The following is a 112,782-nucleotide window of genomic DNA, read 5'->3' on the forward strand; positions in this document are numbered from 1 at the left end:
GACGTGGTCCAGCACGGCATTGACGAACTTCGGCTCTCGGCCATCGGGGAAGAAGGCTTCCGCCAACCGTACATATTCGGTGATGACGACCCTGGGCGGGGTTTGCGGCGTCACGAGTTCGGCGCCCGCCGCGCGGAACAGAGCGCGCAGAACCGGATCGATCCGGTCGATCGGCCATTTCGCGACCAGGCCCCGGTCCGTCGCCTGGTCGATCCGCGACTGCCAGTTCACCGCCGAATCCACGATGCGGCCGAACAATCCTTCGTCTGCGGGCAGGTATTGGCCGTCCTCATCCTCGGCGCCCAGGCGATGGATCTCGAATTCCCGCATCACGCGGTCGGCGGACTGGCCGGCTGCTTCCATCTGATAAAGGGCTTGAACCGCATAGAAACGCGCCCCGCTGCTTTTCGCCCGGCGGTCGGCGCGCTTGTCGGTCGGCTTGTCGTCGTTCGGGTTCATGGGATCAGGCCTTGCACAAAGACCGGCTGCAATGGAACGAAAGCCGCCCCGCGTCAAGCCCCGGAAGGCAGGGGCGCGCCCATGGCCTCGGCCAGGCGGGCGACATAGCGGGCCAGGGTGTCGATCTCGAGGTTGACGGCATCGCCCTGGGCGACCGCGCCCCAGGTTGTCACCTGCCGGGTATGCGGGATCAGATTGACGCCGAAGCGATTGCCCTCGACCTCGTTCACGGTCAGCGAGGTGCCGTTCAGCGCGACCGAGCCCTTGGGCGCGATATACCGGGCCAAGGCGGCCGGGGCCTCGAAGGTCAGGCGCAGGCTGTCGCCTTCGTCCTGCATGGCGATCACGCGGGCCACGCCATCGACATGCCCGCTGACGATATGGCCGCCCAGTTCGTCGCCCACCCGCAGCGCGCGTTCAAGGTTCAGGCGCTTTCCAACCTGCCAGCCCTCCGCGCCGATATTCGTCTTGGACAGCGTCTCGGCCGAGATATCGACCGCGAACCACCCCTGCCCCTTGTCCACCACCGTCAGGCAAACTCCGTCGCACGCGATCGAGGCGCCCATATCGACGGTCGCCATGTCATAGCCGCAGTCGATCCGGGCGCGCATGTCGCCGCGCATCTCGACTGTTGCGACCGTGCCGATATCCGTGATGATGCCTGTGAACACGCCAAAACCTCTTTCCTTCGGCAAAGACCTAGGCGATAGCGTATTTCAGCGCAAGCATCGTACGCTCCGCCGTCTGCCCCTGCCGCGCTGCTGACAGGAGGGGGTCGTGCTTCAGGATCGTCACACATCGTCTCGAACATCCGCCGCGCCTCAGCGCGTGTCGCGTGTGTTTCTGCTGCTGCAGGGTCCGCACGGACCCTTCTTCGACCGCCTGGGCCGGCTGCTGCGCGCGTCAGGTGCGCAGGTCTGGCGCTGCGCCTTCAACGCAGGGGACGAATTCTTCTGGTCCGACCCCGCGCATCTGCTGCGCCACACGGGCAGCGGGGCCGACTGGCCCGCGCATCTGGACCGGATCATCGCCGAAAAAGGGGTGACGGATATCGTCCTTTACGGCGACGTGCGTCCCATCCATGCCGCCGCGCGCATGGCGGCGCAGGCCGGGAACCTGCGGCTGCACGTCTTCGAGGAAGGCTATCTGCGTCCCTTCTGGATCAGCTATGAACGCGGCGGCTCGAACGGCCATTCGGCCTTGCTGGACATTTCGCTTTCGGACATGCGGGCCACCTTGCGCGACACGACGGCCGAGATCCGCCACCCGCCCGCCCATTGGGGCGACATGCGCCAGCACAAGGCCTATGGCGCCTTTTATCACTTCCTCGTCCTGGTTGCGAACCGCCGCTATCGCCAGTTCGCCAGCCATCGCTCGCTTCCCGTCTTTCACGAATTCCGGCTGAACCTGGTCCGGCTGATGCTGACGCCGTTTCATTCGCTGACCCGTGCGGTCCAGTGGCGACGCTTCCGGCTGTCGGGCCACCCCTATCTGCTGGTGCCGATGCAACTGGAGCATGATTCGAACATGCTGGGCCATTCCCCCTTCGCCGGGAACAGGGATTTCGTCGAACGGGTCATCGCGGAATTCGCCCGTTCCGCGCCCCGCCATCAACACCTGCTGTTCAAGGCGCATCCGCTGGAGGACGGGCGGGCCAGGAACCGCAGGTCGATCCGGGAGATCGCTGAACGGCACGGGGTGTCAGACAGGGTGCATTACTTCCGCGGCGGCAAGCTGGCCGACATGATGGCCCACGCCCGCGCGATCATCACCGTGAACTCGACCGCAGCCCAGCAGGCGCTGTGGCGCGGCCTGCCCGTCAAGGCCCTGGGCCGCGCGGTTTATTGCAAGCCGGGGCTGGTGTCGGGTCAGTCCCTGTCCGATTTCCTGGCCCATCCCCAGCAGCCGGACACCACCGCATATCGCATCTTCCGCAATTACCTGCTGCAGACCAGTCAGGTGCCGGGGGGGTTCTATTCACGCCGGTCCCGCGCCCATGCGCTGCGGCTGGTCGCAGACCTGATCCTGGCACCCGAGGATCCGTACCAGGCCCTCGCCTCTGGGCGCTTCCACCGTCGCCAGCAGATCGGCGAAGTTCTGGACTAGGGTTCAGGAATGTGTGGCGTCCGCGTCCCGCCCAGTCTAGATTGCGCGCACAACCGGACGTCAAGTCCGGGCCAAGGAACAGGAGTTTTTGAGAGGTGACAGTGAAGCTTTCTCCTGCCCGTCCAGGGGCGGGCGTGGCCATGCGCATGGTCCTGATCGCCGCCATGACATTGCTTGCGGCATGCAGCCTGCCGCGTTCCGGCCCAAGCAAGAACGAGATCTATTCGGGTGCTGTCGAAAAGGGCGGCAACACGCATGTGATCTATGTGAACGATCATGTCGCCCGTGCCACGAACTTCGCCCCGTCCTATGGCTTTTCCAACAGCTTCCTGCGCGCCGGGCAGGTCGGCGCGGACGAGATTCGGGCCGGCGACGTGCTGGGCCTGGCCATCTGGGAAAACGTCGATGACGGGCTGCTGACCTCGCTTGGGGCCAGTTCGACCGCCTTGCAGGAAATCCAGGTGGACAGCGGCGGCTATATCTTCGTGCCCTATGCGGGCCGGGTGCAGGCGGCGGGCAACACGCCCGACCAGTTGCGGCAGATCATCACCGAACGGCTGGCGACGCAGACCCCCGACCCGCAGGTGACGGTGGCCCGCGTGGCGGGCGACGGTGCCACGGTGTCGGTCATGGGCAAGGTGACGGCACAGGGCGTCTATCCGATCGAACGCCCGACCCGGACGTTGTCGGCCATGCTGGCGCGGGCGGGCGGCGTGTCGATCGAACCCGAGATCGCCGTCATCACCGTCAAGCGCGGCAACGACAATGGCAAGGTCTGGCTGACGGATCTGTATTCCAACGCCAGCAACGACATCGCGCTGCGCCCCGGCGATGTCATCCTGGTCGAGGAGGATCAGCGCAGCTTCACCGCCTTGGGCGCGCTTGGCGGCCAGACCCGCGTTCCCCTGGGGAACGAGATGATCAACGGGGTCGAAGCCGTGGCCATGGTGGGCGGCCTGAACTCCAACCTGGCCGATCCGACCGGTGTCTTCATCCTGCGGGATGAGCCGGAATCGGTCGCGTCCCGCGTGCTGGGCAAGACCGTGTCCGGATCGCAGCGCATCGCCTATGTGCTGGACCTGACGCGGCCCAACGGGCTGTTTCTGGCGCGCGACTTCCTGATCCGGGACGGGGACACGGTCTATGTGACCGAAGCGCCCTATGTTCAGTGGCAGAAGCGGCTGGCCGCGCTGATAGGGCCGATCAATTCGGCGAACTCGCTGCAGAACCTGACCCAGTGACGCGCGGATGACCGACGATCTGAAAGCCGCCGGTGAAAAAACCCGGCGGCTTTTCGCGTTCAATGCCGGATTCTGGCGCGGCGCGCGCCTGCGGCGCATCCTGTCGCTTGCAGGATGGGACCTGCGGCTGGGCCTGCCGGGCGGGGACGACCGCGTGGCGATCTGGGGCGCCAGCCCGACGGCCTGGCGCGATCGTGCCGTCGCACGCCGCACCGGCGCAGGCCTGGTCACGGTCGAGGATGCGTTTCTCCGATCCGTCCTGCCGGGCCGCGCGCGGGGTCATGTCGCCCGGCGCGGACCGATAGGCTTGCTGATCGACCCGCTGGGTCTGCACTTCGACCCTTCCCGGCCTTCGTTGATCGAAAGCCTGATCGTCCGGGGTCGGACAGCAGGGCTGGAACAGCGCGCCCGTGACGGCATCGCCCGCCTGCGGTCGGCGGATCTGTCGAAATACAACGCGCATCGTGCCGAACTGTCCGCGCCTGAACCCGGCTATGTCCTGGTGATCGACCAGACGCGCGGCGATGCGTCGCTGATGGGTGCGGGGCGGGAGCGGTTCCTAGCCATGCTGGATGCCGCCCGGCGCGAACACCCCGGCCGCCCCATCCTGCTGCGCAGCCACCCCGAAACGATCCACGGCCTGCGCCCGGGTCATCTGGACCGCACTGACCTCAGGCCGGGCGAGATGCTGTGCGACCAGGAAATCTCGCCCTGGCGGCTGCTGGAAAACGCCCGGGCCGTCTATTCCGTCAGCTCTCAACTGGGGTACGAGGCGATCCTGGCCGGTCACAGGCCGCGCCTGTTCGGCCAGCCTTTCTATGCCGGCTGGGACCTGACGCAGGACGAAATTCCCCTGCCCCCTGGACGGCGCGGCCCGGCCACGGTGGAAGCCCTGTTCGCCGCCAGTCATCTTCTGGCTCCGGTCTGGTACGACCCCTGCCGCGACCGGCTGTGCGACTTCGAAACTGCCCTGGACCAGATCGAGGCCGAGGCGAAAGCCTTTCGCCAGGATCGGGACGGACATCTGGCCTATGGGATGCGCTTGTGGAAACGCCCCGCCATTGCGCGCGCCTTCGGGGACGGCGCGGGCGTGCGCTTTGCGGCGCGGCCATCGCCGGAAGTCACGCTGGCCTGGGCGGGCAAGGCTGCCTCGGTGCCGGGCGCGATCCGGGTCGAGGATGGGTTCCTGCGTTCCCGCGGGCTGGGGGCGGCACTGACGCCTCCCTTGTCGCTGGTGGCCGACGATCTTGGCATCTATTATGATCCGACCCGCGAAAGCCGGCTGGAACGCCTGGTCGCGTCGGGGCCGCCCCCTGGCGGCAACACCCGCGCCGCACGCCTGATTGCGGCGATCCGCACGGCGGGCTTGTCGAAATACAACCTTCCCGGCGGCTATTGCCCTGTCCCGACCGACCGCAGGCGGATCCTGGTGCCCGGTCAGGTCGAAGACGACGCATCCATTCGTCTGGGGGCCGGGGCGGAACGCACGAACCTTGATCTGCTTGCCCGTGTGCGCCGCGAAAACCCGGATGCGCATCTGATCTTCAAGCCCCATCCCGATGTTGAAGTCGGCCTGCGCCCCGGCACCGTCATGGCAATGCCCCTTGCAGACGAGGTGGCGGTCGCCGCCGATCCCATCGCCCTGCTGGCCCATGTGGACGAGGTCTGGACCATCACCTCGACCCTGGGGTTCGAGGCGCTGTTGCGGGGTGTCCCCGTGACGACCCTGGGCGCCCCCTTCTATGCAGGCTGGGGGCTGACGCGCGACCTTGGCCCGGTGCCTCCGCGCCGCACTGCGCGGCCCGATCTGGCGGGCTTGGTCCATGCCTGCCTGATCGCCTATCCGCGCTATCGCGACCCCGTGACCGGCCTGCCTTGCCCGGTGGAGGTCGCCGTGGACCGGCTGCGCGGGGGCATGAGCCCGCGCCCGCCAGCCCTGCGCCTTCTGGCCAAGCTGCAGGGGACCTATGCCGGACAAGCTTGGATATGGCGGCGCTGAGCGAAAAAGGAAAATTGTCGTCGGGCCGCCGCTTCTTTCCGAACGTCACCTGTGTCGTTCAGCCTGGGCAGGACAAGGATTTTTCCAAGCCCCGTTGATGCGGAACGCCGTTCTCCGGTACCGCCCATCAACGCAAGGCCGCGTTCCTTGGCAAGTCCATGCCCTGTTGTTAACTCTTGCCGGCAAACAGGAAAGTCGGCCCATGACCCTTGCCATCTCGCATCTTGCCCGGCGCTTCGGCGCGACCCAGGTTCTGCGCGGCATCGACTTGCAGGTGCGGCAGGGGGAACTGATCGCGCTGCTGGGTCCGTCCGGGTCGGGCAAGACGACGCTGCTCCGCATCATCGCGGGGCTGGACTGGCCCGATGCGGGGACGCTGTCCTTTGACGGCGCGGACTGGCTGGGGAAATCTGCCGCCGAACGCCGCATCGGCTTTGTTTTCCAGCACTATGCCCTGTTTCCGCACATGACGGTGCGGGACAACATCGCCTTCGGCCTGTCGGTCCTGCCCCGGTCCGAACGGCCCGGCAAGACGCAGATCGCCGCCACCGTGGACCGGCTGCTGGCCTTTCTGCAGATCGGCGGACTTGCCGACCGTTATCCGGCGGAACTGTCGGGCGGGCAACGCCAGCGCGTCGCACTGGGCCGCGCCATGGCGATCGAGCCGCGCGTCCTGCTGCTGGACGAACCTTTCGGCGCGCTTGACGCCCAGGTCCGCCGCGACCTGCGCCGCTGGCTGCGCGGCGTCCACGACAGCGCGGGCACCACCACCATCTTCGTCACCCATGACCAGGAGGAGGCGTTCGAACTGGCCGACCGGGTGGTCGTGATGAACGGCGGCGTCATTGAACAGACCGGCCAGCCGGACGAGATCTATGACCATCCCGCCACGCCCTTTGTCGCCCGCTTCCTGGGCCTGACGGTCGAACTTCCGGTGACGATGCGCGCGGGCCGGGCACATGCGGCCGGCCTGGATCTGGCCGCCCTGCCCCGCCGCGCCATTCCCGACGGTCCCGCGACGCTGTTCCTGCGGCCTGCCGACATCCTGCCTGTTCCCGATCCCCAGGCGCCCTTCCGCGTGGCCGAAATGGCGACGACGGGCGCCCTTCTGCGCATCGTGGCCGAGGACGGCACAGGCTGCCGTATCGAATCCGAGGTGCCGCGCCGCGACGGCCGCGACCTGCGCCAGGGCCAGCCCGTCGCGTTGCGTGCCGTGGCAGGCCAGATCTTCCCCGGCAGCGGGCAACAGCCTGCCCAGCCGATCCATACCCCGATGACCCTCAAGGAGGCCCGCCCGTGAAAACCCGCTTGACCACCGCCCTTGCCCTTGTGCTGGGCCTTGCCAGCCCTGTCGCCGCGCAGGACGCCATCCTGAACGTGTCCTATGACATCGCACGCGAACTGTTCGCCGAACTGAACCCCGTCTTCGCCGAGAAGTGGCAGGCCGAAACCGGCCGCAGCGTGACCATCGACCAGTCGCATGGCGGTTCGTCGAAGCAGGCCCGCGCGATCTTGGAAGGCCTGCCCGCCGATGTCGTGACCTTCAACCAGGTCACCGACATCGACGTCCTGGCCGAAGGCGGCATGGTCGATGAAAACTGGCGCGACGCATTTCCGAACCAGGCCTCGCCTTACTACTCGCTGCCGGCCTTCCTGGTGCGCGAAGGCAATCCGAAGAACATCGGCGACTGGGACGACCTGGCGGCCGAAGGCGTGCAGGTGATCTTCCCGAACCCCAAGACCAGCGGCAATGCGCGCTATACCTATCTGGCGGCCTATGCCTATGGGCTGGAGAAGAACAACGGCGACCAGGCCGCGGCGCAGGAGTTCGTGAAGAAGATCTTTGCCAATGTCCCGGTCTTCGACCAGGGCGGCCGCGCCGCGACCGCAACCTTTGCCGAACGAGGCCTGGGCGACGTCCTGATCACCTTCGAGGCCGAGACCGGCGGCATCGCCCGCCAGTACGCCGATGCGAAACTGGAACGGGTCACGCCGTCCATGTCGGTCCTGGCCGAGTTCCCGGTGGCCATCGTCACCGAGAATGCCGAAAGCAAGGGCACGGCCGAGGTGTCGAAGGCCTATCTCGACTTCCTTTATTCCCCCGAGGCGCAGCGCATCCTGGCCCAGAACTTCAACCGCGTGCATGACGACGCGATCACCGCCGAATTCGCCGCGAACTTCCCCGACGTGAAACTGGTCACGGTCGAGGACGTCTTCGGCGGCTGGGACAAGGTCCAGGAGGAACACTTCGCCGAAGGCGGCATCCTTGATTCCGTGTTCGTGAACCAATGAGCGTTGCGGCGGTCATCGACGCCCCGGCGAGACGGCAGAAGCGTGTGCTTCCGGGCTTTGGCCTGACCATGGGCCTGACGCTGACCTATGTCGGCATCATCGTCCTTTTGCCCGTGATCGCCCTGGTGCTGAAGGGGGCCGAGATCGGTCCCGTCCGCTTCTGGGACATCGTGACCGCCCCCCGCACCTTGGCCGCGCTGCGGCTGACCATCACCGCCGCCGCGCTGGCGACGGTTTTCAACGCGCTCTATGGCTTGCTGATGGCATGGGTGCTGGTCCGGTATCGCTTTCCGGGGCGTCGGCTGCTGGACGCGATGATGGATATCCCCTTCGCCCTTCCGACCGCCGTGGCCGGCCTGGCGCTGACGGCGCTGTTTTCCGAAAACGGCTGGTATGGCGCGATCCTGGCGCCTGCCGGGATCTCGGTCGTCTATACGATCTGGGGCGTGGCGATCGCGATGACCTTCACGTCCATTCCCTTCGTCGTGCGCACCGTGCAGCCGATCCTTGAGGATCTTGACCACAGCCAGGAGGAAGCGGCCCGCACGCTGGGCGCGACGCCCTTCCAGATCTTCGCGCGCGTGATCTTTCCGGCCATCCTGCCCGCCTTCCTGATCGGCACCACCATCGCCTTTGCCCGGTCGCTGGGTGAATTCGGCGCCGTCATTTTCATTGCGGGCAACCTGCCCATGAAGACCGAGATCGCCTCGCTTCTGGCCGTGATCCGGCTTGAGGAATATGATTACAACGGCGCGGCCGCCATCGCCCTGACCCTGGTCGCCATCGCGCTTGTGCTGCTGGCCCTGTCGAATTGGCTGCAAGCCCGGCTGACGCGGCGGAGGGTTCCGGCATGATGCCCGCAGCCACCCCCGCAACCCTTGCTCCGCGGCAGGATCGCCGCGCGCCCTTGCTGCTGATCGGTCTGGCCGTGGCGCTGACGCTGTTCATCGTCGTAGTGCCGCTGGCCTATATCTTCTGGCGCGCGCTGTCGCAGGGCTTTGCGGTCTTCGCGCAGAACATCATGGCGCCCGACACGCTGCACGCGATCTGGCTGACCACGGTGGTGGCGGTGATCACGCTGCCCATCAACCTTGTCGTCGGTATCAGCGCCGCCTGGCTGATCGCGCGGTTCACCTTTCCGGGCCGCAAGCTGCTGCTGACGATCATCGAACTGCCGTTTTCGATTTCGCCCATCATCGCCGGGGTGTGCTATCTGCTGCTGTATGGGCGTCAGGGGCTGCTTGGGCCCACCTTGGCGGCGGGCGACATCAAGATCCTGTTCGCGCTGCCAGGCATCGTCCTGGTGACGCTGTTCGTGACCGGACCCTTTGTCGCGCGCGAGGTCCTGCCGCTGATGCAGGCCCAGGGGTCGGAACAGGAACAGGCGGCACTGACCCTTGGCGCATCCGGCTGGCAGGTGTTTCGCCGGGTGACCCTGCCCAACATCCGCTGGGCGCTGCTTTACGGGGCGGTCCTTGCGACGGCGCGGGCGGTCGGGGAATTCGGCGCGGTGTCGGTGGTGTCGGGGGCGATCCGGGGGCAGACGAACACCCTGCCCTTGCAGATCGAACTGCTGTTCAACGACCTGAACATCGTCGGCGCCTTTGCGGCGGCCTCCACCCTGACGCTGATCGCGCTTGTGGTGCTGGTCCTGAAAACCATCATCGAGGGCCGGACCCGCTGATCAGCGGCGGAAATCGGTGGGCTTGATCCCGTGGCGGGCCAGCTTGTCGTAAAAGGTCTTGCGCGGCAGTTGCAGCCGCCCCATCGCCGCCGTGGCATTGCCCCCTGAAAGGCGCAGGGCGTCGCGGATCAACTCTCGCTCGTATGCCGCGACCAGATCCGAAAGGCCTGGCGGATCGCCGTCGTCCCCTGCCTCGAAGGGGGTCACGCCGATGGCCTGGCTTTCGGCAAAGCCGCGCAGTTCCGGCAGGTTGCCGGGCCAGCCATGCCCCGACAGCCGCGCCTTGACCGCCCCGGTCAGTTCGGGCGCGGGCCGGTCCAGCCGGGCGCAGGCCGCCAGCAGGAAATGACGATACAGCGCCGGGATATCCTCGCGCCGTTCTGCCAGCGAAGGAACCGGCAGGACGGTGCCCGACAAGCGATAGAACAGGCGCGCATCGAAGGGGCCTTCGCCCAAGCGCGCCGGATCAACCGTGGTCGAGGCGAGAAGCTGCACATCCATCGGCCGGGCGGCTGCGGCGCCAGCGGGCCAGAACTCGCCCGCCTCAAGGATCGCGGCCAGCCGCGCCTGCATCGGCGGCGTCAAGGCATCCACGCGGTCCAGGAACAACACGCCACGCTGCGCCCGTTCCAGTTGCCCGACCTGCCGGGTGCCGCGCGGACCCGGGGCATCGCTGCCCAGCAGATCGGCATCGAACCGGGCCTCGTCCAAGGCATCGCAGGCCAGATGCACAAAGGGGCGGGCGCGCCGCGGGCCCTGGCGGTGGATCGCGCGGGCAACCGACAGCTTGCCCACACCCTGCGGGCCGGTCAGAAGCACGCTGCCCTCGGCGACGGCCACGCGGTCCAGGGCGGCGCGCAGATGGACCATCACCTCGCTGCCGCCCGCAAGTTCGGGAAAGCCGTCCGAGGCGTCATGGCTTGCCTGTCGCAACTGGCGGTTTTCAAGGATCAGGGCGCGGGCCGACACCGCCCGGTTCACCGCAGCCAGCAACACATCGCGCGACACGGGCTTGGTCAGGAAATCATACGCCCCGGCCTTCAGCGCCGCCACCGCCATGGGCACGTCGCCATGCCCGGTCAAAAGGATCACCGGCAGGTCGGCGTCGATCGCGTGCAGGCGCTGAAACAGTTGCAGCCCGTCCATGCCGGGCATCCGCACATCGGACAGCAGCACGCCCGGATAATCACGCGTCACCCCCTTCAGCGCATCCTCGGCAAGGCCGAAATCCTCGACCTGCAAACCCGCCATCTGCAAGGTCTGAACCTGTGCCGCGCGCAGGTCTTCGTCGTCATCCACCAGGCGCACCAGTCCGGTCATGCCGCTTTCCTCAGGGTCAGGCGGAAGGTTGCCCCCTGACCCGTCACCGGGGCCTCGGCGATCAGTTCGCCCCCAAGGTCACGCGCGATGTCGCGGGAAATCACAAGCCCCAGCCCAAGCCCCTGGGCCTTGCTGGTGGCAAAGGGGGCGAAAAGCTGCGCGATCACCTGGGGCGAAAGACCGGGACCGTTGTCCGACACCGTCAGCGCGACATGGTCGCCATCCTCCTCGACCCCGATGCGGATCCAGGGATCGACACGGCCCTCCTGCGCCTCGAAGGCGTTTGCCAGCAGGTTGACCAGGATCTGTTCCACCCGCACCCGTTCGCCCAGGACCGCAAGGCTGTCCGGGATGGCGGGCAGATGAACCGGCATGTCGCCCGCCTTGCGCCGGCTTGTGGTCAGCATCAGCGATGCGTCGATCGCCGAACGCAGGGGAACGGCCCCCACCTCTCCGGTGGCCTTGCGGGCAAAGCCGCGAAGCTGGTCGGTGATCTGGCCGATCCGGTCCGTCATGCGCGCGATCCGGGCAAGGTTGTCGCCTGCCGGTCCGTCCGGCAGCATCGCCTGTCCGTTTTCGGCCAGCAGGCGGATCGTGGCCAGCGGCTGGTTGATCTCGTGCGCGACGCCGGCGGTGATCTGGCCCATGGTGGCCAGCTTGTTGGCCTGCACAAGGTCCGCCTGCATCTGCGACAAACGTTGCTGGGCCAGCTGGCGTTCGCGTATCTCCTCGGACAGGTCGCGGGTGCGTTCGGCCACGGCACGTTCCAGTTCCGCGCGATGGGTGCGGTCGGCGCGGGCCTTGCGGGCGGCGCGAAGGCGCGCGCGGCGGGCCTGGTCGGCAAGCGCCATCAGCAGCAGCGTCGCCAGGCCCGCAGCGCCTGCGGCATAGGCGGCTGTCTGGTCTGCTTCCCGGGTCGGCATGTGCATGGACAGCGTCCATCCCGTTCCCCGCACCGGAAGGGTGATCGCCAGGCTGTCGGGCACGGCGGGCGGCGTGGTGGTGAACCGAAGATGCGGGTCGGTGGTAATGATGACGCGGCCCTCTGCCTCGGTCACATGGGTCGCGTTCGGGCTGCGCGCCCAGGCCGCCTCCAACGTGTCGAATTCCATCTTGACAACGACCACCCCAAGAAGCGCGTCGCCGTCCCGCACGTCATGGGACAGATACAACCCCGGCTGGCCGCTGACGGTGCCAAGCGCGAATTCCATGGCCGTGGCCTGGGTCAGCGCCTGCCTGAAATAGTTGCGAAAGCTGTAGTCGTGGCCCACGAAGCTGTCCGGCATGTTCCAGTTCGACGCGGCGATGGTATGGCCGGTGTCCTCCATCAGATACATGACCGAGCTTTGCGTCTCCTCGCGCAAGCGTTCCAGCTTGGCCGACACCGCGTCGCCTTCGTCGAACTCGCGTCGCAGCGCGGCCTTGACCACCGCGTCGTCGGCCAGGATCGCCACGACGGACCGTTGCCGGTCAAGGATGCTTTCCAGCGTCAGCGCGCGGGACTGCGCCGCCGCCAGACCTTCGGCACGCAGATCCTCCAATGCCCCGGCCCGGATCACCCAGAAGGCGGTGGCGGGCACCAGCACCAGAAAGGCCATGGCCAGCAGGATCGCCAGCCATCCCGCAACGCGCGGCAAGACCGGCGAATCGCTGGCAACCGACGATCTGTGCTGCGTATCGCGCACGCCTTCCTGTCCCCGCATGGTGTTTCAGATCCCACACTAGCAGCTTGGGCCTGTGCGGAAAACCACACATATTCCCCATGCCGCTCTGCAAAAACAGTCATGTTTTCAGCGCATTGCAGCCATGCAGCAAGTTTTTTGGGCTGCCCTGCCCACGTTCTAGAATGTCCTTCATCCAAACGACATCCAAGGCAGGAGGAGGCCTTTCCATGCAGCTGGACACTTCCGCGCAGCCCGTGGCCCACGAAAAGAGGCCGTTCTATCACCACCTCTATTTCCAGGTCATCATCGCCATCGCGGCTGGCGCGTTGCTGGGACACTTCTATCCCGAAACCGGCGAGGCGCTGAAGCCGCTGGGCGACGCCTTCATCAAGCTGGTCAAGATGATCATCGCGCCGGTGATCTTCCTGACCATCGTGACCGGCCTTGCGGGGATGGGTTCGCTGCGCGGCGTGGGTTCGGTCGTGGGCAAGGCCTTCGCCTATTTCCTGACCTTCTCGACGCTGGCGCTGATCGTGGGCCTGATCGTGGCGAACGTCGTCCAGCCGGGATCGGGGATGAACATCGACCCGGCCAGCCTGGATTCAGGGGCGGTGGCGACCTATACCGAAAAGGCGCACGAGACGTCGCTGACCGGCTTCGTCATGGACATCATCCCCACGACGCTGGTGTCGGCCTTCGTGGAAGGCAACATCCTGCAGGTGCTGTTCGTGGCGATCCTGTTCGGCGTCGGCCTGATCCTGGTCGGCGACAAGGGCAAGCCGGTGCTGAACATCCTGGAATCGGCCAGCTTCGCGATCTTCCGCGTGGTGGACATCCTGATGAAGGCCGCCCCCATCGGCGCCTTCGGGGCCTTTGCCTTCACCATCGGCAAATACGGCATCGCGTCGATCATGAACCTGGCGATGCTGGTGGGGACGTTCTACCTGACCTCGGCCATGTTCGTGATCGTGGTCCTGGGGGCCGTCTGCCTTGCCAACGGCTTCTCGATCTTCCGGCTGATCTCGTATCTCAAGGCGGAAATCCTGCTGGTGCTGGGCACCTCGTCGTCGGAATCCGCGCTGCCCTCGCTGATGGAAAAGATGGAGAAGGCAGGCTGCGCCCGTCCCGTGGTGGGATTGGTCGTGCCGACCGGATACAGCTTCAACCTGGACGGCACCAACATCTACATGACGCTGGCCGCGCTGTTCATCGCCCAAGCCACCAACACCGACCTGTCGCTGCAACAGCAGGTGCTGCTGCTGCTGGTCGCGATGCTGTCGTCCAAGGGTGCGGCGGGCGTCACCGGCGCGGGCTTCATCACCCTGGCCGCCACCTTGTCGGTCGTCCCAACCGTTCCGGTCGCCGGGATGGCGCTGATCCTGGGCGTGGACCGCTTCATGTCGGAATGCCGGTCGATCACCAACTTCATCGGCAACGCCGTCGCCACCGTGGTCGTCAGCCGCTGGCAGGGCGCGCTTGACCGCGAGACGTTCGACGCCGTGATGGGTGGGCGCGAACCCGACAGCCCGGCCGCGCCCGTGACTGGCCTTGCCTTGCACCCCGCCGGGCTGCAACTGGGCGAACGCAGCGCCGACTGATCCTTCCCTCGGGAACGCAAGGGCACCGCAGCGATGCGGTGCCTTTTTTCGTCAGACGAGAACGTCGATATCGCGCGGCGGAATGCCCTGGTGGACCGCCAGCAGGTTTTCCATCATCCGCATGATGGTGGGCGCGAAACCTGCCGCATCCAGCGCGCCAAGATGCGGCGTCAGCACCACCCGGTCCAGCCCCAGCAGCGGATTGTCGGGCGTGATCGGCTCGACCGAGAACACGTCGATCCCCGCCCCGCGCAGCCGGCCTTGGCGGATCGCGTCGGCCAGGTCGCCCTCGACCAACACGCCCCCGCGCGCGGCATTGACCAGGATCGCGTCGGGCTTCATCAGCGCCAGGCGGCGGGCGTCGATCAGGTCGCGGGTGCTGTCGTTCAGGTCGCAGTTCAGCGTGACCACGTCGGATGCCGCCAGCAGGTCGTCCAGCGGCGCGAAGCAGGCGTTCAGGTCCGCCTCCTCGGGCTGCGGCAGGGGGGTGCGCTTGGTGTAAAGGACCGGGCAGCCAAAGCCCCGCAGCAGCCGGGCTAGGGCCTTGCCGATGTAACCCATGCCGACGATGCCCACCGTACGTCCCGACAGCGTGGTCGAGGTCGGTCCGACCTGTCCCTTGGGCCAGCCGCCGTTCAGGATACCGACATGGCCGCGCACGATGTTGCGGTTCACCGCAAGGATCAGGCCCAGGGTCGTTTCCGCCACCGCAACGGCATTTGATCCGGTCGTGCGCAACACGCGCACGCCATGCCGCCGGGCCGCATCCAGGTCGATCCCGTCATAGCCGACGCCCCATTTGTGAACCGCCCGCAGCCCCCGCGTGGCGAACATCTGGTCCGTCACCGGCATGTCGCCGCTGATCGCAAAGCTGGCGCCTTGCAGCGCGGCAAGCTGATCCTTCGGATCACGGGATGCTGCGGCGGTCAGCACCCATCCTTGCGGCAGGAAGGGCCGGATGCGGTCCAGACGTTCGGGCGCGGCCGGGTCAAGAAGGACGACATGGGCCATGGTCATATCACGAACCGGATGCCGGGCCGGGCCAACCCGCCGCCCTGGGCCATGACGGTGCCGTCCGCGCGCCAGCAGGCCGCGCCGGTCATGGTGCCGTCGGGTGCGAAGGCGATGGCGTTCATGCCGCCGCCGATGGTCTTGACCAGCCGCACGTCGTGGCCGCGCGCGCGCATCGCGTCGGCCTGCGCGGTAAGGCCGGGTTCCAGTTCCAGGTGATGCCCCTCGGTCCACAGGCGCGGGGCCTCGACCGCCTGCTGCAGGGTCATGCCGTGGTCGATCAGGTTCACGATCGCCTGCATGGCCGAGGGGAAGATCCGCACCGCCCCCGGCAGGCCCAGCGCGAAGACCGGGCGCCCGTCGCGCAGCACGATCATCGGCGCCATGGATGTCGGCACCCGCTTGCCCGGCGCCACCGACAGTGCCCGGCCGGGGCGCGGGTCATAGTTCAGCATATAGTTGTTGGGGATGATCCCGGTCCCCGGCACCATGAAGCAGGCTCCCCATAGCCCGTTGATCGTATGCGTCGCGCTGACGATGGTGCCGTCCGCATCCGCCACGGTCACATGGGTCGTGTCGCGGCTTTCATGGACGACCGGCCTGGCCGTTCCGGCGCGTTGTTCCATCCGCTGCCGGGCATAGTTCTTGTCGGTGAAGCGTTCGACCGGCACATCCACGAAATCGGGATCGCCCGATGCCTGCCGCCGATCCTCGAAGGCCAGGGCAATGGCGCGGGCCATCAGGTCCATTGCGTCGGGATTGCCGAAACCCATGCCGCGCAGATCGTGGGGTTCCAGCATGTTCAGCATCTGGACGACATGCACGCCCGAGGACGCGGGCGGCGGCGGTCCGGCAATGGTATGGCCGCGATAAGTGCCAAGGATCGCCTGACGCTGAACGGCGCGTGCCGCCGTCAGGTCGTCCAGCGTGACATGGCCGTCGCCTGCCGCCAGCCGGTCCGCCAGGGCGCGGCCCAGATCACCGCCATGCAGGGCCGCGTCGCCCTGGGACTGGATCAACCGCAGGCTTTCCGCGTAATCGCCCATGACCAGCCGCGCGCCCGGTTGCAGCGGAACCCCATCGGGCAGGAACATCCGTGCCATCTCCGGGTCAGTGCAAAGGTCGGCGCGATGTTCCAGGATCGCGCCGTGCAGATAGGGGCTGACGGCAAAGCCACGGGCCGCCGCGCGGATCGCCGGTTCGACCACATCGGCCCATGGCAGCCGCCCGTATCGCTGCTGCATCAGGAACCAGCCGCGCAGGTTTCCCGGCACCGCGACGGCCGAGGGGCCGACGCGGTTTCTCCGCTCCTCGGTCTCCATATAGGTGTCGGGCAGGTCGGACACCGGGGTGAACATGTCCGCCCGCGCACCCTGCCCGGCCACCGACAGCACATCGATCACCACATGCCGCCCGTCCGCCAGCCGCAGATGCGCGATGCCGCCGCCTGCGATGCCGACCATCATCGGCTCCACCACGGTCAGCGTCAGCAGCGCGGCGACGGCGGCGTCCACGGCATTGCCGCCGATGGCCAGCATCTCGGACCCCGCCATCGTTCCCAAGGGCGCATTCGCGACCACCACCCCCCGCGAACCAGAGGCGGGGCTTTTCTCGCAGGTGAAGGGAAGGGTCATGCCGGGATTCCGCTGTTCGCGGCCAGCTTGGCCGTTGGGGATGGCGGGATCAAGCGCGCGCATCCTCCAGCATCATCCGGGCGGCCTTTTCCGCGATCATCATCACCGGCGCATTGGTGTTGCCGCTGGTGATCGTCGGCATGATCGAGGCATCGGCGATCCGCAGCCGCCCCACCGCACGCATCCGCAGGCGCGGATCGACTACGGCGCCATCGTCCGTGCCCATCCGGCAGGTGCCGACCGGGTGAAAGATCGTGGTGCCCACCGCGCCTGCCGCCTTGACCAGGTCGTCGTCGGTCTGGAAGGCGATGCCGGGGACATGTTCGCTGGGGTCATAGCGGGTGAAGGCCGGTTGCGCGGCGATCTTGCGCGTCAGGCGGATCGCGCGGACCGCCACGTCCCGGTCGCCGGGGGTCGAAAGGTAATTGGGCCGGATCGCAGGATGCGCGCGGAAATCGGGCGTGGTCACATGAACGGAACCGCGGCTTTCCGGACGCAGGTTGCAGACGCTGGCGGTCATGGCCGGGAACGGATGGACCGGATCGCCGAACTTGTCCAGGCTGACGGGCTGGACGTGGAATTCAAGATCCGCCGTGGCCTTGTCGGGACCGGATTTCGCGAAGATGCCCAGCTGGCTGGGGGCCATCGACATCGGCCCCGACCGCTTGAGCAGGTATTCCAACCCGATCGAGGCCTTGCCCATCAGGCGCGAGGCCTTTTCGTTCAGCGTGGGCACGCCGCGCACCTTATAGACCAGCCGCAGTTGCAGGTGATCCTGCAGGTTTTCGCCCAGCGAAGGCACCTCGACCTGCGGGGCGATGCCCGCGGCTTGCAGGACATCGCCGCGCCCGATGCCGGATTGTTCCAGGATCTGCACCGATCCGATGGCCCCGGCGGACAGGACCGTCTCGCGCGTGGCACGGACCTGCTGGCGGCGGCCCAGGTGGTGGAAGACGACGCTCTGGACCTCGCCCCCCTCGATCACCAGACGCTCGACCTCGGCGCCGGTCAGGACGCGCAGGTTGGGGCGCTTGATAACGGGGCGCAGGAAGGCCTTGGCCGCGCTCCACCGCCAGCCGGCGCGCTGGGTCACGTCGAAATAGCCGCTGCCCTCGTTGTCGCCACGGTTGAAGTCGGTCGTTCGCGGGATGCCCGCCTGTTCCGCCGCCTCCATGAAGGCGTCCAGCACGGCCCAGCGGACGCGCGCGGTTTCGACCCGCAATTCGCCGCCCGCGCCATGGGCGTCGTCGGCGCCGCGATAGAAATCCTCTTGCGCCTTGAACAGCGGCAGGATGTCGTCCCAACCCCAGCCGGTGCAGCCAAGCTGGCGCCAGTGGTCGTAATCGGCCGCCTGCCCGCGCATGTAGATCATGCCGTTGATCGAGGAGCATCCGCCCAGCACGCGCCCGCGCGGATACAGCAGCGACCGGCCGTTCAGCCCTTCCTCGGCCTGGGTCTTGAAGCCCCAGTCGGTGCGCGGATTGCCTATGCAATACAGGTATCCGACAGGAATGTGGATCCAGTGGTAGTTGTCACGTCCCCCGGCCTCGAGCAGCAGGACACGGGCCTTGGGATCGGCAGACAGGCGGTTCGCCAGAACGCAACCGGCGCTGCCCGCGCCGATCACGATGTAATCATAGCTTTCCATCAGCTTTCCGACCTGAAGCCGAGCCTGCGCCCCAGCCTGCTGGCGAAGAATTCGCCGATCAGGCCGCGACGGAAGACCAGCACGCAGACCATGAAGACCACGCCGGTGATGATCGTCACCGGAAAGTCAGAGGTGGCCAGATAGTTCTGCAGCGTCACCACCAGCCCCGCGCCCACGACCGGACCGGCCAGCGTGCCGATGCCGCCCAGCAGCGTCATCAGGATCACCTCGCCCGACATCTGCCAGGACACGTCGGTCAACGTGGCGAACTGGAAGATCAGCGCCTTGACGCCGCCAGCCAGTCCCGCAAGCGCTGCCGACATCACGAAGGCCCCCAGCTTGTAGCGGCTGACCGAATAGCCCAGCGAGATCGCGCGCTGTTCGTTTTCGCGGATCGACTTGAGGATCATCCCGAAGGGCGAATTCACGAAGCGCCAGATGATCAGCAGCCCGATGACGAACACGGCTAAGACGAAGTAATACATGGTCATCGTGTCAGACAGGTTGAAGATGCCGAACAGGGTGCCGCGCGGCACCGACTGGATGCCGTCCTCGCCATGGGTAAAGCCTGCCTGCAGGCAGAAGAAGAAGAACATCTGCGACAGGGCCAGCGTGATCATGGCGAAATAGATGCCCTGGCGGCGGATGGCGATGGCACCCATGACCAGGCCCAGGGCCGCGGCGCCCAGGACGCCCAGCAGGATCCCGGCCTCGGGCGGCCAACCCCAGACCTTCACCGCATGGGCGGTGAAATAGGCCGCGCCCCCGAAGAAGGTGGCATGGCCGAAGGACAGCAGGCCCGTATAGCCCAGCAGCAGGTTGAAGGCCGCCGCGAACAGGCCGAAGGCCAAGAGCTTCATCAGGAAGATCGGATACAGGAACTGCGGCGCCAGCAGCAGCGCAGCCCCGATCACGGCCAGCAGCACAAGCTGGATCTGCCCCGCCTTGGGATGGATGGCGATATGTTCGGACGCGATGGGTTCGGATTTGCCGGCCATGTCAGGCATCCTTTCCGAAAAGGCCCGCAGGCCGCAGGATCAAGACGATCGCCATGATGACGAAGATCACGATGTTGGACGCCTCGGGGTAGAAGACCTTGGTCAATCCCTCGACCACGCCCAGCATGTAGCCGGTGATGATGGCCCCCAGGATGGATCCCATGCCGCCGACCACGACCACCGCGAAGACGATGATGATCAGGTTCGACCCCATCAGCGGGCTGACCTGATAGACCGGCGCGGCCAGCACGCCCGCGAAGGCCGCAAGCCCCGCGCCAAGCGCATAGGTCAGCGTCAGCAGCAGGGGCACGTTGATGCCGAAGCTTTGCACCAGTGTCGGGTTTTCCGTAGCCGCGCGCAAGTATGCGCCCAGCTTGGTCTTCTCGATCATGAACCAGACGGCAAGGCAGACGATCAACGAGGCGACCACGACCCAGCCGCGATAGATGGGCAGGAACATGAAGCCCAGGTTGACCGCGCCCGTCAGCGCCGCGGGCGCCGCATAGGGCATCCCCGACGCGCCATAGAAGTAACGGAACGTCCCCTCGATCGCCAAGGCGAGGCCGAAGGTGAACAGAAGGCCGTAAAGATGGTCCAGCTTGTACAGGCGCGACAGCATCGTGCGTTCCACGACGGCGCCGAACAGGCCCACGATCACCGGGGCCAGGATCAGCGCCAGCCAATAGTTGACGCCGCCCACGGTCAGCAGCAGCAGCGCGGCAAAGGCGCCCATCATGTATTGCGCGCCATGCGCGAAGTTGATCACGCGCAACAGGCCGAAGATGACCGCAAGGCCAAGCGAGAGCAGCGCATAAAAGCTGCCGTTGATCAGTCCGACCAGAAGCTGCCCCATCAGGGCCTGGACGGGAATGCCGAAGATCATGGTCATGTCACACCCCCAGTTCCCGATGCAGCAGGTCCATCCGGTTCGGCAGCTCGGATACCGGGAATTCGGCGGTCATGGTGCCATGGTCCATCAGATAGAAGCGGTCGGCGACCTTGGCGGCGAAGCGGAAGTTCTGTTCCACCAGCACCACGGTCATGCCGCGTTGTTTCAGTTTGCGCAGGACGTCCCCGATGGCGTTGATGATGACAGGGGCCAGACCCTCGGTCGGTTCGTCCAGCAACAGGCAGCGCGCGCCGGTGCGCAGGATGCGCGCCATGGCCAGCATCTGCTGTTCGCCCCCCGACAGCTTGGTGCCGGGGCTGTTGCGACGTTCCTGCAGGTTGGGGAACAGGTCATAGATCTCGGCCACCGACATGCCGCCATCGGCGACCTTGGGCGGCAGCATCAGGTTTTCCTCGACCGAAAGGGTCGCGAAGATGCCGCGTTCCTCGGGGACGAAGCCCACGCCGGCGCGGGCGGTCTTGTGCAGGGGCACGGACATCATGTCCTGGCCCGCGAAGGTGATGCGGCCGGTGCGCTTGCGCAGGATGCCCATGATCGTGCGCAGCGTCGTCGTCTTTCCCATCCCGTTGCGGCCCAGGATGCAGATCATCTCGCCTTCGTTGACGTGCAGGTCCACGCCATGCAGCACATGGCTTTCGCCATACCAGGCCTGCAGCCCGGCAGTTTCCAGAAGCGGAGCCGTCATCATTCGGTTCCCATATAGGCGGTGCGCACGCGCGGATCGGCGGATACCGTGGCGTAATCGCCGGTCGCGATGATCTCGCCCCGTTGCAGCACGGTGACGTGGTGGCAGATGTCGGCGACCACGTTCAGGTTATGCTCGACCATCAGCACGGCGCGGGTTTGCGCGACATCGCGGATGATGTCCGCAACCATGCGCACATCCTCCTGGCCCATGCCGGCCATGGGTTCGTCCAGCAGCAGCACCTCGGGGTCGAGCGCGAGGGTCGTCGCGATCTCCAGCACGCGCTTGCGGCCATAGGACAGGTCTGCGGCGCGGTGGTCGCGATAGGGCGTCAGGCCCAGGTCGTCGATCAACTGGTCCGCGCGCCCGTTCAACCGGTCCAGCGAGGACAGCGGCTTCCAGAACTGCACGGCCAGACCCGCCGGACGCTGCAGCGCGACCTTGACGTTCTCGCGCACGGTCAGGTGCGGAAACACGGCCGAGATCTGGAACGACCGAACCAGCCCCATCCGGGCCACCTTGTCGGGCTTGGTCTGGGTGATGTCCTGGCCCAGCAGCGTGATCTTGCCGCGCGTGGGCTGCAGGAACTTGGTCAGCAGGTTGAAGACCGTGGTCTTTCCCGCCCCGTTCGGTCCGATCAGCGCGTGGATGCGCGCATGTTCGACATCCAGATCGACATTGTTGACGGCGGTAAAGCCCGCGAAATCCTTGCCAAGACCGCGGGCGGTAAGCACCACCCGCGGTTCGGATTGCGTCATGACAGGCGCAATGCTCATCTGTATGCCTTACTGCGTGACCAGCGGGCAGCCGCTTTCAGCCGGATCCAGATAGGCCTCGTCCCCCGGAATGGTCGCCAGGACGTTGTAATAGTCCCATTCCTCGGTGATGTCGGCGGGGGCCTTCACCTCCATCAGATAGACATCCTTGATCAGCCGGCCGTTGGCGCCGACCTTGCCGTCCTGGGCGAAGACGTCGTTGACCGGCAGTTCATGCAGCTTGGCGGCGACGGCTTCGGTTTCGTCCGTTCCGGCGGCCTCGATGGCCTTCAGATAGGACATGACCGTGGAATAGGTGCCGGCGTGGATCATGTTCGGCATCGACCCGGTGCGCTCCATGAAGCGGCGGCCGAATTCCTCGGACTGGGCATCGCGCTTCCAGTAGAAGCTTTCGGTCAGGTTCAGGCCCTGCGCGGCCTCGGCGCCCAGCCCGTGGACATCGGCCAGCGTGAACAGCAGCGCGGCCAGCTTCTGCCCGCCCTGGGTGATTCCGAATTCCGCGGCCTGCTTGATGGCGTTCTGCGTGTCGGCGCCGGCATTGGCCAGGCCGATGACCTTGGCGCCCGAAGCCTGGGCCTGCAGCAGGAAGGACGAAAAGTCGGTCGTCGCCAGCGGGTGACGCACCGACCCGGTGATCGTGCCGCCTTTTTCGGTGACGAAGCTGCTGGTCTGTTCTTCCAGCGAATAGCCGAAGGCGTAATCCGCGGTCAGGAAGAACCAGCTGTCGCCGCCTTCCTGCACCAACGCGCCGCCGGTGCCCACGGCCAGGGCATGCGTGTCATAGGCCCAGTGGAAGCCGTAAGGGGAACATTGCGCGCCGGTCAGTTCCGTCGTCGCCGCCCCGGTGGTCATTGTGATCTTCTGCTTCTCGGTGGACAGTGCCTGAACGGCAAGGGCCACCGAAGATGTCGTCAGCTCCATGATGCTGTCCACCTGTTCGGTGTCATACCACTGGCGCGCGATGTTCGAGGCGATGTCGGCCTTGTTCTGGTGGTCGGCGGTCACCACCTCGATCGGGGCGTCCAGCACGGTGCCGCCGAAATCCTCGACCGCCATCAGCGCGGCTTCATAGGAATTCTTGCCGCCGAAGTCGGAATAGACGCCCGACTGGTCGTTCAGGATCCCGATCTTGACCTTGCCGTCCGAAATCTCGGCCACCGCAGGCGCGGCCATTACACCGACGGACGCGGCAGACAACAGTAGTTTACGCATACGACCTCCCTTGGGCATGATCCTTCGGCACCGCGGCAGAGACCGCGATCCGGGAAAATGACCTGTTCATGTTGACGAAGGCCTCTCCTCCAGCCCTCGTTCGACCAAAGGATGACCTCAAAGTCACTTTGACACAAGCGTTCAATGCAGTCTAATTTCGTTCAGGTTTTGAACATATTTGAACAATGGCACTAAGCTGGGACGACCTGCAATTCTTTCTGGCCGTAGCGCGCGAAGGACAGTTGTCGCGGGCGGCACGGGTGCTGGGCACGTCGCATGTCACTGTGTCCCGGCGGATCGACCGGCTGGAACAGGCGCTCAACGCGCGGCTGTTCGAACGCAACCCGCGCGGATACGAACCGACCCCCGCAGGCCGTCGCCTAGTCGAAACCGCCGAACGGATGGAGGAGGCAGCCGACCAGATCCCCGTTGACCAGGGGGCCGCGTCGCGCCAGGCCGGGCCGTTGCGGCTGGCGGTGCCGGAAGGTTTCGCCAGCCTCTTTTCCCAGCACCTGTGGCCCGACTTCATCACGCAGTTCCCGCTGATTTCGCTGGAACTGATCACCATGCCGCAGATCCTGTCGCTGTCGCGGCGCGAGGCGGACATGTCCGTGACCCTGGATCCGATCTCCAGCGGACCTTACCGGTCCGAACGGATGGCGAACTATACCCTGCATCTCTACGCGACCGAGACTTACTTGGCCGGGCACCCCGCCATTGTCCGGCGCGACGACCTGCGGGCGCATCGCATCATCGGCTATATCGAGGAAATGATCTTCGCCCCCGGCCTGGATTATCTGAACGAGGTCCTGCCGGGCATTCGGGCGTCGGTCAAAAGCTCTAGCATCTTCAACCAGTTGGCGGCCGCGCGCAATCACCTGGGGGTTGTCGTTCTGCCTCATTACATCGCGGCGAAATATCCTGAACTGCGGATCATCCTGCCCGACGAGGTGACGCTGACCCGCAGCTATTGGCTGACCTGCCATCGCGACGTCCGCACCATGCGCCGGGAACGCGCGGTGATCGCCTTCCTGACCGACAGCCTGCGCGCCCGGGGTTCGGACCTGGTGCGCCTGACCTAGGCGACAGGTGATTTTTCTTGCCGCAATGCAACTTGGGGAACAGTCTGGCGCTTGACGAAAGGTCAAGGAGGTGGACATGGCCGAGGCATATCAACCCGCGGCGCCCGCGTCGCATCAACCCGAACTTCACCGCGTCATGGGACCAAAGCTGCTGCTCTTGTTCATCGTGGGCGACATCCTGGGAACCGGCGTCTATGCCCTGACCGGGACCGTCGCGGCCGAGGTGGGTGGCGCCGCTTGGGCGCCCTTCCTGATCGCGTTCCTGGTCGCCACGATCACGGCGCTTTCCTATCTGGAACTGGTGACGCGCTATCCTCAGGCGGCAGGCGCCGCGCTTTATGCCCATCGCGCCTTCGGCATCCATTTCCTGACCTTCCTTGTGGCCTTTACGGTGATGTGCTCGGGGATCACCTCGGCCTCGACCGCGTCGAACGCATTCGCCGGCTTCCTGAACGATGGCTTCGGGCTGGGCTTCGAAAAGGGCGGTGCCGGGATCCTGCTGATCGCGCTTGGCTTCATGGCCCTGGTCGCGGTCATCAACCTGCGCGGGGTGGGTGAAAGCGTCAAGGCGAACGTGATCCTGACCTGCGTTGAATTGACCGGGCTTCTGATGATCATCTTCGTGGGCTTCTATGCCATGTCCCAGGGCCGCGCTGACTTTTCCGAAGTGATGGTCTTTCGCTCGTCCGAGGAAAAGGGCGCCTTCCTGTCCCTGACCGCCGCCACCGCCCTGGCCTTCTTCGCCATGGTGGGCTTCGAGGATTCGGTCAACATGGCCGAGGAGGTCAAGGATCCCGTCCGCATCTTCCCCCGCATCATGCTGATGGGGCTGGCGATCACCGGCGTGATCTATGTGCTGGTGTCCATCTGCGCGGTGGCGTTGGTGCCGGTGGGCGACCTGTCCGACCCCGACAAGGGCTCGGCCCTGACCCAGGTCGTGCGCGCGGGCGCGCCCAACCTGCCCTTCGACACGATCTTTCCCTTCATCGGCATGTTCGCTGTCGCCAATTCGGCGCTGATCAACATGCTGATGGCCAGCCGGCTCCTCTATGGCCTGGCGCGGCAGAGGGTGCTGCCGCACGGTCTGGGGCTCGTCCATCACACCCGCCGCACGCCCTGGGTGGCGATCCTGTTCACGACGGCCCTGGCTTTCGGGCTGATCTATTTCGTGGTCACGCGATCGAACCTTCCGGCGGTCAGCCTGCTGGGCGGCACGACGTCGCTGCTGTTGCTGTGCGTGTTCACGGTGGTCAACATATCGCTGATCGTGCTGCGCCGGCATCCCGCCGGACACGACCATTTCCGCGCCCCCAGGATCACCCCCTGGATCGGCGCGGTGACCTGCGCCTTCCTGGCCGGTCCCTGGGCGCGCAGTTCAGCGCAGATGGATCAATACCGCATCGCCGGATGGCTGCTGGGCATCGGGATCGTGCTGTGGGCGGCAACCTGGGTCTGGAACAAGGCGCGGCACAAGCCCCATCCGGGCAGCATGGGCGACATCGACCAGATGCGGGAACATCATGGGGATTCGCCAAGGAACTGATCGTCACGCACCTTGGCAAAAATGGCGATCCCGGAAGGAATCGAACCCTCAACCTGCCGATTAGAAGTCGGCTGCTCTATCCAGTTGAGCTACGGGACCGTCTGGCCGATCTCTTGCGGGATTGCGCGGCGATGCGCAAGTCACAGCATGCGCGTCATGAAAACGCTGTTCGGATCCGGTTGATACGCGCCGAAGGGCGGGCATTCGGCAAAACCACCGCGCGCATACAGGCGCCGCGCCGCCGCAAAACTGGCCTGCGCCCCGGTTTCCAGCGACAGGCGCGTCAGCCCCGACTGCCGGGCGTGGTCCGACAGCCGGTCCAGCATCAGCCGCGACAACCCCGCCCCCCGGGCCTCGGCCAGGACGTGCATGGACTTGATCTCTCCATGCATGGGGTCCAGGCGCTTCAGCGCGGCCATTCCCACCGCGATACCGTCCCGCCGAAGTACGAAAAAGTCGATGTCCGGCGAGACCAGAGTTTCGCGCGGCATCATGTGAATGGATTCGGGCGGCGTATCAGCATGCATTTCCGCCGTGTGCCGCTGAAACAGCAGGCCCAGGTCTTCGGTCAGCGGGGATTCAAGGGTAAAGGACAGGGACTGAGTCAAGGCAACCTCGGGTGGGGGGCGCGGCAGGCAAGCGTTGCAGCGATTGCGGCAGAATCGAAAAAGGGCGGCCCCGCGGACCGCCCTTCAGAAAGTCGGAAAACAATCAGGCGGCGCGGGTCAGCAGCACTTCCTCGACCCGCTTCTGGGCGGCGCCTTCATCCAGCCCGTTGACGGCCGCCACTTCGCGGGTCAGGCGGTCCAGGGCCGCTTCGTAAAGCTGGCGTTCGGAATAGGACTGTTCGCGCTGATCGTCGTTGCGATGCAGGTCGCGCACGACCTCGGCAATGGACATCAGATCGCCCGAGTTGATCTTCTGGTCATATTCCTGCGCGCGGCGCGACCACATGGCGCGTTTCACACGGGCCTTGCCCTTCAGGGTTTCCAGCGCACGGTCGATCAGGTCAGGCGTCGACAGGCTCCGCATCCCGATCTCGGACGCGCGGGCGGTCGGAACGCGCAGGGTCATCTTGTCTTTCTCAAAGGAGATGACGAACATCTCCAACCGCAGCCCTGCGACTTCCTGCTCTTCGATCGACACGATCCGGCCGACACCATGGGCCGGATAGACGACGAAATCATCAGGGCGAAATTCGTTCTTCTTGGTCTTGGACATCTGGCTTCCTCTAGGTAGTGCCTTCCGGAAGAAGGACACAAAAGAACCGAAAGCAGCCAAACTGCCTCCGGCCTGTTCATTGTCGTCAGGTTGTTTCCGCCCGGCAGAGGCAGGAAAACGGTAAGCTTGGGGCGCACATCCTTTGGGCCTCTGACTCCCATCAGATGCGAATATAGCGAGATCATAACACAAAATGGACGCCAAAAAAAGCGTCGCGATCAAGCGTCAAAGCCGCAGAACAAGGATAATTTTCGACAATTTGTCAAAGACTTGTCCCGACCTTCCAGTGGTCGGGCCAGTTGAGGGCTTCGAATCGCGTCATGATTGACGCGACGTCGCCTGGACCGATCAATCGCCTTCGCCGGGCGCCTCGGAAAAGTATTTCTCCAACTTGCCCGACACACCGTCCATTTCGGCGGCGGTGGGCAGGGGTTCTTTCTTCTGGGTGATGACCGGCCAGATTTCGGAATACTTCCGGTTGAACTCGACCCAAGTTTCCATCGCCGGCTCGGTATCGGGCCTGATCGCGTCGGCAGGGCATTCCGGTTCGCAGACGCCGCAGTCGATGCACTCGTCGGGATGAATGACCAAGGTGTTCTCGCCCTCATAGAAACAATCTACCGGGCAGACCTCGACGCAGTCGGTGTATTTGCACATGATGCAATTATCGGTCACGACATAGGTCATCGCAGGCTCCATCTCCGTCAGGGCGCTAGTTACGCCCCGGCGGCTGATCATTCAAGGCCGCAGCCTTGGAAAAGACTGCCGTTCGCCGAAAGGCCTGAAGGCGCAAATGCCTTTCCCAAAGGGTGCGGCAGCGACGAACATCGGGCCGTCAGGCCTGTTCGTCCAGGTCGAGATAAAGGCCCTGCGCTTCCGTCGCGGGACCACGCCGATGGCCAAGCGCCGCAACCTCGAGGGCGCGAACATGGCCGAAGGCCGACACCACGATCCGGTCGCCGGGCCGGACCAGCTTGCCAGGCTTGTTGCAGGGCTGATCGTTCACCCGGACGCCGCCCGCCTCGATCCGTTCGACGGCAATCGCGCGGGACTTGAAGACCCGCGCGAAGAACAGCCACTTGTCCAGACGGATGCCGTCCAGTCCGTCGGTCACTTCTTGTCCTTCAAGGCCGCAAGGATCGCGAAGGGACTGTCGGGATCGGCCTTCCTCTCGGGACGCGAGGAGAAGGTCGCAGGCTTGTTGTGCTGCGGCTTGCCGCCCTTCTTGAAGTTGTCCTTGCCGCGCGGCTTGCCGCCTTCGCCATGATTGCGGTCCTCGCGGCGTTCCCGGTTGGGGCGTCCGCCTTCCGGGCGGCCCTGACGGTCGCCTTGCGCCGGACGTTCGCCCCGATCCTGCCGTTCGGCGCGGGGTTCGCGCGGACCATCCTGCGCGGCGTCACGGCGCGGCCCGCCGCGACGCCCCTGCCCGTCGCCTTGCGGACGACGGTTCGGGCGGGGTTTCGGTGCCCAGCGGAAGGTATAGAAGACCTCCATCTCGGGGGCGGCCTCCTCGACAGGCTCGCCTGCGGCCTCGGCCTCGAGGCGGCGCTTTTCGGCCTGCTCGGCTTCCCAGCGTGCCCGGGTCTCGGCCGCAAGGACGCTTTCCTCCTCGGTCATCGGCGCGTCGGAGGCCTCGCCCTCGGGCGCGGGCACCGCGACCGGCGCCTCGGCTGCCTTGACCTTGGCCCGTTCGCCCTTTTCGGCGGCATAGCCCAGGCCTTCCATCAGACGAGAGAACTGTTCCAGCGTCATGCCGGTGATCGACAGCATGTCGGGATTCGCCTCGAAGCCGCCGCGCGTGTCCTGGGTGCGCAGCAGGTCAGCCAGCCGTTCCAGCATGTCGATGCGGATCGCGCGGTCTCCGGCGGGGCGATAGCCTGACAGCGTATAATGCTGTTCCGGCACGTCGGCGATATGCGGGATCGTGACAAGGCCGGGGGGCGGGCTTTCCGGGAAGGTGTCCAGGCCTTCCGCCAGCGACCACAGGACCAGCCGCAGCCGGGTCGGCGCGGGCTTCAGCAGCGCGGGCATGAAGATCGTGAATTGGCCGAAGCGGACGCCGTGCTTGCGCAGCGCGCCGCGCGCGTCCTGGTCCAGTTCCTTCACCTCGTGCGCCACGCCATCACGCGGCAGGATGCCCAGCGATTCGACCAACCGGAAGGCGAAGCCGCGCGCAAGGCCGGTCAGGGCTTCGTCCTTCTGCAGGGTCAACAGGGGCTCGAACAGCGCGGCGACCTTGCGGTCGATGAAATGCTGCAGCCGGCGCTTCACCTTCTCGGCGATCTCGGGGCCGGCTTCCTCATCCACGAAAACCTCGACGCCGGGATGCAGCGCATCCGACCCGCGCACCAGCTTGCCGACGGCAGAGGCGCCCCACATCAGGCCGCCCTGTTCGGTGTAATCCAGCTCGGTATCGGGCGCGTTATAGAACCGATCCGCTCTCAGGTGGAACTCGGGGCGCAGCGCCTCGTAGCTGGCGCGGTTCAGCATCCGTGCCTCGTCGGCCGATCCGGTCTGGTCGGGGCGAAAGCGGAAACCTTCCAGACGGCCGGCAAATTCGCCCTCGACCGTCACTTCGCCCTTGTCGTTCACTTCGGCCACAAGGCTCTCCTTCTGCTTGAGCCGGCGCAGCAGCACCGAGGTGCGCCGGTCCACAAATCGTTGGGTCAGCGCCGCGTGCAAGGCGTCTGACAATCGGTCTTCTACCGCGCGCGTCTCGCCGCGCCAATGGCTTTCGTCCTGAACCCAGCCAGATCTCTGCGCGACATAGGTCCAGGTGCGGATATAGGCCAGCCGCTTCGAGATGGCGTCGATGTCGCCATGCGTCCGGTCGATCCGCTTGATCGCATTGCCCAGCCAGTCGGACGGGATCGCCCCATCCTGCAGGAACCCGAAGATTCGCGCCAGCAAACTGGTGTGTTCGGCAGGGGAAATGCCGCGGAAATCCGGCACGCGGCAGACATCCCACAAAAGCCGCACGTCCTGCCCGCCGCGCACGCGGTCGCGGATTTCCGGCAATTCGCGCAGGGTCTTGAGCGCCTGCACGTCATCGGCATCCCGCCCCTTGCCCAGCAAGGCATGGCCCGACGGCGCCTCCAGGCTTTCGACCAGCCGGTCCATCGTGCCGAATTGCAGGTCCGAATTGCGCCAGGTCAGCCGCTGGATCGGGGCGAAGCGATGGTTCTCGATCGCGTCGATCAGGCCTTCGTCCAGGATCTCGGCCTCTCCGGTGACGCCGAAGGTGCCGGATTCGGTATGGCGCCCTGCCCGGCCCGCGATCTGGCCCATCTCGTGCGGGAACAGCGGGCGGACGCGGCGGCCGTCGAACTTGTGCGTGGCGGAAAAGGCCACATGCCGGATATCCAGGTTCAGGCCCATGCCGATGGCATCGGTGGCGACCAGGTAATCCACCTCTCCGGCCTGATACATCGCGACCTGGGCGTTGCGGGTGCGGGGCGACAGCGCGCCCATCACCACCGCGCAGCCGCCTTTCTGCCGCCGGATCAGTTCGGCCATGGCATAGACGTCATCGACGGAAAATCCGACGATGGCCGACCGCGCCGGCATCCGCGACAGCTTCTTCGACCCCGACCAGGACAGTTGCGACAGCCGGTCACGCCGCTGGAACTGCACGCCGGGGATCAGTTGGGCGATGGCCGGGCGCATCGTGTCGCTGCCCAGAAACAGCGTCTCGTGCAGCCCGCGCATCTTCAGCAGCCGGTCGGTGAAGACATGGCCGCGTTCGGGATCGGCGCAAAGCTGGATCTCGTCGATGGCCACGAAATCGGCGGCAATGTCGGGCATAGCCTCGGTGGTGGCGACCCAGTATTGCACCCGTTCCGGGACGATCCGTTCTTCGCCCGTGACAAGGGCCACGACCGAAGGCCCCCGCGCACGCACGATGCGGTCATAGACCTCGCGCGCCAGAAGACGCAGCGGCAGGCCGATGACGCCGGTGCGATGGGCCAGCATCCGCTCGATCGCGTAATGGGTTTTCCCGGTATTGGTCGGGCCAAGGATGGCCGTGACGCGGCCGCGTTCATGAATTGTCATGGGCTAGATATCGGTGCCGTCTTGCTGGCGTTCCAGACGCGCCGCGCCATCAATCGCCTCTTGCTGGTGGGGATGTATCGCCAGGCTTGCGCGATAGGCGGCAAGGGCGCGTTCGATATCGCCCGTTTCCTCCAGCATGAAGCCCAATTGCGTCAGCGCGGGAAAATGACGAGGTTCCAGTTGCAGCGCGCGCGCCAGGTCGCCGATGGCGGGGCCGAACTGGCCCAAGGCCGCATAGGCGGCGGCGCGGGCCTGAAATCCCGTCGCGAAATCCGGGGCATGATCCGTCAGGGCTGTCAGATGGCCCAGGGCCGTCGCGGGATCGCCTTCATCCAGGGCCTTTTCCCCCCGTTGCAGCAGAACATCCATCGCGGCGGATCCCGACTTGGACCATTCGCGCAGGATATCCGATTCGGCGATGCGCCAGCTTTCGCCCTGCGGTTCGGCCAGACGGCGAAACAGTTCCTCCATGTCGGGGCGATCCTGTGCAGCCAGGCCCCCTGCAAACAGAAATGTCGCGCAAATTAGGAAAAACGTAGCTATTCGATGGCGGATTGCCGCGACGACATTATGGAAAATGTGGCAATCCGGGCGCATATCATGGATCTTAACCAGCCCGTCTGCCGGGCGCCAGCCCAACCGAAGGAAAGACCTGAAAATGAGCAATGTTGTGAATGCCGCCGTCGAAAAACTGAACCAGAAGATCGGCAGCTTCGGTTCGACCGCCAAGTTCGTGATCGAGGATGAGGGCGCTATCATGATCGACGAGAACGGCGTTCGCGCGGGCGACGAAGAAGCCGAGGTGACGCTGTTCGCCAATCGTGACACCTTCGAAGGCATCCTGAACGGCAGCGTGAACCCCGCCACCGCCTTCATGACCGGCAAGCTGAAGATCGACGGGTCGATGGGCGTCGCCATGCAGCTGGGCCAAGCGCTGTCCTGATCGCGATGCGCGGCAAGGCCGCACCCTTCAGGCAACTGCCGGGCGATCCTTTTGGCCCTGCGCAGGCCTTCTGGGTGCAGGCCGATGATGATGTGACGCTGCGGCTTGCCCATTGGGCGGCCGTATCGGACAGCCGGGGCAGCATCCTGCTGTTTCCCGGCCGCACCGAATATGTCGAAAAATACGCAGGCATCGCCGCCGCGTTGACCAAGGCGGGATATGACGTGCTGGCGATCGACTGGCGCGGCCAGGGGATGTCGGACCGCCTTTTGCCCGATGCGCGGCTGGGCCATGTGGGCCAGTTCGCCGACTATCAGCGCGATGTGGTGGAAATGGTCGCTGCCGCCACGGAACGCGATCTTCCCAGACCATGGCACCTTCTGGCCCATTCAATGGGCGGCTGCATCGGGCTGGCGGCCCTTCATCAGGGTCTTCCGGTCGCATCAGCGGCGTTTTCGGCCCCCATGTGGGGGATCAACCTTCGCCAGATGCCGCACGGGGTGGCCGTGGGCATGGCCTATCTGGCCGGACGGCTGGGGCGTGGCGGACGTCCCGCGCCGGGCAGCGGAGCCCTGGAAACATACGTCCTGGAAGAAAGCTTCAACGCCAACCTGCTGACCACCGACCCCGACGAATGGTGCCGGATGGTCCGTCAGGCGGCGGCCTGGCCCGACATGACCTTGGGCGGGGCCAGCTTCGACTGGGTGGGCAAGGCATTGAACGAATGCAGCCGCCTGGCCCGGATGCCGTCGCCCGATCTTCCCGCCCTTGCCGCCTTGGGCGGGCAGGAAAAGGTCGTCTCGCCCACGGCGATCCGCGACCGGATCGCCCGATGGCCGGATGCGCGCCTGCTGGAGTTCCCGGAGGCGCGGCATGAAATCATGATGTGCACCCCCGAACGGCGCAGGGCATTCCTGTCGGCAGCCCTGGCCCTGTTCGAAGGCGCGGCCTGATCAGCCTTTCTCGCCGGGCACGGCCTGCGGGATATGAACAGGCCGGACACTGTCGGCCATGACCGCCGCAGGCAGGCGCAGTCGCACTGTCTTGATGCGGCGCGGATCGGCATCGACCACCTCGAATTCGGCGCCCGAGGCATGGGGAATCACCTCGCCCTGCGCGGGCAAGTGGCCTGCCAGCACGAAGATCAGCCCGCCCAGGGTGTCGATGTCCTCATCTTCGTCCTCGCCGGTCAGGGTCAACCCTGTTTCCGTCTCGACATCGTTGACTGGGGCGCGGGCCTGGATCAGCCACTGCCCGGGCTTTTCCACCACCCACAGGCTGCCCTCGGCCTCGTCATGCTCGTCCTCGATCTCGCCGATGACCTGTTCAATCAGATCCTCGATGGTGACAAGGCCGTCCACCCCGCCGTATTCGTCGATCACCAGGGCCATGTGGATGCGCTTCTGCTGCATCTGCTGCAACAGAACGCCGATGGGCATCGACGGCGGGACATACAGCAGGGGCCGCAGCATGGGGCGCAGATTGAAGTCGCCGCCCTGGCCGAACCCGTGCTTCAACGCCAGGTCCTTCAGATGGATCATGCCCAAGGGGCTGTCCAGCGTCTCGTCATAGATGGGCAGGCGGGAAAAGCCGTGCTCGCGGAACAGCACGACCAGATCGTCAAGGCTGCTTGTCTCGGGCGCGGCGACCATTTCGGCCTTGGGGACCGCGACATCGTCCACGCGCATGCGCCGCAGGTTGACCATGCCGGGCACGACGGGGGCAGGTCTGTCGCCGTCGTCCGCGTCATCGTCCGCGCCTTTCAGGGCATCGAAGAACCGCCCCAGGAAACCGCGCGAACTAGGAAGATCCCGTCCCTCCCCTCCGATGCCGTCCGCCTCGGAGGCGGCATCGGCACCAAGGGGGTGGCCGGGTAATCGAGACTCGGAGTTCATCAGACCTTCTCGTGATAAGGATCGGGAATATTGAGGCCCGCCAGGATTGAACGCTCCGCGGCTTCCATTGTTTCCGCGTCGGCATCGTTCATGTGGTCATAGCCCAGCAGATGCAGGGTCGCATGGACCAGCAGATGCGTGACGTGATCGGCGACGGGCTTGTTCTGCGCCTCGGCCTCGGCCAGGCAGGTGTCATAGGCGATGGCAATGTCGCCCAGTTCATCCTCGTCCGGCAGTTCGGGCGTGGCGCCGGGTTCATGCGGCAGGTGTTCGACCGAGGGCCAGGACAGCACGTTGGTCGCGCGGGGCTTGCCGCGGAAATCGGCGTTCAGCGCCGCGATGCGGGCATCGTCGCACCCCATGACCACGACCTCGCCGCCGATGCCATGCCAGCTCAGCGCGGCAGCAACGGCGCGTTCGGCCAAGGCTTCAAGCCCCAGGGTCTCCCATCGGTCATCCTCGATGACGCAATCGGTGGATATGTCGTCAGGCATCGCCTCGCATTGCCCGGCGGGGTGCGTATTGTCCGCGCGGTCCTTCTGATTCGCCACGCGCCAGGGCCGCAGCATCCTCGGTGTCATACGCCTCGATGATGCGCGCGACAAGCGGGTGGCGCACGACGTCCTTGGCGGTGAAATAGCTGAAACTGATCCCCTTGACCCCGTCCAGGATGCGTTCGGCATCGACAAGGCCCGAATGGATCCCGCGCGGCAGGTCGATCTGGGTGCGGTCGCCGGTGATGACCATGCGCGATCCTTCGCCCAGGCGGGTCAGGAACATTTTCATCTGCATGGTGGTCGCGTTCTGCGCCTCGTCCAGGACCACGAAGGCGTTGGACAGGGTGCGCCCGCGCATGAAGGCCAGGGGCGCGATCTCGATGCGCTTTTCCTCCATCAGCTTCTGCATCTGCTTGGCGGGAAGAAAGTCGTTCAGCGCGTCGTAAAGCGGCTGCATGTAAGGATCGACCTTCTCCTTCATGTCGCCGGGCAGAAAACCCAGACGCTCGCCCGCCTCGACGGCCGGACGCGACAGGATGATGCGGTCCACATGCCCGCCGATCAGCATGGTCACGCCCACGGCGACGGCCAGGTAGGTCTTGCCGGTGCCCGCCGGGCCGATGCCGAAGGCCAGTTCGTTCTGGAACAGAGACCGGACATAGGCCTTTTGCGCGTCCGTGCGCGGCTCGATGGACTTCTTGCGCGTGCGCAGTTCATAGTCGCCGGCCGCGAACATCTCCATCTGTTCGGCGGGCGTCGGGGGGGTCGCATCGTCCATGCCCATCCGCAAGGCGGCGTCGATCTCGGCCAGCGACACCGGGCGGCCCTGTTCCAGACGAGCATACAACCCACGCAGCAGCAGCGCGGCCTCGGACTGCGCCTCGGGGGTGCCTACCACGGCAAGCTGGTTTCCGCGGCGCAGGATATGGACACCAAGCGCCTCCTCGATCCGGGCCAGGTGCCGGTCGTTCACACCGCACAGGTCGATCAGCAGCCGGTTATCGGGAAATTCCAGCAGGGTTTCGCTTGAAGGGGTCGCGACGGGGGGCGTAGGCGTAAGGCCCAAATCTTTCTCCTGGTCAGGCATCTTGATCTAAAGGTGGAGTTCGAAGGGGATTCGCACAAGGTCATAGTGGCGGGGTGTTGCCAAGAAACCCCGCAAGAGGAGCCGCGTGATCCATCGCGGGAACCTGGCCCTCCCAGGCGATGCGGCCATCCTGCAACAACGCCACCCGGTCGCCGATGGCCCGCACCGAATCCATGTCATGCGTGATGGTGATGGCCGTGGCACCGGTTTCCGTCACGATGCCCCGGATCAGGTCATTGATGCGCCGCGCGCGGATCGGATCGAGCCCCGTCGTCGGTTCGTCGAAAAAGATCACCGCCGGGTCGTCCGCGATGGCACGCGCCAGCCCCGCCCGCTTGGCCATTCCCCCCGACAGTTCGGCAGGCATCAGATCAGCCGTTTCCGGCCCCAGTCCGACACGGGCCAGCTTTTCGATGGCAACGGCGCGGGCCTGGGCATCCGGCATCCGCTGGCGCAAGCGAAAGGCGACGTTCTGCCAGACGGTCAGGCTGTCGAACAGCGCGGCGCCCTGAAACAGCATCCCGAAGCGCGCCATGAAGGCAGGCCGTGTCCTGCGGTCCAGCGGGCGACCTTGCCACAGGATCTGCCCCGCATCCGGCTGGGTCAGGCCCAGGATGCATTTCAGCAGCACCGATTTGCCGGTTCCCGACTGGCCGATGACACACAGGCTTTCGCCCTGCCCCACGGCCAGATCGACGCCCGAAAGCACCGGCTTGCCGCCAAAGGATTTGCGCAGTCCGCTGACCTGGATCATTCGAAGAATAGCCCCGTCAGCACGAAATTCGCGGCCAGGATCCCTACGGCGGCCGCCACCACGGCGGATTTGGTGGCCCGGCCGACCCCCGCCGCGCCGCGCCCGGAATGGATGCCGAACCAGCAGCCGCAGACCGCGACGATCAGGCCGAAGACCGCGCCCTTCAGCAGACCCGACACCACATCCCAGCGTTCCAGATAGGCAGAGGTGTTTGCCAGATAGGCGGTGGAGTTGAACCCCAGCGACTGCGTACCGACCAGCCAGCCGCCCATGATGCCGATGATGTCGCCCACACCGACCAGAACCGGCACCGTCAGCACCGCCGCCCACAGGCGGGGCGTGACCAGCCAGCGCATCGGGTCGGTGGACAGGGTGACAAGCGCGTCGATCTGTTCTGTCACCTTCATCGTGCCGATCTCGGCCGCGATGGAACTGGCGACGCGGGCCGCGACCATCAGCCCGCCCAGGACCGGGCCAAGTTCCCGCACCATGCCGATGGCGACGATGGCGGGGACGACGTCGCTGGCCTGGAAACGCGCGCCGCCGGAATGGATCTGCAGGGCCAGTGCCGCGCCGGTGAACAGCGCGGTCAGGCCCACCACTGGCAGCGACAGCCAGCCGATCTGCACCAGCTGCGCCCCGAATGCGCGCCCATGGAAGGGCCGCAGACGAAACAGCCCGCGCAGGGTGAACAGGGTCACCGCACCGATGCCGCGTGTCAGCGACAGCGCGGCGCGGCCGATCAGGCGGACTGGGTTCACCGCCAGGTCCGGTCGTAGCGGTGGCCCAGCGAGGTGAGGATCTCGTATCCGATGGTGCCCGCATGATCCGCCAGCCGGTCCACCGGCTGTTCCGGGCAGATCAGGTCCAGCTCCCCCGGCACGTCCGCCAGTCCGGTCACATCCACCGTGATCAGGTCCATGGACACCCGACCCACGATCGGACAGGCGGTGCCCGCCGCATAAAGGCTGGCACCACTGGAGGAGATCGAGCGCAGGATCCCGTCGGCATAGCCCGCCGCAACCGTGGCAATGCGACGCGGCCCACCCGCCGTCCAGGTCGCGCTGTAGCCCACGAACTCGCCCGGCTGGACGATGCGCGTCTGGATCACCGGCAGGGACAGGCGCACCACCGGCTGCGCATCCGCAAAGGGCAACGCGCCGTAAAGGCCGATCCCGGGGCGGACCAGATCGAAGTGATAGTCTGGGCCCAGCAGGATGCCCCCGGTCGCCGACAGCGAGCGCGGGACATCGCAGCCATCCGTCATGGCCCGAAACGCGGCAAGCTGCATGGCGTTGGCCGGCTGGTCCGGTTCATCCGCGCAGGCAAGGTGCGACATGATGAAATCAGGTTTGGCGGACAGGGCTTCGGCCCGGATCGCCGCCCATTCGCCGGCCTCCATCCCCAGGCGGTTCATGCCGGTGTCCAACTGGATCGCAAAGGGCCTGCCGGGACGCATGGCGCGGTCGCGAAAGAACTGTTCCGGGCTGTTCAGGACGGGAACCAGGCCGGTCAGGTCCGCACCCTCCATATGCCCGGACAGGACATTGATGCAGGCATCGTCGGGCAGATGCGGGCGCAAGGCCCTGCCCTCGGACGCCAAGGCCACGAAGAAATCCCGCGCCCCGGCCGCATAGAGCGCGGGCGCAACACGGGCGGCGCCCAGGCCATAGGCGTCGGCCTTGACCACGGCGGCGGTGCGGGCACCGGGGGCCTTGGCGGCAAGCGCCTTCCAGTTGGCGACAATGGCTTGCAGGTCGATATGCAGGGTCATGGCGGGCCGTCCTTGATGTCGGCCATCTTCAATCAGAAATTGCCCCGCGCTTCCAGCCCGGATCAGACGAACTGTTCGCGCAGCAGCCGTTCCTCCAGCCCATGCCCGCTGTCGAACAGCAGCCGATGGCGCACGTCCTGCGCGCTGCTGATCTGGACGCGGACGACGTTGCGGACAAAGCGGGAATCCGCGTCGGCCATGACGGGGCGGCGTTCTGGCGTCAGCACCTCGACTTCGACCTGGGCCGTCTTCGGCAGCAGCGCGCCGCGCCACCGACGGGGCCGGAAGGGCGCAATGGCCGTCAAGGCCAGAACCTCTGAATTGATTGGAAGAATAGGCCCATGCGCGGAATAGTTATAAGCCGTCGAACCTGCCGGGGTGGCAATCAATGCACCATCGCAGACCAGTTCCTCCATCCGCATCCGTCCATCCACATGGATGCGCAACTTGGCCGCCTGCGGGCCTTCGCGCAACATGCTGACCTCGTTGATGGCAAGCGCCTCGTGGACGGAACCATCTGCGCCGAAAGCACGCATTCGCAAGGGGTTGATGACCGTTTCCTCGGCGGCGTCCAGCCGTTCCAGCAGCCCTTCTTCGGCAAAGCCGTTCATCAGGAAGCCCACTGTTCCCCGGTTCATGCCATAGACCGGCAGCCCTCGCCCGGTCAGGCTGTGCAGCGTCTGCAGCATGAAGCCATCGCCGCCAAGGGCCACGACCACATCGGCCCGGTCCAGATCAACCGTGCCGTAGAGTGCCGACAGGACCGGCAGCGCCTGCTGGGCCATCTCGGCCTCGCTTGCCGTGAAATGGATCTTTGGCGTCATGGTGCCCCTGTTCCCGTCTGCGGGCAGCATCCGATGCAGCCCCCGGCAATGCAAGCCCCACAGCATCCACGGCAAGTCGCACCTGTCCCGGACTTCTGCCGCATTTGTGCCTTTCCGCACCGTCAACCCTGGGGTATGACATCGCCGAACCGCCGCCCCTTGGCCCAACGATAAGGACGCGAACCATGAACGCCCCGACCCGTGAAACCGGATTCTTCACCGAAACGCTGCAAAACAGCGATCCCGAGATCGCCAAGGCCATCACCCAGGAACTCGGCCGCCAGCGTGACGAGATCGAACTGATCGCATCCGAGAACATCGTCTCGAAGGCGGTTCTGGAGGCCCAGGGCTCGGTCCTGACGAACAAATATGCCGAAGGCTATCCGGGCAAGCGCTATTACGGCGGCTGCCAGTATGTCGATATCGTCGAGACCCTGGCGATCGAGCGGGCGAAGACGCTGTTCGATTGCGAATTCGCCAACGTCCAGCCGAACAGCGGCAGCCAGATGAACCAGGCCGTGTTCCTGGCGCTGCTTCAGCCCGGCGACACCTTCATGGGCCTGGACCTGAATTCGGGCGGCCACCTGACCCATGGCTCGCCGGTGAACATGTCGGGCAAGTGGTTCAACGTCGTTAGCTATGGCGTGCGCCAGCAGGACCAGCTTCTGGACATGGAGGAGGTCCGCCAGAAGGCCCTGGAAAGCAAGCCCAAGCTGATCGTTGCAGGCGGTACGGCTTACAGCCGCGTCTGGGACTGGGCCGCCTTCCGCAAGATCGCGGACGAAGTGGGCGCATACCTGATGGTGGACATGGCCCATATCGCGGGCCTGGTCGCGGGCGGCGTTCACCCCTCGCCCATCCCGCACGCGCATGTCGTGACCACCACCACGCACAAGTCCCTGCGCGGCCCGCGGGGCGGCATGGTGCTGACCAACGACGCCGATATCGCGAAAAAGATCAACAGCGCGGTCTTCCCCGGCCTTCAGGGCGGCCCGCTGATGCATGTGATCGCCGCCAAGGCCGTGGCTTTCGGCGAGGCGCTGCAGCCTTCGTTCAAGGCCTATGCCGCGCAAGTCGTGAAGAACGCCCAGGCCATGGCGGACGAGCTGATGAAGGGCGGCATCGACATCGTGTCGGGCGGCACGGACAACCACCTCTGCCTCGCTGACCTGCGCCCGAAAGGCGTGACCGGCAAGGCGACCGAGGCGGCCCTTGGCCGCGCCCATATCACCTGCAACAAGAACGGCGTGCCCTTCGACCCCGAAAAGCCCTTCGTCACCTCGGGTATCCGCCTGGGCGCCCCGGCCGGCACGACCCGCGGCTTCGGCGAGGAGGAATTCCGCCAGATCGCCCGCTGGATCGTCGAGGTCGTCGACGGCCTGGCCGCCAATGGCAACGATGGCAATGCCGCCGTCGAAGCCAAGGTCAAGGCCGAGGTCGCCCAGCTTTGCGCGCGCTTCCCGCTGTATTCCGGGATGTGATCGCCTGGACGGATCGAAACCCGCCGCGTGCCGCGCGGCGGGTTTTTTCATGCCTACTCAGCGGCGGTCGCCACGACGGTGGCGCTTGCACGCGCACGCTGCCGCGCCTCGCGCCAGGTGATATAGCAGATCGCCCCGATCATCAGCCCGCCGCCCAGGATCACCCAGCCGTCCAGCGGCTCGTGGAAGATGAAGACGCCGACAAGGCTGGCCCAGATCAGTTGCAGGAAGGTGACCGGCTGCGTCACGGTCATCGGCGCGACCGCGAAGGCGCGGGTCATGCTGTAATGGCCCGCCGTTCCGAAGACCGCGACAAGGCCCAGCCAAGCCACCTGCCCCCAGGTCGGCGGCACCCAGACCGCCCAGGCAAGCGGCGCAAGCCCGATCGACACCGTCAGCGACAGCATGGCGACAACGACGGCGGGCGACACATGTTCGGTGATACGCTTGGCGACAAGATACGACGCCCCGAAAGCCATCGAGGCAAGGATCTGTGACAGATGCCCCGGATCCAGCTCTCGCAATCCCGGCCGCAGCACGATCAGCGCGCCCATCAGCGCCACGCCGACCGCCATGATCCGCCGCGCGGCCAGACGTTCGCCCATGAACAGCGCGGCGCCCACGGTCACCACGATGGGGTTCAGAAAGCCGATGGCGGTCACTTCGGCCACGGTGATGCGCGACATGGCATAGAACCAGGCGACCGTCGCCAGGACATGCAGCGCCCCCCGCACCGACAGAAGCCTCCAGATCCGGGCCGAGAATCCAGCTTTCAGCGCCGGGACCACCAAGGGACCCACGAAAAGCAGACCGAAGACAAAGCGGATAAAGGCCGCCTGTGCGGCAGGCACCGCGCCTTCCAGGCTGCGCACGATGCCGTTCACGGCGACGAAGCAAAGGCCCGTCACCAGCATCCATCCGATTCCCGCAAGATCGCGGCGTGTCTGCGCGTCCATTTGCATGATGTGCAGTTGGACTGCTTTGCCAGCAGGACGCAAGCTCAATCCACGATCAGGGTCAGGGCGATGGACCACATCACGATGCCGATCCCCAGTTCCAGCACCTGCCAAGCGCGGGGTCGGGCGAAGACCGGCGCCAGCAACCGGGCGCCATAACCCAAGGCAAAGAAGAACAGGAACGATCCGGTCATGGCACCAAGGCCGAAGACCAGCGGATCCGGCCAACCCGCGGACACCGCCCCCAGCAGCACGACCGTATCCAACCACACATGCGGGTTGAGCCAGGTCAGTGCCGCGATCACCGCAAGCGTCCGGCCCAGGGTTTTCCCGTCTCCCTCGGGCCGCAAAGCTTCACCCCCCCGCCAGGCAGAGCGAAACGACCGCGCACCATACCAAACCAGGAACGCCGCCCCGGCCCAGCGCATCACCTCGGCCAGCATGGGCGCCGCTGTCAGGATGCGGGCCATGCCCGTGACCCCGAGCAGGATCAGGAACGCGTCGGAGGCCGCGCAGAACAGGCAGACCCAGAACACATGATGCCGCATCAGCCCCTGCTTCAGGACAAAGGCATTCTGCGCCCCGATGGCGACGATCAATGACAGTCCGGTTCCAAATCCGGCGGCATAGGACAACATTGTGGCACCTCCGGCCTTGCCTCGGCCGCCTCCTGACGTATCCCAGCCTGAAGGACCGAAATGGATACGCCCTCATCGACCGGCGTCCCGGGGGCTGTCCCGACTGCCCATCACTCTGGTTCAAATATCCCGGGGGGAGTCCCGCAGGGACGGGGGGCTGGCCCCCCTTCCACCGCCCCCGGCAAGCGTCCGCCCCTTACAGCTGCGCGGCGACCGCCTCGGACAGATCGAAGTTCCCGGTGACGTTCTGCACGTCGTCGTCGTCTTCCAGGTTGTCGATCAGCTTCATCAGCTTCTGCGCCGTTTCCAGATCGGTGATCTCGGTCGGAGCTTGCGGCTTCCAGATCAGCTTCGCGGTCTCGGACTCGCCCAAGGCGGCCTCAAGCGCGGTGGACACCTCGTTCAGCGCGGTGTCGGCACAATAGATCCAGTGGCCTTCCTCGTCCGTTTCCACATCGTCCGCACCGGCCTCGATTGCCGCAAGCATCACTGTGTCGGCATCGCCTGCGGACAGGGGATACATGATCTCGCCCACGCGGTCGAACATGAAGCTGACCGATCCGCTTTGCCCCAGATCGCCGCCCGCCTTGGTGAAATAGCTGCGGACGTTCGACGCGGTGCGATTGCGGTTGTCCGTCATCGCCTCGACCACCAGGGCGATGCCGTTCGGGCCATAACCTTCATAGCGGATTTCTTCATAGTTCTCGGCGTCGCCGCCCTGCGACTTCTTGATGGCGCGGTCGATCACGTCCTTGGGGACCGAATTCGACTTGGCTTCCTTGACCGCCAGGCGCAGGCGCGGGTTCTTGTCGGGATCGGGATCGCCCATCTTGGCGGCGACGGTGATCTCCTTTGACATCTTGGAAAACAGCTTCGCCCGGATCTTGTCCTGCCGCCCCTTGCGATGCTGAATATTGGCCCATTTGGAATGGCCTGCCATGGTCGGTCGTCCTTCGCATTTTCTGACAGTTCAGGTCTGGCCCGCTTTTAGTCCAGGCCGCCCGCCTCTCGCAAGACGCGGCGCGTCAAAAGCAAAGCGCCCAACCCCTTGCGGGGCGGGCGCTGAATGGCAAAGGAATGGAAGGACCTTACAGGGCGGCGGCGACACCCATGATGCGGCGGACTTCGCCTTCGCGGGTCAGACCGCGCGCCGCAAGTTCCGCATCGCTCAGCTGGTTCAGGCGCTCGATCTCACGAGCATGGGGAACGGCTTCGGCGATCAGGACCAGGAACCTGCCGATGGCCAGGAAAGGCGCGGCCAATGATCTCCAGGAAAAACCCCGGGGCGTGTCGATGGTGGTGTTGGCCATGTGGAAACCCTTTCGCAGGACTACAAAATGTTTCCTCCCCTGCGATGCATATCGCGGCTGGGACCGACTTTCTCAACCTCTGATGCTGCATGACAGCATTGCAGGAACGGCAGGGCGGGTTAACCGGCGTTCAGATCGGCCAGAACAGGGGGATGACCAGGCAGGCCACGATGCCGCAAACGATGTCCAGGGGCACGCCGACACGGACGAAATCGCTGAACCTGTATCCCCCCGGACCATAGACCATCATGTGCGTCTGGTATCCGATGGGGGTGGCAAAGGCGACTGTGGCCGAAAACATCACCGCAACCACATATGCGCGCGGATCGTGGCCCAGGGATTGCGCAAGCGCGATGGCAATGGGTGTCAGCAACACCGCCACGGCGTTGTTTGACAGGATCTCCGTCATCACCAATCCCAGGAAATAGATGGCGATCAGCGTGGCGAACGGGGGGATGTCGCGCAGCCAGGGAGTCACGAAATCCACGATCAGCGCCACGGTGCCCGTATGCTCCAGCGCCTCGCCCACGGCCAGCATGGCAAAGATCATCGCCATCAGCCGTCCGTCGATAAAAGAAAACGCCTCCTCCGCGTCGATGCAGCGGGTCAGAAGGATCACGGCCGATGCAAGGAAGGCCAGCACCATGATGGGGGCCAGATCCAGGGCGGCCAGCGTCACGACGGCCAGCAGGCAGACGATGGCGATCGGCGCACGTTCGCGCCGATAGGCCCGGACCGACGGGCGCGACACGTCCACCAGCCCCATATCCGCAGCCAGCCGGGCGATATCCTCGGGCGCGCCTTCCACCAGCAGCGTATCGCCCACGCGGACCACAAGATCGTCCAGTTGCCGCCCCAGGTTCTGGTCCCGCCGATGCGCCGCCAGAACATAGACGCCATAACGGCGGCGCAGGCGCATGTCGCCCAGGCGGCGCCCGACCAGCAGCGCGCCGGGCGAGATCAGCACCTCGACCGTGTCGGTGGCGACCGAACTCAGCTTGTCGGCGGCCTTCAGGTTCTTGTTGCCCAGCAGTTCAAGCAGATCGACCATCTCGGACCGCAGCACCACCCGGTCGCCGGGTTCCAGCACCACGCTGGCAAGATCGCGGCGCAGCGACGCGTCGCCGCGCAAGACGTCGATCAGCCGCACGGCCTCGCGCTTGAACAGCGCGACATCGACCGCCTTCTGGCCGACCAGCGTCGAATCCTCGGGGATCGCCAGTTCGGTGAAATACTTCATCTCTCGCCGCGCGCCCAGGAAACCCGCCAGCGAGGTCCGATCCGGCAACAGCCTGCGGCCCAGCAGCGCGAAATAGGCAACCCCTGCCAAGGTGATCGCAATGCCCACCGGCGCGATCTCGAAGATCGTGAAGGGCTCCATCCCCTGTTCGCGCGCCACCCCGTCCACCAGAAGGTTCGTCGAGGTGCCGATCAGCGTGATCATTCCGCCCAGGATTGTGAAATAACTCAGCGGCATCAGAAGCTTGGAAGGGGATATCTTCATCCTGCCCGCAAGCTGGATGCAGATGGGGATCATCACCGCGACGACCGGCGTATTGTTCATCACCGCAGAGGCAACGATCACGAACGCAAACAGCGCGCAGACCGTGAAGGCGGGGTTCGAGGTCGCCCGGGCCGTGACGATGCGCGACATCATCTCCAGCGCGCCGGTGCGCAGCAGGCCGCCCATGATCAGGAACATGAAGGCGATGGTCCAGGGGGCGGCATTGGACAGGACGCCTGCCGCGGCATCGGCCGGCAGCAAGCCCAGGACCAGCATGGTGGCGGCGGAACCGATGGCCACCACCTCGGGCGGCTGCTTCTCTCGGATGAACTGGATGAAGGTGATCGCCACGATGACCAGCATGGCTATTGCCGCATTCGTTCCGGTCAGGTCAAATCCAAGCATGAAGCCCCTGTCAGTCGGCGCCGTTCAACGGCGGTCGTCGCGGGTGTAGAATTGTTTTCCCCATTACCGCAAGCGAAAGCGGGCAGGCTATGCCGGATGGGTCTGGGCCAGCCGCCCGCCGTCGCGCACCGGCTCGACCAGGGTGGCAAGGCCGGTGCGCTCGTCGGTGACGACCAGGATGCCCGACAGCGTCGCCTCACCCTCGGCCGGGACGAAACGGTCGCGGGTCATGCCGGTGATGAAGCGGCGCAGGGGTTCGGCCTTTTCCATGCCGATGACACTGTCGTAATCGCCGCACATCCCCGCATCCGACTGATAGGCCGTGCCGCGCGGCAGGATCTGGGCGTCGGCGGTCGGCACATGGGTATGCGTGCCCACAACCGCACTGGCCCGTCCGTCGCAGAAATGGCCCGTCGCCATCTTCTCGCTGGTGGCTTCCGCGTGGATGTCGACCAGCGAGGCCTGGACCATGCCGCCTGGGGGATGCGCGCGCAGCACCGCATCCAGCGCCGAGAACGGGTCGTCATAGGGCCGCGACATGAACACCTGCCCCAGGGCCTGCGTCACAAGCAGCTTGCGGCCCCGCGCATCTGTGATGACGGCGCTGCCCCGGCCCGGCGCCTCCTTGGCGAAGTTCAGGGGGCGGACGATCCGGGGTTCGCGGTCGATGAAGGCCAGCATGTCCTTTTGATCGAAGGCATGGTCCCCCAGCGTCAGGCAATCCGCCCCTGATTCCAGCAGAAGCTGGGCATGTCCGGCCGTGCAGCCGCGCCCGCCGCTGGCGTTTTCGGCATTCACCACCACCAGATCGGCCTTCAACCGCGCCCGCAGGGGGGCCAGTCGTTCCACGATGGCGCGCCGTCCGGCCCGCCCCATTACGTCGCCAAGAAAAAGTATCCGCATGGAACGGTCGTTACGCCCATGCCGTGCCCGCTTCAAGCACCGTCTCTGGACAGGGGCGCGAGGCGCGATCATCTTGCGCCCCGAAGCGGAAAGGGATCGGGGATGGATCAGGCGGATTGGGCGGCGGCCGAACTGGCAGGTGGAGAGTTGCGCTTGTGGCTGATGGAGGGTGGCGAATGTATCACCGCATCCTGCGGCGACGATCCGGGCCAGACCCTGCGCTCGCTGCTGTTGCCCATGTTGGCGCAGGGGCAGATCATGGATGTCCTCGCCTGCGGCTGGCCCGAGGTCGAACCTGTCAGCGTTCCCTGCCCGCCCCCGCCACCCGCTGCCCCCATGGCGTTGGATCCCCTGATACGGCTGCACGCGGTGCCCGGCCTGGTTCAGGACCGCCCCCTGGACCTGCTTGCCCGTGCCGTGCCGCTGATCGGCGGCCATCTGGCCGCCATGCCGGATTTCGATGGGGTTCTGTGTCTGGCAGGCTGTCCTTCGGCCTGGGTGCAGATCAGCGCGGGCGAGGTCGTCAGCTTTCGCAGCTTCCTGACGGCCGAGATCCTGTTGGCCCTTGACGCAGCGCCCCGTGACCCTTTCGACAAGGCGGCTTTCACCGAGGCGGTCGCACAGGCCATGTCCAGGCCTGCGTCCCTGGCTGCGGAGCTTTCATCCGTCCGCGCCGGTCTTGCATTGGGCCGGATCGAAGATGCCGCTGCGTGGTCCCGCATGGCAGGGCTGATGATCGGGGCCGAACTTGCGGCGGCGCGACCCTGGTGGCTGGGACAAAACGTCGTTGTCATCGGGGACAGCCCGCTGGCCGACCGCTATGCCGACGCGCTGGCGGCACAGGGCGTGATCGCCGCACGGGCAGATCCCGTGAAGACCTGGCTTGAGGGAATGCAGGCGGCACGGCGCAGGCCATAGGCGACAAGGAACCCCCAACCCGCCGCCGTGGTTCTGTTGCCGAACATCTTGCCGGAGCAGCAATGAATTCCAGGGACGATCTGTCTTGCGACGTGGCGATCATCGGGGCGGGCACAGCGGGCCTTGCGGCGGAACGCGCCGCCCGGCGAGAGGGCGCCCGCACGCTTCTGATCGACGACGGCTTTGCGGGAACGCTGTGTGCCACCACCGGCTGCATGCCGTCAAAGCTGCTGATCGCTGCTGCCCGCGCCCATGCCGGTCTGGATCAGGCCCGTCTGATGGGGATCGACATTCCGTCGGCGCGCGTCGATGGCCGTCGGGTGATGGAGAGGCTGCGGGCGGAACGCGACCGGTTTGCGGCGGGGGTGCGCAAGGGCATCGCCGATCTTCCCGACGGGACGTGCATCGACAGCCGTGCCCGGTTCGCAGCACCCGGCAGATTGGAGTTGCGCGACGGCAGGCAGGTCGCCGCACGCGCCGTGGTGATCGCCACCGGATCGCTGCCCGTGGTCCCCGAACCCTATCGCGATCTTGGCCCGCAGGTTCTGACCAATGACAGCGTGTTCGAACTGAAGGATCTTCCGCGCAGCATGGCGGTGATCGGGGCCGGTCCCCTGGGGGTGGAACTGGCACAGGCTTTTGCACGGCTGGACGTGCGGGTCGCGCTATTCGACCAGGGCGACCGGCTGGCCAAGATCCGCTGCGACAAGGTGCATCAGGCGTTTCGCGACCTGTATGCCCGCGATGTCGCACTGCACCTGGGCTGCGCGCCACAACCATCGGCGCGGGAAGACGGGGTCCGGCTGGCTTGGCAGGGACAGTCCGAGGATTTCGACTGCGTGCTGGTGGCCACGGGACGTGTGCCTGCATTGAAAAGCCTGAACCTGGCGGCCTCGGGGCTGTCGCTGGACGACAAGGGCGTGTCCCGGTTCGACCGTGACACCCTGCAATGCGGCGACAGCGCGGTTTTCATCGCGGGCGACGCGGATGCCGATGTCCCTGTCCTGCACGAGGCGTCGCTGGAAGGTGCGATTGCCGGGCGGAATGCCGCCCGCTATCCCGATGTGACGCCCGCCGAACGCCCGCCCTTGTTCACCCTGACCTTCACCGATCCCCCGGTTGCCGCCATCGGCGCTGCACCCGATGATTGCGCCCTGAACGGATTTGCCGACTATGCCGACCAGGGCCGCGCACGGGTCGAGGCGCGGCCGGGGGGCATCCTGCGCCTGGGCGCGGACGACCAGGGGCGGCTGACCGGCGCCGATCTGGCCGTGCCGGGGGGCGACCACCTGGCGCATCTGCTGGTCGCGGCGGCCATGAACGGAAACACCGCGCGTGACATGCTGGACATCCCCTTCTATCACCCCACGCTTGAAGAAGGGCTGAAGCCTGCCCTGCGTCAGATCTGCAAGGCGGCAAGCCTTGACCTGTCCACCAACCGCGACAGCGGCAACCCGCCGGGGGCATGATGGCCGAACGCGTGATCGACCTTGGCAACGGCTTCTGGAACATTCGCGGCGACCTGAGGATCGGCGGTGTCGTCAATGTCGGCACCCATTCGTCGCTGGTGCGGATGTCGTCGGGCGATTTCCTGTTCCTGGATTCCTATGGCTTTGGCGACGATGTCGCCCGTCAGATCAGGGCGCTGACCGATCAGGGGCGCGCTGTCCGCGCAATCCTGAACCTGCACCCTTTCCACACGATCCATTGCGAGACGATGCACCGCATGTTCCCGCAGGCGGACCTGTTCGGATCGGACCGGCACAAGCGCAAGTGGCCCGACCTGCCGTGGCAGCCCCAGGCGGTCGAATCGCCCGAAGTCGCCGCGCGCTTTTCCGACCTGCGCTTTTCGCTGCCCGACGGGCTTGACTACATCTGCCAGAACGAACGCGTCCATGCCGGATCGCTGCTGGCCTTCCATCCCGCCAGCGGCAGCCTGCATGTCGATGACACGCTGAACGTTCTGCCGATCCCCGGCTGGCTGCGGCGGTTGCTGCGCCAGCCGCGACTGGCCTTCCACCCGACGCTGGGTCAGGCCTTGCAGGACCGTCCCGGCGCGGCGGGCGAATTCCGCGACTGGGCCCTGCGGATCGCGGAAGACTGGCGCGACACCCGCACCGTCTGCGCCGCCCATTCCGCCACGCTGGTGCTAGAACCGGGCAGCTTTCCCGACCATGTCAGGAAGGCCTTGGCCCGCGTCGAATCCGTGCTGAAGCGGGCCGAGGCGAAGGGCCGTTAGCCCAGCCGCGCGATCAGGGACGAGGTGTCCCAACGGCCCCCGCCCATCCGTTGCACGTCCTTGTAGAACTGATCGACCAGGGCGGTCACCGGCAGGGACGCACCCACCTCGTCCGCTGCGGCCAGGCAGATCCCCAGATCCTTGCGCATCCAATCCACCGCGAAGCCGTGGTCGAAATGACCCTGGTCCATGGTCTTGTGGCGGTTGGCCATCTGCCAGCTTCCGGCGGCGCCCTGGCTGATGACCTCGACCAGCTTATCGACCTCAAGCCCCGACTTCTTGGCAAAGGCCAGGGATTCCGACAGCGCCTGCACCAAGCCCGCAATGGCGATCTGGTTGCACATCTTGGCGATCTGGCCCGCGCCCACGTCGCCCATCCGGCGGCAGATCCGGGCATATGCGGCAATCACGGGTTCCGCTGCGCCGAAGTCCTGTTCCGACCCGCCGCACATGACCGACAACTGCCCATTTTCGGCCCCCGCCTGGCCGCCCGACACGGGTGCATCGACATAGCCAAGGCCCATGCTCTGTGCCGCCCCGGCCAGTTCGCGCGTCACGGCGGCGGATACCGTGGTGTGGTCCACGAAGATCGCGCCCGGCCGCATGCCGGCAAAGGCGCCTTCGGGACCAAGGCAGACCTGGCGCAGGTCGTCGTCGTTGCCTACGCAGGCCATGACGAAATCGGCCCCCTGGGCCGCCTGCATGGGGGTGGGTGCCCAAGACCCGCCGTGCCTGGCCACCCAGGCCTCGGCCTTGGCGGCGGTGCGGTTGAAGACGGTAACGTCATGGCCCGCCGCCTTCAGGTGCCCCGCCATCGGCGCGCCCATCACGCCCAGCCCCAGAAATGCCAGTTTTGCCATATGTCCCCCATTGCCTGGGCGCGGGTCCGTTGAACTGGGGCCGCGCCTGAATTATGCAGCACACCAACATCCCCGCGCGCCTTGGTCAAGCGCGCAGGCACCCCAAGGAACAGGCAGCGGACCGGCCATGGATCATCTTCCGACATGCTGACCCTTTTCCGCTGGCTTCTGCGGCTGACCATCGGGCTGATCGTGCTGCTGGTGCTGGCGGCGGTCCTGGCCTGGTATTTCGCCGTCCGGTCCCTGCCCGACTACAACGCCACGCTGCATGTCCGGGGCATATCCGCGCCGGTCGAGATCGTGCGGTCCACCGAAAACGTGCCCCATATCTTCGGCCAGACGGACGAGGACGTGTTCTTCGCCCTGGGTCTGGCCCATGCCCAGGACCGGCTGTTCCAGATGACCCTGTTGCGCCGCGCAGCCCAGGGCCGCCTGTCCGAGGTTTATGGCGCCGGCGCCTTCCCGGCCGACGACCTGGCGCGTCGGCTGGAACTGTACCGCAATGCCGCCGCATCGGTCGATTCGCAGGACCAGGCGACCCAGGCCGCGCTGCGCGCCTATGCCGAAGGCGTGAACCAGTGGATCGCAGAGGTCAACGAAGGCGCGCTTGGCCGGGGTGCGCCGGAATTCTTCGTCCTGCCGCAAGAGATCGCCTATTGGCAGCCCGCCGATTCGCTGGCGATCCTGAAACTGCTGGCAGCCGCGACCAGCGATGCCGCAGCCGAGGAGATCCTGCGTGCGCGCCTGTCGCTGACCTGGCCGGAACGCGGGCCGGAACTGCTGTTCGGAGAAGCCGACGGTCCTCTGCTTCCCCGTTACGCCGACATGTTCCCCGGCGTCCGACTTGCCCCGCCCGAGGCGCGGCTTGGCGCCGCTCCGGCGCGTGACGCCGCCGGTTTCCTGTTCCCGAACCAGGGGCTTGGCGCCAATACCTTCGCGGTCGGGGCGGACCGCACGGCGGCGGGCGGCGCCCTGCTGGGGAACGATCCGCAAAGCCCGCTGATCGCGCCGTCGCTGTATTACCTGGCGCGGCTGCAACTGACGCCGGGGGGCGTCATCGGGGCAACGGTGCCGGGGTTGCCCGTGGTCTTTTCGGGTCGCAACCCGCAGCTTGCCTGGGGCATCGCGCCCGCCAGCCTGGACGATGCCGATATCGCGATCGAGGAGATCCAGCCCGGACAGCCCGACCGTTATCGCGGCACCGAAGGCTGGACCGAATTCACCACCCGCAGGGAAGTGATCCGGGTGCTGGACGAACCCGCCCGCGCCATCACCCTGCGCAGCAGCCGCAATGGTCCCCTTGTGCCGCTGCTGGATCCAGGGCTGGCGGATGTCACGCCCCTGGGCCATGTCCCTGCGCTGCGATGGACCGGCCTTTCGGCCACGGACACCACGATGTCTGCCTTGATCGGCCTCATGCGCGCCACCGATGCAAACAGCGCGGCCACTGCGCTGGGGCGGGTGGTGGCGCCTGCCATGGCGGTGACGCTGGCCGATGCGGACGGCATCCGCCAGGTGACCGTGGGCGCCCTGCCCCAGCGATCGGCCAGCCATCCGACGGGCGGCCTGATGCCCGTGCCCGGCTGGCTGCCGGATGGCGAATGGACGGGGATGATGTCCCAGACACAGGACAGCCCCATCACCGATGACCTGGCCTTCGCGACCGAGGAACGTGGCCCCCTGGCCCTGCGCCGCGCCCGGCTGTCGCATCTGCTGAACGACCGCGAGGTTCATTCGCGCGACAGCTTCATCGCGGCCCAGCTGGATATCGTCAGCCCCGCCGCGCGCGCGTTGCTGCCGCTGGTCGGGGCCGATCTGTGGTTCACCGGGGAACCCGCCGCCCCCGGCACGCCGGAACGCCAGCGCCAGGATGCGCTGAACCTGCTGGCCGAATGGGACGGCGCCATGAGCGAGCATCTGCCCGAACCGCTGATCTATTCCGCCTGGATGGCCGCCTTGCAGGACCGCCTGATCCGGGACGAGCTTGGCCCGGTGGCCGACGACATCCGTGCCCTCCATCCCGGCTTCATCGATTCCGTGTTCCGCAACCGGAACGGCGCGGCGGTCTGGTGCGACATCGTGCAAAGCGCCCCAGAGGAGGATTGCACGACCATTGCCCGGCAGGCCCTGGATCGCGCGATCCTGGACCTGACCCAGCGCTTCGGTCCCGACGTGACAAGCTGGCGGTGGGGCGACGCGCATCAGGCGCGCCATCTTCATCCCGGCCTGGGACAGATCTCGGCGCTTGGCTGGATCGTCAACCTGTCGCAGTCGATTTCCGGCGGCGCCTTTACCGTGTCCTATACCGAGATGCTGGGCACCGGCCCCGCCCGGTTCGAGGCGCGGACCGGCCCCGGCTATCGGGGGGTCTACGACCTTGCCGACCCCGACAGTTCGGTCTTCATCATCTCGACCGGGCAGTCGGGCCATCCTCTTTCGCGCCATTACGACGACTTGGCCGGGCTGTGGCGCCGGGGGGAATATGTCGGCATGTCCCTGGACCCGCAGCTTGCCCGCGCGGCGGCCACCGGCATCACCCGCCTGGAACCCGACGGCTAGTCGAACAGCACGACCTGCCTGATCGCGTGGCCCTGGTCCAACAGGTCGAAGCCTTCGTTGATCTGCTCCAACGTCAGCGTATGCGTCAGCAGCCTGTTCACCGGCAACTGCCCCGCGCGATACATGCGGATAAATCGCGGAATGTCGCGCTGCGGAACGCAGGATCCCATATAGCTGCCCTTCACCGTGCGTTCGTCGGCCACCACATTCACGGCCGGGATCCGGAATTCCGCCGTAGGCGCGGCAAGCCCCGCCGTGACCGTCTGCCCACCGCGCCGGGTGATGGCATAGGCAAGCTGAAAGGCCGGAACAGCGCCTGCCAGTTCGATCGCGTGATCGACCCCGCCGCCCGTATCGGACCGGATGCGGCCCGCCAGATCGGCTTCGGCGGCGTCATAGGTGCGCGTCGCCCCCAGGTCGCGGGCCAGGGCCAGCTTGTCATCCGACAGGTCGATGGCCACGATCTCGGTCGCGCCAGCCGCCACCGCACCCAGCAGGGCAGCCAGGCCGACACCGCCCAGGCCGACGATGGCAACGCTTTGCCCCGGCTGCACGCGGCAGGTGTTCAGCACCGCCCCCACCCCGGTCTGGACCGCGCAACCGAACAGCGCCAGTTCCGCAAAGGGTATGTCGTCTGCATCCACCCGGACGACCGAATGACGGGACACGACCGCATGATCGGCATAGGCCGACACGCCGCAATGGTGATGGACATTGCGCCCCCCGTCATGCAGCCGCATCGCGTCCCCCATCAGGGCACCCTTGCCGTTCGCTTCGGCCCCCGGGATGCACAGCGCGGGCCGTCCCTCGGCACAGGGCAGGCAGGCGCCGCAGGTGGGCTGAAACGTCATCACCACCCGGTCACCCGGCGTCAGGTCGCGGACCGCGCTGCCCACCTGAACCACGGTTCCCGCCGCTTCGTGCCCCAGGACCATAGGGACGGGCCGGGGACGGTTTCCGTTGATCACCGACAGATCCGAATGGCACAATCCCGCCGCGCCGATCCTGACCAGCACCTCCTCGGGCCCCGGAGGATCCAGATCCAGTTCCCGGATTTCCAGCGGTCGGCTTGTGGCGAAAGGCGCGGCGACAGGCGAGGATGTCAGCACGGCGGCGCGGATCTTCATTCATCTCTCCTTGTCAGATGGGCCGACTTTTCCCTTCCTGGGACCGACGATCAAGACGGTTGTTGGAATGGACCGCCATGGCAACGTGGCATTGCCATCGCTGAAACCGCATTTTCAGGGATGCATGATGGCCCGGTCTCCACAAGGTGACGACGCGGGCGGCAGCGAACCAGTTTTTGCGGGGTCATATCGCGTCCAGCCGACAGAAGTCATGACAGCCGCCGCCACTGCCTCATCCTGTAATCCGTCGCCAGCGATGGAACAGGTCGCCGCCCAAGGCGCGCGTTTCCACCAACCGGAACCGTGGCGCGTCGGCCAGGTGTACAAGCCCCATCGGTCCTATCGCCGCCCTGCCCTCGCCCCCCAGAACGACACCGGCGGTATAGCCGATGACCTGATCGACCAATCCGGCCTGCAACATCGACGCGGCCAGCATCCCGCCTCCCTCGCAGAACACCCGGGTGATGCCCTGTCGGGCCAGATCGACAAGCGCATTCTGGGGCAAGGCGTCGATCCGCCACAAGGGACCATGCATCGGTCCTTCGGGCGGAAGGTCGGACACCGGTTTCGACGACAGGACCACCCGCGCTGGCTGGCGGGGCGTTGTCAGCCCCCTCACGTTCAACGAGGGGCGGTCAACGCGGGCCGTGTTGCCCCCCACCATCACCGCGTCGTGGGCCATGCGCATGGCGTGGACATGCAACCGCGCCTGCGGCCCGGTGATCCACCTGCTTTCGCCGCTGGCCGTGGCGATGCGGCCGTCAAAGCTGGTCGCAAGCTTCAGGGTCACGAAGGGCCGCCCTGTCAGGATGCGCGACAGGAACCCCGCCTGCAGTTCCTGCGCCTCGGCCTGCCTGACGCCTTGGGTGACGCCGATGCCTGCATCTTGCAGCATCCCGTGCCCGCGACCGGCCACGCGCGGATCGGGATCCGTCATGGCAGACACCACCCGGCTGATCCCCGCCTCGATCAATCCCTCGGCGCAGGGCGGGGTTCGGCCATGATGCGCACAGGGCTCCAGCGTGACATAGGCCGTGGCGCCCCGTGCCAGCGGACCGGCCTGATCCAGCGCCATCCGTTCCGCATGAGGACGCCCGCCCGGCTGGGTCCAGCCCCGCCCCACGATGCGACCGTCCCGCACGATCACGCAGCCGACCGCCGGATTGGGCCAGACATTTCCCAGACCCCGGCGCGCCAGGCGCAAGGCATGGTCCATGTGACGCAGGTCGTCGCGGGCGGTCACGCCTTATTCGCTGCCCGCGCCGGGGCGCAGTTCAGACACGAACTTGTCGAAATCATCCGCGTCCTGGAAGTTCTTGTAAACGCTGGCAAAACGGACATAGGCAACGTTGTCGATGCGGGACAGCGATTCCATCACGATCTCGCCGATCATCTTGGAAGGGATGTCGGTCTCGCCCGTGCTTTCCAGGCGGCGGACGATGCCGCTGATCATCTGCTCGATCCGTTCTGGTTCGACCGGGCGCTTTTGCATGGCGATGCGGATGGACCGGGCCAGCTTGTCGCGGTCGAAATCCTCTCGCCTTCCGCTGGACTTGACGACGACCAGATCGCGCAGCTGCACCCGTTCATAGGTCGTGAAACGTCCCCCGCAGGCAGGGCAGAAACGACGGCGACGAATGGCGACATTGTCTTCGGCGGGACGTGAATCCTTGACCTGAGTATCCACGTTTCCGCAAAACGGGCAGCGCATCCAGTTGTCCCCTGTGCCGCACAAATCCCAATAACTATAAGACACCGGCAGGAATTGGGTAGCCTTATCCACAAGCCACAACATGTTCTTCAGCCAGGCTGTGTCCGGAATGCCGCGCTGTCAGTCCGCTTGAAACAGGGCGGCGACTTCCCGTCTGTGGGGCGCGCGACGGTGTTCCACAAGATAGATACCCTGCCATGTGCCCAGCATCATCCGCCCGTTCGCGACCGGAACCTGCAGGCTGACTGGCAAAACGGCGGCCTTCAGATGGGCGGGCATGTCGTCCGGGCCTTCGTCACGATGGCGCAGCCAGGACATCGAAGGATGATCGGCAGGCGGCGCGATGCGGTCCAGCCAGCCAAGCAGATCGGACTGCACGTCGGGATCGGCATTTTCCTGGATCAGCAGCGAACAGGACGTATGGCGCACCATCAGCGTCAGAAGCCCGTCCGCCGCATCGTTGTCCGCCAGCCAGGCCGCCACCTCGCGGGTGAAATCGTGACAGGCGGGACCGCGCGTCTGGATGGTGAAGATGCGGTTCATTCCGCCGCCTCGGGGCTGCCCAGCAGGGGCAGGTCGTCGTCGCCGTCATGCCCGATGGCCAACCGTTTCTGGTTGCGTGCGCCAAGCTGGCGCAGCATCTCGGCCTGGCGGATCACGTTGCCCGACCCACGGGACAGGCGATCCATCGCCGTGGCATGGCTTTTCTGCGCCTTGTCCAGGGCCGTGCCGACTTCGTCCATCGCCGAGACGAAGCCGTGCAGCTTGTCGTAAAGCGCCCCGGCCCGGTTCGCGATCGCCGCCGCATTGGATTCGCGCCGCTCGACCGTCCAGATGTGATCGACCGTCCGCAGCGTCAGCATCAGCGTGGTGGGCGTCGCCAGCCCCACGCGGTTCTCCATCGCGTGCCGCGTCAGGTCGGGATCCACGCGCAGCGCCTCGGAAAAGGCGCCTTCGATGGGGATGAACATCAGGACGTAATCGACCGAGCCTTCATCCAGCGCGTGATAGCCCTTCCCTGCAAGCGAGGCGATATGGGCGCGCATCGCCGCCACATGCCGGCGCAGCGCGCCGTCGCAGATCGACGGATCCTCGGCGCTGACCGCTTCCTCATAGGCCAGAAGCGAGACCTTGCTGTCCACCACCAGAACCTTCTTCTGCGGCATCCTGATGATCACGTCGGGGCGCCAGGTCCGGCCCTGCTCATCCTTGTGGCTGGTCTGGGTGATGTAATGCGTTCCCGCCAGCAGGCCCGAATCCTCGAGGATGCGTTCCAGGATCATCTCGCCCCAGGCACCGCGCTTCTGGCTGTCCCCCTTCAAGGCGCGGGTCAGGTTGACCGCCTCGCGGGAAATGGCCTCGGACCGGCGATGAAGCCCCTCGATCTGCTCGCGCAGGCGGGCGCGTTCCTCGTCCGTGGCCTTGTTGCGGGCCTGAAGTTCGGTCTGAAACCGGTGGACCTGGTCGCGGAACGGGGTCAGCAGCGCGCTTAGCTGGTCGCCATGGGCGCGCTGCATCTCGGCCCCCTGTGTCTTCAGCGTCTCGTTGGCCAGCAGCTTGAACTGGCCGGTCATTTCCTCTCGCAATTCCTTGAGGGTGGCGATCTCGCGCTGCGCCGCCTCCAGATCCTTCTGCGCCATCAGACGGGCCTGAGACAGGTCTTTCTCAAGATTGGCAACGGACTGGCGTTCGGCGCGCAAGGCAGCGTCAAGGTCGTCGCGTTCGGCGGTGAGCTGCGCAACCACCTCATTCATCTGGTCGCGCGCTTCATGCAGGCGCGCGACCTCTCGCCGTTCGGCGGCGATATCCTTTTCGGCAGCAAGGCGGGCGGATGACAGTTCCCCTTCCAGGCGCGCAAGATTGCGGCGCTCGGCATGCAGCGCATCCGCCAGATCGTCACGTTCCTGGTTCAGTTCCGACAGGCGGCGTTCCAGATGCTCGGCCTGCGCCTCGAGGCGACCGGCACGCAGGCGCTGTTCGTCAAGAACTTGACCTTGCTCGGCCAGCCGGCGTTCCAGATCCTGGACCTTGCCGTCATCAGAGGAACGCGCACCGCCCCGTCGCTGGGTCAGCAGTAGGACCAGCACCACCGCCGCCAAGAAAAGACAGACGGCGATCAGAATCGTATCGGAAGGCATCGACGAACCTCGGGCAATTCAGGAACAGCGTTCATGATTTACCCCCGAATTGCAAGCGCCGAGGCGATTGCCTGCGGGATGCGCTTGCCGACAATTCTCATCATCCACAAAAGGAAAAACCGCCCGAGGGCGGTTTTCCGTCACTGGTCCAGGAAGGACCGCAGCTTGCGACTGCGCGAAGGATGCTTCAGCTTGCGCAGCGCCTTGGCCTCGATCTGGCGGATGCGTTCGCGGGTCACGCTGAACTGCTGGCCCACCTCCTCCAGCGTGTGGTCGGTGTTCATGCCGATGCCAAAGCGCATTCGCAGAACCCGTTCCTCTCGCGGAGTCAGGGAGGCCAGAACCCGCGTGGTCGTTTCCTTCAGGTTTTCCTGAATGGCGCTGTCCAGCGGCAGGACGGCGTTCTTGTCCTCGATGAAATCGCCAAGCTGGCTGTCTTCCTCGTCCCCGATGGGAGTTTCGAGGGAGATCGGCTCCTTGGCGATCTTCATGACCTTGCGGACCTTTTCCAGCGGCATCTGCAGCTTTTCGGCGAGTTCCTCGGGCGTGGGTTCCCGACCGATCTCGTGCAGCATCTGGCGGCCGGTGCGGACCAGCTTGTTGATCGTCTCGATCATGTGAACCGGGATGCGGATGGTCCGCGCCTGGTCGGCGATGGACCGGGTGATCGCCTGCCGGATCCACCAGGTCGCATAGGTCGAGAACTTGTAGCCGCGGCGGTATTCGAACTTGTCCACGGCCTTCATCAGGCCGATGTTGCCTTCCTGGATCAGGTCCAGGAACTGCAGGCCGCGGTTCGTGTATTTCTTGGCGATGCTGATGACCAGGCGCAGGTTGGCCTCGACCATTTCCTTCTTGGCCTGGCGGGCTTCCTTTTCGCCGCGCTGGACCTGAGCCACGATGCGGCGGAATTCCTCGATATCGACGCCGACATACTGGCCGACCTGCGCCATCTCGTTGCGCAGATCATCCACCTTGTCGCGGGACCGTTCGAACAGCGCCTGCCAGCCGCGGCCGGCCTGCTGGGACATGCGGTCCACCCAGGTCGGGTCCAGTTCGGTGCCACGATAGGCGTCGATGAATTCGCGGCGGTTGATCCGCGCGGCATCGGCCAGCTTGACCATGCCGCTGTCGATGGTGACGATCCGGCGGTTGATGCCGTAAAGCTGATCGACCAGCGCCTCGATCCGGCTGCTGTTCAGGTGCAGTTCGTTGACCAGCCCGACGATGCGCGACCGCAGCACCTGATAGTCGCTCTCATTGCTGGCCGAGAAGCTGTTGTCCTCGTTCAGCGTGGCCGACATCCGCTGGTCCTGCATCGCGGCCAGGGCTTCATAGTCGCGCGCGATCAGTTCCAGGGTTTCCAGAACCTTGGGCTTGAGGCTGGCTTCCATCGCGGCCAATGACAGGTTGGCGCCTTCGTCCTCGTCCTCGTCGTCCTCGCCCAGGATGGGATTGCCGTCGGCGTCCAGTTCCTCGCGTTTCTGCGTGGCTTCTGTCTGGACGCTTTCCTCGGTCAGTTCCTCTTCCTCGCCCTCATCGTCGTCCAGCGACTGGCCGAAGGTGGTTTCCAGGTCGATCACGTCGCGCAGAAGGATTTCTTCGTCCAGAAGCTCCTCGCGCCACATGGTGATGGCCTTGAAGGTCAGCGGGCTTTCGCAAAGGCCCGCGATCATGGTGTTCCGGCCGGCCTCGATCCGCTTGGCGATGGCGATCTCGCCCTCGCGGGACAGCAGCTCGACCGAGCCCATCTCGCGCAGATACATCCGCACCGGGTCATCGGTACGGTCCAGCTTCTCGGTTTCCGAGGTCGAGACGGCCACCTCGCGCGAGGTCGATCCGACCACGGCCACGGCCCCGCCCTCGGGTTCCTCGGCCCCGTCCTCGTCCTCGATCACGTTGATGCCCATTTCGGACAACATCGACATCACGTCCTCGATCTGCTCGGACGAGGCGTGCTCGGGCGGAAGCGCCGCATTCAACTGGTCATAGGTGATATAGCCGCGCTCGCGCGCCTCGGCGATCATGCGCTTGACGGCCGCCTGGCTCATGTCCAGGGAATGCGCGTTGTCGTCCTTGTCGGTCTTGTCGTGATCGTCGTCCTTGGCGGCCATCAACGGCTCCCTTCTTCAGGCGGTGATTCGCAGACAGGCGAATCACTGAACATGCGTTCTACATTTAGCGTGGCGCACCCCCGAATCAAAGGGCACGCGATGCGGCTGATTCGCCGACATGGTGCGAATCGATCGGGGATGGTCAGCGGCGTGGCGGCTTGCGCCAGATCTGGCCCTGGACAAACTCCGACAACTGGGCCGAAAGGGCGTCCCGGTCCTCGTTCAAATCCATGCCGCCCTCCAGTTCAGGCCGCTCGGCGCGGTGACGCGCGCGGGCGATCTGCTGCATCCGCCAGGTCAGCCCCTCGTCGGCCTCGCCCTGGATTTCGGCTTCGGCGCGGGCCAGTTCGGTGCCGATGGCCCGCTGCGCTTCCAGCCGGTCCAGAAGATTGCCCAGGATCGCGGCCACGGTTTCAGTGTCCTGCGTGTCGATGACCGCAGGAGTGAGGCCCAGATGGGCGTCACGCCGCAGCGTTTCAAGACCGCGTTGACCTGCCGCGCTTTGCGTCTGGCCCAGAAGGTCGAACAGCAGGGCCGCCCGGTCGGGATCCTGGGGTGACAAGCGCTCCAGGCGGGTTTCCATCTGCGCGACCAGTTCGGGGCGCAAGGCGCAGATCAACAGGCTTGCCCCTTCCAGAAGACTGCCTGCCGCCTGCGGGTCCGAGACGGTCGCAGGAATGGGCAGGACCGGACGCGAGGGTCTGGCGGACCCCTTGCGCTTGCCGGGCGTCCAGTCCACGCGCCGCGACGTTCCGCCGAACAGATCCCACTGCTTGCTGCGCAGTTCCTTGGCGTAATGGTTGCGGGTCAGGTCGTCCGGGATCTTGGCAACGGCGTCCTGAAGGCGCTTTTCCAAGGCGGCCTTGCGTTCGGGGCTGTCGAAGACCTGTCCTTCGGTCTCGCGCGCCCACAACAGATCGACCAGCGGGCGCGCCTGATCCAGCAGCGCCCCCATGGCGCCCGGTCCTGCTGCCTTGATCAGGTCGTCGGGATCCTGTCCTGCGGGCAGGATGACGAAACGAAGCGCCCGGCCCGGTCCCGTCATCGGCAGGGCCAGATCGATCAGCCGCTGCGCCGCCCGCTGTCCTGCCGCGTCGCCGTCCAGGGCGATCACGGGTTCGGGGCTGACGCGCCACATCAGGTGCAACTGCTCCTCGGTGATTGCGGTGCCCAGGGGGGCCACGGCGCCCTCGAAACCCGCACGGGCCAGGGCGATCACGTCCATGTAGCCTTCTGCCACCACCAGCCGCTGGCCCTTGGCAATGGCGGCACGGGCCGGGCCAAGGTGATAAAGGTTGCGCCCCTTGTCGAACAGCGGCGTTTCCGGGCTGTTGAGGTATTTCGCCCGCGCATTCGGATCCATCGCCCGACCGCCGAAGCCGATGCAGCGCCCCTGCCCGTCGCGGATCGGAAAGATGATGCGGTCCCGGAAGCGGTCATAGGCTGCCCCGCCATTGTCGGGCCGCGCCGACATGCCTGCTTCGACGATCAGGGATTCGTCGAAACCCTTGTCGCGCAATGCCTGCGTCAGCGCGGTGCGGCTGTCGGGGGCAAATCCGATCTCGAACCGGTCTAGCGCCGCCTGATCCAGGCCGCGCCGTGCCAGGTAATCGCGCGCATCAGCGGCGGCGCCGGTTTGCAGTTGCAGGCGGAACCAGCGGCAGGCGGCCTCGGTCACGTCCAGCAGGCGGGTGCGGCGGTCGGTTCTTTCCCGGGCGCGGGGATCGGGTTCGGGCATCTGCAACCCGGCCTCCGCGGCCAGCAGCTTGACGGCCTCGATGAACTCCATCCCGTCGGCCTCGCGCAGGAACTTGATGGCGTCGCCCTTGGCGTGGCAGCCGAAGCAGTAGTAATAGCCCTTCTGGTCATCGCAATGAAAACTGGCGGATTTTTCCTGGTGGAACGGGCATGGCGCCCACCAGTCGCCCCGCGCCTGGTTCGACTTGCGCAGATCCCACACGACCTTCTTGCCGATCACGCGGCTGATCGGGACGCGGGTCCGAATCTCGTCAAGGAAGCCGGGGGGAAGACTCATGGGGGGGATTATCGCGCTGCGGCCAAAATCAAGAAAGGGGGTATTTGGACAACGAAGAAGCGGCGGTCAATCCGCGCCGACCGCGCCCCGCGCAAGGCCCCAATAGATGTCGCCGATGCGCCGGCGGTCCAGACGCCCGCCTTCGCGGTACCAGTTCGTCACGCCCGTCAGCATCGCGATCAGGGCCATTGTCGCCAGGCGCGGGTCGTCGATGCGCATCACGCCCGCCGCCACCCCGTCGCGCAGGATGGCCTCTAGCGCGTTCTCGTATTCGCCGCGCAGGGCCGCAATGCGGGCGCGGTTTTCCGGGGTCAGGTTGCGAAGTTCCATATAGGACAGGAACACGGCATCGGCGTGATCCAGGCTGGTGTCGATATGGAAGCGCACGAAATGTTCCAGCCGCGCCAAGGGATCGCCCGGAATGTCGGACCAGGCGCCCAGCAGTTCCTGCATGTGGCTTTCCAGAAGATCGAACAGCAAGGCCTGCTTGTCGGGGGTATAGGCATAAAGCGCGCCAGCCTGCACCCCCACCGCCGACGCGATCTGGCGCATCGACACGGCGGCATAGCCCTGCCGCGCGAACAGGCGGCGGGCATGGGTGCGGATCAGGGGGCCGGTGACATCGGCGCGGGAACCTTGGGTGCGGGCCATGCGGTCTTCTAGCGCGCGGCGGCAGGGCGGGAAAGTCCGTTGCCCCGGTGCAAGCCGCGCCATAATCTTGGGGCCATGAAACATGTCTTGCCCCTGACCTGCGCCGCATTCCTGGCGGCATGCTCGACCGATACGGAATCCTATCCGCGCTTGCTGCCCACCGACCAGATCCTGGCCGAACCTGTCCTGCCCGATCATGCGCCCCAGGCAACGTCGTCCGATGTCGAGGCAGAGGCGCAGGCACGGGCGGACGCGCTGCGGCGGCGCGCCGACGCCCTGCGCGGGCCGGTCATCGAACCAGACACGCTGCGGCGGATCCAGCCCCAAGGATGATTGCTGGCCGCATGCCGATCTGGTAAAGATTCTTGACCAATCCTGTCGGAGAGCCTCATGCCCGTCATCACGTCGATCGAAGATCTCAAGCGGATGCACCGCTCGCGCACTCCGAAGATGTTCTATGACTATGCCGAGTCGGGCAGCTATACCGAACAGACCTTCCGCGAGAACACGACCGACTTCGCCCGGTTGAAGCTTCGTCAGAAGGTGGCCGTGGACATGTCGAACCGCAGCACGGCATCGGACATCGTGGGCCTTCCCGCCGCGATGCCCGTGGCGCTGGCCCCTGTCGGCATGACCGGGATGCAGCACGCCGATGGGGAAATCCATGCTGCCCGTGCGGCCGAGAAGTTCGGCGTGCCATTCTGTCTGTCCACCATGTCGATCTGTTCCATCGAGGATGTGGCGGAACACACCACCAAGCCTTTCATGTTCCAGCTTTATGCGATGAAGGACCAGGATTTCCTGGCCGCCATCATCGAGCGCGCGAAAAAGGCGAATTGCAGCGCCCTGGTCCTGACGCTGGACCTTCAGATCCTGGGCCAGCGGCACAAGGACCTGAAGAACGGCCTGTCCGCGCCCCCCAAGCTGACCCTGCCGACCATGCTGGATCTTGCGACCCGCTGGCGCTGGGGGATGGGGATGCTGCAGACGAAGCGCCGCTTCTTCGGCAATATCGTGGGCCATGCCAAGGGCGTGGCCGATCCTTCCAGCCTGATGAGCTGGACGGCCGAGCAGTTCGACGAAAAACTGGACTGGGACAAGATCGCCCGGATCCGCGACATGTGGGGCGGCAAGCTGATCCTGAAAGGCGTGCTGGACCCCGACGACGCGCGCATTGCGGCGGATTTCGGCGCCGACGCGATCATCGTCAGCAACCACGGTGGGCGGCAACTGGATGGGGCGCTGTCCTCGATCAGGATGCTGCCGCATATCGTCAAGGCCGTGGGCGACCGGGTGGAAATCCACATGGACGGCGGCATCCGGTCGGGCCAGGACGTGCTGAAGGCGCTTGCCCTGGGCGCGCATTCGACCTGGATCGGGCGGGCCTGGCTGCACGGGCTTGGCGCCATGGGCGAGGCCGGGGTGACCCGCGCGCTGGAAATCATCCGCAAGGAGCTGGACATCAGCATGGCGCTGTGCGGCGAACGGGATGTCAGGAACATCGGGCCCCAGAACGTGATGATCCCCCGCGGCTTCCTGGACGAATACGAGGTTCAGGCGCCCAAGGGGGCTTCACAAATCACCCCCATTGCCGTATAGGCCGCCACCTGTCGCCATGCACCCTTGGAGGATGGCGGCACCAACAACCAAGTTAGGAACATATCATGGCCAAAGAGATCCCTGATCTGGTGGCCGAGCCGCGCGCGGGGTCAGGCAAGGGGGCCGCCCGCCAAGCTCGCCGCGATGGCAAGGTGCCCGGAGTCGTCTATGGTGACCACAAGGACCCGGTCAACATCCAGTTCGACTTCAACAAGCTGCTGACGCAACTGCGCGCCGGCCGGTTCATGTCCACGCTGTTCAACCTGAAGGTCGAAGGCCAGGAAGACGTCCGCGTCATCTGCCGCGGCGTCCAGAAGGACGTGGTGAAGGACCTGCCGATCCACATCGACTTCATGCGCCTGCGCCGCACCTCGAAGGTGAACCTGTTCATCCCGGTCGAATTCATCAACCACGAAAAATCCCCCGGCCTGAAGCGCGGCGGGACGTTGGTTACGGTTCGTCCCGAGGTCGAGCTTGTCGTGACTGCAGGCGACATCCCGGACCACATCACCGTCGATCTGGAAGGCCTGAACGTCGGTGAAACGATCCACATCAACGATGTGAAGCTGCCGGAAGGCGCGAAGCCGACCATCGACCGCAACTTCGTCATCGCCAACGTCGCCGCGCCGTCCGCGCTGCGTTCGGGCGGCGACGACGAGCCGGCCGAGGCTGCCGCGGAGGAGTGATCTCCGCGCGCTTTGCGCAATCATCGGGGCGGTGCCGCTTGGCGCCGCCCTTTCCATTTGCGGGCAGCTTTGCTAGCCCCATCCGCAGGAGGTCACATGGAACCTGTCCACATCATTGGCGCGGGCCTTGCCGGGTCCGAGGCCGCCTGGCAGATCGCCCGCACGGGCGTGCCTGTTGTCCTGCACGAAATGCGCCCCGCCAAAGGCACCTTCGCCCACAAGACCGGCGATTGTGCGGAAATGGTCTGTTCCAACAGCTTCCGGTCCGACGACGACGTGATGAACGCGGTCGGGCAACTGCATTGGGAAATGCGCGCGGCGGAGGGGCTGATCATGTCAATGGCGGATCGCCATCGGCTTCCTGCGGGTGGTGCCCTTGCCGTGGACCGCGAGGCGTTTTCAGCAGCCGTAACCGAAGCCTTGCAGGCCGAGCCGCTGATCCAGATCGTTCCGGGCGAAATCACCGACCTGCCAGACGATGGCAACTGGATCGTGGCGACCGGGCCGCTGACCTCGGACGCGCTGGCGCAGGCGATCCGCGCGGTGACCGGCACCGATGCCCTGGCCTTTTTCGACGCCATCGCACCCATCGTCCATGCGGATACCATCGACATGTCCGTGGCCTGGGAACAAAGCCGCTATGACAAGGGCGAGACCGAGGCCGAGCAGAAGGCCTATATCAACTGCCCGATGACCCACGACCAGTACGAGGCCTTCATCGACGCCCTTCTGGCCGCCGAGAAGACCGAGTTCCACGAGGGCGAGACCGCAGGCTATTTCGACGGCTGCCTGCCCATCGAGGTCATGGCCGAACGCGGCCGGGAAACCTTGCGGCACGGACCGATGAAGCCCGTCGGGCTGACGAATGCCCATAACCCGACTGAGAAACCTTATGCAGTGGTTCAACTTCGTCGTGATAATGCCTTGGGAACACTTTATAATATTGTTGGCTTCCAGACCAAGATGAAATACGGCGCCCAGACCCAGGTGTTTCGCATGATCCCTGGGCTGGAGAATGCCAGCTTCGCCCGGCTTGGTGGCATCCACCGCAACTCCTTCCTGAACTCGCCAACGCTGCTGGACGACCGGATGCGTCTGCGTCAGCGGCCGAACCTGCGCTTTGCCGGGCAGGTCACCGGGGTCGAGGGCTATGTCGAAAGCGCCGCCATGGGCTTGCTGGCGGGCCGGATGGCGGCTGCACAGGCGCAGGGGCGCGATCTGCCGCCGCCGGCCCCGACGACTGCCATGGGTGCCCTTGTCAACCACATCACCGGCGGGGCCGAGGCCAAGACCTTCCAGCCGATGAACGTGAACTTCGGCCTGTTTCCTCCGCTTGACGAGATGCGCGGCGGCCGAAAGGGGCGCAAGGACCGATATCCTGCCTATACCCAGCGGGCCAAGGACGATTTCAGCGCATGGCTGGCGGCGCAGTAACCCGCTTCGCACCCTCACCCACCGGACTGCTGCATCTGGGCCATGCCTATGCGGCCCTGGTGGCGGAAAGCCTGGCGGGCCCGGGCCGGTTCCTGTTGCGCATCGAGGATATCGACCGCGACCGTTGCCGCCCCGAATACGAAGCCGCGATCAAGGAGGATCTGGCTTGGCTGGGCCTTGGCTGGCCGGAACCGGTGATGCGGCAGTCGGACCGGATGGAGGCTTATCGAAAGGCGCTTCGGCGGCTGGCGCCCTTGACCTATCCCTGCCGCTGCCGTCGGGGCGACATCCGCGCGGCAATGTCGGCCCCGCAGGAAGGCGCCTGGCCCGCAGGTCCCGACGGACTGATCTATCCCGGAACCTGCCGGGGCCGCAGCCTGACCGATGCGGGACCGGACGACGTGATCCGGCTGGATGCCGCGCGTGCCTTCGATGCCCTGGACTTGGACAGCATCGCTTTCCAGGATCAGGCGATCATGCCCGGACATGACCACGCACTGACCCGGGATCAGTTTCTGGAGGGCATCGGCGATGTGATCCTGTCGCGGCGCGGGATGGGCACATCCTATCACCTGGCGGTGGTCGTGGACGATGCCGCCCAAGGGATCACCTTGGTCACACGCGGAAAAGACCTTTTCGATTCAACCTATATCCATGTGCTTCTTCAGAAGCTGCTTCAACTATCGACCCCTTTCTATCACCATCATCGCCTGATCCGCGACGACGCCGGCAAGCGATTGGCCAAGCGCGATGACGCCCGGGCCATTCGTCATTACCGCGACGATGGCGCGACCCCGCAGGATATCCGCAGCATGATCGGGTTCTAGGCCATCGGCGCCATGATCTCGACCTCCACGCCATCGCGGACGACGGTATAGAAGCAGCTTCGCCGGTTGGTATGGCATGCCGGGCCGGTCTGGCGGACCAGCACAAGCAGGCAGTCGCGGTCGCAATCCAGGCGCAGTTCCACCAGTTCCTGCACATGCCCCGAGCTTTCGCCCTTGACCCAGAACGACTGCCGCGACCGCGACCAATAGGTGACGCGCCCGGTTTCCAAAGTCCGCGCGACGCTTTCGGCATTCATCCAAGCCATCATCAGAACCTCGCCCCCATCCGCGTCCTGGGCAATGGCGGGGATCAGCCCGTTCGGATCATATTTCAGGCTAGCTGGGTCGAACATCGGGTTTCCTTTCGGCTGACGCGTCCCTATCTAGACCCCAGGCAGCGCATGGGAAAGACCGATGGCCGACAGCGACATGATGCAGCTTTATTCCCGCCGAATCCTGGCATTGACGACGGCGATCCCGCATCTGGGCGCATTGCCGGAATTCGACGGCAAGGCCATGCGCCGGTCGCCGCAATGCGGGTCGTCGGTCACGGCCTATGTCGCGATGGAGGGGGACCGGATCGCGGATTTCCGGCAGGAAGTGCGGGCCTGCGCGCTTGGTCAGGCATCGGCCTCGGTCCTGGGGCAAGGCGTGATCGGGCGCAGCCGGGACGAAATCGCGGCGACCCGAGACGCTTTGGAAGCCATGCTGACGACCGAAGCCGATCCCCCCGCCGCCCCTTTCGCCGAGCTTGAGGCCCTGCTGCCCGCGCGCGAATATCCGAACCGCCATGCCTCGATCCTGCTGGCCTGGAATGCGACGCTGGACGCCATCGACCAGGCCACACGGTCATGAAAAAAGCCGGTCCCCTTGCGGGACCGGCAGGTGCGCGTGCTGGGGAACTGACGGTCGCACAGGCAAGCGCCGTCAGGGCAACGCGGGGCAGAGATCAGGCTTGCAGGATCGCAGGCAACCACAAGACGATGACGGTGGTGACGGCCAGGGCGGTGACACCCAACAGGTCGGATACGAATTCGCGGGACATGAGCAACTCCTATCTGTTGCTGTTTTGTTCTCATGTTCCTGGCGATTCGTAAAGAACATTTTAAGAATTTAGCCGACCGAGATCAGACGGATCGCCTCATCCTGGCTCATCAGCCACATCAGCATCCGCACAGCCTGCCCGCGCGGGCTGTCCAGGGTGGGATCGCGGTCCAGAAGATTGCGGGCGTCCTGACGCGCCACCGCCATCAGCCCCGCCTGATGTTCCAGATCCCCGATGCGGAACCGGGGAAGGCCCGATTGCGCCGTGCCGATCACATCGCCGGCCCCGCGCATCTCCAGATCGACCTCGGCGATGCGGAAGCCATCCTCGGTATCCCGCAGGGTCGTCAGCCGCCGCGCGCCGGTTTCGCCTAAGGGGGGGTGATACATCAGCAGACAGGTGGATGCCCCCGTTCCCCGCCCGACCCTGCCGCGCAACTGGTGCAACTGCGCAAGGCCGAAGCTTTCGGCCCGTTCGATCACCATGATTGTCGCCTCGGGCACGTCCACGCCGACCTCGATCACCGTGGTGGCGACCAGAAGCCGGGCACGGCCGCTAGCGAAATCGGCCATGGCCGCGTCGCGCTGATCGGCAGGCATCTGGCCATGAACCAGCCGCACGATATCGCCGAACTGCGCCCGCAGCGCCTGGAACCGCGCCTCGGCCGCGGTCAGATCCGTGACTTCGCTTTCGTCCACAAGGGGGCAGACCCAATAGGCGCGCGCGCCCTGATCCAGCACATGACGCAGCCGGGCCGTCACTTCGTCAAGGCGCTGATCGCTGATCATCACCGTGGTGATCGGCTGCCGCCCCGGCGGTTTCTCGTCCAGGATCGAGATGTCCAGATCCCCATATTGCGTCAGCGCAAGCGAACGGGGGATCGGTGTCGCCGTCATGATCAGCATGTCAGGGGGCACCTGGCCCTTGCCCGACAGTTCCAGCCGTTGCGCCACGCCGAACCGATGCTGTTCGTCGATGATCGCCAGCCGCAGGTCATGGAAATCGACACCGCGTTGGAACACCGCATGAGTGCCGACCAGGATGTCGATGCGCCCTTCGGCAAGGTCCTCCAACAGTTGCGCACGCAATTCGCCCTTGTCGCGGCCGGTCAGGGCGGCCAGCCGGATGCCCGCCGCGCGGGCCAGCGGTTCCAGGGCGCGGGCATGCTGGCGGGCCAGGATCTCGGTCGGGGCCATCAGCACCGCCTGCCCGCCCGCCTCGACCGCGACAAGGGCTGACAGCATCGCAACCAGGGTCTTGCCCGATCCCACGTCGCCTTGCAGCAGCCGGTTCATGCGCCGGTCGCTGGCCATGTCGGCGGCGATGTCCCGGACCGCGCGCATCTGGGCACCGGTCGGAGGCCAGGGCAGATGATCCAGCACCGCGCGCCGCAACCGCCCGTCACCCCCGCTGGGCCGCCCTTTCAGCCGTCGCTTTTCACGCCGAACCAGGGCCAGCGTCATCTGATGGGCCAGAAACTCGTCATAGGCCAAGCGCGCCCGCGCAGGCGCATCGGGCGACAGGTCGCGCACCGACCGGGGATCATGCGCAGCCTGCAATGCCGCCGCAAAATCGGGCCAGCCCCGTTGCGCGATCAACTGCGGATCGATCCATTCCTGCATGGGCGGCAGGCGGGTCAGCGCGGCCTCGATCCCCTTGACCATGACCTTGCGCGTCAGTCCCGCAGTCAGGGGATAGATGGCCTCGAACTCCGGCAGGGGTGGTTCGTCCTCTCGCTGGATATGGTCGGGATGGACCATCTGGGCCAACCCGTCGAACAGCTCGATCTTGCCGCTGACGACGCGGCGGGCGCCGGTGGGAAGCTGGCTTTCGATCCATTCCTTGCGCGGGTGAAAGAAGACAAGCGTCAGGTCGCCAACGCCGTCGCTGCAATGGACGCGCCAGGGACGGCCCTTGACGGCGGGCGGATGATGGCGGCCCACCGTGACGGCGATGGTCACGACCTCGGGCGGCCGGGCATCGCTGATGCGGGCAATCCGGCGGCGGGTGATGCCGCTGGCAGGCAGCGTCAGGATCAGGTCGCGCGGTCGTTCGATCCCCATCTGCGCCAGGGCCTCGCGGCTTTTCGGACCCACGCCCGGCAGCGTGTCGATGGCCGCGAACAGCGGAAACAGCGCCGGGGGGCGCCCCTTGGGCTGCGTCATGACCCGCCCGCGATGCGCAGCCATTCATCCTCGTCGATGACGGTCACGCCCAGTTCCGCAGCCTTCGCCGCCTTCGATCCGGCGCCCGGTGCGGCGATCAGAAGGTCCGTCTTGGCGCTGACCGAGCCTGCAACCTTGGCGCCCATGGCCTCGGCCCGCGCCTTGGCCTCGGCCCGCGTCATGCGTTCCAGGGTGCCGGTAAAAACCAGGGTCTTGCCACTGATCGCGGTTTGCTGGACCTGGCGGGCCGTGGCGGGAATGACCTGGATCTGCCCGATCAGACGATCGATGCTGGCGCGTTCGGCCGGCTGGGTCAGGGTGGTGACAAGCGACTGGACCAGCACGGCGCCGATGCCGTTGATCGTGGTCAATTCGGCCCAATGCGGGCTGTCGGCCAAGGCCATCCGACGCGCCTTGTCGTCGGCTGCAAAGGCCGGTTCATGCGCGGCGCCATCCACGGCGCCAAGCAAGGCGTCCCAGGTTCCGAAATGGCGGGCGAGGATCCCTGCCGCAACCTCGCCCACATGGCGGATGCCCAAGGCAAAGATCAGCCGTTCCAGGGGAATGCGGCGCTTGTCCTCGATCGCGGCAAACAGCTTTTCGACCGACCGGGCACCGAACCCCTCGCGGTTCTTCAGCCTTGCGATGTTGCGGGCGTCGCGTTCGGCCAGGGTAAAGATATCGGCGGGTTCGCGGATCGGCAGGGCGGGATCGGCAAAGAACATCTCGATCTGCTTGGCGCCCAGGCCCTCGATGTCGAAGGCCGCGCGGCTGACGAAATGCTTCAGCTTCTCGATCGCCTGGGCAGGGCAAACCAGGCCGCCGGTGCAGCGGCGCACGGAATCGCCCGGTTCGCGGATCGCGTCGGATCCGCATTGAGGGCAGGTTTCGGGAAAGCGATAGGGCTGGCTGTCTGCGGGCCTGCGCGACAGATCGACGTCGGCGATCTTGGGGATCACGTCCCCTGCCCGGTAAATCTTGACCCAGTCGCCTTCGCGAATGTCGCGCCCCTCGCGAATGGGCGCGCCACTGCTGTCGCGACCGGCGATGTAATCCTCATTGTGCAGGGTCGCGTTGGAAACGACCACGCCGCCGACCGTCACAGGCTCCAGCCGGGCGATCGGCGAAAGCGCACCCGTGCGGCCGACCTGGATGTCGATTCGGTCCAGCCGCGTCCAAGCCGTCTCGGCCGGGAACTTGTGCGCAAGCGCCCATCGCGGCGTGGTCGAGCGGTAACCCAGCCGTGTCTGATAGGACAGGTCGTTGACCTTGTAGACGACCCCATCGATGTCATAGCCCAGGGTCGCACGCTGCTGTTCGATCTCGGCCCAGACGGCCAGCATCTGACCGGCATCATGGCAAAGCCGCGTCAAGGGGTTCGTCCGAAATCCCAGGGCGGCCAGCCGTTCGACCGCTTCCATCTGCGTATCGGCCAGTGCCTGGCTGAGCTGGCCCCACCCATATGCGAAGAACCGCAAGGGACGCGAGGCGGTCACATCAGGGTCGATCTGTCGCAACGACCCGGCGGCGGCGTTGCGGGGATTGGCGAAGACCCGTCCCCCTTCTGCCGCGTTCAGGCGCTGGAAATCGGCATGGCTCATGTAAACCTCGCCCCGCACTTCCAGAATGGCCGGGGCGCCCGTCAGTCGGTGGGGAATATCGGCGATGGTGCGGGCGTTGGCTGTGACGTTTTCCCCGACCGCGCCGTCCCCGCGGGTCGCGGCCTGGACCAGAACGCCATCTTCGTAGCGCAGGGACAGCGAAAGGCCATCGATCTTGGGTTCCGCGGTAAAGGCCAGATCGCCATCCCGCAGACCCAGGAAGCTGCGGATGCGGGAAACGAAATCGGTTACATCTGCGTCGGCAAAGCCGTTTTCCAGCGACATCATCCGCTGGGCATGGACGACCTTGCCGAACCCCTCTGCCGGGGCGGCCCCGACCACCTGGCTGGGGCTGTCGGGCCGGGCAAGCTGCGGGAAGGCACGCTCCAGCGCCAGCAGCCGCTGCTTCAGCGCGTCGTATTCCGCATCCGACAGGACCGGTGCGTCCTTGACGTGATAGTTGTCGTTCGCCTGGGCGATCCGGGCCGACAGGTCGGCGATTTCATCGCTAGCGCGCTGTTCGTCAAGCGCGGCCACATCCGGCCGCGCCGCGCCGTCATCCTGCTTTCCATCGCTCATCGCTGTCTCCGCCTTCCGTTCGTCCGTTCTATACGACGTTCGGCGAAGGGTTTTACAGGGGCTGCCGCCAGCTTCCTGCAGCAGCCGCCCTTTCAGGCGCCGATCGCCAGACGTTCGGCATTGGGCGCAGGCTCGCGCAGGACATAGCCCCTGCCCCAGACGGTTTCGATATGGCTGTCACCCCCGATGGCCTCGGACAGCTTCTTGCGCAACTTGCAGATGAAGACGTCGATGATCTTCAGTTCCGGTTCGTCCATCCCGCCGTAAAGATGGTTCAGGAACATTTCCTTTGTCAGCGTCGTGCCCTTGCGAAGGCTGAGAAGTTCCAGGATTTGATATTCCTTGCCGGTCAGGTTCACGGCCTTGCCTTTGACCTGCACCGTACGCGCATCCAGGTTCACCACGATTTCCCCGGTCTTGATGATCGCCTGGCTGTGGCCCTTGGACCGGCGGATGATCGCCTGGATGCGGGCCTGCAATTCCTCGCGGTTGAAGGGCTTGGTCATGTAATCGTCGGCGCCGAAGCCAAAGCCCCGCAGCTTGCTTTCGGTATCGTCAGAGCCGGTCAGGATCAGGATCGGCGTATCGACACGCGCAAGGCGCAGATGGCGCAGAACCTCCATCCCGTGCATGTCGGGCAGATCGAGATCCAGAAGGATCAGGTCATAATCATACAGCTTGGCAAGGTCGATCCCCTCCTCGCCCATATCGGTTCGAAAGACATTGTAGCTGGCGGCAGTCAGCATCAATTCGATGGCCCGAGCGGTGCTGGGATCATCCTCAACCAACAGAATTCTCATGAATGTAAGCCCCGATTCTGGTATTCGCTACGATCAACCATCAACCTATAAGGTTAATATGTTGTTACCATGATCCGGTAATTGATCTGGAGCAACTTATGGTTGTCGAAATCGCTGGATTGCGGTGATTTTCAAGGCGTCCAGCCCATGAACCTGCATGGCACGCGCCCAACTGTCGAATTCCTCGTCCGACAGGCCATAGCGTCGAAGGGCCTCCTCCTTCGTGATCAGGCCATGGACCACGGCGTTGACGACGGTTTCCTTGCGGCTGGCCACCCAACGCGTGTTGTCAGGCGGAAGGTCGGCCACGGTCAGGATCCTGCCATCCGGCAATGTCACGGTGCGAGGCGTGTCGGTTTTCTTCAAGAACATCCCACCTGTCCTATGTCGCTTACGAAGGACATTGTCCCGGATCCCATTAAGGCCCCGTTGAAGGTGGCAGGTTTTTCTGGCTTCGCCTGCTTGAGAATAGACAGCATTTGCCTATATTTCGACGCAATTGTTTTCCATCGGATCCGCCATGACCCTCCATCACCGCGCCCCGGCGCGCGACACCTTGCTGAACAGCCTTGGCTTCCCGAAGGCCCCCGCACAGACCCGGGTGGTCGTCGCGATGTCGGGCGGCGTGGACAGTTCGGTCGTGGCCGCCAAGCTGAAGTCCGAGGGTTACGACGTGATCGGCGTCACCCTGCAGCTTTACGACCATGGTGCGGCCTTGGCGAAAAAGGGCGCCTGCTGCGCAGGCCAGGACATCCATGACGCGCGACGCGTGGCCGAACGCATGGGCTTTCCGCACTATGTCCTGGATTACGAAAACAGGTTTCGCGAATCGGTGATCGACGAATTCGCCGATGCCTATCTGGCGGGCGCGACGCCGGTGCCCTGCATCCGCTGCAACGAGCGCGTCAAGTTCCGGGACCTGCTGGAAACTGCGCGCGACCTGGATGCCGACTGCATGGCGACCGGCCACTATATCCAGCGCAAGAACGGCGCGGCGCGGGCCGAGCTTCACATGGCTGCGGATCCGAACCGGGATCAAAGCTATTTCCTGTTCTCGACCACGCAGGAGCAGCTTGATTTCCTGCGCTTTCCCTTGGGGCATCTGGAAAGCAAGGCCGAAACGCGCGCCTTGGCGGCCGAATACGGCCTGGCGGTGGCTGACAAGCCCGACAGCCAGGACATCTGCTTCGTGCCCAACGGCAACTATGCCGCCGTGATCGAGAAATTGCGCCCCAATGCGGCCGAACCGGGCGAGATCGTGGACATGGATGGCAACGTCCTGGGCCGGCACAAGGGCGTCATCCATTATACGATCGGCCAGCGGCGCGGGCTTGGGATCGGCGGCCTGGGCGATCCGCTTTACGTCGTGCGGCTGGATCCCGATGCGCGGCGCGTGGTGGTCGGACCGAAATCGGCGCTTGCGACGACGGTCGTGCCCATCAGCGAAGTGAACTGGCTGGGCGATCAGCCTTTCGCGGGCGAGATCCCGGTGATGGTCCGCATCCGGTCCACTCGCCCCCCGCGGCCCGCGATCCTGCGACCCATCGACGCCACACGGGCTGAGGTCGAACTGCTGGACGCCGAGGAAGGCGTCAGCCCCGGCCAGGCCTGCGTCTTCTATGAACCTGACAGCACCCGCGTGCTGGGCGGAGGCTGGATCACGCTGCGTCGGCGGAAAGCTGCCTGATTCGCTGGATCATCGCCCGCAGCCCGTTCGACCGCTGCGAGGACAGGTGTTCGTCCAGGCCCAGCCGCGCCAGTTCGGCCTGCGCGTCGATCCGGCCCACCTCGGCCACCGGGACGTCGGAATAAAGCGCGTGCAGCACCGCGATCAGCCCGCGCACGATCATCGCATCGCTGTCGCCCTGGAAATCGAAGCGTCCATTTTCGATGCGGGGCATGATCCAGACCTGGCTGGCGCAACCCTCGACCTTGGTGGCGGGCACCTGCAGCGCCGGATCCATTGGCGGCATCGCCCGACCCAGTTCGATCACATGGCGATAACGTTCCTCCCAGTCGTCGAGGAAGTCGAAGGTTTCGGCGATGTCTTCGAAGGCTTGGGTTGCCATGGCACGGTCCTTTTGCCCTGTGGTTAACGCGGCGGGCGGGCAAGGTCAAAGTGCCTTTATCCCGCATCCGATTTCGCCTAACAAACCGAAAACGCCCGAGGGATGGTGACATGAGCAAACTGACCGCGCCCCTGCTGATCGCCGCCTTGGCCGTGACCGGCTGCGGGCGGCTTGGCGACAGCAGGTGGAACCCCCTTTCCTGGGGCGAGGCGCCGGCCCGGACCCTGGAACCCGAGGGCGGCTATGCCGAGGTATCGGACAACCGCCCCGACATCCCCCAGATCACCGCCGCCCGGTGGGAGCCCTTGAACGAAGGCCGCCTGCTGGTCGTGAACGGCTTTGCGCCGGTGCGCGGCTATTCCTCGGTCGCGCTTGTCACCGCACGTCCCATGCCGGGCGACCGCATCTCGCCCGATGCCGATGGCGTGCTGCGGTTGCGCCTGGTGGGCGTCCCGCCCGCGCCGGGCAGCGCCGCCGCCCTGCCCGCCCGCCCCGGTGTTGACGACATCACGGCGGCGATGTCGCTGTCGTCGGTGCAGCTGTCGCGGATCGTGGCGGTGGAGATCACGAGCGCAGGAAATGTGGTGCGGTTGGGGCGGTAGCGGACATGGAAGGGGTGCGTGCAAGCACGCACCCTACGTAAGATCCGCTTCTTGTAGGGTGCGTGCTTGCACGCACCTTTCTTATTGCCTCGATGACGCAAGATGCGGACCGGGCCGATCGCTACCGGCTCAGCCCGCCCGCCACACTCGGCACATCCCCCGCTGCGAACCCATAATGCCGCAGCCAGCGCAGGTCGCTCTCGAAGAAGGCCCGCAGGTCGGGGATGCCGTATTTCAGCATGGCGATCCGGTCGATGCCCATGCCGAAGGCGAAGCCCTGCCACTGGTCGGGGTCGATGCCGCCCGCGCGCAGGACCTTGGGGTGGACCATGCCGGAACCGAGGATCTCCAGCCACGAATCTCCCTCGCCGATCTTCAGCTGGCCGCGCTCCCAGGAACAGCGGATATCCACCTCGGCCGAGGGTTCGGTGAAGGGAAAATGGCTGGCGCGGAAGCGCAGTTCGACCTGGCCCACCTCGAAGAAGGCGCGGCAGAATTCCTCCAGCGTCCACTTCAGTTGCGCCATGGAAATGTCGCGGTCGATGGCAAGCCCCTCGACCTGGTGGAACATCGGCGTGTGGGTCTGGTCCATGTCCATGCGATAGACGCGGCCAGGGCAGATCACGCGGATCGGTGCGCCCTGTTCCTGCATGGCGCGGATCTGGACGGGGCTTGTATGGGTGCGCAGCACATGCGGCGGGCGGTTGTCGCCGGGCGCGCGGTGCATGAAGAAGGTGTCGTGTTCCTGGCGCGCGGGATGTTCGGGCGCGATGTTCAGGGCGTCGAAATTATACCAGTCGGATTCGACCTGCGGACCCTCGGCCACGGAAAATCCCATGTCGGCGAAGATCGCGGTCACTTCCTCGGTCACCTGGCTGATCGGGTGGATCGTCCCCTGCGGGCGCGGGCGGCCGGGCAGCGTCACGTCCAGCCATTCGCCGGCCAGACGCGCCTCCAGCGCGGCGTCTTCCAGCGACAGCTTGCGGGCGCGCAGCGCCGCGTCCAGTTCGTCTCGCAATTCGTTCAGGGCACGCCCGGTGGTCTGGCGTTCCTCGGGCGACATGCGGCCCAGTTCGCGCATCTTCAGGCTGATCTCGCCCTTCTTGCCAAGGGCGGCAAGGCGCACCTCCTCGATGGCGGCGGGGTCGGTCGCGCCGTTGATCCGGTCAAGCCATTGCTGGCGGAGGGGGGTCAGGTCGTCCATCGTCATGCCTCGTCCTTGTCGGGACTTGCGTTAGCATTTGTGACGACGGGGGAAAAGCCTTGGCCGCAGGCTGGGCGGCCAAGGCGGCAGGGTCATTTCCAGATGTCGCGGTTGACGCCCTGTTCCAGGCCGGGATGGTCGCCGATGTGGAAAGTCGGCTGCCGGCCCGCCTTGCGTTGCGCCACATAGTCGCGGGTGACCCGGATGACCGTGCGGGACAGCAGCACGATGGCGATCAGGTTGATCGTCGCCATCAGCCCCATGCTGGCATCGGCGAAGTTGAAGACCGTCGTCACGGCCTGGATCGAACCCCAAACCACCATCGCAAGCGCGACACAGCGCAGCACGAGGATGCCGGTCCTGCCGCCGCCCAGATAGACGACCGAGTTCTCGGCATAGCTGTAATTGCCGATGATCGAGGTAAAGGCGAAGAAGAAGATCGCGATGGCCACGAAGACGCCCCCGAAAGACCCGAAATGCTCGGTCAGCGCGCTTTGGGTAAGGGCCGTCCCGGTCAGTTCGGCCGAAGGGATCGCGCCCGACAGCAGGATCATGACAGCGGTCGCGGTGCAGACCAGGATCGTGTCGATGAACACCCCCAGGGCCTGCACGAAGCCTTGGCTGGAGGGATGGTGAGGGTCGGGCACGGCCACCGCCGCGATGTTGGGGGCCGACCCCATTCCCGCCTCGTTCGAGAAAAGGCCGCGCTTGATGCCGTTCAGCGCCGCCGCCATGACGCCGCCGGTCACGCCCCAGGCAGCCTCTTGCAGGCCGAAGGCATTGGCAATGATCGCCCAAAGGACGCCCGGCACTTCGGACAGGTTCAGGATGATGACGATGATCGCCGCAAGAAGATAGGCGCCTGCCATGAAGGGCACTACGAATTCCGCAAACCGGGCGATCTGCGGGATGCCGCCGAAGATGATGACCGCCGTCAGCGCCGCGACCCCAAGGCCGACGATCCATTTCTCGACCCCGAAGGCGCCCTCGATGGCCTCGGCAATCGAGTTGGCTTGGACGGCGTTGAAGATCATCCCGAAGGCCAGGATCAGCGCGACGGCAAAGACCGCCGCAAGCCAAGGCTGGCGCAGGCCGTTGGCGATATAGAAGGCCGGGCCGCCGCGATACATGCCATCGGGCCCGTGGACCTTGTAAAGCTGTGCCAGCGTCGATTCCGCATAGGCCGTCGCCATGCCGACCGTCGCCACCACCCACATCCAGAAGATCGCCCCCGGCCCGCCCAGGGTCAGGGCCACAGCCACGCCCGCGATGTTGCCCGTGCCGACCCGGCTTGCCAGCGACACGGTCAGCGCCTGGAAGGGCGAGATGCCGTCCCGGTCCCCCGAACGGGATCCGGTGACACAGCGGAACATCTCGGGGAAGTGGCGGAACTGGATGAAGCCCAGCGATACGGTGAAATAGATGCCCACCGCGATCAGCCCATAGATCAGGACATAGCCCCAGAAGATGTTGTTCAGAAAATCGATGATGGTGTTCATGGCCGCGCTCCTGCTTCCTCAATCACTAGGGGTGTAACACCCGCGTGATCTGTCCGCCTCACGGCCTAACGGTTTGGTTGGGGAAGTGTTGCACGCGCGCCTAACGCGGCGCGACCTTCAGCCAGACACCCCCGTGCGGGCGCAGTGTCAGGATCATGCGCGGCTGGGGGTTGCGGCCGGGGATCGCGCTGAAGCGGAAGCGGGCCAGCAAGGTGGCCAGGATGATGACGGCCTCGTGCAGGGCGAAGCTGGCGCCGATGCAGATGCGCGGCCCTGCGCCGAAGGGCAGATAGGCATAGCGGTCGGGCGCCGTTAGGAAGCGGTCCGGGTCGAAGGCGTCGGGACGATCCCATAGCAGGTGATGGCGGTGCAGCGCATAGATCGGCAGCATCACGGTATCGCCGGGCAGGACCTCGCGCCCGCAAAGGCGGTCCAAGACCTGCGCCGTGCGCGACAGGAAGGCGGCGGGGGGATAAAGCCGCAGCGCCTCGGACACGATGCGCTGGATCAGCGGCAGTCGCGGCATGTCGGCGGCCGTCGCCGCCCGGTCGCCCAGGGCCGCCTGCGCCTCGGCCGCAGCGCGGTCCTGTATGTCAGGGTCGAAGGCGCACAGATACAGCGCCCAGGCCAGGGTCAGGGCCGTGGTCTCGTGCCCGGCGACGATGAAGGTCAGCAGGTTGTCGCGCAACTCGTCGCGCGTCATGGCGCGGCCGGTTTCCGGGTCGGCCGCATCCAGCAGCAGATCCAGCAGATCGGGCGCGCCTTCGACCCTTGGCGATGCGGCGCGGGCGTTGATGGCGCGATCCGCGACCGACTTCATCCGCCCAAGGTCGGACCGTGAAAAGATGCGCCCCGGACGCGGGATCCAGCCCGGCAGCCCCATCACGTCCAACAGGGACACCTTGGCCGTCTGCGCGATATAGCTGTCGATGGCGCCATGGACCGCCTCGCGGTCAAAGGCGCGGTCCCCGGACAGCGTGACATCCGAAATCACCTCGAAGGTCGCGGCGACTGTTTCGGCGAACAGGTCCACCGGGCCGCGCGCCCCTGCCAAACGACGGGACGAAGCTTCGGCCGCGGCCGTCATGACCGGGCCAAGCGCCTCGACATGGCGCAGGGCGAAGGCGGGGGCCACGGCGCGGCGTTGCCACCGCCACTGGGCACCTTCGGCGATGAACAGGCTGTCGCCGATGGCGGGTTCCAGGATCAGCTTGGTGACATTGGATTTCGGGTAATCCTCGACCCTGTCCTTGAGGATGTGGCGCAGCGTCGGTGGGTCCATGACCATGTGGAACCGCACACCGGTCTTGCCCGACACGATCGGCTGGCGGGTGGCGATCTGCGGGATCAGTTCCAGCAGGTTCCGTCGCGCGGTCAGCGCGGTGCCGAGAATACCCAGCGGCTGCCGGGCAAGCGCGACCTTGACGGGTTCCCGGCTGCGGACAGGCGGCGTTCGGATGTTCATCCTGAAAGGATAGGAAGCGCCCGGCCCCGAAACAATGGTGCCCATGAAAAAGGCCGGTGCGCCCTGCACCGGCCTTGTCGTTGTCACTGTCGCTGTTGCAGCGGATCAGGCGGCGGCTTTCGCCTGTGCAACGATCGCGCCGAAAGCCTCGGGCTCGTTCACGGCCAGGTCGGCCAGAACCTTGCGGTCAACCTCGATCCCGGCTTTCGCCAGCAGGTTGATGAAGCGCGAATAGGTCATTTCCGCATCCACCAGACGGACGGCGGCGTTGATGCGCTGGATCCACAGGGCGCGGAAGTTGCGCTTGCGGGTCTTGCGGTCGCGGGTGGCGTACTGGTTCGCCTTGTCCACGGCCTGGGTGGCGGTGCGGAAGTTGCGCGAACGGTTGCCGTAATAGCCTTTCGCCGCGTCAAGAACCTTCTTGTGGCGGGCGTGGGTGACCTTGCCGGATTTAACTCGTGCCATTGTTCAGTCCTCGCGATCAGCGGTTGTAGGGCATGTATTTCTTGACGATCTTGGCATCCGCGTCCGACAGGACGGTGGTGCCGCGCGCATCGCGAATGAACTTCGTCGTGCGCTTGATCATGCCGTGGCGCTTGCCGGCCTGGGCGGATTTCACCTTGCCCCCGGCCGTGAACGAGAACCGCTTCTTGGCGGCCGACTTGGTCTTCATCTTCGGCATTTTTGTCTCCTTGGATCAGAGTGAACGCGCGACTCGGCAATGCCATCGTGGCCGGCCGCACGGGGGTAGGAAGCGCGCCGTATAAGCGCGCCCGGCTTGTTTGGCAAGGGGTTACGGCGTGGTCGTGCCGCCGGTGACGCGCGCCCAGGCCTGCGGGATCTGTTCCAGCGTGAAGGGCTGCGGCGACAGATAGGCGGCGGCGAAGATCGCGGCGATCCCCAGCACCAGCAGGATCGCCGCCGCGCGCGGGGGCTGCGTCCGCAAAAGCTGCACGACGGCGACAAGGACCGAAATCAGGCACAGCGCGATGCCGCCCAGCAGCAGAAGATCAGACATGGATGTCCCCGGACTTGTTGACGTCCACCGGGCTTATTCTGGATCGGATGCGAAGATCAAGCGTTCGTCGCAGGGCGCGATCCGCACGATGTTGGTGCTGCCCGGCACGTTGAAGGGCACGCCCGCGATCACCACAACCTGCCGGGTTTCATCGGCAAAGTGGAATTCGCGCGCGGCGCGGGTGGCATTGACCACAGCTTCCTTGAAGCGGCCCAGTTGCGGCGTGATCACGCAATGCGTCCCCCAGGTCAGGCACATGCGGCGCAGGACCGATTCGACATGGGTCAGCGCGATGATCGGCACGCGCGGCCGTTCGCGGGCGACCAGGCTGGCGGTCTTGCCGGACTGGCTGAAGGCGCAGATCGCCGCGATGTCGGTCGTCTCGGCGATTTCGCGCGCGGCGGTCACGATGGCGTCTGCCACGGTGTGCAGCTTGTTCTGGCGCGAGGCCTCGATGATGGCGCGATAGTTGCTGTCAGCCTCGACCGAGCGGGCGACGCTGTCCATGGTGCGCACGGCCTCGATGGGATAGGCGCCGGCGGCGCTTTCAGCCGACAGCATCACGGCGTCGGCGCCTTCGTAGATGGCGTTGGCCACGTCGCTGACCTCGGCCCGCGTGGGCATCGGGCTTTCGATCATGGATTCCAGCATCTGGGTGGCGACGATCACCGGCTTGGCGGCCGACCGGCACCGGCGCACCAGCCGTTTCTGGATCGGTGGGACGGAATGGATCGGCAGTTCCACGCCCAGATCGCCGCGCGCGACCATGATGCCGTCGGACACGGCAAGGATTTCCTCGAACGCATCGACGGCGGCGGGCTTTTCGATCTTGGACAGGATCGCGGCGCGGCCCGTGGCCAGCTCGCGCGCCTCCTCGACATCGGCGGCCCGCTGGACAAAGGACAGCGCCAGCCAATCGACACCCAGTTCGCAGGCGAATTCCAGATCCGCCCGGTCCTTGTCCGACAGCGCCGCCAGGGGCAGCACCACATCCGGCACGTTCACGCCCTTGCGGTCGCTGATGGTGCCGCCCACCGTCACGGTGCATTCGGCGAAATCGGGGCCGCATTCATCGACGCGCAGACGGATCTTGCCGTCGTTGACCAGCAGGTTGCTGCCGGGCACCAGGGCCGCGAAAATCTCGGGGTGGGGCAACTGCACACGGCGGGAATCGCCACGCGCGGGGTCCAGATCGAAGCGGAAGCGGTTTCCTTCCTCAAGATCGCAGGCCCCTGCGGTGAATTGGCCCACCCGCAGCTTCGGTCCCTGCAAATCCGCCAGAATGGCAATGGGACGTCCGGTTTCCGCCTCGACCGCGCGGATCGCGTCATAGCGGGCGCGGTGGTCCTCATGGCTGCCGTGGCTCATGTTCAGGCGGAAGACGTCGGCGCCTGTTTCGAACAACGAACGGATCATGTCGCGGGTCGAGGAAGCGGGTCCCAACGTTGCCACGATCTTCACGTTGCGATGTCGTCTCATTCCGGCGCCCTTCTTCCGTTTGCGCTAACTATGATCCAGATCGCCCGAGGCTGCAACTGGCGTCCGGTGAAAGCATGGCATAGACAATCACCAAGATGAAGGATGACCGACCCATGACAGAACGCGCCTTCTGGATTGAAGGCGAGGATCGCCCGTCCCGCTGGCTGATCACCTGCGACCACGCGACGAACCGGGTGCCTGCCTGGGTGGGGGGCGGCGACCTGGGCATCGCCCCCGAAGACATGGCCCGCCACATCGCCTATGACGTGGGCGCGGCCGGGTTGGCGTCGAAGCTGGCGGTCCTGATGGACGCGCCCGCGATCTTTTCCGATTTCTCGCGCCTGGTGATCGACCCCAACCGGGGCGAGGACGACCCGACCCTGCTGATGCGGCTTTATGACGGGACGGTCATTCCGGCGAACAAGAACGCCGACGCGGCCGAGCGCGAACGTCGCCTGAACCGCCTGCACCGCCCCTATCACACCGCCCTTGCCAAGCTTGCGGATGGTCATCCCGACCGCTGCATCTGCGCGATCCACAGCTTTACCCCGCAGTTGCGGGGCCGTCCCCGGCGTCCCTGGCAGGTGGGGATTCTTTATTCCTATCGGGATGTGCGGCTGGGTGCGCCCCTGGTGCAGGCCTGTCGCCAGATGGGCTGGATCACCGGGGAAAACCAGCCCTATGACGGTCACCTCGAGGGTGACTCGATCGACCGCCACGCCCTGCGCCATGCCCGCCCCAACATCCTGGTCGAAGTCCGCAACGACCTCATCACGGACAAGGCCGGTCAGGCCGAATGGGCCGCCCGTCTGGCCCCCGTGATCGCAGGGACGCTGGCGGCGTCCGGGTTGTGATCCGGCGACACCCCTAGCCGCATTTGGAATGTCCGCAATGGGGACAGGTCATGCAGCCTTCGTTCATCCGCATTCCGTATTGGCCGCAATTCGGACAGGCCGGGCCAAGCGGGCGTTCGCCGACCGCCACGGCCTCGATATGAGGGTCTGATTTCAGGCCCATCCCCTCGCCTGCCAGAAAGCCGATGGCGACCATGTGGCGTTCGATGACCCCGCCGATGGCCGCAAGGATCGAGGGGACATAGCGCCCGCCCATCCATGCGCCACCCCGGGGGTCGAAGACCGCCTTCAGTTCCTCGACCACGAAGGACACGTCGCCGCCGCGGCGGAAGACGGCGCTGATCATGCGGGTCAGGGCGACCGTCCAGGCGAAATGCTCCATGTTCTTGGAGTTGATGAAGATCTCGAACGGGCGGCGATAACCTGCCTGCACGATGTCGTTGATGGTGATATAGATCGCGTGTTCGCTGGCCGGCCACTTCAGCTTGTAGGTCGCGCCTTCCAACGCAGCGGGGCGATCCAGGGGCTGGGTCAGATAGACGACATCGGCCCCGGTATCGGCCTGCGGAACGGTTTCGGCCTTTTCACTGACCGACAGGACGCTGCCTGTCACCTCATTCGGACGATAGGTCGTGCAGCCCTTGCAGCCCAGTTCCCAGGCGGACAGATAGACGCCCTTGAAGTCGTCGAAGGATATGTCGGCGGGGCAGTTGATCGTCTTGGAAATCGAACTGTCCACCCATTCCTGCGCCGCGGCCTGCATGGCGACATGATCGCGGGGCGCAAGGGTCTGCGCGTTCACGAAGTGATCCGGCAAGGGGGCGTCGCCGTGCATGTCGCGCCACATCTGGACGGCGTAATCGACGACCTCCTCCTCGGTCCGCGATCCGTCCTTCTGCAGCACCTTGCGGGTATAGGCATATGCAAAGACCGGCTCGATCCCCGAACTGACATTGCCCGCATAAAGGCTGATCGTCCCGGTGGGGGCGATGCTGGTCAGCAGCGCGTTGCGGATGCCGTGCTGCGCCACCGCCTGCCGGACATCGTCGTCCATCCGCTGCATGAACCCCGATGCCAGGAAGGCATCCCGGTCGAACAGCGGGAAAGGCCCCTTTTCGCGGGCCAGATCGGCACTGGCCAGATAGGCCGACCGCGCGATCGCCTTCATCCAGTCCCGCGTCTGGTCCACCGCATCCGCCGCGCCGTAACGCAGCCCCAGCATCAGCAGCGCGTCGGCAAGCCCCGTCACGCCCAGACCGATGCGGCGCTTGGCCTGCGCCTCGTCCGCCTGCTGGGGCAGCGGGAAGCGCGAGGCATCGACCACATTGTCCATCATCCGCACCGCCACGCGGACCAGATCGTCAAGCGCCGCCATGTCCAGCCGCGCCCCCGATGTAAACGGATCGCTGACCAGCCGCGCCAGGTTGATCGACCCCAGCAGGCAGGCGCCATAGGGCGGCAACGGTTGTTCGCCGCAGGGGTTCGTGGCGCTGATCGTTTCCGCATAATGCAGGTTGTTCTGCTGGTTGATGCGGTCGATGAAGATGACGCCCGGTTCGGCATAGTCATAGGTCGCGCGCATGATCCGGTTCCACAGGTCGCGCGCCCGGGTTGTCCGATAAACCTTGCCGCCGAAGACAAGATCCCAGGATGCGTCGGCCTTGACGGCTTCCATGAAGGCATCGGTCACTAGGACGGACAGGTTGAACATGCGCAGCCGGGCGCTGTCCTGCTTGGCTTCGATGAAATCCTCGATGTCGGGGTGGTCGCAGCGCATGGTGGCCATCATCGCGCCGCGCCGCGACCCCGCCGACATGATCGTGCGGCACATCGAATCCCACACGTCCATGAAGGACAACGGACCCGAGGCATCGGCCCCCACCCCCAGCACCTCGGCCCCTTTCGGACGCAGGGTGCTGAAGTCGTAGCCGATGCCGCCGCCCTGCTGCATCGTCAGCGCAGCCTCTTTCAGGGCGTCGAAGATGCCCCCCATGCTGTCCTGGATGGTTCCCATGACGAAGCAGTTGAACAGCGTGACCGACCGGCCCGTGCCCGCCCCCGCCAGGATGCGGCCCGCTGGCAGGAACCTGAAACCCTCGAGCGCGGCATAGAAGCGATCTTCCCATTCGGCCGGATTGGCCTCGACGCTGGCAAGGTTTCGGGCGACGCGGCGCCAGCTGTCTTCGACCGTCAGGTCGATCGGACGGTCCTGGGCGTCCTTCAGGCGGTATTTCATGTCCCAGATCTGTTCGGCAATGGGTGCGGCGAAACGGGTCATAGCGGACCTCTTGGGGCAGGACAGTGGCGGATCTACAAGATATGGTCGTTCTGCCTGACCGATCAAGCGATCAGATCGCCAGGCCTTGCCGCACCGCATCCTCGCAGGCACTTGCAAGGGTCTTGCGCGTCAGTCCCGCGACCGGGATCGGCTCATGCAGAACCACCGTCACCCGCCCCTGCCGCTTGGCCGCAAGCACGGCCAGCAGATGCGGTCCAAGGTCCATGTCGCCCCACCAGCCATAGAAACGCGGATCCGCGCCCCTCGGTGCCTCATACCGCGCGCTGACCGGCTGGATCGCCAAACCTTCTGGCAATGCCGGGTCCAGGAAGCCCTGGAACAGGGTCGGCTTGAAGGGCAACAGGCGCTGCCCATCGGTCGAGGTGCCTTCGGGGAAGAACAGCAGCCGGTGACCCGCCTGAATACGCTCTGCGAATTCGCGTGCCTGTGCGGATGCCAGCCGGGGATCGCGGACCACGAAATGCGTGTCGGTCACGCGGGTCAGGATGTTGATGCCGGGCCAACCCGCGACCTCGGACTTGCTGACGAAAAAGACCGGCATGGCCGCGTTCAGCACCAGGATGTCCAGCCAGCTTGAATGATTGGCCACCACCGCGCCAGGGCCGCGCATCGGCTTCCCCCGGCACGACCGGCGAATGCCCATGGAGGCCAGCGTCAGGCGGCATACCATCTGAACAAGCCGCCCGGTCCAGGGACGACGACGGCCGTGAAACAGCCGTTCGACCCCCCGCATCGGCAGGATCAGAAACACCCCTGCCAGCAGCACCAGAACAGCACCGCCCCCGCGCCGCAGGACGCGCAGCCAGTCGCAAAGACCCGCAGGCGGCGCGGAAGGAGGAGGCACCGCGTCGCGCCAGGTCGCCTCGGCCCGTCCCGGATCGACACGCAGGGGAAGGGTCATTGCGGCTGCCAGCGGCTTTCATAGAATTGCCGGTGCTTGTCCGACATCGCAGCGGTGTCCATCAACAGGAACACATCGGTCGTGTTGAAGGCGCGGTCGATGAAGGCACCCTCGCCCACCATCCCGCCCAAGCGAAGATAGGCCTTGATCAGCGCAGGCATCCCGGCCATCGCCTCTCGCCGGTCAAGGCGATCGGCAGGGATCAGGTCCATCCTGTGATAACCCGCAGGCAACGCCCTGGGCCGCAACTCCGCAGGCGCAAGGTGATGGTGGTGCAACCAACTGAGCGAAGGCGCCAGCATCGGAATGTCGGTGCCGTGAAAGCTGGCCACGCCGAACAGGATCTCGATCCCGTGATCCAGGACGTAATCGGCAAGGGCATTCCACATCAGGAACATCCCCGACCCGCCCCGGCTGGCCGGATCGACGCAGGACCGGCCAAGTTCCAGCACGGGGCGGCCGCAGTCGCGCAAGGGCGTCAGGTCGTATTCCGCATCGCAGTAAAATCGCCCGAACTTCGCGGCCCGATCCCCCGGCAACAAGCGATAGACCCCGACCACATGATCCAGATCCTTTGCCGAACGGCGATTGTCGATCAGGCAAAGATGGTCCACGATGGGGTCGAATTCGTCGCGTTCCAGCCGTTTGTCGTGATCGACGAATGGTCCGGTGCCGCCCAGTTCCTCGATGAACACCCGATAGCGCAGGCGCTGCGCCGCCAGCAGATCCTGTTCTGACACAGCCAGGCGGATGTCGAAGAATGACGGATCGGTCTTCATGCGGGCGGCAGGGCTGGTCATGGGCATCCCGTTCTCTCTAGGCAGGGTGCCAAGGCTTTGCAACAGCGCCAAGGTTGATCGGGTCTTCGCTTTATCATGCGTCAGGCCTTGCGTGGAACAATCAAAGGTTGCAATCGTGGCGCTGAACCATTCTAGCTGCCCTGTGTCCAGACGATGTCCAGCGAAACCCGTCTTCCGTCGATGACCCGCTTCCCGGCTTCGGCGAAGTTGACCGTGATGCGGTCGCCGATGCGCGATTGCACCTGTCCCTCGCCCCATTCGGGTGCGCCGGGATGGCGGACGATCATTCCGGGTTCCAGGATCTCGTTCACGGCGGCTCTCCCTCAGTTCCACCGGAAAGGTAATGCCGCATGACCCTTGATACAACGCGCCTTGCCGCGGGCGAGCTGTCGCAGCTTCTGGGGTCGCGGCTGTGCCACGATCTCGTCTCGCCGCTGGGCGCCATCGGCAACGGGGTCGAACTGCTGGAAATGTCGCCCGACTTCCCCGGCATCGCGGCCTGCCCCGAACTGCAGCTGATCGCGGAAAGCGTGTCCTCGGCCCGTGCGCGGATCCAGATTTTCCGGGTGGCCTTCGGCCAGGCCCAAGGTGATCAGCGCATTTCGCGCGCAGGCCTGGCGCAGCTTCTGGACGGGTTCTCGGCCCAGGGCCGGATGCAGGTTCAACTGGATGCTCAAGGGGATTTCCCGCGCGCCGAGATGCGGATGATCATGCTGGCGATGATGTGCCTTGAAACCGCGATGCCCTGGGGCGGCAAGGTGACGGTGCTGCACGGTCCCGCGGGTTGGCGCCTGGTTGCGGAAGCCGACCGGACCAAGCAGGACGCAGCCCTGTGGGCCTGGCTTGGCGGAGAGGGGCAGCGCAATCCCCTGCCCTCGGAAGTCCATTTCCCCCTGCTGGCCGAAGCCTTGGCCGAGGCCCGTCGTCGTCCGACCTGGGAGGTGGACGAGACGGGCGCCGAGATCGCCTTCTGATCCGCCTTATGGACGGATCGTGCCGTCGCCGGTCACCAGATACTTGAAGCTGGTCAGCTGTTCCGCCCCCACGGGGCCGCGCGCGTGCATCTTGCCGGTGGCGATGCCGATTTCCGCGCCCATGCCGAACTCGCCGCCATCGGCAAACTGGGTGGACGCGTTGCGCATCAGGATCGCGCTGTCCAGACCCGCGAAGAACCGCTGCGCCGCGCTGTCGTCTTCGGTCAGGATCGATTCGGTGTGCTGGCTGCCATGGCGGCGGATATGGGCAATGGCATCGTCCACCCCGTCCACCAGCCGCGTCGCGATGATCATGTCCAGGAACTCGCGCCCGAAATCGTCCGGCTCGGCGGGGACGGTGCCGGGGATTTTGGCCAATTCGCCCTCGGCCCGGACCTCGACGCCCGCGTCCAGCAGCGCCTGGATCAAGGCGGGTCCCTGGGAATAGGCGCGGTCGATCAGCAGGCATTCGGCCGCGCCGCAGATACCCGTGCGCCGCGTCTTGGCGTTCAGGACCACGTTCAGCGCCTTGCCGGGATCGGCGGCGGCATCGACATAAACGTGGCAGATCCCTTCCAGATGCGCAAAGACCGGCACCCGCGCCTCGCGCTGCACCAGTCCGACAAGGCCCTTGCCGCCGCGCGGGATGATCACGTCGATCAGCCCCTGGGCCTGCAGCATCGCGGTTACGGCGGCCCGGTCGCGAGTCGGGACAAGCTGGACCGCGGTTTCAGGCAGGTCCGCCTGACGCAGACCTTCGGCCATGCAGGCATGGATGGCCTGGCTGGAATGCAGGCTTTCGGACCCCCCGCGCAGGATCACGGCATTGCCGGATTTCAGCGCCAGCGCACCCGCATCGGCGGTCACGTTGGGACGGCTTTCATAGATCACGCCGATCACCCCGATGGGGGTGCGGACCCGCTGGATGTGCAGCCCGTTCGGACGGTCCCATTCGGCCACGACCTCGCCCACCGGATCGGGCTGCCCGGCCACCGCGCGCAGCCCGTCCTCGATCCCGCGCAGGCGGTCCGGATCCAGGCGCAGGCGGTCCAGCATCGAATCGGCTAAACCCTTGTCGCGGCCGAACTGCATGTCCTTGTCGTTGGCCGACAGGATCCGGGCCTGGTCCCGGCTCAGCGCGTCCGCGGCCGCGATCAGGGCGGCTTGCTTCTGTTCGGCGCTGGCTTGGGCCAGTTCTATCGCGGCCGCACGCGCGGCCTTGCCCATCCGGGTGATCAGCGCGGTCGCGTCATCATGATCCGTCATGCCAGTGTCCATTCGCAATCCTCCGCCAGCGGGGTTACGTCTTAGCGGACAAGCATCGGATATGTTAGATCGAAAAAGAAGGGAAATGGCGCGGTTGACGGGGCTCGAACCCGCGACCCCCGGCGTGACAGGCCGGTACTCTAACCAACTGAGCTACAACCGCGCATTTCATGGGCGATGGTGTGTGTGGCGCGGTTGACGGGGCTCGAACCCGCGACCCCCGGCGTGACAGGCCGGTACTCTAACCAACTGAGCTACAACCGCACACTCACCACCCCGACAGATCGCCCTTCGGGGTGAGGGGCGGTTTACGCAGACCGATCGTCGCCGTCAAGGGCGCGTCGGAAAAAATCGTGCCGCGACCGAGGATAACTGATCCGCCCCCCGCAGCAGGGCGTGGGAACGCCCGTCGTGGTTGGCCCCGACGTGGGCAATCCGCGCATCACGCGGGCCGCCAGCCAGCCGAAGGCCTGCGCCTCGAGCATGTCGCCATCAAGGCCCGCGGCCTCGACCGGTTGCACCGCGCAGGGCAGAACCCGGGCCAGTTGCGCCATGATCGTGGGGTTGCGCCGCCCGCCGCCGCAGACCAGCACCGTGGCGGGATTTTGCGGCAGCCAGCGAAAGCCCGCCGCGACCGATCCCGCCAGCGCGGCCACCAGCGTCGCTGCGGCATCGGCATCGGGCAGCGCCTCGACCGATCCCGCAAGGCCCGCGAACTGGTCGCGGTCCAGCGATTTCGGCGGCTGCCGGTCGAAGAACCGGTGGCGCAGGAAATCGGCGACGATGCCCATGTCGGCCGTCCCGGATGCCGCAAGCCTGCCGTCCCGGTCATGGCTTTGGCGCAGCCTGCGGCGCATCAGGTCGTTCAGCGGCGCATTGGCGGGACCCGTGTCGAAGGCCAGGCAGGCGCCCGGCGATTCCGGCGCGGCGGCCTGCGGATCGACCCAGGTGATGTTGCCGACCCCGCCCAGGTTCAGGAAAGCCACCGGCTGGGCGGGCAGCAGCCCCTGCCCCACCGCCCAGGCGGCGCAGGCCCAGTGGAAGAAGGGGGCCAGCGGCGCGCCCTCGCCCCCGCGCCGCACATCCTCGCTGCGAAAGTCCCAGACGACGGGGCGATCCACCTGCCGCGCAAGCCAGGCGCCGTTGCCCGCCTGATGCGTTCCCCGGCCCCGAGGATCATGGGCCAGCGTCTGCCCGTGATAGCCGATCAGGTCGGCCTCAGGGAAATCGGCATCCATCGCGGCATGGCTTTCGACCGAGATTGCCGCGGCATCCTGAACCCCTTCATCCCCGGGCCAGCGGCCAAGCGCGGCGTGCAGCACCGCCGCTTCGTTGTCGGAATAGGCGCGAAAGGCGCTGCGGCCGAAACCGCCGATCCGCACGCCGTCGGTCTCGATCAGCGCCGCGTCCACCCCGTCCATCGAGGTGCCCGACATCATTCCCAGAACCCGGATCATCGCGCTTTTCCTTCCTTGCCCCAGCCGGTATATCCCCGGCGATCAGAAGGAAAAAGCCGATGACCTACAGCCCCAAGTCCGATTTCCTGCGCGTGATGTTCGAACGCGGCTATGTCGCCGACTGCACGGACTATGCGGCGCTGGACCAGGCGCTGCTGGACGGGCCGGTCACGGCCTATATCGGCTATGACGCGACGGCGGCGTCGCTGCATGTGGGCCACCTGCTGAACATCATGATGCTGCGCTGGTTCCAGAAGACCGGCAACCGCCCGATCACGCTGATGGGCGGGGGCACGACCAAGGTGGGCGATCCGTCCTTCCGGTCCGAGGAACGGCCCCTGCTGACCGAGGACGCGATCCAGTCCAATATCGATGGGATGCAGCAGGTCTTTGCGCGCTATCTGGATTACGGCGACGGCCGGGCCACCATGCTGAACAACGCCGAATGGCTGGACGGGCTGAACTATCTGGAATTCCTGCGCGACATCGGGCGGCATTTCAGCGTCAACCGGATGCTGTCCTTCGAATCCGTCAAGTCCCGGCTGGACCGCGAACAGTCGCTGTCCTTCCTGGAATTCAACTACATGATCCTGCAGGCCTATGACTTCCTGGAACTGCATCGCCGCTATGGCTGCCGGCTGCAGATGGGCGGGTCGGACCAGTGGGGCAACATCGTCAACGGCATCGACCTGACGCGCCGGGTGGATGACGCGGTGATCTGGGGCCTGACCTCGCCCCTGCTGACCACCAGCGACGGGCGCAAGATGGGCAAGTCGGCTGGGGGTGCTGTCTGGCTCAACGGGGCGATGCTGTCTCCCTATGAGTTCTGGCAATTCTGGCGCAATACCACCGACGCCGATGTGGGCCGCTTCCTGAAGCTTTACACCGAACTGCCGGTCGAGGAATGCGACCGCCTGGGCGCGCTGCAAGGGTCCGAGATCAACGAGGCCAAGGTTCTGCTGGCCAACCAGGTCACCACCTTGCTGCACGGGGCCGAGGCCGCCGCAAGCGCCGAGGCCACTGCCCGCCAGGTCTTCGAACAGGGCGGCGCCGGCGGCGATCTCGAGGTCGCGACCATCGGCGCCGACGCGCTGACCGGCGGCATGACGGTGGCGCAACTGCTGGTCCAGACGGGCATCACCGCCTCGGGGAAAGAGGCCAAGCGCCTGATAGCCGAGGGCGGGCTGCGGCTGAACAACGAAGCCGTGTCCGACCCGCAGATGACGGTGGATGCCGCGCTGATCGGCAAGGGGCTGAAGGTGTCGGTGGGCAAGAAGAAGCACCGGATGGTCCAGGTCGGCTGATGCGTCTGCTGCATGGCAGCATTGCAAGCAGGATTGACGCTGCGTCGCAGCAATGGACACCGTGGCATACCATCCCTATCTGTCTGCGTGGGAGGATTAATCCGACCATGGAAGACAGGATAATGGAACAGAACACCGCACAACCCCTCAGCATCAGCGCCCGCAAATTGCAGGCCCAGGCCGATGCCGTGCTGGATCAGATGTTCGCGTATTTCACCCGCGAGGAAGCGCCGCGCGTGATTGAAACCCGTCGCGCCGCCTGATCACGGCCAGACTGTTTGGATTTCCGGGGGCGTTCGCGCCCCCTTTGCATGTCCGGATGTCAGCGCGCCACCGCCCGGGGATACCCGTTCGCCCGCAGCCGCGCCAAGGCCGAGACCAGCGCCTGCCGGTCGGCAAAAGGCCCGGCAAGTATTTCCCTTCGCACCTTGTCATTCGTCCTCTCGCTGCGTTGCGCCGTGCGATAACCCAGGCTGGACAACCGCCGCAGGGCTGCAAGGGCATTGGCTTCGTCTGCATAGGTGCCGATCCAGACATAGCGCGCGCTGGCGGGGATCATCTCGGCCAAGGGCGCACCGGGCCGGGGCGGTTCGGAACGGCGTGCGACAACTGACGCAGGCTTGGCGCCACCCTGGATGGTGTCTGCCTGGGGACGCCTTGCGGGCGCAGGATCTTCTGCCTTTTGCGGCATCTTCGCCGGACGGGTGCCGGATGGCGATGCCGCGGCAGCCTTTGGTTCGACAACCGTTGCTGCCACCACTGCCGGCGCTGGGTCAGCCTTCATGCCGGGGCAAAGTCCCTGCGTCACGTCACCGCCGATGATCGGCGTCTTGTCGCCAGCGGGGCGATAGCCCAGTCGCGCGCACAGCCCGTCGGGCGCTTGGCCCGCCATGGCGCTGCGCAGGCGCGCCTCAAGTTCGACCTGCTGGGCCAGGGTCTTGTCCAGTTCCGCTTGTGCAGGATCCGGTGCGGTTTCCAAGGCTGTGGGCGGCGCGCCTGCGGCCAGATCCCCGGACCGCAAGCCCTCGGCCAACACGGCCGTCAACGCCTCCTCGGGGGTCGGCACGGTTCCAGACGCACCGGCTGCCTCGGCCGGCTGGCTGGGGGGAAAGCCGCAGACCGCCCTTCCCTCCTTGTCGAGCCGTGGCAGCCATGCGGTGCCTTCCTTGACGAAGACGCATCCGCTGCGGTCAATGTATTGCGCACCCGGATAATCGCCGGGAGGAGGCGGTTCGGGCGCGGCCAAGACCTGCCCCGGCAGCAGAACCGCCATCACCATCCAAGCAAAGACCCGCATCGGCCACCCGCAATTCGTTTCCACGAATCACAGATAGCCCCTAAGCCTGAAACGCCGGTTAACGCGGTTACTTCGTTCCGAACATCCGGTCGCCCGCGTCGCCCAGGCCCGGCACGATATAGCCGTGATCGTCCAGCCTTTCGTCCAGGGACGCCGTGAAGATCGGCACGTCGGGATGGGCCTGGCGCATCCGTTCGACGCCCTCGGGGGCAGCCAGAAGACACAGGAAGCGCAGGTTGGTGGCCCCGCGCGCCTTCAGCATGTCGATGGCCGCAACGGATGAATTGCCCGTGGCCAGCATCGGATCGACGACGATGGTCAGCCGCGCGTCCAGTTCCTTGGGAACCTTGCAGTAATATTCGACCGGCAGCAGCGTTTCGGGGTCGCGGTAAAGACCCACGAAGCCGACGCGGGCCGAGGGGATCATTTCCAGGATCCCGTCCAGCAGGCCGTTGCCCGCCCGCAGGATCGAGATCAGGGCGAGCTTTTTCCCTTCAAGCGTGGGCGCGTCCATCTCGCAGACGGGGGTCTCGATCCGGGTGGTGGTCAGTTCAAGTTCGCGCGTGACCTCATAGGCCAGCAGCAGGCTGACCTCTCGCAGCAGGCGGCGGAAGCCAGCGGTGGACACGTCCTTCTTGCGCATGATCGTCAGCTTGTGCTGGACAAGGGGATGGTCGATGACGGTCAGGTGCTGTTGGGTCACGGAAACTCCTTCAAAAGCCGGTCGCGGGTCGCCTGGTCGCAGAAAGCAGCCTCGGCGGCCCAGCGGTTGATCTGGGCGAATTCCGTATCGCCCCAACCGAAGGCGTCGGCAAGCCGGTCGTATTCATGCCGCAACGTCGTGTGAAAGAAGGGCGGATCATCGGTGGATACGGTGACGCGCACCCCGGCGTCGGCCAGCCGCGCGATCGGGTGGGCGGACCAGGCGGGATAGATGCCAAGCGCGACGTTCGAACCGGGGCAGACTTCAAGTGTCACCCCCTTGTCGGCAAGGTCGCGAACCAGGGCCGGATCCTCGGTCGCGCGGACCCCGTGGCCGATGCGGGTGCAGCCGAGGGACAAGGCATCGCGGATGCTGTCGGGGCCGCGCCATTCGCCCGCATGGCAAGTCAGGCCAAGACCCGCCTCCTTCGCGCAGTCGAAGGACCAGGCGTAATCGGTCGCGCGGCCCACGGTTTCCGCCCCGCCCATGCCGAAGCCGGTCACCCAATCGCCCGCCGTTTCCGCCGCGCAGATCGCGGTCTTCCTGGCACGATCCGGGCCGAAATGGCGGATTGCCGTCAGGATTGCGCGGCTGTCGATGCCATGGGCCCGGGACTTGTCCGCGACCTCGGTCATGGCCGCCAGATAGTCGCGCCAGGCCGACAGGTCAGCCCCGCCGCAGAACTCGGGCGAGACGAACAGCTCGGTATAGATCACGCCCTGTTCGGCAGATCGTTCCAGCACCTCGGCCAGAAGGCGGGCGAAATCCTGCGGCGTCCGCAGCACGCAGGTTGCCGCTTCGTAACAACGCAGGAAGCCGTCGAACCCGTCATAGGAATAGTTCCCCTGCTCGTCGAAGACGCCGCTCAGATCGGCATGCTTCTCGGCTGCAAGGCCACGGATGAAGGCGGGCGGGGCGGCCCCTTCCAGATGCAGGTGCAGTTCTATCTTCTTCACAGGAACGACCTTCCATGATCGGGCGCGGGCAAACCCAGATGCGCCATGACCGAGGCGCCGATGTCGCTGAAGCCGACCAAGCCAATCTCGCGGAGGCCGACGCCGTGCCCCAGCACCGCCACGCGTTCGCGGGTGTGGTCGGTGCCATGCCAGGATGGGTCGTTGCCGTGATCGGCGGTGAAGATCGCCAGATCGCCCGGTCCCAACGCGTCCAGGAACCGCCCGGCAACCCCGTCGAACCATTCCAGTTGTGCGGCATAGCCGGGAATGTCGCGGCGATGGCCGAAATTCGTGTCGAATTCGACGAAGTTGGCGAATGTCAGGCTGCCCGGTTCGGCTTCGCGTCCCAAGCGCACCAGATGTTCGGCAAGATCGGCGTCGGACTTGCCCTTGTGCAGGTGGGTGATTCCGCGATGGCTGAAGATGTCGCCGATCTTGCCGATGGCATGGGTCACGCGCCCTGCCCCTTGGGCGATATCCAGGATCGTGCGGCCCGGCGGCGCGATGGCGAAGTCGCGGCGGTTGCCTGTGCGGCGGAAATCGCCGGGCGCATTGCCCAGGAAAGGCCGCGCGATCACCCGGCCCACGCGCATATCGTGCAGCGTTGGCGCCAGCGCCTCGCACAGCCCGATCAGGCGGTCCAGGCCGAAATGATCCTCATGCGCGGCGATCTGCAACACGCTATCGACCGAGGTATAGCAGATCGGCCAGCCGGTGCGGATATGCTCGGCCCCAAAATCCTCGATCACCTGCGTGCCGGATGCGTGGCAGTTGGCTAGAATCCCCTCGGTCCCCGCCAGATCGCAGACGCGGGCTGTCACCTCGGGTGGAAAAGCGGGGGTGGTGTCGGGAAAATAGTGCCAATCCCAGGGGACCGGCACGCCCGCGATCTCCCAATGACCCGAGGGGGTATCCTTGCCGCGCGAGATTTCGGTGGCCGCACCCCACAGCCCCTGCGGCGGCACCATCAGCCCCGGCGCATCCTGCCCCGACGCAAGACGCACCGCCGCGCCAAGGCCAAGCCGCGCCAGGTTCGGCATGTGCAGCGGCTGCGCCTGCGTGATATGTGCCACGGTGTTCGCGCCCGTATCGGGCAGGCTGTCGTTGAAGAACTGGTCGGCGTCGGGCGCCCCGCCGATACCGACGCTGTCCATCACGATCAGGAATGCGCGCCTGTTTGTCACGGCGCGATCCTGTCGCGGACCAGCGGGCCAGGGGCGCCATCCTCTCCCAACCGATAGGCGGCAGAAACGGCGGCGATGGCGACCTCGGCCGCAGTGTCGTCGGCGGCATGGACCAGGGCCAGGGGGCGGCCGGGTCCGACCTCATCGCCCAGTTTCGCCAGCATGGACAGGCCCACGCGCGGGTCGATCGCCTCTCCTGCGCGGACGCGGCCCCCGCCAAGGGCCACGACGGCATGACCAAGCGCGGTGACGTCGATCTGGGCGATCCGGCCTTCGGGCGTTGGGACGGGGCGGACGACCGGCGCCGGGGCCAGATGCGTGTCAGGCCGGTCCAGAAGATCGGCGGGGCCGCCCTGGGCGGCGACCATGCGGCCGAAGACCTCGGCCGCCGCGCCGGAATCCAGCAGGTCTTCCAGCCCCTCGTCCCCCTGCCCCGCAAGGCGCAACACCTCGGACGCAAGCGCCAGGGTCAGGTCGCGTAGCGCGCCGGGTTCGCCTTTCAGGACCCGGATGGATTCGGCGATTTCCAGGGCGTTTCCCGCGCTGCAGGCCAGGGGCTGATCCATGTCGGTGATCAGCGCCGCCGTCGGACAGCCTGCGCCATTGGCCGTTTCCACCAAGGCCTGCGCCAGCCGCTGCGAGGATTCGGCCTTGCGCAGGAACGCCCCCGACCCGGCCTTCACGTCCAGCACAAGCGCCTGCAATCCCGCCGCCAACTTCTTCGACAGGATGGATGCGGTGATCAGGTCGATCGACTCCACCGTCGCGGATTCGTCGCGGATCGCATACAGCCTGCGGTCGGCAGGGGCGAAATCGCCGCTGGCCGCGACGATGGCGCAGCCGACGGTGCGGACGATGCGACGAAAATCATCCTCGGATTGGTCGCAGCGGTATCCGGGTATCGCTTCCAGCTTGTCCAGGGTGCCGCCGGTATGGCCCAGTCCGCGCCCCGAGATCATCGGCACGAACACCCCTCGCGCGGCCAACAAGGGCGCCAGGGCCAGGCTGACCGCATCTCCGATGCCGCCCGTGGAATGCTTGTCCACGACCGGCCCCGGCAGATCCCAATGCAGCACATGCCCCGAATCGCGCATGGCCCGCGTCAGCGCCACCCGCCCCGGCACGCCTATGCCCTTGACCAGGACGGCCATGGCAAAGGCGCCCGCCTGCGCGTCGCTGACCGATCCGTTCGCCAGTCCCTGCGCGATCAGCGCCGCACCCGGCCCGTCAAGGCCGCGACCGTCGCGGATCGCCGCGATCACCGGGCGGGGATCGGTCATTATGCCTTGACCATGTGCCCGGCGTCGAAACGCCCCGGCAACAGCTCGCCCACCGTTGTGGCCAGCGTCGCGCCGTCCGTCGTTGCCAGCAGCACGGGCGTGTCCTGGCGGCCGAATTCAGCCAGCTTCTGCCGGCAGCCGCCGCAGGGCGGCACGGGCGACGGACTGTCGGCGATCACCGCGACCTCGATCAACTCTGTCTCACCCGCCGCGACCATGGCGGAAATCGCCCCGGCCTCGGCGCAGGTGCCTTCGGGATAGGCCACATTTTCCACATTGCAGCCGCGATAGATGGCGCCAGACGCGCCACGGATGGCAGCACCCACTTTGAACCGGGAATAAGGCACATAGGCCATTTCGCGCACCTCGCGGGCGGCATCCAGCAGCGACATCCTCGGCTCCTTCATCCTGTGGCGGCAGTTTTGCGCAGGGTTGCCGCTAACGCAAGCCGAAGGCTTCTGTTCCCCGCCGGGGAAATGGTTTAACGGTCAACTAATTCGCTTTCGAGGGGGACAAAGATGGAAGAACGCAGGCAGGACAATGCCCGGCAAGAGGCGCTTGATTATCACGAATTCCCGCGTCCGGGTAAGCTGGAGATCCGAGCGACCAAACCGCTGGCCAACGGCCGCGACCTGAGCCGCGCCTATTCCCCCGGCGTGGCCGAGGCCTGCCTGGAGATCCAAGCCGACCCGGCCACGGCCAGCCGCTATACCTCGCGCGGCAATCTGGTCGCGGTGGTGTCGAACGGAACCGCCGTTCTGGGCCTTGGCAATATCGGTGCGGCCGCCTCCAAGCCAGTGATGGAGGGCAAGGCCGTCCTGTTCAAGAAATTCGCCAATATCGACTGCTTCGACATCGAGGTGAACGAATCCGACCCCGAGAAGCTGGCCGATATCGTCTGCGCGCTGGAACCCACCTTCGGGGCGGTGAACCTGGAAGACATCAAGGCCCCCGACTGCTTCATCGTCGAAAAGCTGTGCCGCGAGCGCATGAACATCCCGGTCTTCCACGACGACCAGCATGGCACCGCCATCGTGGTCGGCGCGGCGGCCACCAACGCGCTGCATGTCGCGGGCAAGCGGTTCGAGGATATCAAGGTCGTCTCGACCGGCGGAGGGGCGGCGGGGATCGCCTGCCTCAACATGCTGCTGAAGCTGGGGGTGAAGCGCGAGAACGTCTGGCTCTGCGACATCCACGGGCTGGTCTACAAGGGTCGGGTCGAGGACATGACCGTCCAGAAGGCCGCCTTCGCCCAGGACACCGAAGCCCGGACCCTGGGCGAGGTGATCGACGGCGCGGACCTGTTCCTGGGCTTGTCCGGCCCCGGCGTCCTGAAGCCCGAGATGGTGGCCCGCATGGCCTCCCGCCCGATCATCTTCGCGCTTGCGAACCCCAATCCCGAGATCGTGCCCGACGATGCGCGCGCCGTCGCCCCCGACGCGATCATCGCCACGGGCCGCAGCGATTTCCCGAACCAGGTGAACAACGTCCTGTGCTTCCCCTTCATCTTCCGGGGCGCGCTGGATGTGGGCGCAACCACCATCAACTCGGAAATGGAACTGGCCTGCATCGAGGGCATCGCGGCCCTTGCGCGCGCCACCACCACCGCCGAGGCGGCCGCCGCCTATCGCGGCGAGACGCTGACCTTCGGGCCGGAATACCTGATCCCGAAACCGTTTGATCCGCGCCTGGTGGGTGTCGTCAGTTCCGCCGTAGCCCGCGCCGCGATGGAAACCGGCGTGGCGACTCGGCCCATCGCCGACCTGGACGCCTACAAGCGCAAGCTGGACAGTTCCGTCTTCCGGTCCGCCCTGATCATGCGACCCGTCTTCGAGGCCGCCGCGACCGCCACCCGCCGCATCGCCTTCGCCGAGGGCGAGGATGAACGCGTCCTGCGCGCGGCCAATGCCATGCTGGAGGAAACGACCGACGTGCCGATCCTGATCGGCCGACCCGAGGTGATCGCCATGCGCGCCGAACGCGCAGGCCTGCCGATCCGCCCCGAACGCGATTTCCAGATCGTGAACCCTGAAAACGACCCCCGTTATCGCGACTACTGGGAAACCTATCACACCCTGATGGCCCGGCGGGGGGTCAGCCCCGACATCGCGCGGGCGATCATGCGCACCAACACCACGGCCATCGCCGCCGTCATGGTCCACCGGGGCGAAGCCGACAGCCTGATCTGCGGCACCTTCGGGCAATATTCGTGGCACCTGCGCTATATCCGGGAAATCCTGGCTCGTGACGGGCTGTCCCCGGTGGGCGCGCTGTCGATGATCATCCTGGAGGACGGGCCGCTGTTCATCGCGGACACCCAGTGCCACGACGACCCAACGCCGCAGCAGGTGATGGACACGGTCATGGGCGCTGCCCGCCATGTCCGCCGCTTCGGCCTGACGCCCAAGATCGCGCTGTGTTGCCATTCGCAATTCGGGAATCTGGACACCTACACGGGCCGCAAGATGCGCGAGGCGCTGGCCCTGCTGGACGCCAGGAAGCCCGACTTCATGTATGATGGCGAAATGCATGTCGACTCGGCTCTCAGCCCGGAGCTGCGCGAACGGATCTTCCCCGGATCGCGGCTGGAAGGCGTGGCGAACGTGCTGGTCTTTGCCGGCACCGACGCGGCATCCGGCGTTCGCAACGCGCTGAAGATGCGCGCCAACGGGCTTGAGGTCGGGCCGATCCTGATGGGCATGGGCAACCGCGCGCATATCGTCACCCCTTCGATCACCACGCGCGGCCTGCTGAACATGAGCGTTCTGGCGGGAACCCCGGTCGCGCATTACAGTTGATCCCTGCGCCGGGCGATTCGGCTGATGATCGCCCGGCGCGCTGCATCCGCAAGGCTGCATTTGCAAACATGTTGCCCCTGTATGGGCTGGTTTGCAGGTTTTTCCGTTTTGCAAATACCTCTCGCATGGATTTGCTACATTTCGTCAAGCGGCGACGACCTGACCCGCTAACATTGTTGCGCGAACCCGCCACCCCTGCGTAACACATGCGCAGGAGTGAGGAGACAAGACCATGTCGTATCGCGAAACCTATGCCGCCTGGCAGGCCGATCCCGAAGCCTTCTGGATGGACGCATCCCGCACGATCGATTGGGACCGACCGCCAAGCCGGGCCTTCTTCGATCAGGGACCGGCGGGGGAATGGTATGCCGACGGGATGCTGAACGCCTGCTGGAACGCCGTTGACCGCCATGTCGAGGCCGGGCGCGGCGACCAGCTTGCCATCATCCACGACAGCCCGATCACCCGGTCATGCCGGGGCATCACATACCGGGAATTGCGCGATCGCGTGGCCAGCCTTGCGGGCGCCTTGCGCGCCAAGGGCATCCAGAAGGGCGACCGGGTCATCATCTACATGCCCATGGTCCCCGAGGCGCTGGAGGCGATGCTGGCCTGCGCACGGCTGGGCGCGATCCATTCGGTCGTCTTCGGCGGCTTTGCCGCGCACGAACTGGCGGTCCGCATCAACGACGCCACGCCCAAGGCGATCATCGCGGCGTCCTGCGGGTTGGAACCCGGCCGCATCGTTCCCTACAAGCCGCTTCTGGACCGCGCGATCGAGGAAGCCACCCACAAGCCCGACTTCTGCGTGATCTTCCAGCGGGAACAAGAGGTCGCGCACCTGACCGAAGGCCGCGACGTCGCCTGGCACAGCTTCCAGTTCGGCGTCGAACCTGCGGAATGCGTGCCCGTCGAAGGCAATCATCCGGCCTATGTGCTCTACACCTCGGGGACGACAGGGCAGCCCAAGGGGGTGGTGCGGCATACCGGGGGGCATATGGTCGCGCTCGCCTGGTCGATGAAGAACGTCTATGACATCGACGCGGGCGACGTCTTCTGGGCGGCGTCCGACGTGGGCTGGGTCGTGGGCCACAGCTATATCTGCTATGGCCCACTGGCCGTCGGCGCCACCACCATCGTTTTCGAGGGCAAGCCGGTCGGCACCCCCGACGCCGCCGCCTATTGGCGCGTGATCCAGAACCACCGCGTCAAAAGCGTGTTCAGCGCCCCCACCGCGATCCGCGCCATCCGTCGCGAGGACCCTGAAGGCAAGCTAATCGGCGAATACAACCTGCGCCATTTCAAGACCCTGTATCTGGCGGGCGAACGCGCCGACCCCGACACCATCCAATGGGCCGAGGGAAAGCTGCGGGTGCCCGTCATCGACCACTGGTGGCAGACGGAAACCGGCTGGCCCATCGTCGCGAACCCCGTCGGGATCGAACTTCTGCCCGTCAAGCGCGGCAGCCCCTCGGTCACGCTGCCCGGCTATGACGTGCAGGTCCTGGACGAGGCGGGACATCCTGTCCCGGCGGGCACGCTGGGCGCGGTGGCCATCAAGCTGCCCTTGCCGCCGGGCACGCTGCCGACCCTGTGGAACGCCGAGGACCGGTTCCGCAAATCCTATCTGTCGCATTTCCCCGGCTATTACGAAACCGGCGACGCGGGCTATATCGACGAGGATGGATATCTCTACATCATGGCGCGCACGGATGACGTGATCAACGTCGCAGGCCATCGCCTGTCCACCGGCGCGATGGAGGAGGTTCTGTCGGCCCATCCCGCCGTCGCGGAATGCGCGGTGATCGGCGTCGCCGACAGCCTCAAGGGGCAGATGCCGCTGGGCTTTCTGTGCCTGAAGAAGGGGACGAACACCCCCGACCAGCAGGTCGTGAAAGAGGTCGTCGGCATGGTCCGCGACCAGATCGGCCCGGTCGCGGCCTTCAAGACCGCCTGCGTGGTGGACCGCCTGCCCAAGACCCGTTCGGGCAAAATCCTGCGTGCCACCATGGTCAAGATCGCCGACGGGGAAAGCTTCAAGACCCCGGCGACGATCGACGATCCGGCCATCCTGGACGAAATCGCCGCGGCCCTGCGCGCGGTCGGGTACCCGCAGCACGTCTAACAAAGATTTGCAGAACCCTTGTCGGTCATTGGCGTTTCACTGATGGAGGCGCCGATGACCACACAAGCACATTCCATCGTGGACCATATTCACCTGCGCTCGGTGCATCTCGACCAGGCCATTCTTTTCTATCAAGCCATCTTCCAGGCACTGGGCCGAAACAGCGATATGAAGGGCGGCCGGGACTGGCTGGAACTGGGCTGCTTCTATCTGGATGAGGCCGATGCCGATGCCCCGCCCAGCAGGATCCACCTGGCCTTCGCCGCCCGTTCGCGTGCCGAGGTGCAGGCCTTCCATGCCGCCGGCCTGAAGGCAGGCGGGACGGACAATGGCCCTCCCGGCCTGCGCGATTATCATCCTGGATATTATGCGGCCTATCTGCTGGACCCGGACGGGAACAACATCGAAGCAAAGTTCGACGAACGGACGGGCTAGCCCAGATCGCCGCCCAGACCCTGCATCAAGGGCAGGAAATCGGGGAAAGACGTCGCGATCGGTGCGCCGTCGTCGATGGAAACCGGTGCCTCGGATGCCAGTCCCAGGACCAGGAAGGACATGGCGATGCGATGGTCCAGATGCGTGACGGCCCTGCCGCCGCCCGGCACGCGGCCCATGCCATGCACGGTCATGCTGTCCTTCGTCTCCTCGATCTTCACGCCATTGGCCTCCAGCCCGCGGGCCATGGCGTCGATCCGGTCGCTTTCCTTGACCCGCAGTTCCGCCACGCCGTTCATGACCGTCGTGCCTTCGGCAAAAGCGGCGATGACCGACAGGATGGGAAATTCGTCGATCATGCTGGCGGCGCGTTCGGCGGGAACAACGACCCCTTTCAGCGCACCGTGACGGACCAGCAGGTCTGCCACCGGCTCGCCCCCTTCCTCTCGGGGATTTTCAAAGACGATGTCCGCGCCCATTTCCAGCAGCGTCACATACAGGCCATCGCGCGTCGGGTTGCGGCTGACGCCCGGCACACGGATCTCCGAACCGGGAACGATCAGGGCGGCGGCCACCGGGAAGGCCGCGCTTGACGGATCGCGCGGAACGGCAACCGGTTGCGCGCGCAGTTCGGGGCGGCCTTGCAGGGTGATAACATGGCCTTCCTCGGTCGTCTCGGCGCGAATGTCGGCGCCGAAACCTGCCAGCATCCGTTCGGAATGATCGCGGGTGGGTTCCGGCTCGATGACCACCGTCTCGCCCGGCACGTTCAGGCCCGCCAGCAGAATTGCCGACTTGATCTGCGCACTGGCCACGGGCGTGCGATAGCGAACCGGCAGGGGATCTGCCGCGCCCTGGATGGTGATGGGCAGCCGCCCGCCTTCCCGCGCGGTGATCTGCGCGCCGAACAGTTCCAGCGGGTCGGTCACGCGCGCCATGGGGCGGCGCGACAGGCTGGCATCGCCCGTGAAGGTCGCGGTGATCGGCGTCGTGGCCATGGCCCCCATGATCAGCCGCACCCCGGTGCCCGAATTGCCGCAGTCGATCACGCTTTCGGGTTCGGAAAACCCGCCCACGCCGACGCCATAGACGGACCATTCGCCATCGCCCAGACGCGTGACCTGCGCGCCAAAAGCCTCCATCGCCTTGGCGGTGTCCAGCACGTCCTCGCCTTCCAGCAGGCCGGTGATCCGCGTTTCGCCCACCGACAGCGCGCCCAGGATCAGCGCGCGGTGGCTGATCGACTTGTCGCCCGGAATGTGGGCCGTGCCGCGCAGCGGGCCGCTGCGGCGGGCAGTCATCGGGCGGGGTTCGGACGAATGGGACATGGGCACACCTGTTGATTGCGCGGTTCTTTTAGCGCCACCACCCCCGCGCGGCCAGCCCGTTCTTGCGCCCGAAGGCGGGTCTTCCTAGAACCGCGGGAACGGAGGTTCCCATGACAGAACTGGACAGCCTGAAGGCCCTGGCCGATCCCGAAAAGGCGGATCAGATGCAGGCCTATCACAAGACGCCGCGCGTCTATCTTGGGGTGGCGAACCCGCACCTGGACGACCTGGTCGCCGAATGGCGGGCCTCGCGGGACATCGAAGGACGCATCGACCTGGCGCGCGACCTGTGGGCAAGCGACATCCATGAAGCGCGGATCGCGGCGGCCAAGCTGCTGACCCAGGCACGCATCCGCCCCGACGATGCCGTATGGTCGCTGATCGCCGGATGGGCGGCAGAATTCGACGGCTGGGCCATCGCGGACAGCACCATGATCGCCGGGCAGAAGCGGCTGGTGGCCGATCCCTCGCGGCTGGACCAGGTCGAGACCTGGCTGGATCATCCGAACAAATGGACCCGCCGCGCGGCCCTGGTGGGCACCCTGCCCTGGGCCAAGATGAACAACCCGAAGGCCGACGAACTTGCCGCGCGGGAACACATCCTGAACTGGGCGGCGCGGCTGGCGGATGACCGCGACTGGTTCATCCAGAAGGCCATCGCCTGGTGGCTGCGCGACCTGTCCAAACGCGACGCGCCCCGCGTCCGGGCCTTCCTGGAGGGTCACGGGGCACGCATGAAGCCCTTTGCCCGCAAGGAAGCCCTGCGGCTGGTTCAGGACCGATAAACCTCAAGCGTCGGCAGGTCGGTCAGGGACACTCCCAGCAACTGCAGCGCGGGCAGCGACACCTGCGACCCGCCGCTGGCAGGACCGTCCAGGGGGATCAGATCGACCTTGGCCGACTTTCCGGTGGCCGGGTCCACGATCCGGCCGATTCCGCGTTCGCTGACCAAGGGCGTCTTGATCCAGAACCCTCCCTCGGACGGGTTGCCCAACGATGCGACGGTGGTGCCCAGCCTAGTCTCGGCCGCCTCAGCCGGTTTTGCGGCGGCGGCGCGCTGTTCGGGGGTCGTGGTGTCCAGTTGGGCAGCGGACGCCCGCGCTGCCGGACGCGGCGCAGGGGCACGGGTGACGGCAGCGGCCGCCGTGACCTGTTCAGCCGTCATCTGCGTCTGCGGGGCGGCATCGGCGCCGCGCCCTGCCGTCATCGCGCCTTGAGTGCAGCCCGCCAGAACGCCCGCAGTCAGGATCAACGCCGGGGCGACAATGGTGAAACGCATGAATTGTCCCTTCTGTCCCATATTCAGCTTCAACCTAGTCTGCATAACCCGACCCCGTCCACAACCAGTCGCCGCTTGTCTGCGATCAACACCGCGCATAGATTAAGGCCATGCAGCAAGCAGCCCCCCTTATCGACCCCTTCGCCCGGCCGATCACCTATCTGCGGGTGTCGGTCACGGACCGCTGCGACTTCCGCTGCGTTTATTGCATGGCCGAACACATGCAGTTCCTGCCCAAGGCAGAGCTTCTGACGCTGGAGGAGCTGGAGCGCCTGTGCAGCGCCTTTGTGGACCTTGGCGTGCAAAAGCTGCGCATCACCGGGGGCGAGCCCCTGGTCCGCCGCAACATCATGTCCTTCTTCCGCTCCATGTCGCGCCATTTGGGCAACGGTCTGGACGAATTGACGCTGACCACCAATGGCAGTCAGCTTGGCCGCTATGCCGGCGAACTGGTCGATTGCGGTGTCAGGCGGGTCAATGTGTCGCTGGACACGCTGGATGCGGACAAGTTCGCGGCGATCACCCGCTGGGGACGCCTGCCGCAGGTGCTGGACGGCATCCGTGCCGCGCAAGCCGCCGGGCTGCGGGTCAAGATCAACGCGGTCGCGCTGAAAGGCGTGAACGATGTCGAACTGTTCGACCTTGTCCGCTGGTGCGGCGACGAGGGTCACGACCTGACCTTCATCGAGGTCATGCCGATGGGCGATCTGGGCAACGAGGATCGGCTGGACCAGTACTGGCCCCTGTCCGACCTGCGCGCCCGCCTGGCCGAACGCTTTACCCTGATCGACCTTGCCGAACGGACCGGCGGCCCCGCCCGCTATGTCCGGCTGCAGGAAACCGGGCAGAAGATCGGCTTCATCACGCCCCTGACGCATAATTTCTGCGAAAGCTGCAACCGGGTGCGCCTGACCTGCACCGGCGAACTCTACATGTGCCTGGGCCAGGAGGATCGTGCGGACCTGCGCGCGCCGCTGCGCGCCTCGGCCGAGGATGCCGTGGTCAAGGACGCCATCCGCGCCGCGATCAGCCGCAAGCCCAAGGGCCACGATTTCGACTATTCCCGCCAGACCGTCGCGGGCCAGATGTCCCGCCACATGAGCCATACCGGCGGCTAGGGTGCGTGCCTGCACGCACCTTGGTCCGGCCGGCCGTGCGTGCAAGCACGCACCCTACTCGGCCGCCTGAATTCCTGCTTCCGCCTCGATCTTCTCGGCGCGTTCCTCGACCAGTTGCACGATATGGTCGATCATCTGATCGTTGGTCATCTTGTGGCTTTGCCGCCCGGCCAGATAAACCATGCCGCTGCCCGCGCCACCGCCGGTGAAGCCGATATCGGTCATCAGCGCCTCGCCCGGACCGTTGACGACGCAGCCGATGATCGACAGCGACATGGGCGTCTTGATATGTTCCAGCCGCTTTTCCAGCCTTTCCACCGTCTTGATCACGTCAAAGCCCTGGCGCGCGCAGGACGGGCAGGAAATGATCTGCACCCCCCGCGTCCGCAGGCCCAGCGACTTGAGGATTTCAAAGCCGACCTTCACCTCCTCGACCGGATCCGCCGACAGGCTGACGCGGATCGTGTCGCCGATCCCCATCCACAGCAGGTTGCCAAGCCCGATGGCCGATTTCACCGTGCCGCCGACAAAGCCGCCCGCCTCGGTGATGCCAAGATGGATCGGCGCGTCCGTGGCATCCGCAAGCTGCTGATAGGCGGCGGCGGACAGGAACACGTCGCTCGCCTTTACGCTGATCTTGAATTCGTGAAAGTCGTTGTCCTGCAGGATCTTGATGTGATCCAGGCCGGATTCAACCATCGCGTCCGGGCAAGGCTCGCCATATTTCTCCAGCAGGTGACGTTCCAGCGATCCCGCGTTCACGCCGATGCGGATGGAACAGCCGTGGTCCTTGGCGGCCTTGATGACCTCGCGCACGCGGCTTTCATCGCCGATATTGCCGGGATTGATGCGCAGGCAGGCGGCGCCCGCCTCGGCCGCCTCAATGGCGCGCTTGTAGTGGAAATGGATGTCGGCCACGATGGGGACCGGGCTTTCGCGGCAGATCTCGCGCAGGGCCCGCGTGGTTTCCTGATCGGGGGCGGAAATCCGCACGATGTCGGCCCCGGCGTCGGCGGCGCGGATCACCTGGTCCAGCGTGGCGCGCACGTCATGGCCGTTGGTGTTGGTCATGGTCTGCACGCTGATCGGCGCGTCGCCGCCCACGGGCACGTTGCCCACCATGATCTGGCGCGACTTCCGACGCTCGATGTTGCGCCAAGGACGGATGGGGTTCAGCGACATGGATGCCTCCGGGGGTTCGCCCCTTGCAGATAAGCCATCGCGACCAAGGCGGCAACCGCCGCACGGGGCTTTGATCGTTCAGGCAGGCAGGCGAAGCGCCGTCATCACGGATGCCAGCGTGCTGCGCGGCAACATCAGCAGCATCTTGCCCTCGATCCGCAGGGTCACGACGCCGTTCGCCATGTTGGATGTGCCAACCCGCCCGCCCGGCGCGAACTCGATCCCCTCGATGGGCCATTCCAGCCCCGTGCTGATCCCCCGCGCCGGTCCCATCGGATAGAGCGAGACCCGGGTGCCCGGCATCAGCGGCAAGGTCAGGCGCGGCGGCGCCACGAAGACCACGTCGTCGGACCCCAGAAGGATCACAAGGGGGCGGGGCGTGCTGGCCATTGTCGTCAATGCCGACAGCGTATGATCCAGACGCAGCCCGGCAAATCCCACCGCCATCACGAAAGGCGCCGCGATGCGGGTCAGGCACTTGGCGAAATCCGTGCTGTCCTGTTCGGCCACATGATGAATGCGTCCCGCCGGGATCAGCTTGCGCGCGCCGGCCGTGATGCTGTCCAGATCGCCGATCACCCAGTCGGGGGCCTGACCCAAGGCAAGCGCCCGGTCGGCCCCGCCATCGGCGGCCACAAGGGTCGGCGCCACCGCCAGCGCGGTCTGCAGGTCATAAGGGGTCGTCGCGCCGCCCCCGATCACGGTCACCCCCCGATCAGAGATGACCAGCGGCGGTATCATTCCCCGCGCCCGACGCCGGAAAAGACCCGCTTGAACGGCAGGATCCACAGGATGCCCAAGCCCACATAGACCGCGACCTCGACCAGGATCGGCTGGCGGCCAAAGCGCGCGTCCATCCAGTTGACCAGCGTCACCGCAGCGACGATGTAAAGCGGCAGGCCGATGACAAGGATCAGCAGCGACAGCCTCTTGCGTGTCTTCAGGTTCATCGCCGCCTCCGTTTCATCTTCTGTGGATAAATATCCCACGGGGGTCCGGGGGTGTGAAACCCCCGGTTTGCGCCCTCAGTCCGCAAAAGGATCCGTCACCAGGATGGTATCGTCCCGTTCAGGACTGGTCGAGAGCAGCGCGACCGGGCATTGGATCAACTCCTCGACCCGGCGGACATACTTGATCGCCGCCGCAGGAAGCTGCGCCCAGCTGCGCGCGCCTTGCGTGGATTCCTGCCAGCCTTCCATTTCCTCATAGATGGGCGTGACTTTGGCCTGCAGCGCGGCGGCCGTGGGCAGATAGTCGTATTTCACGCCATCGATCTCGTAGCCCACGCAGATCTTCAACGTGTCGAACCCGTCCAGCACGTCCAGCTTGGTCAGCGCGATGCCGTTCACGCCGCTGATGGCGCAGGTCTGGCGCACCAGCACCGCGTCGAACCAGCCGCAGCGGCGCTTGCGCCCGGTGACGGTGCCGAATTCATGCCCGCGTTCGCCAAGACGCTGCCCGTCGCCGTCGTGCAACTCGGTCGGGAACGGCCCCTCGCCCACGCGGGTGGTATAGGCCTTGACGATCCCCAGCACGAAGCCGATGGCCGAAGGTCCCATGCCGGTCCCGGACGCCGCCATCCCCGACATGGTGGTCGAACTGGTGACATAGGGATAGGTGCCGAAGTCGATATCCAGCAGCGACCCCTGCGCGCCTTCGAACAGGATGCGCTTGCCGGCCTTGCGGGCATCGGCCATGATCTTCCAGACCGGCTGGGCATAGGGCAGCAGCTTCGGCGCCACTTCCATCAGCCTGGCCTTCAACTCGGCCCGGTCGATGGGCTCGGCGCCCAGTCCCTGCCGCAAGGCATCGTGATGGGCCAGCAGGCGGTCCAGCCGCGCATCCAGCGTTTCCTCGTCGCCCAGATCCGCCACGCGGATGGTGCGGCGTCCCACCTTGTCCTCGTATGCCGGGCCGATGCCGCGGCCGGTGGTGCCGATCTTGGCCTTGCCCGCGGCTTCCTCGCGCAGCTTGTCCAGATCCTGGTGCAGCGGCAGGATCAGCGGGGTGTTCTCCGCGATCATCAGGTTATCGGTCGAGATCGTGACGCCCTGGCCCGACAGCTTGTCGATTTCCGAAAACAGCGCCCAAGGGTCCAGCACCACTCCATTGCCGATCACGGCCAGCTTGCCTTCCCGCACGATACCCGAGGGCAGCAGCGACAGCTTGAAGACCTTCTCGCCGATGACCAGCGTGTGCCCGGCGTTATGACCGCCCTGGAAACGCGCGATCACATCGGCCCGTTCGCTCAGCCAATCGACGATCTTGCCCTTGCCCTCGTCGCCCCATTGCGCGCCGACAACCACCACATTGGCCATGAACGGTCCTTCCATCTGCCCGAAAAATGTCCGGTGCAGGGTCTAGCGCAAGGCCGGGCCGGGGGAAAGCCGCGATTTGACCGGCGCGGCACCGGCCGCCTGCCCTTTTCCTTTCCGGTCGCAAGGTTTAGGTTCGCCGCCGGGCTGCAAGGGTACAGGGCATGTCGTTTTTCTCGAAACTGCGCGATCGGCTGACCCGATCCTCGTCAAAGATCGGCGAAGGATTGGACGGCATCGTGGACGCCGGACCTGCCCCTGCCGCCGTGACGCCGGCTGCCCCCCAGCCCATGGATCCACCGCCGCCTGCGGCGCCTGCGGCCCCTTCCGCCGGATTGGTCGGGCGCCTGTTCGGCACCGCCCCCGCCAAACCCGAGGAACCGCGTCGCGCCCTCGACGACGAGATGCTCGAGGAACTGGAGGACATGCTGGTCCAGGCCGACCTCGGCGTGGATACGGCCCTGCGCGTGACGGCCAATATCGCCGAAGGGCGGATGGGGCGCCGCCTGTCGGCCACCGAACTCAAGGAACTGCTGGCGACCGAGATCGCGCGGATCATGACCCCGGTGGCCCGTCCCCTGCCCCTTTACCCCAAGAAGCCGCAGGTCGTGCTGGTCGTGGGCGTCAATGGCGCGGGCAAGACGACCACCATCGGCAAGCTGGCAAGCCAGTTTCGCGCGGCGGGCAAGTCGGTGATGATCGCGGCGGGCGACACGTTCCGCGCGGCGGCCGTCGAACAGTTGCAAATCTGGGGCCAGCGGGCGGGCGTGCCGGTGATGGTCGCCGCGCAAGGCAGCGATCCCGCAAGCCTGGCCTTCGACGCCATGACGCGGGCCGAGGCTGAAGGCGCCGATCTTCTGATGATCGACACGGCCGGCCGCCTGCAGAACCGCCAGGACCTGATGGAGGAACTGGCCAAGATCGTCCGCGTGATCCGCAAGAAGGATCCAACCGCGCCCCACAACACCCTTCTGGTGCTGGACGCGACCACGGGCCAGAATGCGCTGAACCAGGTGGAAACCTTCCGCCAACTTGCCGATGTCTCGGGCCTGGTGATGACGAAACTGGACGGCACCGCGCGCGGCGGCGTGCTGGTGGCCCTGGCCGACCGCTTCGGCCTGCCGATCCATGCGATCGGCGTCGGCGAACAGATCGACGACCTAGACGCCTTCGACGCCAATGACTTCGCCCGCGCGCTTGTCGGGCTCTGACGCTTCTTCGTTGCCCAAATATCCTCGGGGGAACGCGCGAAGCGCGTGGGGGCAGACAGCCCCCGCCTAGCTTGCCACCCCAAGCTGCGCCAGAAACGGCCGCACATCACCAAGCGCCGCCCGGTGTGCAAAAAGCGTAGCCTGCGACTGCAGGATCGGCTCGGCCCCCAGGATCTTCAGGTTGTTGGCCCGCAGCGTTTCCCCGGACGAGGTGATGTCGGCCACCGCCTCGGCGGTCTGGTTGGCAACCGTGCCCTCAGTCGCGCCCTGGGAATCGACCAGCTGGTAATCCGCGACCTCGTGATGGGCCAGCCAGGCGCGGACCAGGCGGTGATATTTGGTGGCGATGCGCAGGCGGAAGCCATGGGCCGCGCGGAAGTCGCGCGCAATGGACGCGAAATCGTCCAGATCCTCGCAATCGCGCCAGCATTCCGGCACGGCCAGGATCAGGTCGGCATGGCCAAAGCCCATGGGCGCGATCTCGGCCACGTCCGACCGCCAGCCTGCCAGCTTCTCGCGCACCAGGTCGGTGCCAGTCACGCCCAGTTCAATCCGCCCTGCGGCAAGTTCTCGCGGGATCTCGCCCGCCGACAGCAGGACCAGCGACACCCCCTCCGCGCCCTGGACCTGGCCCGCATATTCGCGATCCGACCCGCTGCGCGACAGGGTGACGCCGCGCGCCGCGAACCAGTCGAAGGTCTGCTCCATCAGCCGCCCCTTGGACGGCACCCCCAGCCGGATCATCGCGCGGCCTCCAGTTCGGCGACAAGGCCGGGGCGGATGATGCCGCCCACCGCCGGAATCGCCCGACCGCCCCGGCCCAGAACGGCGGTCAACGCGTCATAGCGCCCGCCGGATGCCACCGGGGGCCAGTCAGGACGGTTCTGCGCCACGAAGCTGAAGGTGAAGCCGTCGTAATATTCCATCGTCTGCCGCCCATGGCTTGCATCGAACAGGATCGCGCCCGGCACGATGCCCAAGGCCGAGAGCATCGCCAGCCGATCCTCGATCCGTGCGACGGCGGAGCCAAGATCGGGCCATTCCGCGACCAGTCCGCGCAGATCCGCCAAGGCCGCAGGCAGGGGCGCGCGCACCGCAAACAGCCGTTCCAGCCGCGCGTTCCAGGCCGGGTCCAACGGCACCGCGTCCCGGTCGGCCAGCAGCCGGTCGATCCGGGCCTGCATC

At 65.9% G+C, this 112,782-nt stretch carries 108 protein-coding genes and 3 tRNA genes (2 of these 111 only partly in view); 35 read left to right on the top strand and 76 right to left on the bottom strand.

All coding sequences use genetic code 11. The features are described from left to right. Positions 1-459: the 5' portion of a transcription antitermination factor NusB gene (nusB, locus tag IEX25_RS12705; protein WP_188715367.1), read on the bottom strand. It extends 30 nt beyond the left edge of the window; 459 of the gene's 489 nt are visible here — the first part of the coding sequence; its start codon is at positions 457-459; its stop codon lies off the left edge, out of view. A 53-nt stretch (positions 460-512) separates the two neighbouring features. Next, the gene (locus tag IEX25_RS12710) at positions 513-1,130 is read right to left on the bottom strand and encodes a riboflavin synthase (protein ID WP_188715369.1); all 618 of its coding nucleotides are present in this window, start codon (positions 1,128-1,130) and stop codon (positions 513-515) included. Positions 1,131-1,287: 157 nt separating this feature from the next. Between IEX25_RS12710 and IEX25_RS12715 the strand changes: the two genes are divergently transcribed. The 7 genes from IEX25_RS12715 to cysW all read left to right on the top strand — a co-directional run bounded on the left by IEX25_RS12715 (position 1,288) and on the right by cysW (position 9,781). Continuing rightward, entirely contained in the window at positions 1,288-2,565 is a 1,278-nt protein-coding gene (locus IEX25_RS12715; protein WP_188715371.1) for a capsule polysaccharide biogenesis protein, read from the top strand. A 140-nt stretch (positions 2,566-2,705) separates the two neighbouring features. Further along, positions 2,706-3,806, top strand: a complete 1,101-nt coding sequence (locus IEX25_RS12720; protein WP_370463865.1) for a polysaccharide biosynthesis/export family protein — start codon at positions 2,706-2,708, stop codon at positions 3,804-3,806. 7 nt (positions 3,807-3,813) lie between these two features. Next, positions 3,814-5,805 carry a capsule polysaccharide biogenesis protein gene (locus IEX25_RS12725; protein WP_188715373.1) on the top strand — a complete coding sequence of 664 codons (1,992 nt, stop codon included), beginning with the start codon at positions 3,814-3,816 and terminating at the stop codon, positions 5,803-5,805. A 202-nt stretch (positions 5,806-6,007) separates the two neighbouring features. Continuing rightward, complete coding sequence (locus IEX25_RS12730; protein ID WP_103171099.1) at positions 6,008-7,105, top strand: sulfate/molybdate ABC transporter ATP-binding protein; 1,098 nt, start codon at positions 6,008-6,010, stop codon at positions 7,103-7,105. Then, positions 7,102-8,097: a sulfate ABC transporter substrate-binding protein gene (locus IEX25_RS12735; RefSeq protein ID WP_188715375.1), complete on the top strand. Its 996-nt coding sequence runs from the start codon at positions 7,102-7,104 to the stop codon at positions 8,095-8,097. Before IEX25_RS12730 ends, IEX25_RS12735 begins: the two co-directional genes overlap by 4 nt. Then, positions 8,094-8,951: a sulfate ABC transporter permease subunit CysT gene (gene cysT, locus IEX25_RS12740; RefSeq protein ID WP_188715377.1), complete on the top strand. Its 858-nt coding sequence runs from the start codon at positions 8,094-8,096 to the stop codon at positions 8,949-8,951. The genes IEX25_RS12735 and cysT overlap by 4 nt, the downstream gene beginning before the upstream one ends. Continuing rightward, positions 8,948-9,781, top strand: a complete 834-nt coding sequence (gene cysW / locus IEX25_RS12745; protein ID WP_229665175.1) for a sulfate ABC transporter permease subunit CysW — start codon at positions 8,948-8,950, stop codon at positions 9,779-9,781. Before cysT ends, cysW begins: the two co-directional genes overlap by 4 nt. On the opposite strand, the gene IEX25_RS12750 is transcribed toward cysW, so the two are convergent. Together IEX25_RS12750 and IEX25_RS12755 are read right to left on the bottom strand one after the other, a co-directional pair. Next, entirely contained in the window at positions 9,782-11,101 is a 1,320-nt protein-coding gene (locus IEX25_RS12750; protein WP_188715379.1) for a sigma-54-dependent transcriptional regulator, read from the bottom strand. Then, positions 11,098-12,804: a sensor histidine kinase gene (locus IEX25_RS12755; RefSeq protein WP_188715381.1), complete on the bottom strand. Its 1,707-nt coding sequence runs from the start codon at positions 12,802-12,804 to the stop codon at positions 11,098-11,100. The genes IEX25_RS12750 and IEX25_RS12755 overlap by 4 nt, the downstream gene beginning before the upstream one ends. A gap of 188 nt (positions 12,805-12,992) precedes the next feature. On the opposite strand from IEX25_RS12755, the gene IEX25_RS12760 reads away from it, so the two are divergent. Next, positions 12,993-14,363, top strand: a complete 1,371-nt coding sequence (locus IEX25_RS12760; RefSeq protein WP_188715383.1) for a dicarboxylate/amino acid:cation symporter — start codon at positions 12,993-12,995, stop codon at positions 14,361-14,363. A gap of 51 nt (positions 14,364-14,414) precedes the next feature. Here IEX25_RS12760 and IEX25_RS12765 read toward each other — a convergent pair whose 3' ends face one another. Genes IEX25_RS12765 through IEX25_RS12800 form a run of 8 tightly spaced genes read right to left on the bottom strand, consistent with a single transcriptional unit; the run spans position 14,415 to position 23,237 of the window. Continuing rightward, positions 14,415-15,374 carry a 2-hydroxyacid dehydrogenase gene (locus tag IEX25_RS12765; protein WP_188715385.1) on the bottom strand — a complete coding sequence of 320 codons (960 nt, stop codon included), beginning with the start codon at positions 15,372-15,374 and terminating at the stop codon, positions 14,415-14,417. Between the two features lie 2 nt (positions 15,375-15,376). Further along, the gene (ggt, locus tag IEX25_RS12770) at positions 15,377-17,071 is read right to left on the bottom strand and encodes a gamma-glutamyltransferase (RefSeq protein ID WP_308421441.1); all 1,695 of its coding nucleotides are present in this window, start codon (positions 17,069-17,071) and stop codon (positions 15,377-15,379) included. Beyond that, a complete protein-coding gene (locus IEX25_RS12775) occupies positions 17,058-18,656 on the bottom strand; it encodes a GMC family oxidoreductase (RefSeq protein WP_188715387.1) in 1,599 nt (532 codons plus the stop codon). The genes ggt and IEX25_RS12775 overlap by 14 nt, the downstream gene beginning before the upstream one ends. Further along, positions 18,656-19,654: a branched-chain amino acid ABC transporter permease gene (locus IEX25_RS12780; RefSeq protein WP_188715388.1), complete on the bottom strand. Its 999-nt coding sequence runs from the start codon at positions 19,652-19,654 to the stop codon at positions 18,656-18,658. Before IEX25_RS12780 ends, IEX25_RS12775 begins: the two co-directional genes overlap by 1 nt. 1 nt (position 19,655) lies before the next feature. Further along, complete coding sequence (locus IEX25_RS12785; protein WP_188715390.1) at positions 19,656-20,543, bottom strand: branched-chain amino acid ABC transporter permease; 888 nt, start codon at positions 20,541-20,543, stop codon at positions 19,656-19,658. A 1-nt stretch (position 20,544) separates the two neighbouring features. Further along, positions 20,545-21,249 (bottom strand): ABC transporter ATP-binding protein, encoded by a 705-nt coding sequence (locus IEX25_RS12790; protein WP_188715392.1) that lies wholly within the window; start codon positions 21,247-21,249, stop codon positions 20,545-20,547. Next, entirely contained in the window at positions 21,249-22,019 is a 771-nt protein-coding gene (locus tag IEX25_RS12795) for an ABC transporter ATP-binding protein (RefSeq protein ID WP_103171305.1), read from the bottom strand. Before IEX25_RS12795 ends, IEX25_RS12790 begins: the two co-directional genes overlap by 1 nt. A gap of 15 nt (positions 22,020-22,034) precedes the next feature. Next, positions 22,035-23,237 carry an ABC transporter substrate-binding protein gene (locus IEX25_RS12800; protein WP_103171088.1) on the bottom strand — a complete coding sequence of 401 codons (1,203 nt, stop codon included), beginning with the start codon at positions 23,235-23,237 and terminating at the stop codon, positions 22,035-22,037. 185 nt (positions 23,238-23,422) lie between these two features. Between IEX25_RS12800 and IEX25_RS12805 the strand changes: the two genes are divergently transcribed. Further along, the gene (locus IEX25_RS12805; RefSeq protein WP_188715396.1) at positions 23,423-24,319 is read left to right on the top strand and encodes a LysR family transcriptional regulator; all 897 of its coding nucleotides are present in this window, start codon (positions 23,423-23,425) and stop codon (positions 24,317-24,319) included. Between the two features lie 76 nt (positions 24,320-24,395). After that, complete coding sequence (locus IEX25_RS12810) at positions 24,396-25,862, top strand: APC family permease (protein WP_229665176.1); 1,467 nt, start codon at positions 24,396-24,398, stop codon at positions 25,860-25,862. A gap of 22 nt (positions 25,863-25,884) precedes the next feature. On the opposite strand, the gene IEX25_RS12815 is transcribed toward IEX25_RS12810, so the two are convergent. From IEX25_RS12815 to IEX25_RS12845, 7 genes are all read right to left on the bottom strand, one after another. Then, positions 25,885-25,961: transfer RNA gene (locus IEX25_RS12815), tRNA-Arg, on the bottom strand. A 41-nt stretch (positions 25,962-26,002) separates the two neighbouring features. Then, complete coding sequence (locus IEX25_RS12820) at positions 26,003-26,470, bottom strand: GNAT family N-acetyltransferase (protein WP_229665178.1); 468 nt, start codon at positions 26,468-26,470, stop codon at positions 26,003-26,005. 103 nt (positions 26,471-26,573) lie between these two features. Next, positions 26,574-27,083, bottom strand: coding sequence for a CarD family transcriptional regulator (locus tag IEX25_RS12825; RefSeq protein WP_103171086.1), 510 nt, complete (start codon positions 27,081-27,083; stop codon positions 26,574-26,576). A gap of 348 nt (positions 27,084-27,431) precedes the next feature. Continuing rightward, a complete protein-coding gene (fdxA, locus tag IEX25_RS12830) occupies positions 27,432-27,770 on the bottom strand; it encodes a ferredoxin FdxA (RefSeq protein WP_103171301.1) in 339 nt (112 codons plus the stop codon). Positions 27,771-27,918: 148 nt separating this feature from the next. Then, positions 27,919-28,197 carry an RNA-binding S4 domain-containing protein gene (locus IEX25_RS12835; protein ID WP_188715398.1) on the bottom strand — a complete coding sequence of 93 codons (279 nt, stop codon included), beginning with the start codon at positions 28,195-28,197 and terminating at the stop codon, positions 27,919-27,921. Further along, entirely contained in the window at positions 28,194-31,136 is a 2,943-nt protein-coding gene (locus IEX25_RS12840) for a helicase-related protein (protein WP_229665180.1), read from the bottom strand. Before IEX25_RS12840 ends, IEX25_RS12835 begins: the two co-directional genes overlap by 4 nt. Before the next feature lie 3 nt (positions 31,137-31,139). Beyond that, positions 31,140-31,607, bottom strand: a complete 468-nt coding sequence (locus IEX25_RS12845) for a hypothetical protein (protein ID WP_229665182.1) — start codon at positions 31,605-31,607, stop codon at positions 31,140-31,142. A gap of 187 nt (positions 31,608-31,794) precedes the next feature. Here IEX25_RS12845 and IEX25_RS12850 point away from each other — a divergent pair, with 187 nt between their 5' ends. Together IEX25_RS12850 and IEX25_RS12855 are read left to right on the top strand one after the other, a co-directional pair. Further along, positions 31,795-32,079 (top strand): SCP2 sterol-binding domain-containing protein, encoded by a 285-nt coding sequence (locus IEX25_RS12850; protein ID WP_103171084.1) that lies wholly within the window; start codon positions 31,795-31,797, stop codon positions 32,077-32,079. Positions 32,080-32,084: 5 nt separating this feature from the next. Continuing rightward, a complete protein-coding gene (locus IEX25_RS12855) occupies positions 32,085-33,032 on the top strand; it encodes an alpha/beta fold hydrolase (protein WP_188715399.1) in 948 nt (315 codons plus the stop codon). Here the strand turns inward: IEX25_RS12855 and IEX25_RS12860 are convergent, their stop codons facing one another. From IEX25_RS12860 to IEX25_RS12890, 7 genes are all read right to left on the bottom strand, one after another. Next, complete coding sequence (locus IEX25_RS12860; RefSeq protein WP_188715401.1) at positions 33,033-33,974, bottom strand: hemolysin family protein; 942 nt, start codon at positions 33,972-33,974, stop codon at positions 33,033-33,035. It abuts the gene before it with no gap. Continuing rightward, entirely contained in the window at positions 33,974-34,468 is a 495-nt protein-coding gene (gene ybeY / locus IEX25_RS12865) for an rRNA maturation RNase YbeY (RefSeq protein ID WP_188715403.1), read from the bottom strand. The genes IEX25_RS12860 and ybeY overlap by 1 nt, the downstream gene beginning before the upstream one ends. Next, on the bottom strand, positions 34,461-35,537 hold the full coding sequence (locus tag IEX25_RS12870) for a PhoH family protein (protein WP_229665184.1): 1,077 nt from the start codon (positions 35,535-35,537) through the stop codon (positions 34,461-34,463). The genes ybeY and IEX25_RS12870 overlap by 8 nt, the downstream gene beginning before the upstream one ends. Positions 35,538-35,598: 61 nt before the next feature. Then, the gene (locus tag IEX25_RS12875) at positions 35,599-36,312 is read right to left on the bottom strand and encodes an ABC transporter ATP-binding protein (RefSeq protein ID WP_188715406.1); all 714 of its coding nucleotides are present in this window, start codon (positions 36,310-36,312) and stop codon (positions 35,599-35,601) included. After that, positions 36,309-37,073 (bottom strand): MlaE family ABC transporter permease, encoded by a 765-nt coding sequence (locus IEX25_RS12880; protein ID WP_188715408.1) that lies wholly within the window; start codon positions 37,071-37,073, stop codon positions 36,309-36,311. The genes IEX25_RS12875 and IEX25_RS12880 overlap by 4 nt, the downstream gene beginning before the upstream one ends. Next, positions 37,070-38,086, bottom strand: a complete 1,017-nt coding sequence (gene alr / locus IEX25_RS12885; protein ID WP_188715410.1) for an alanine racemase — start codon at positions 38,084-38,086, stop codon at positions 37,070-37,072. Before alr ends, IEX25_RS12880 begins: the two co-directional genes overlap by 4 nt. Before the next feature lie 62 nt (positions 38,087-38,148). Further along, positions 38,149-38,910 carry an NAD kinase gene (locus IEX25_RS12890; RefSeq protein ID WP_229665185.1) on the bottom strand — a complete coding sequence of 254 codons (762 nt, stop codon included), beginning with the start codon at positions 38,908-38,910 and terminating at the stop codon, positions 38,149-38,151. Positions 38,911-39,095: 185 nt separating this feature from the next. Here IEX25_RS12890 and glyA point away from each other — a divergent pair, with 185 nt between their 5' ends. After that, positions 39,096-40,391: a serine hydroxymethyltransferase gene (glyA, locus tag IEX25_RS12895; RefSeq protein WP_188715412.1), complete on the top strand. Its 1,296-nt coding sequence runs from the start codon at positions 39,096-39,098 to the stop codon at positions 40,389-40,391. Positions 40,392-40,444: 53 nt separating this feature from the next. On the opposite strand, the gene IEX25_RS12900 is transcribed toward glyA, so the two are convergent. The 6 genes from IEX25_RS12900 to IEX25_RS12925 all read right to left on the bottom strand — a co-directional run bounded on the left by IEX25_RS12900 (position 40,445) and on the right by IEX25_RS12925 (position 46,107). Next, on the bottom strand, positions 40,445-41,353 hold the full coding sequence (locus tag IEX25_RS12900; protein ID WP_229665187.1) for a DMT family transporter: 909 nt from the start codon (positions 41,351-41,353) through the stop codon (positions 40,445-40,447). Between the two features lie 38 nt (positions 41,354-41,391). After that, positions 41,392-41,985, bottom strand: coding sequence for a LysE/ArgO family amino acid transporter (locus tag IEX25_RS12905; protein WP_103171075.1), 594 nt, complete (start codon positions 41,983-41,985; stop codon positions 41,392-41,394). A 196-nt stretch (positions 41,986-42,181) separates the two neighbouring features. Further along, positions 42,182-42,925: a YebC/PmpR family DNA-binding transcriptional regulator gene (locus tag IEX25_RS12910; protein WP_188715414.1), complete on the bottom strand. Its 744-nt coding sequence runs from the start codon at positions 42,923-42,925 to the stop codon at positions 42,182-42,184. 148 nt (positions 42,926-43,073) lie between these two features. Further along, entirely contained in the window at positions 43,074-43,295 is a 222-nt protein-coding gene (locus tag IEX25_RS12915; protein ID WP_188715416.1) for a DUF1127 domain-containing protein, read from the bottom strand. A gap of 130 nt (positions 43,296-43,425) precedes the next feature. Next, the gene (locus IEX25_RS12920; RefSeq protein WP_103171072.1) at positions 43,426-45,204 is read right to left on the bottom strand and encodes an SLC13 family permease; all 1,779 of its coding nucleotides are present in this window, start codon (positions 45,202-45,204) and stop codon (positions 43,426-43,428) included. 87 nt (positions 45,205-45,291) lie between these two features. Then, positions 45,292-46,107 (bottom strand): TIGR00282 family metallophosphoesterase, encoded by an 816-nt coding sequence (locus IEX25_RS12925; RefSeq protein WP_188715417.1) that lies wholly within the window; start codon positions 46,105-46,107, stop codon positions 45,292-45,294. Positions 46,108-46,209: 102 nt separating this feature from the next. On the opposite strand from IEX25_RS12925, the gene IEX25_RS12930 reads away from it, so the two are divergent. From IEX25_RS12930 to IEX25_RS12940, 3 genes are all read left to right on the top strand, one after another. Next, positions 46,210-47,025, top strand: coding sequence for a 2-dehydro-3-deoxygalactonokinase (locus tag IEX25_RS12930; RefSeq protein ID WP_188715419.1), 816 nt, complete (start codon positions 46,210-46,212; stop codon positions 47,023-47,025). 62 nt (positions 47,026-47,087) lie between these two features. Beyond that, on the top strand, positions 47,088-48,494 hold the full coding sequence (locus IEX25_RS12935; protein ID WP_188715421.1) for a dihydrolipoyl dehydrogenase: 1,407 nt from the start codon (positions 47,088-47,090) through the stop codon (positions 48,492-48,494). Continuing rightward, on the top strand, positions 48,491-49,264 hold the full coding sequence (locus IEX25_RS12940) for a hypothetical protein (RefSeq protein ID WP_229665189.1): 774 nt from the start codon (positions 48,491-48,493) through the stop codon (positions 49,262-49,264). Before IEX25_RS12935 ends, IEX25_RS12940 begins: the two co-directional genes overlap by 4 nt. Here the strand turns inward: IEX25_RS12940 and IEX25_RS12945 are convergent. Next, entirely contained in the window at positions 49,261-50,124 is an 864-nt protein-coding gene (locus tag IEX25_RS12945; protein WP_188715423.1) for an NAD(P)-dependent oxidoreductase, read from the bottom strand. The genes IEX25_RS12940 and IEX25_RS12945 overlap by 4 nt on opposite strands. 144 nt (positions 50,125-50,268) lie before the next feature. Here IEX25_RS12945 and IEX25_RS12950 point away from each other — a divergent pair, with 144 nt between their 5' ends. Continuing rightward, positions 50,269-52,683, top strand: coding sequence for a penicillin acylase family protein (locus tag IEX25_RS12950; RefSeq protein ID WP_188715425.1), 2,415 nt, complete (start codon positions 50,269-50,271; stop codon positions 52,681-52,683). Here IEX25_RS12950 and IEX25_RS12955 read toward each other — a convergent pair. The 8 genes from IEX25_RS12955 to IEX25_RS12990 all read right to left on the bottom strand — a co-directional run bounded on the left by IEX25_RS12955 (position 52,680) and on the right by IEX25_RS12990 (position 62,459). Further along, positions 52,680-53,810: a zinc-dependent alcohol dehydrogenase family protein gene (locus tag IEX25_RS12955; RefSeq protein ID WP_188715427.1), complete on the bottom strand. Its 1,131-nt coding sequence runs from the start codon at positions 53,808-53,810 to the stop codon at positions 52,680-52,682. The two genes, IEX25_RS12950 and IEX25_RS12955, sit on opposite strands and share 4 nt — an antisense overlap. Before the next feature lie 232 nt (positions 53,811-54,042). Next, complete coding sequence (ribD, locus tag IEX25_RS12960) at positions 54,043-55,026, bottom strand: bifunctional diaminohydroxyphosphoribosylaminopyrimidine deaminase/5-amino-6-(5-phosphoribosylamino)uracil reductase RibD (protein ID WP_188715534.1); 984 nt, start codon at positions 55,024-55,026, stop codon at positions 54,043-54,045. 30 nt (positions 55,027-55,056) lie between these two features. Next, positions 55,057-55,521, bottom strand: coding sequence for a transcriptional regulator NrdR (gene nrdR / locus IEX25_RS12965; protein WP_103171064.1), 465 nt, complete (start codon positions 55,519-55,521; stop codon positions 55,057-55,059). Positions 55,522-55,641: 120 nt separating this feature from the next. Further along, positions 55,642-56,064, bottom strand: coding sequence for a secondary thiamine-phosphate synthase enzyme YjbQ (locus tag IEX25_RS12970; RefSeq protein WP_188715429.1), 423 nt, complete (start codon positions 56,062-56,064; stop codon positions 55,642-55,644). Beyond that, the gene (locus IEX25_RS12975; protein WP_188715431.1) at positions 56,061-57,659 is read right to left on the bottom strand and encodes a DNA recombination protein RmuC; all 1,599 of its coding nucleotides are present in this window, start codon (positions 57,657-57,659) and stop codon (positions 56,061-56,063) included. The genes IEX25_RS12970 and IEX25_RS12975 overlap by 4 nt, the downstream gene beginning before the upstream one ends. 140 nt (positions 57,660-57,799) lie before the next feature. Continuing rightward, positions 57,800-59,773, bottom strand: a complete 1,974-nt coding sequence (rpoD, locus tag IEX25_RS12980) for an RNA polymerase sigma factor RpoD (RefSeq protein WP_188715433.1) — start codon at positions 59,771-59,773, stop codon at positions 57,800-57,802. Positions 59,774-59,915: 142 nt separating this feature from the next. Further along, complete coding sequence (gene dnaG, locus IEX25_RS12985; RefSeq protein ID WP_188715435.1) at positions 59,916-61,808, bottom strand: DNA primase; 1,893 nt, start codon at positions 61,806-61,808, stop codon at positions 59,916-59,918. Positions 61,809-61,874: 66 nt separating this feature from the next. Then, positions 61,875-62,459: a TetR/AcrR family transcriptional regulator gene (locus tag IEX25_RS12990; protein ID WP_103171059.1), complete on the bottom strand. Its 585-nt coding sequence runs from the start codon at positions 62,457-62,459 to the stop codon at positions 61,875-61,877. A gap of 75 nt (positions 62,460-62,534) precedes the next feature. On the opposite strand from IEX25_RS12990, the gene IEX25_RS12995 reads away from it, so the two are divergent. From IEX25_RS12995 to gluQRS, 5 genes are all read left to right on the top strand, one after another. Continuing rightward, positions 62,535-62,792 (top strand): hypothetical protein, encoded by a 258-nt coding sequence (locus tag IEX25_RS12995; protein ID WP_188715437.1) that lies wholly within the window; start codon positions 62,535-62,537, stop codon positions 62,790-62,792. Between the two features lie 57 nt (positions 62,793-62,849). Continuing rightward, positions 62,850-64,058, top strand: a complete 1,209-nt coding sequence (locus tag IEX25_RS13000; RefSeq protein WP_188715439.1) for an alpha-hydroxy acid oxidase — start codon at positions 62,850-62,852, stop codon at positions 64,056-64,058. Between the two features lie 65 nt (positions 64,059-64,123). Next, positions 64,124-64,744, top strand: a complete 621-nt coding sequence (locus IEX25_RS13005) for a 50S ribosomal protein L25/general stress protein Ctc (RefSeq protein ID WP_103171056.1) — start codon at positions 64,124-64,126, stop codon at positions 64,742-64,744. Between the two features lie 96 nt (positions 64,745-64,840). Next, positions 64,841-66,178, top strand: coding sequence for a methylenetetrahydrofolate--tRNA-(uracil(54)-C(5))-methyltransferase (FADH(2)-oxidizing) TrmFO (trmFO, locus tag IEX25_RS13010; protein ID WP_188715441.1), 1,338 nt, complete (start codon positions 64,841-64,843; stop codon positions 66,176-66,178). Continuing rightward, complete coding sequence (gluQRS, locus tag IEX25_RS13015; RefSeq protein WP_188715443.1) at positions 66,160-67,005, top strand: tRNA glutamyl-Q(34) synthetase GluQRS; 846 nt, start codon at positions 66,160-66,162, stop codon at positions 67,003-67,005. The genes trmFO and gluQRS overlap by 19 nt, the downstream gene beginning before the upstream one ends. On the opposite strand, the gene hisI is transcribed toward gluQRS, so the two are convergent. Continuing rightward, the gene (gene hisI, locus IEX25_RS13020) at positions 67,002-67,358 is read right to left on the bottom strand and encodes a phosphoribosyl-AMP cyclohydrolase (protein WP_188715445.1); all 357 of its coding nucleotides are present in this window, start codon (positions 67,356-67,358) and stop codon (positions 67,002-67,004) included. The genes gluQRS and hisI overlap by 4 nt on opposite strands. 61 nt (positions 67,359-67,419) lie before the next feature. Here hisI and IEX25_RS13025 point away from each other — a divergent pair, with 61 nt between their 5' ends. After that, a complete protein-coding gene (locus tag IEX25_RS13025; RefSeq protein ID WP_188715446.1) occupies positions 67,420-67,860 on the top strand; it encodes an iron-sulfur cluster assembly scaffold protein in 441 nt (146 codons plus the stop codon). Positions 67,861-68,118: 258 nt separating this feature from the next. Here the strand turns inward: IEX25_RS13025 and recG are convergent, their stop codons facing one another. The 4 genes from recG to sciP all read right to left on the bottom strand — a co-directional run bounded on the left by recG (position 68,119) and on the right by sciP (position 73,567). Further along, entirely contained in the window at positions 68,119-70,239 is a 2,121-nt protein-coding gene (gene recG, locus IEX25_RS13030; RefSeq protein ID WP_229665190.1) for an ATP-dependent DNA helicase RecG, read from the bottom strand. Further along, entirely contained in the window at positions 70,212-72,395 is a 2,184-nt protein-coding gene (gene ligA / locus IEX25_RS13035) for an NAD-dependent DNA ligase LigA (protein ID WP_188715448.1), read from the bottom strand. Before ligA ends, recG begins: the two co-directional genes overlap by 28 nt. A 92-nt stretch (positions 72,396-72,487) precedes the next feature. Then, the gene (gene ctrA, locus IEX25_RS13040) at positions 72,488-73,195 is read right to left on the bottom strand and encodes a response regulator transcription factor CtrA (RefSeq protein WP_103171050.1); all 708 of its coding nucleotides are present in this window, start codon (positions 73,193-73,195) and stop codon (positions 72,488-72,490) included. Between the two features lie 96 nt (positions 73,196-73,291). Then, on the bottom strand, positions 73,292-73,567 hold the full coding sequence (sciP, locus tag IEX25_RS13045; RefSeq protein WP_103171049.1) for a CtrA inhibitor SciP: 276 nt from the start codon (positions 73,565-73,567) through the stop codon (positions 73,292-73,294). 148 nt (positions 73,568-73,715) lie between these two features. On the opposite strand from sciP, the gene mnmA reads away from it, so the two are divergent. Continuing rightward, positions 73,716-74,882, top strand: a complete 1,167-nt coding sequence (gene mnmA / locus IEX25_RS13050; RefSeq protein ID WP_188715451.1) for a tRNA 2-thiouridine(34) synthase MnmA — start codon at positions 73,716-73,718, stop codon at positions 74,880-74,882. Here mnmA and IEX25_RS13055 read toward each other — a convergent pair. Beyond that, positions 74,854-75,264, bottom strand: coding sequence for a SufE family protein (locus IEX25_RS13055; protein WP_188715453.1), 411 nt, complete (start codon positions 75,262-75,264; stop codon positions 74,854-74,856). The genes mnmA and IEX25_RS13055 overlap by 29 nt on opposite strands. Positions 75,265-75,374: 110 nt before the next feature. Between IEX25_RS13055 and IEX25_RS13060 the strand changes: the two genes are divergently transcribed. Beyond that, positions 75,375-75,866: a hypothetical protein gene (locus IEX25_RS13060; RefSeq protein ID WP_103171047.1), complete on the top strand. Its 492-nt coding sequence runs from the start codon at positions 75,375-75,377 to the stop codon at positions 75,864-75,866. A 121-nt stretch (positions 75,867-75,987) separates the two neighbouring features. Here the strand turns inward: IEX25_RS13060 and pheS are convergent, their stop codons facing one another. The 7 genes from pheS to pyk all read right to left on the bottom strand — a co-directional run bounded on the left by pheS (position 75,988) and on the right by pyk (position 82,531). Continuing rightward, positions 75,988-77,070 (bottom strand): phenylalanine--tRNA ligase subunit alpha, encoded by a 1,083-nt coding sequence (gene pheS / locus IEX25_RS13065; protein WP_188715536.1) that lies wholly within the window; start codon positions 77,068-77,070, stop codon positions 75,988-75,990. A gap of 92 nt (positions 77,071-77,162) precedes the next feature. Continuing rightward, the gene (locus IEX25_RS13070) at positions 77,163-78,569 is read right to left on the bottom strand and encodes an alanine/glycine:cation symporter family protein (protein WP_188715455.1); all 1,407 of its coding nucleotides are present in this window, start codon (positions 78,567-78,569) and stop codon (positions 77,163-77,165) included. A gap of 100 nt (positions 78,570-78,669) precedes the next feature. Next, positions 78,670-80,034, bottom strand: coding sequence for a cytochrome P450 (locus tag IEX25_RS13075; protein WP_188715537.1), 1,365 nt, complete (start codon positions 80,032-80,034; stop codon positions 78,670-78,672). A 105-nt stretch (positions 80,035-80,139) separates the two neighbouring features. Beyond that, positions 80,140-80,499: a 50S ribosomal protein L20 gene (gene rplT, locus IEX25_RS13080; RefSeq protein WP_103171045.1), complete on the bottom strand. Its 360-nt coding sequence runs from the start codon at positions 80,497-80,499 to the stop codon at positions 80,140-80,142. A 16-nt stretch (positions 80,500-80,515) separates the two neighbouring features. Beyond that, entirely contained in the window at positions 80,516-80,716 is a 201-nt protein-coding gene (rpmI, locus tag IEX25_RS13085) for a 50S ribosomal protein L35 (RefSeq protein WP_103171044.1), read from the bottom strand. 111 nt (positions 80,717-80,827) lie between these two features. Next, the gene (locus IEX25_RS13090; RefSeq protein ID WP_188715457.1) at positions 80,828-81,052 is read right to left on the bottom strand and encodes a hypothetical protein; all 225 of its coding nucleotides are present in this window, start codon (positions 81,050-81,052) and stop codon (positions 80,828-80,830) included. A gap of 33 nt (positions 81,053-81,085) precedes the next feature. Then, positions 81,086-82,531 carry a pyruvate kinase gene (gene pyk, locus IEX25_RS13095; RefSeq protein WP_188715459.1) on the bottom strand — a complete coding sequence of 482 codons (1,446 nt, stop codon included), beginning with the start codon at positions 82,529-82,531 and terminating at the stop codon, positions 81,086-81,088. Between the two features lie 113 nt (positions 82,532-82,644). Here pyk and IEX25_RS13100 point away from each other — a divergent pair, with 113 nt between their 5' ends. After that, entirely contained in the window at positions 82,645-83,385 is a 741-nt protein-coding gene (locus tag IEX25_RS13100) for an N-formylglutamate amidohydrolase (RefSeq protein WP_188715461.1), read from the top strand. Positions 83,386-83,398: 13 nt separating this feature from the next. Here the strand turns inward: IEX25_RS13100 and IEX25_RS13105 are convergent, their stop codons facing one another. The 4 genes from IEX25_RS13105 to IEX25_RS13120 all read right to left on the bottom strand — a co-directional run bounded on the left by IEX25_RS13105 (position 83,399) and on the right by IEX25_RS13120 (position 87,696). Next, a complete protein-coding gene (locus IEX25_RS13105; protein ID WP_188715463.1) occupies positions 83,399-85,663 on the bottom strand; it encodes an adenosylcobalamin-dependent ribonucleoside-diphosphate reductase in 2,265 nt (754 codons plus the stop codon). Positions 85,664-85,733: 70 nt separating this feature from the next. Next, positions 85,734-86,585 (bottom strand): lyso-ornithine lipid O-acyltransferase, encoded by an 852-nt coding sequence (gene olsA / locus IEX25_RS13110; protein ID WP_188715465.1) that lies wholly within the window; start codon positions 86,583-86,585, stop codon positions 85,734-85,736. Then, a complete protein-coding gene (olsB, locus tag IEX25_RS13115; RefSeq protein ID WP_188715538.1) occupies positions 86,582-87,364 on the bottom strand; it encodes an L-ornithine N(alpha)-acyltransferase in 783 nt (260 codons plus the stop codon). The genes olsA and olsB overlap by 4 nt, the downstream gene beginning before the upstream one ends. A gap of 152 nt (positions 87,365-87,516) precedes the next feature. Further along, positions 87,517-87,696, bottom strand: coding sequence for a DUF3553 domain-containing protein (locus IEX25_RS13120; RefSeq protein WP_103171038.1), 180 nt, complete (start codon positions 87,694-87,696; stop codon positions 87,517-87,519). 39 nt (positions 87,697-87,735) lie between these two features. Here IEX25_RS13120 and IEX25_RS13125 point away from each other — a divergent pair, with 39 nt between their 5' ends. Then, a complete protein-coding gene (locus IEX25_RS13125) occupies positions 87,736-88,359 on the top strand; it encodes a histidine phosphotransferase family protein (protein WP_188715466.1) in 624 nt (207 codons plus the stop codon). Positions 88,360-88,365: 6 nt separating this feature from the next. Here the strand turns inward: IEX25_RS13125 and IEX25_RS13130 are convergent, their stop codons facing one another. From IEX25_RS13130 to IEX25_RS13145, 4 genes are all read right to left on the bottom strand, one after another. After that, entirely contained in the window at positions 88,366-89,625 is a 1,260-nt protein-coding gene (locus tag IEX25_RS13130; protein ID WP_188715468.1) for a glutamate-5-semialdehyde dehydrogenase, read from the bottom strand. A gap of 86 nt (positions 89,626-89,711) precedes the next feature. Further along, positions 89,712-89,788: transfer RNA gene (locus tag IEX25_RS13135), tRNA-Asp, on the bottom strand. Positions 89,789-89,812: 24 nt separating this feature from the next. Next, positions 89,813-89,889: transfer RNA gene (locus tag IEX25_RS13140), tRNA-Asp, on the bottom strand. A 44-nt stretch (positions 89,890-89,933) separates the two neighbouring features. Beyond that, positions 89,934-91,082, bottom strand: a complete 1,149-nt coding sequence (locus IEX25_RS13145; RefSeq protein WP_188715469.1) for an anhydro-N-acetylmuramic acid kinase — start codon at positions 91,080-91,082, stop codon at positions 89,934-89,936. Between the two features lie 59 nt (positions 91,083-91,141). On the opposite strand from IEX25_RS13145, the gene tyrS reads away from it, so the two are divergent. Both tyrS and IEX25_RS13155 read left to right on the top strand, forming a co-directional pair. Continuing rightward, positions 91,142-92,386, top strand: coding sequence for a tyrosine--tRNA ligase (tyrS, locus tag IEX25_RS13150; RefSeq protein WP_188715471.1), 1,245 nt, complete (start codon positions 91,142-91,144; stop codon positions 92,384-92,386). Further along, positions 92,386-92,649 carry a hypothetical protein gene (locus tag IEX25_RS13155; protein ID WP_188715473.1) on the top strand — a complete coding sequence of 88 codons (264 nt, stop codon included), beginning with the start codon at positions 92,386-92,388 and terminating at the stop codon, positions 92,647-92,649. The genes tyrS and IEX25_RS13155 overlap by 1 nt, the downstream gene beginning before the upstream one ends. Positions 92,650-92,708: 59 nt before the next feature. Here the strand turns inward: IEX25_RS13155 and IEX25_RS13160 are convergent, their stop codons facing one another. The 6 genes from IEX25_RS13160 to IEX25_RS13185 form a co-directional block, all read right to left on the bottom strand. Then, entirely contained in the window at positions 92,709-93,683 is a 975-nt protein-coding gene (locus IEX25_RS13160) for an SPOR domain-containing protein (RefSeq protein ID WP_188715475.1), read from the bottom strand. Positions 93,684-93,750: 67 nt separating this feature from the next. Next, positions 93,751-94,386, bottom strand: a complete 636-nt coding sequence (gene upp, locus IEX25_RS13165; RefSeq protein WP_103171033.1) for a uracil phosphoribosyltransferase — start codon at positions 94,384-94,386, stop codon at positions 93,751-93,753. Continuing rightward, complete coding sequence (locus IEX25_RS13170; RefSeq protein WP_188715477.1) at positions 94,383-95,342, bottom strand: adenosine deaminase; 960 nt, start codon at positions 95,340-95,342, stop codon at positions 94,383-94,385. Before IEX25_RS13170 ends, upp begins: the two co-directional genes overlap by 4 nt. After that, complete coding sequence (locus tag IEX25_RS13175) at positions 95,339-96,526, bottom strand: phosphopentomutase (RefSeq protein WP_188715479.1); 1,188 nt, start codon at positions 96,524-96,526, stop codon at positions 95,339-95,341. Before IEX25_RS13175 ends, IEX25_RS13170 begins: the two co-directional genes overlap by 4 nt. Next, positions 96,523-97,806: a thymidine phosphorylase gene (locus IEX25_RS13180; RefSeq protein WP_188715481.1), complete on the bottom strand. Its 1,284-nt coding sequence runs from the start codon at positions 97,804-97,806 to the stop codon at positions 96,523-96,525. Before IEX25_RS13180 ends, IEX25_RS13175 begins: the two co-directional genes overlap by 4 nt. Then, positions 97,806-98,198, bottom strand: coding sequence for a cytidine deaminase (locus IEX25_RS13185; RefSeq protein WP_188715483.1), 393 nt, complete (start codon positions 98,196-98,198; stop codon positions 97,806-97,808). Before IEX25_RS13185 ends, IEX25_RS13180 begins: the two co-directional genes overlap by 1 nt. 126 nt (positions 98,199-98,324) lie before the next feature. On the opposite strand from IEX25_RS13185, the gene IEX25_RS13190 reads away from it, so the two are divergent. The 3 genes from IEX25_RS13190 (at position 98,325) to IEX25_RS13200 (ending at position 103,164) form a co-directional block, all read left to right on the top strand. Further along, positions 98,325-100,604, top strand: coding sequence for an NADP-dependent malic enzyme (locus IEX25_RS13190; protein ID WP_103171028.1), 2,280 nt, complete (start codon positions 98,325-98,327; stop codon positions 100,602-100,604). 232 nt (positions 100,605-100,836) lie between these two features. Further along, the gene (locus IEX25_RS13195) at positions 100,837-102,729 is read left to right on the top strand and encodes a propionyl-CoA synthetase (RefSeq protein ID WP_188715485.1); all 1,893 of its coding nucleotides are present in this window, start codon (positions 100,837-100,839) and stop codon (positions 102,727-102,729) included. Positions 102,730-102,783: 54 nt separating this feature from the next. Further along, positions 102,784-103,164 carry a VOC family protein gene (locus tag IEX25_RS13200; RefSeq protein WP_103171289.1) on the top strand — a complete coding sequence of 127 codons (381 nt, stop codon included), beginning with the start codon at positions 102,784-102,786 and terminating at the stop codon, positions 103,162-103,164. On the opposite strand, the gene aroA is transcribed toward IEX25_RS13200, so the two are convergent. Continuing rightward, entirely contained in the window at positions 103,161-104,492 is a 1,332-nt protein-coding gene (gene aroA, locus IEX25_RS13205; protein ID WP_188715487.1) for a 3-phosphoshikimate 1-carboxyvinyltransferase, read from the bottom strand. The genes IEX25_RS13200 and aroA overlap by 4 nt on opposite strands. Positions 104,493-104,602: 110 nt before the next feature. Here aroA and IEX25_RS13210 point away from each other — a divergent pair, with 110 nt between their 5' ends. Next, the gene (locus IEX25_RS13210) at positions 104,603-105,277 is read left to right on the top strand and encodes a DNA alkylation repair protein (RefSeq protein ID WP_188715489.1); all 675 of its coding nucleotides are present in this window, start codon (positions 104,603-104,605) and stop codon (positions 105,275-105,277) included. Here IEX25_RS13210 and IEX25_RS13215 read toward each other — a convergent pair. After that, entirely contained in the window at positions 105,265-105,771 is a 507-nt protein-coding gene (locus tag IEX25_RS13215) for a hypothetical protein (RefSeq protein ID WP_188715491.1), read from the bottom strand. The two genes, IEX25_RS13210 and IEX25_RS13215, sit on opposite strands and share 13 nt — an antisense overlap. 110 nt (positions 105,772-105,881) lie before the next feature. Between IEX25_RS13215 and moaA the strand changes: the two genes are divergently transcribed. Continuing rightward, positions 105,882-106,889 (top strand): GTP 3',8-cyclase MoaA, encoded by a 1,008-nt coding sequence (gene moaA / locus IEX25_RS13220; protein ID WP_188715492.1) that lies wholly within the window; start codon positions 105,882-105,884, stop codon positions 106,887-106,889. Between the two features lie 54 nt (positions 106,890-106,943). Here the strand turns inward: moaA and ispG are convergent, their stop codons facing one another. The 4 genes from ispG to IEX25_RS13240 form a co-directional block, all read right to left on the bottom strand. Beyond that, positions 106,944-108,071, bottom strand: coding sequence for a flavodoxin-dependent (E)-4-hydroxy-3-methylbut-2-enyl-diphosphate synthase (gene ispG, locus IEX25_RS13225; RefSeq protein WP_188715494.1), 1,128 nt, complete (start codon positions 108,069-108,071; stop codon positions 106,944-106,946). A 78-nt stretch (positions 108,072-108,149) separates the two neighbouring features. Further along, on the bottom strand, positions 108,150-108,812 hold the full coding sequence (locus tag IEX25_RS13230; protein WP_188715495.1) for a thiamine diphosphokinase: 663 nt from the start codon (positions 108,810-108,812) through the stop codon (positions 108,150-108,152). Continuing rightward, a complete protein-coding gene (locus tag IEX25_RS13235) occupies positions 108,809-109,021 on the bottom strand; it encodes a DUF2842 domain-containing protein (RefSeq protein WP_103171021.1) in 213 nt (70 codons plus the stop codon). The genes IEX25_RS13230 and IEX25_RS13235 overlap by 4 nt, the downstream gene beginning before the upstream one ends. 75 nt (positions 109,022-109,096) lie before the next feature. Further along, positions 109,097-110,389: an adenylosuccinate synthase gene (locus tag IEX25_RS13240; RefSeq protein ID WP_188715497.1), complete on the bottom strand. Its 1,293-nt coding sequence runs from the start codon at positions 110,387-110,389 to the stop codon at positions 109,097-109,099. A 161-nt stretch (positions 110,390-110,550) separates the two neighbouring features. Here IEX25_RS13240 and ftsY point away from each other — a divergent pair, with 161 nt between their 5' ends. Beyond that, positions 110,551-111,597 carry a signal recognition particle-docking protein FtsY gene (gene ftsY, locus IEX25_RS13245; protein WP_188715499.1) on the top strand — a complete coding sequence of 349 codons (1,047 nt, stop codon included), beginning with the start codon at positions 110,551-110,553 and terminating at the stop codon, positions 111,595-111,597. Between the two features lie 66 nt (positions 111,598-111,663). Here the strand turns inward: ftsY and hisG are convergent, their stop codons facing one another. Both hisG and IEX25_RS13255 read right to left on the bottom strand, forming a co-directional pair. Next, entirely contained in the window at positions 111,664-112,341 is a 678-nt protein-coding gene (gene hisG / locus IEX25_RS13250; RefSeq protein WP_188715501.1) for an ATP phosphoribosyltransferase, read from the bottom strand. After that, on the bottom strand, positions 112,338-112,782 hold the end of the coding sequence (locus IEX25_RS13255; protein ID WP_188715503.1) for an ATP phosphoribosyltransferase regulatory subunit. It continues 623 nt past the right edge of the window; the window shows 445 of its 1,068 coding nt (coding positions 624-1,068); the start codon falls outside the window, past its right edge — the gene reads right to left on this strand; the stop codon is at positions 112,338-112,340. The genes hisG and IEX25_RS13255 overlap by 4 nt, the downstream gene beginning before the upstream one ends.

The organism is Paracoccus acridae, from assembly GCF_014642735.1.
In the GTDB taxonomy this organism is placed as follows: Bacteria; Pseudomonadota; Alphaproteobacteria; order Rhodobacterales; family Rhodobacteraceae; genus Paracoccus; species Paracoccus acridae.

Bases quoted from the DNA above. Each gene is read 5' to 3' on its own strand.
- IEX25_RS12720 (WP_370463865.1), top strand. From the start codon at position 2,706: ATGCGCATGGTCCTGATCGCCGCCATGACATTGCTTGCGGCATGCAGC.
- IEX25_RS12725 (WP_188715373.1), top strand. From the start codon at position 3,814: ATGACCGACGATCTGAAAGCCGCCGGTGAAAAAACCCGGCGGCTTTTC.
- IEX25_RS12730 (WP_103171099.1), top strand. From the start codon at position 6,008: ATGACCCTTGCCATCTCGCATCTTGCCCGGCGCTTCGGCGCGACCCAG.
- cysT (WP_188715377.1), top strand. From the start codon at position 8,094: ATGAGCGTTGCGGCGGTCATCGACGCCCCGGCGAGACGGCAGAAGCGT.
- cysW (WP_229665175.1), top strand. From the start codon at position 8,948: ATGATGCCCGCAGCCACCCCCGCAACCCTTGCTCCGCGGCAGGATCGC.
- IEX25_RS12750 (WP_188715379.1), bottom strand. From the start codon at position 11,101: ATGACCGGACTGGTGCGCCTGGTGGATGACGACGAAGACCTGCGCGCG.
- IEX25_RS12755 (WP_188715381.1), bottom strand. From the start codon at position 12,804: ATGCGGGGACAGGAAGGCGTGCGCGATACGCAGCACAGATCGTCGGTT.
- IEX25_RS12760 (WP_188715383.1), top strand. From the start codon at position 12,993: ATGCAGCTGGACACTTCCGCGCAGCCCGTGGCCCACGAAAAGAGGCCG.
- IEX25_RS12765 (WP_188715385.1), bottom strand. From the start codon at position 15,374: ATGGCCCATGTCGTCCTTCTTGACCCGGCCGCGCCCGAACGTCTGGAC.
- ggt (WP_308421441.1), bottom strand. From the start codon at position 17,071: ATGCGCGCGCTTGATCCCGCCATCCCCAACGGCCAAGCTGGCCGCGAA.
- IEX25_RS12775 (WP_188715387.1), bottom strand. From the start codon at position 18,656: ATGGAAAGCTATGATTACATCGTGATCGGCGCGGGCAGCGCCGGTTGC.
- IEX25_RS12780 (WP_188715388.1), bottom strand. From the start codon at position 19,654: ATGGCCGGCAAATCCGAACCCATCGCGTCCGAACATATCGCCATCCAT.
- IEX25_RS12785 (WP_188715390.1), bottom strand. From the start codon at position 20,543: ATGACCATGATCTTCGGCATTCCCGTCCAGGCCCTGATGGGGCAGCTT.
- IEX25_RS12790 (WP_188715392.1), bottom strand. From the start codon at position 21,249: ATGACGGCTCCGCTTCTGGAAACTGCCGGGCTGCAGGCCTGGTATGGC.
- IEX25_RS12800 (WP_103171088.1), bottom strand. From the start codon at position 23,237: ATGCGTAAACTACTGTTGTCTGCCGCGTCCGTCGGTGTAATGGCCGCG.
- IEX25_RS12805 (WP_188715396.1), top strand. From the start codon at position 23,423: ATGGCACTAAGCTGGGACGACCTGCAATTCTTTCTGGCCGTAGCGCGC.
- IEX25_RS12810 (WP_229665176.1), top strand. From the start codon at position 24,396: ATGGCCGAGGCATATCAACCCGCGGCGCCCGCGTCGCATCAACCCGAA.
- IEX25_RS12825 (WP_103171086.1), bottom strand. From the start codon at position 27,083: ATGTCCAAGACCAAGAAGAACGAATTTCGCCCTGATGATTTCGTCGTC.
- fdxA (WP_103171301.1), bottom strand. From the start codon at position 27,770: ATGACCTATGTCGTGACCGATAATTGCATCATGTGCAAATACACCGAC.
- IEX25_RS12840 (WP_229665180.1), bottom strand. From the start codon at position 31,136: ATGACAATTCATGAACGCGGCCGCGTCACGGCCATCCTTGGCCCGACC.
- IEX25_RS12845 (WP_229665182.1), bottom strand. From the start codon at position 31,607: ATGGAGGAACTGTTTCGCCGTCTGGCCGAACCGCAGGGCGAAAGCTGG.
- IEX25_RS12850 (WP_103171084.1), top strand. From the start codon at position 31,795: ATGAGCAATGTTGTGAATGCCGCCGTCGAAAAACTGAACCAGAAGATC.
- IEX25_RS12855 (WP_188715399.1), top strand. From the start codon at position 32,085: ATGCGCGGCAAGGCCGCACCCTTCAGGCAACTGCCGGGCGATCCTTTT.
- IEX25_RS12860 (WP_188715401.1), bottom strand. From the start codon at position 33,974: ATGAACTCCGAGTCTCGATTACCCGGCCACCCCCTTGGTGCCGATGCC.
- ybeY (WP_188715403.1), bottom strand. From the start codon at position 34,468: ATGCCTGACGACATATCCACCGATTGCGTCATCGAGGATGACCGATGG.
- IEX25_RS12875 (WP_188715406.1), bottom strand. From the start codon at position 36,312: ATGATCCAGGTCAGCGGACTGCGCAAATCCTTTGGCGGCAAGCCGGTG.
- alr (WP_188715410.1), bottom strand. From the start codon at position 38,086: ATGACCCTGCATATCGACCTGCAAGCCATTGTCGCCAACTGGAAGGCG.
- IEX25_RS12890 (WP_229665185.1), bottom strand. From the start codon at position 38,910: ATGACGCCAAAGATCCATTTCACGGCAAGCGAGGCCGAGATGGCCCAG.
- glyA (WP_188715412.1), top strand. From the start codon at position 39,096: ATGAACGCCCCGACCCGTGAAACCGGATTCTTCACCGAAACGCTGCAA.
- IEX25_RS12900 (WP_229665187.1), bottom strand. From the start codon at position 41,353: ATGCAAATGGACGCGCAGACACGCCGCGATCTTGCGGGAATCGGATGG.
- IEX25_RS12905 (WP_103171075.1), bottom strand. From the start codon at position 41,985: ATGTTGTCCTATGCCGCCGGATTTGGAACCGGACTGTCATTGATCGTC.
- IEX25_RS12910 (WP_188715414.1), bottom strand. From the start codon at position 42,925: ATGGCAGGCCATTCCAAATGGGCCAATATTCAGCATCGCAAGGGGCGG.
- IEX25_RS12915 (WP_188715416.1), bottom strand. From the start codon at position 43,295: ATGGCCAACACCACCATCGACACGCCCCGGGGTTTTTCCTGGAGATCA.
- IEX25_RS12920 (WP_103171072.1), bottom strand. From the start codon at position 45,204: ATGCTTGGATTTGACCTGACCGGAACGAATGCGGCAATAGCCATGCTG.
- IEX25_RS12925 (WP_188715417.1), bottom strand. From the start codon at position 46,107: ATGCGGATACTTTTTCTTGGCGACGTAATGGGGCGGGCCGGACGGCGC.
- IEX25_RS12930 (WP_188715419.1), top strand. From the start codon at position 46,210: ATGGATCAGGCGGATTGGGCGGCGGCCGAACTGGCAGGTGGAGAGTTG.
- IEX25_RS12935 (WP_188715421.1), top strand. From the start codon at position 47,088: ATGAATTCCAGGGACGATCTGTCTTGCGACGTGGCGATCATCGGGGCG.
- IEX25_RS12940 (WP_229665189.1), top strand. From the start codon at position 48,491: ATGATGGCCGAACGCGTGATCGACCTTGGCAACGGCTTCTGGAACATT.
- IEX25_RS12945 (WP_188715423.1), bottom strand. From the start codon at position 50,124: ATGGCAAAACTGGCATTTCTGGGGCTGGGCGTGATGGGCGCGCCGATG.
- IEX25_RS12950 (WP_188715425.1), top strand. From the start codon at position 50,269: ATGCTGACCCTTTTCCGCTGGCTTCTGCGGCTGACCATCGGGCTGATC.
- IEX25_RS12955 (WP_188715427.1), bottom strand. From the start codon at position 53,810: ATGAAGATCCGCGCCGCCGTGCTGACATCCTCGCCTGTCGCCGCGCCT.
- ribD (WP_188715534.1), bottom strand. From the start codon at position 55,026: ATGGACCATGCCTTGCGCCTGGCGCGCCGGGGTCTGGGAAATGTCTGG.
- nrdR (WP_103171064.1), bottom strand. From the start codon at position 55,521: ATGCGCTGCCCGTTTTGCGGAAACGTGGATACTCAGGTCAAGGATTCA.
- IEX25_RS12970 (WP_188715429.1), bottom strand. From the start codon at position 56,064: ATGAACCGCATCTTCACCATCCAGACGCGCGGTCCCGCCTGTCACGAT.
- IEX25_RS12975 (WP_188715431.1), bottom strand. From the start codon at position 57,659: ATGCCTTCCGATACGATTCTGATCGCCGTCTGTCTTTTCTTGGCGGCG.
- rpoD (WP_188715433.1), bottom strand. From the start codon at position 59,773: ATGGCCGCCAAGGACGACGATCACGACAAGACCGACAAGGACGACAAC.
- dnaG (WP_188715435.1), bottom strand. From the start codon at position 61,808: ATGAGTCTTCCCCCCGGCTTCCTTGACGAGATTCGGACCCGCGTCCCG.
- IEX25_RS12990 (WP_103171059.1), bottom strand. From the start codon at position 62,459: ATGGCCCGCACCCAAGGTTCCCGCGCCGATGTCACCGGCCCCCTGATC.
- IEX25_RS12995 (WP_188715437.1), top strand. From the start codon at position 62,535: ATGAAACATGTCTTGCCCCTGACCTGCGCCGCATTCCTGGCGGCATGC.
- IEX25_RS13000 (WP_188715439.1), top strand. From the start codon at position 62,850: ATGCCCGTCATCACGTCGATCGAAGATCTCAAGCGGATGCACCGCTCG.
- IEX25_RS13005 (WP_103171056.1), top strand. From the start codon at position 64,124: ATGGCCAAAGAGATCCCTGATCTGGTGGCCGAGCCGCGCGCGGGGTCA.
- trmFO (WP_188715441.1), top strand. From the start codon at position 64,841: ATGGAACCTGTCCACATCATTGGCGCGGGCCTTGCCGGGTCCGAGGCC.
- gluQRS (WP_188715443.1), top strand. From the start codon at position 66,160: ATGGCTGGCGGCGCAGTAACCCGCTTCGCACCCTCACCCACCGGACTG.
- hisI (WP_188715445.1), bottom strand. From the start codon at position 67,358: ATGTTCGACCCAGCTAGCCTGAAATATGATCCGAACGGGCTGATCCCC.
- IEX25_RS13025 (WP_188715446.1), top strand. From the start codon at position 67,420: ATGGCCGACAGCGACATGATGCAGCTTTATTCCCGCCGAATCCTGGCA.
- recG (WP_229665190.1), bottom strand. From the start codon at position 70,239: ATGGCTGCGCATCGCGGGCGGGTCATGACGCAGCCCAAGGGGCGCCCC.
- ligA (WP_188715448.1), bottom strand. From the start codon at position 72,395: ATGAGCGATGGAAAGCAGGATGACGGCGCGGCGCGGCCGGATGTGGCC.
- ctrA (WP_103171050.1), bottom strand. From the start codon at position 73,195: ATGAGAATTCTGTTGGTTGAGGATGATCCCAGCACCGCTCGGGCCATC.
- sciP (WP_103171049.1), bottom strand. From the start codon at position 73,567: ATGTTCTTGAAGAAAACCGACACGCCTCGCACCGTGACATTGCCGGAT.
- mnmA (WP_188715451.1), top strand. From the start codon at position 73,716: ATGACCCTCCATCACCGCGCCCCGGCGCGCGACACCTTGCTGAACAGC.
- IEX25_RS13055 (WP_188715453.1), bottom strand. From the start codon at position 75,264: ATGGCAACCCAAGCCTTCGAAGACATCGCCGAAACCTTCGACTTCCTC.
- IEX25_RS13060 (WP_103171047.1), top strand. From the start codon at position 75,375: ATGAGCAAACTGACCGCGCCCCTGCTGATCGCCGCCTTGGCCGTGACC.
- pheS (WP_188715536.1), bottom strand. From the start codon at position 77,070: ATGGACGACCTGACCCCCCTCCGCCAGCAATGGCTTGACCGGATCAAC.
- IEX25_RS13070 (WP_188715455.1), bottom strand. From the start codon at position 78,569: ATGAACACCATCATCGATTTTCTGAACAACATCTTCTGGGGCTATGTC.
- IEX25_RS13075 (WP_188715537.1), bottom strand. From the start codon at position 80,034: ATGAACATCCGAACGCCGCCTGTCCGCAGCCGGGAACCCGTCAAGGTC.
- rplT (WP_103171045.1), bottom strand. From the start codon at position 80,499: ATGGCACGAGTTAAATCCGGCAAGGTCACCCACGCCCGCCACAAGAAG.
- rpmI (WP_103171044.1), bottom strand. From the start codon at position 80,716: ATGCCGAAGATGAAGACCAAGTCGGCCGCCAAGAAGCGGTTCTCGTTC.
- IEX25_RS13090 (WP_188715457.1), bottom strand. From the start codon at position 81,052: ATGTCTGATCTTCTGCTGCTGGGCGGCATCGCGCTGTGCCTGATTTCG.
- pyk (WP_188715459.1), bottom strand. From the start codon at position 82,531: ATGAGACGACATCGCAACGTGAAGATCGTGGCAACGTTGGGACCCGCT.
- IEX25_RS13100 (WP_188715461.1), top strand. From the start codon at position 82,645: ATGACAGAACGCGCCTTCTGGATTGAAGGCGAGGATCGCCCGTCCCGC.
- IEX25_RS13105 (WP_188715463.1), bottom strand. From the start codon at position 85,663: ATGACCCGTTTCGCCGCACCCATTGCCGAACAGATCTGGGACATGAAA.
- olsA (WP_188715465.1), bottom strand. From the start codon at position 86,585: ATGACCCTTCCCCTGCGTGTCGATCCGGGACGGGCCGAGGCGACCTGG.
- olsB (WP_188715538.1), bottom strand. From the start codon at position 87,364: ATGAAGACCGATCCGTCATTCTTCGACATCCGCCTGGCTGTGTCAGAA.
- IEX25_RS13125 (WP_188715466.1), top strand. From the start codon at position 87,736: ATGACCCTTGATACAACGCGCCTTGCCGCGGGCGAGCTGTCGCAGCTT.
- IEX25_RS13130 (WP_188715468.1), bottom strand. From the start codon at position 89,625: ATGACGGATCATGATGACGCGACCGCGCTGATCACCCGGATGGGCAAG.
- IEX25_RS13145 (WP_188715469.1), bottom strand. From the start codon at position 91,082: ATGATCCGGGTTCTGGGAATGATGTCGGGCACCTCGATGGACGGGGTG.
- tyrS (WP_188715471.1), top strand. From the start codon at position 91,142: ATGACCTACAGCCCCAAGTCCGATTTCCTGCGCGTGATGTTCGAACGC.
- IEX25_RS13155 (WP_188715473.1), top strand. From the start codon at position 92,386: ATGCGTCTGCTGCATGGCAGCATTGCAAGCAGGATTGACGCTGCGTCG.
- IEX25_RS13160 (WP_188715475.1), bottom strand. From the start codon at position 93,683: ATGCGGGTCTTTGCTTGGATGGTGATGGCGGTTCTGCTGCCGGGGCAG.
- IEX25_RS13180 (WP_188715481.1), bottom strand. From the start codon at position 97,806: ATGACCGATCCCCGCCCGGTGATCGCGGCGATCCGCGACGGTCGCGGC.
- IEX25_RS13185 (WP_188715483.1), bottom strand. From the start codon at position 98,198: ATGTCGCTGCTGGATGCCGCCCGCGAGGTGCGCGAAATGGCCTATGTG.
- IEX25_RS13190 (WP_103171028.1), top strand. From the start codon at position 98,325: ATGGAAGAACGCAGGCAGGACAATGCCCGGCAAGAGGCGCTTGATTAT.
- IEX25_RS13195 (WP_188715485.1), top strand. From the start codon at position 100,837: ATGTCGTATCGCGAAACCTATGCCGCCTGGCAGGCCGATCCCGAAGCC.
- IEX25_RS13200 (WP_103171289.1), top strand. From the start codon at position 102,784: ATGACCACACAAGCACATTCCATCGTGGACCATATTCACCTGCGCTCG.
- aroA (WP_188715487.1), bottom strand. From the start codon at position 104,492: ATGTCCCATTCGTCCGAACCCCGCCCGATGACTGCCCGCCGCAGCGGC.
- IEX25_RS13210 (WP_188715489.1), top strand. From the start codon at position 104,603: ATGACAGAACTGGACAGCCTGAAGGCCCTGGCCGATCCCGAAAAGGCG.
- IEX25_RS13215 (WP_188715491.1), bottom strand. From the start codon at position 105,771: ATGCGTTTCACCATTGTCGCCCCGGCGTTGATCCTGACTGCGGGCGTT.
- moaA (WP_188715492.1), top strand. From the start codon at position 105,882: ATGCAGCAAGCAGCCCCCCTTATCGACCCCTTCGCCCGGCCGATCACC.
- ispG (WP_188715494.1), bottom strand. From the start codon at position 108,071: ATGTCGCTGAACCCCATCCGTCCTTGGCGCAACATCGAGCGTCGGAAG.
- IEX25_RS13230 (WP_188715495.1), bottom strand. From the start codon at position 108,812: ATGATACCGCCGCTGGTCATCTCTGATCGGGGGGTGACCGTGATCGGG.
- IEX25_RS13235 (WP_103171021.1), bottom strand. From the start codon at position 109,021: ATGAACCTGAAGACACGCAAGAGGCTGTCGCTGCTGATCCTTGTCATC.
- IEX25_RS13240 (WP_188715497.1), bottom strand. From the start codon at position 110,389: ATGGCCAATGTGGTGGTTGTCGGCGCGCAATGGGGCGACGAGGGCAAG.
- ftsY (WP_188715499.1), top strand. From the start codon at position 110,551: ATGTCGTTTTTCTCGAAACTGCGCGATCGGCTGACCCGATCCTCGTCA.
- hisG (WP_188715501.1), bottom strand. From the start codon at position 112,341: ATGATCCGGCTGGGGGTGCCGTCCAAGGGGCGGCTGATGGAGCAGACC.